General features: G+C 71.1%; 95 protein-coding genes and 15 pseudogenes (1 of these 110 running past the window's edge). 55 read left to right on the forward strand and 55 right to left on the reverse strand.

Annotated elements, in window-relative coordinates; translation table 11 throughout:
• The 3 genes in view from ACIP67_RS21935 to ACIP67_RS21945 are tightly spaced (each overlapping or abutting the next) and all read right to left on the reverse strand, a layout consistent with a single transcriptional unit that may run on beyond the window.
• Positions 1-557, reverse strand: partial view of a cytochrome P450 gene (locus ACIP67_RS21935; RefSeq protein WP_401693825.1) — the beginning only. Its footprint begins 811 nt before the window's first position; only the first 557 of its 1,368 coding nucleotides appear in the window; its start codon is at positions 555-557; the stop codon falls past the left edge of the window.
• Positions 554-1,624 (reverse strand): alpha-hydroxy acid oxidase, encoded by a 1,071-nt coding sequence (locus ACIP67_RS21940; RefSeq protein ID WP_401693827.1) that lies wholly within the window; start codon positions 1,622-1,624, stop codon positions 554-556. Before ACIP67_RS21940 ends, ACIP67_RS21935 begins: the two co-directional genes overlap by 4 nt.
• The gene (locus ACIP67_RS21945) at positions 1,621-3,192 is read right to left on the reverse strand and encodes an NAD(P)-binding domain-containing protein (protein WP_401693829.1); all 1,572 of its coding nucleotides are present in this window, start codon (positions 3,190-3,192) and stop codon (positions 1,621-1,623) included. The genes ACIP67_RS21940 and ACIP67_RS21945 overlap by 4 nt, the downstream gene beginning before the upstream one ends.
• Before the next feature lie 63 nt (positions 3,193-3,255).
• On the opposite strand from ACIP67_RS21945, the gene ACIP67_RS21950 reads away from it, so the two are divergent.
• Positions 3,256-4,785 carry an aromatic amino acid ammonia-lyase gene (locus ACIP67_RS21950; protein ID WP_401693832.1) on the forward strand — a complete coding sequence of 510 codons (1,530 nt, stop codon included), beginning with the start codon at positions 3,256-3,258 and terminating at the stop codon, positions 4,783-4,785.
• Here ACIP67_RS21950 and ACIP67_RS21955 read toward each other — a convergent pair.
• Both ACIP67_RS21955 and ACIP67_RS21960 read right to left on the reverse strand, forming a co-directional pair.
• A complete protein-coding gene (locus ACIP67_RS21955) occupies positions 4,691-6,022 on the reverse strand; it encodes a sensor histidine kinase (RefSeq protein ID WP_401693833.1) in 1,332 nt (443 codons plus the stop codon). The genes ACIP67_RS21950 and ACIP67_RS21955 overlap by 95 nt on opposite strands.
• Positions 6,019-6,699 carry a response regulator transcription factor gene (locus ACIP67_RS21960; protein ID WP_401693835.1) on the reverse strand — a complete coding sequence of 227 codons (681 nt, stop codon included), beginning with the start codon at positions 6,697-6,699 and terminating at the stop codon, positions 6,019-6,021. The genes ACIP67_RS21955 and ACIP67_RS21960 overlap by 4 nt, the downstream gene beginning before the upstream one ends.
• A 420-nt stretch (positions 6,700-7,119) precedes the next feature.
• Here ACIP67_RS21960 and ACIP67_RS21965 point away from each other — a divergent pair, with 420 nt between their 5' ends.
• Complete coding sequence (locus tag ACIP67_RS21965; RefSeq protein ID WP_401693837.1) at positions 7,120-9,552, forward strand: SpoIIE family protein phosphatase; 2,433 nt, start codon at positions 7,120-7,122, stop codon at positions 9,550-9,552.
• A gap of 134 nt (positions 9,553-9,686) precedes the next feature.
• Here ACIP67_RS21965 and ACIP67_RS21970 read toward each other — a convergent pair whose 3' ends face one another.
• Entirely contained in the window at positions 9,687-10,685 is a 999-nt protein-coding gene (locus ACIP67_RS21970; RefSeq protein ID WP_401693839.1) for a LacI family DNA-binding transcriptional regulator, read from the reverse strand.
• A 281-nt stretch (positions 10,686-10,966) separates the two neighbouring features.
• Here ACIP67_RS21970 and ACIP67_RS21975 point away from each other — a divergent pair, with 281 nt between their 5' ends.
• The 5 genes from ACIP67_RS21975 to ACIP67_RS21995 all read left to right on the forward strand — a co-directional run bounded on the left by ACIP67_RS21975 (position 10,967) and on the right by ACIP67_RS21995 (position 19,628).
• Positions 10,967-12,283, forward strand: coding sequence for an ABC transporter substrate-binding protein (locus tag ACIP67_RS21975; protein ID WP_401693841.1), 1,317 nt, complete (start codon positions 10,967-10,969; stop codon positions 12,281-12,283).
• Between the two features lie 84 nt (positions 12,284-12,367).
• Positions 12,368-13,252, forward strand: coding sequence for a carbohydrate ABC transporter permease (locus tag ACIP67_RS21980; protein ID WP_401693843.1), 885 nt, complete (start codon positions 12,368-12,370; stop codon positions 13,250-13,252).
• Between the two features lie 5 nt (positions 13,253-13,257).
• Complete coding sequence (locus ACIP67_RS21985; protein ID WP_401693846.1) at positions 13,258-14,160, forward strand: carbohydrate ABC transporter permease; 903 nt, start codon at positions 13,258-13,260, stop codon at positions 14,158-14,160.
• Between the two features lie 93 nt (positions 14,161-14,253).
• Positions 14,254-16,818, forward strand: coding sequence for a family 78 glycoside hydrolase catalytic domain (locus tag ACIP67_RS21990; protein WP_401693848.1), 2,565 nt, complete (start codon positions 14,254-14,256; stop codon positions 16,816-16,818).
• A gap of 254 nt (positions 16,819-17,072) precedes the next feature.
• Positions 17,073-19,628: a glycoside hydrolase family 3 C-terminal domain-containing protein gene (locus ACIP67_RS21995; protein WP_401693850.1), complete on the forward strand. Its 2,556-nt coding sequence runs from the start codon at positions 17,073-17,075 to the stop codon at positions 19,626-19,628.
• Between the two features lie 144 nt (positions 19,629-19,772).
• Here ACIP67_RS21995 and ACIP67_RS22000 read toward each other — a convergent pair.
• Positions 19,773-20,015, reverse strand: a pseudogene (locus ACIP67_RS22000) (actin cross-linking domain-containing toxin); the annotation flags it as partial.
• 177 nt (positions 20,016-20,192) lie between these two features.
• Here ACIP67_RS22000 and ACIP67_RS22005 point away from each other — a divergent pair.
• Positions 20,193-20,444: a hypothetical protein gene (locus tag ACIP67_RS22005; protein WP_401694075.1), complete on the forward strand. Its 252-nt coding sequence runs from the start codon at positions 20,193-20,195 to the stop codon at positions 20,442-20,444.
• A gap of 150 nt (positions 20,445-20,594) precedes the next feature.
• Here ACIP67_RS22005 and ACIP67_RS22010 read toward each other — a convergent pair whose 3' ends face one another.
• Positions 20,595-20,747 (reverse strand): hypothetical protein, encoded by a 153-nt coding sequence (locus ACIP67_RS22010; protein WP_401693852.1) that lies wholly within the window; start codon positions 20,745-20,747, stop codon positions 20,595-20,597.
• Positions 20,728-21,321: a DUF1963 domain-containing protein gene (locus tag ACIP67_RS22015; RefSeq protein ID WP_401693854.1), complete on the reverse strand. Its 594-nt coding sequence runs from the start codon at positions 21,319-21,321 to the stop codon at positions 20,728-20,730. Before ACIP67_RS22015 ends, ACIP67_RS22010 begins: the two co-directional genes overlap by 20 nt.
• 36 nt (positions 21,322-21,357) lie before the next feature.
• Between ACIP67_RS22015 and ACIP67_RS22020 the strand changes: the two are divergent.
• From ACIP67_RS22020 to ACIP67_RS22040, 5 genes and pseudogenes are all read left to right on the forward strand, one after another.
• Positions 21,358-21,462: pseudogene (locus ACIP67_RS22020) on the forward strand (NAD(P)-dependent alcohol dehydrogenase); the annotation flags it as partial.
• A 357-nt stretch (positions 21,463-21,819) separates the two neighbouring features.
• Entirely contained in the window at positions 21,820-22,374 is a 555-nt protein-coding gene (locus tag ACIP67_RS22025; protein WP_401694091.1) for an Ig-like domain-containing protein, read from the forward strand.
• 192 nt (positions 22,375-22,566) lie between these two features.
• Positions 22,567-23,604 carry a sugar phosphate isomerase/epimerase family protein gene (locus ACIP67_RS22030; RefSeq protein ID WP_401693856.1) on the forward strand — a complete coding sequence of 346 codons (1,038 nt, stop codon included), beginning with the start codon at positions 22,567-22,569 and terminating at the stop codon, positions 23,602-23,604.
• Entirely contained in the window at positions 23,601-24,884 is a 1,284-nt protein-coding gene (locus tag ACIP67_RS22035) for a 1-deoxy-D-xylulose-5-phosphate synthase N-terminal domain-containing protein (RefSeq protein WP_401693858.1), read from the forward strand. Before ACIP67_RS22030 ends, ACIP67_RS22035 begins: the two co-directional genes overlap by 4 nt.
• Complete coding sequence (locus ACIP67_RS22040; protein WP_401694077.1) at positions 24,788-24,994, forward strand: DUF5605 domain-containing protein; 207 nt, start codon at positions 24,788-24,790, stop codon at positions 24,992-24,994. Before ACIP67_RS22035 ends, ACIP67_RS22040 begins: the two co-directional genes overlap by 97 nt.
• Before the next feature lie 141 nt (positions 24,995-25,135).
• Here the strand turns inward: ACIP67_RS22040 and ACIP67_RS22045 are convergent, their stop codons facing one another.
• The 4 genes and pseudogenes from ACIP67_RS22045 to ACIP67_RS22060 form a co-directional block, all read right to left on the reverse strand.
• Positions 25,136-25,294 (reverse strand): hypothetical protein, encoded by a 159-nt coding sequence (locus tag ACIP67_RS22045; RefSeq protein WP_401693860.1) that lies wholly within the window; start codon positions 25,292-25,294, stop codon positions 25,136-25,138.
• A pseudogene (locus ACIP67_RS22050) lies at positions 25,252-25,359 on the reverse strand (hypothetical protein); the annotation flags it as partial. The pseudogene ACIP67_RS22050 and the gene ACIP67_RS22045, both read right to left, overlap by 43 nt.
• A 301-nt stretch (positions 25,360-25,660) precedes the next feature.
• A complete protein-coding gene (locus ACIP67_RS22055; protein WP_401693862.1) occupies positions 25,661-26,932 on the reverse strand; it encodes a glycoside hydrolase family 1 protein in 1,272 nt (423 codons plus the stop codon).
• A gap of 20 nt (positions 26,933-26,952) precedes the next feature.
• Positions 26,953-28,269 (reverse strand): MFS transporter, encoded by a 1,317-nt coding sequence (locus ACIP67_RS22060; protein ID WP_401693864.1) that lies wholly within the window; start codon positions 28,267-28,269, stop codon positions 26,953-26,955.
• 180 nt (positions 28,270-28,449) lie between these two features.
• Between ACIP67_RS22060 and ACIP67_RS22065 the strand changes: the two genes are divergently transcribed.
• From ACIP67_RS22065 to ACIP67_RS22080, 4 genes are all read left to right on the forward strand, one after another.
• Positions 28,450-29,064: a TetR/AcrR family transcriptional regulator gene (locus ACIP67_RS22065; RefSeq protein WP_401693866.1), complete on the forward strand. Its 615-nt coding sequence runs from the start codon at positions 28,450-28,452 to the stop codon at positions 29,062-29,064.
• Positions 29,065-29,435: 371 nt separating this feature from the next.
• A complete protein-coding gene (locus ACIP67_RS22070; RefSeq protein WP_401693868.1) occupies positions 29,436-30,503 on the forward strand; it encodes a substrate-binding domain-containing protein in 1,068 nt (355 codons plus the stop codon).
• A gap of 209 nt (positions 30,504-30,712) precedes the next feature.
• Positions 30,713-32,419, forward strand: a complete 1,707-nt coding sequence (locus tag ACIP67_RS22075; RefSeq protein ID WP_401693870.1) for an acyltransferase — start codon at positions 30,713-30,715, stop codon at positions 32,417-32,419.
• Positions 32,420-32,436: 17 nt separating this feature from the next.
• The gene (locus tag ACIP67_RS22080) at positions 32,437-33,456 is read left to right on the forward strand and encodes a hydroxyacid dehydrogenase (protein ID WP_401693872.1); all 1,020 of its coding nucleotides are present in this window, start codon (positions 32,437-32,439) and stop codon (positions 33,454-33,456) included.
• 212 nt (positions 33,457-33,668) lie between these two features.
• Here ACIP67_RS22080 and ACIP67_RS22085 read toward each other — a convergent pair whose 3' ends face one another.
• Together ACIP67_RS22085 and ACIP67_RS22090 are read right to left on the reverse strand one after the other, a co-directional pair.
• Positions 33,669-34,109 carry a VOC family protein gene (locus ACIP67_RS22085; RefSeq protein WP_401693874.1) on the reverse strand — a complete coding sequence of 147 codons (441 nt, stop codon included), beginning with the start codon at positions 34,107-34,109 and terminating at the stop codon, positions 33,669-33,671.
• Positions 34,110-34,320: 211 nt separating this feature from the next.
• Complete coding sequence (locus tag ACIP67_RS22090) at positions 34,321-35,517, reverse strand: MFS transporter (protein WP_401693876.1); 1,197 nt, start codon at positions 35,515-35,517, stop codon at positions 34,321-34,323.
• 105 nt (positions 35,518-35,622) lie between these two features.
• Here ACIP67_RS22090 and ACIP67_RS22095 point away from each other — a divergent pair, with 105 nt between their 5' ends.
• Positions 35,623-36,243, forward strand: coding sequence for a TetR/AcrR family transcriptional regulator (locus ACIP67_RS22095; protein WP_401693878.1), 621 nt, complete (start codon positions 35,623-35,625; stop codon positions 36,241-36,243).
• A gap of 112 nt (positions 36,244-36,355) precedes the next feature.
• Entirely contained in the window at positions 36,356-37,438 is a 1,083-nt protein-coding gene (locus tag ACIP67_RS22100; protein ID WP_401693880.1) for a cytochrome P450, read from the forward strand.
• Between the two features lie 521 nt (positions 37,439-37,959).
• Here ACIP67_RS22100 and ACIP67_RS22105 read toward each other — a convergent pair.
• Positions 37,960-38,715, reverse strand: coding sequence for an SDR family NAD(P)-dependent oxidoreductase (locus tag ACIP67_RS22105; protein WP_401693882.1), 756 nt, complete (start codon positions 38,713-38,715; stop codon positions 37,960-37,962).
• Positions 38,716-38,842: 127 nt separating this feature from the next.
• Between ACIP67_RS22105 and ACIP67_RS22110 the strand changes: the two genes are divergently transcribed.
• Positions 38,843-39,277 carry an Rrf2 family transcriptional regulator gene (locus ACIP67_RS22110; protein WP_401693884.1) on the forward strand — a complete coding sequence of 145 codons (435 nt, stop codon included), beginning with the start codon at positions 38,843-38,845 and terminating at the stop codon, positions 39,275-39,277.
• 252 nt (positions 39,278-39,529) lie between these two features.
• Here the strand turns inward: ACIP67_RS22110 and ACIP67_RS22115 are convergent, their stop codons facing one another.
• Positions 39,530-41,341 (reverse strand): hypothetical protein, encoded by a 1,812-nt coding sequence (locus ACIP67_RS22115; protein ID WP_401693886.1) that lies wholly within the window; start codon positions 41,339-41,341, stop codon positions 39,530-39,532.
• Between the two features lie 640 nt (positions 41,342-41,981).
• A complete protein-coding gene (locus ACIP67_RS22120) occupies positions 41,982-43,871 on the reverse strand; it encodes an ABC transporter ATP-binding protein (RefSeq protein ID WP_401693888.1) in 1,890 nt (629 codons plus the stop codon).
• Between the two features lie 578 nt (positions 43,872-44,449).
• On the opposite strand from ACIP67_RS22120, the gene ACIP67_RS22125 reads away from it, so the two are divergent.
• Together ACIP67_RS22125 and ACIP67_RS22130 are read left to right on the forward strand one after the other, a co-directional pair.
• Positions 44,450-45,037: an RNA polymerase sigma factor gene (locus ACIP67_RS22125; protein ID WP_401693890.1), complete on the forward strand. Its 588-nt coding sequence runs from the start codon at positions 44,450-44,452 to the stop codon at positions 45,035-45,037.
• The gene (locus ACIP67_RS22130) at positions 45,027-45,800 is read left to right on the forward strand and encodes a hypothetical protein (RefSeq protein WP_401693892.1); all 774 of its coding nucleotides are present in this window, start codon (positions 45,027-45,029) and stop codon (positions 45,798-45,800) included. Before ACIP67_RS22125 ends, ACIP67_RS22130 begins: the two co-directional genes overlap by 11 nt.
• Positions 45,801-45,819: 19 nt before the next feature.
• Here the strand turns inward: ACIP67_RS22130 and ACIP67_RS22135 are convergent, their stop codons facing one another.
• The 3 genes from ACIP67_RS22135 to ACIP67_RS22145 all read right to left on the reverse strand — a co-directional run bounded on the left by ACIP67_RS22135 (position 45,820) and on the right by ACIP67_RS22145 (position 50,244).
• Complete coding sequence (locus tag ACIP67_RS22135) at positions 45,820-46,761, reverse strand: serine/threonine-protein kinase (RefSeq protein WP_401693894.1); 942 nt, start codon at positions 46,759-46,761, stop codon at positions 45,820-45,822.
• Positions 46,758-48,605 carry an ABC transporter ATP-binding protein gene (locus ACIP67_RS22140; RefSeq protein ID WP_401693896.1) on the reverse strand — a complete coding sequence of 616 codons (1,848 nt, stop codon included), beginning with the start codon at positions 48,603-48,605 and terminating at the stop codon, positions 46,758-46,760. Before ACIP67_RS22140 ends, ACIP67_RS22135 begins: the two co-directional genes overlap by 4 nt.
• A gap of 865 nt (positions 48,606-49,470) precedes the next feature.
• A complete protein-coding gene (locus ACIP67_RS22145; protein WP_401693898.1) occupies positions 49,471-50,244 on the reverse strand; it encodes a polysaccharide deacetylase family protein in 774 nt (257 codons plus the stop codon).
• A 241-nt stretch (positions 50,245-50,485) separates the two neighbouring features.
• Here ACIP67_RS22145 and ACIP67_RS22150 point away from each other — a divergent pair, with 241 nt between their 5' ends.
• The 4 genes from ACIP67_RS22150 (at position 50,486) to ACIP67_RS22165 (ending at position 56,491) form a co-directional block, all read left to right on the forward strand.
• Complete coding sequence (locus ACIP67_RS22150; RefSeq protein WP_401693900.1) at positions 50,486-50,617, forward strand: hypothetical protein; 132 nt, start codon at positions 50,486-50,488, stop codon at positions 50,615-50,617.
• A gap of 429 nt (positions 50,618-51,046) precedes the next feature.
• On the forward strand, positions 51,047-51,547 hold the full coding sequence (locus ACIP67_RS22155; protein ID WP_401693902.1) for a DUF6207 family protein: 501 nt from the start codon (positions 51,047-51,049) through the stop codon (positions 51,545-51,547).
• Complete coding sequence (locus ACIP67_RS22160) at positions 51,540-51,875, forward strand: trypco2 family protein (RefSeq protein ID WP_401693904.1); 336 nt, start codon at positions 51,540-51,542, stop codon at positions 51,873-51,875. Before ACIP67_RS22155 ends, ACIP67_RS22160 begins: the two co-directional genes overlap by 8 nt.
• Positions 51,876-51,880: 5 nt before the next feature.
• Positions 51,881-56,491 carry a trypsin-like peptidase domain-containing protein gene (locus tag ACIP67_RS22165; protein ID WP_401693906.1) on the forward strand — a complete coding sequence of 1,537 codons (4,611 nt, stop codon included), beginning with the start codon at positions 51,881-51,883 and terminating at the stop codon, positions 56,489-56,491.
• A 661-nt stretch (positions 56,492-57,152) separates the two neighbouring features.
• Here ACIP67_RS22165 and ACIP67_RS22170 read toward each other — a convergent pair.
• Both ACIP67_RS22170 and ACIP67_RS22175 read right to left on the reverse strand, forming a co-directional pair.
• Positions 57,153-57,675, reverse strand: a pseudogene (locus tag ACIP67_RS22170) (MFS transporter); the annotation flags it as partial.
• A gap of 120 nt (positions 57,676-57,795) precedes the next feature.
• Positions 57,796-57,903 (reverse strand): annotated as a pseudogene (locus tag ACIP67_RS22175) (TetR family transcriptional regulator); the annotation flags it as partial.
• Positions 57,904-58,012: 109 nt separating this feature from the next.
• Here ACIP67_RS22175 and ACIP67_RS22180 point away from each other — a divergent pair.
• Positions 58,013-58,759 carry a phosphotransferase family protein gene (locus ACIP67_RS22180; protein WP_401693908.1) on the forward strand — a complete coding sequence of 249 codons (747 nt, stop codon included), beginning with the start codon at positions 58,013-58,015 and terminating at the stop codon, positions 58,757-58,759.
• A gap of 92 nt (positions 58,760-58,851) precedes the next feature.
• Here ACIP67_RS22180 and ACIP67_RS22185 read toward each other — a convergent pair.
• A pseudogene (locus ACIP67_RS22185) lies at positions 58,852-59,635 on the reverse strand (IS5 family transposase); the annotation flags it as partial.
• A 143-nt stretch (positions 59,636-59,778) separates the two neighbouring features.
• Between ACIP67_RS22185 and ACIP67_RS22190 the strand changes: the two are divergent.
• The gene (locus ACIP67_RS22190; RefSeq protein ID WP_401693910.1) at positions 59,779-60,417 is read left to right on the forward strand and encodes a histidine phosphatase family protein; all 639 of its coding nucleotides are present in this window, start codon (positions 59,779-59,781) and stop codon (positions 60,415-60,417) included.
• 34 nt (positions 60,418-60,451) lie between these two features.
• Positions 60,452-60,553, forward strand: a pseudogene (locus tag ACIP67_RS22195) (IS481 family transposase); the annotation flags it as partial.
• Here ACIP67_RS22195 and ACIP67_RS22200 read toward each other — a convergent pair.
• The 3 genes from ACIP67_RS22200 to ACIP67_RS22210 form a co-directional block, all read right to left on the reverse strand.
• The gene (locus ACIP67_RS22200; protein WP_401693912.1) at positions 60,550-62,211 is read right to left on the reverse strand and encodes a serine/threonine-protein kinase; all 1,662 of its coding nucleotides are present in this window, start codon (positions 62,209-62,211) and stop codon (positions 60,550-60,552) included. The pseudogene ACIP67_RS22195 and the gene ACIP67_RS22200 overlap by 4 nt on opposite strands.
• A gap of 451 nt (positions 62,212-62,662) precedes the next feature.
• Positions 62,663-63,034 (reverse strand): BlaI/MecI/CopY family transcriptional regulator, encoded by a 372-nt coding sequence (locus ACIP67_RS22205; protein ID WP_401693914.1) that lies wholly within the window; start codon positions 63,032-63,034, stop codon positions 62,663-62,665.
• 283 nt (positions 63,035-63,317) lie between these two features.
• Positions 63,318-63,995, reverse strand: a complete 678-nt coding sequence (locus tag ACIP67_RS22210; RefSeq protein WP_401693916.1) for a LuxR C-terminal-related transcriptional regulator — start codon at positions 63,993-63,995, stop codon at positions 63,318-63,320.
• Positions 63,996-64,499: 504 nt separating this feature from the next.
• On the opposite strand from ACIP67_RS22210, the gene ACIP67_RS22215 reads away from it, so the two are divergent.
• On the forward strand, positions 64,500-65,435 hold the full coding sequence (locus ACIP67_RS22215) for a M48 family metalloprotease (protein WP_401693918.1): 936 nt from the start codon (positions 64,500-64,502) through the stop codon (positions 65,433-65,435).
• Positions 65,436-65,536: 101 nt separating this feature from the next.
• Here the strand turns inward: ACIP67_RS22215 and ACIP67_RS22220 are convergent, their stop codons facing one another.
• The 4 genes from ACIP67_RS22220 to ACIP67_RS22235 all read right to left on the reverse strand — a co-directional run bounded on the left by ACIP67_RS22220 (position 65,537) and on the right by ACIP67_RS22235 (position 70,575).
• On the reverse strand, positions 65,537-67,090 hold the full coding sequence (locus ACIP67_RS22220) for an ABC transporter ATP-binding protein (RefSeq protein WP_401693920.1): 1,554 nt from the start codon (positions 67,088-67,090) through the stop codon (positions 65,537-65,539).
• A complete protein-coding gene (locus ACIP67_RS22225; RefSeq protein WP_401693922.1) occupies positions 67,087-67,806 on the reverse strand; it encodes an ABC transporter permease in 720 nt (239 codons plus the stop codon). Before ACIP67_RS22225 ends, ACIP67_RS22220 begins: the two co-directional genes overlap by 4 nt.
• Positions 67,807-68,008: 202 nt before the next feature.
• Complete coding sequence (locus ACIP67_RS22230; RefSeq protein ID WP_401693924.1) at positions 68,009-69,022, reverse strand: ABC transporter permease; 1,014 nt, start codon at positions 69,020-69,022, stop codon at positions 68,009-68,011.
• Positions 69,019-70,575, reverse strand: a complete 1,557-nt coding sequence (locus ACIP67_RS22235) for an ABC transporter substrate-binding protein (RefSeq protein WP_401693926.1) — start codon at positions 70,573-70,575, stop codon at positions 69,019-69,021. The genes ACIP67_RS22230 and ACIP67_RS22235 overlap by 4 nt, the downstream gene beginning before the upstream one ends.
• Positions 70,576-70,967: 392 nt before the next feature.
• Here ACIP67_RS22235 and ACIP67_RS22240 point away from each other — a divergent pair, with 392 nt between their 5' ends.
• From ACIP67_RS22240 to ACIP67_RS22260, 5 genes are read left to right on the forward strand one after another with little or no spacing between them, the layout of a single operon-like run.
• On the forward strand, positions 70,968-71,843 hold the full coding sequence (locus tag ACIP67_RS22240; RefSeq protein WP_401693929.1) for a TauD/TfdA family dioxygenase: 876 nt from the start codon (positions 70,968-70,970) through the stop codon (positions 71,841-71,843).
• 29 nt (positions 71,844-71,872) lie between these two features.
• A complete protein-coding gene (locus ACIP67_RS22245; protein ID WP_401693931.1) occupies positions 71,873-72,898 on the forward strand; it encodes an ornithine cyclodeaminase family protein in 1,026 nt (341 codons plus the stop codon).
• Positions 72,895-74,274 carry a Y4yA family PLP-dependent enzyme gene (locus tag ACIP67_RS22250; RefSeq protein WP_401693933.1) on the forward strand — a complete coding sequence of 460 codons (1,380 nt, stop codon included), beginning with the start codon at positions 72,895-72,897 and terminating at the stop codon, positions 74,272-74,274. Before ACIP67_RS22245 ends, ACIP67_RS22250 begins: the two co-directional genes overlap by 4 nt.
• A gap of 45 nt (positions 74,275-74,319) precedes the next feature.
• Positions 74,320-75,348, forward strand: coding sequence for a cysteine synthase family protein (locus ACIP67_RS22255; protein WP_401693935.1), 1,029 nt, complete (start codon positions 74,320-74,322; stop codon positions 75,346-75,348).
• A 5-nt stretch (positions 75,349-75,353) separates the two neighbouring features.
• The gene (locus ACIP67_RS22260; RefSeq protein ID WP_401693937.1) at positions 75,354-76,760 is read left to right on the forward strand and encodes an MATE family efflux transporter; all 1,407 of its coding nucleotides are present in this window, start codon (positions 75,354-75,356) and stop codon (positions 76,758-76,760) included.
• Between the two features lie 354 nt (positions 76,761-77,114).
• On the opposite strand, the gene ACIP67_RS22265 is transcribed toward ACIP67_RS22260, so the two are convergent.
• Positions 77,115-78,764, reverse strand: a complete 1,650-nt coding sequence (locus ACIP67_RS22265; protein WP_401693939.1) for a carboxylesterase/lipase family protein — start codon at positions 78,762-78,764, stop codon at positions 77,115-77,117.
• Between the two features lie 622 nt (positions 78,765-79,386).
• On the opposite strand from ACIP67_RS22265, the gene ACIP67_RS22270 reads away from it, so the two are divergent.
• Positions 79,387-79,707: a hypothetical protein gene (locus tag ACIP67_RS22270; RefSeq protein WP_401693941.1), complete on the forward strand. Its 321-nt coding sequence runs from the start codon at positions 79,387-79,389 to the stop codon at positions 79,705-79,707.
• On the opposite strand, the gene ACIP67_RS22275 is transcribed toward ACIP67_RS22270, so the two are convergent.
• Complete coding sequence (locus ACIP67_RS22275; protein ID WP_401693944.1) at positions 79,677-81,605, reverse strand: SMI1/KNR4 family protein; 1,929 nt, start codon at positions 81,603-81,605, stop codon at positions 79,677-79,679. The two genes, ACIP67_RS22270 and ACIP67_RS22275, sit on opposite strands and share 31 nt — an antisense overlap.
• A gap of 142 nt (positions 81,606-81,747) precedes the next feature.
• On the opposite strand from ACIP67_RS22275, the gene ACIP67_RS22280 reads away from it, so the two are divergent.
• The gene (locus ACIP67_RS22280) at positions 81,748-81,945 is read left to right on the forward strand and encodes a hypothetical protein (RefSeq protein ID WP_401693946.1); all 198 of its coding nucleotides are present in this window, start codon (positions 81,748-81,750) and stop codon (positions 81,943-81,945) included.
• Positions 81,946-82,042: 97 nt separating this feature from the next.
• Here the strand turns inward: ACIP67_RS22280 and ACIP67_RS22285 are convergent, their stop codons facing one another.
• Positions 82,043-82,858 (reverse strand): barstar family protein, encoded by an 816-nt coding sequence (locus tag ACIP67_RS22285; protein ID WP_401693948.1) that lies wholly within the window; start codon positions 82,856-82,858, stop codon positions 82,043-82,045.
• Between the two features lie 296 nt (positions 82,859-83,154).
• On the opposite strand from ACIP67_RS22285, the pseudogene ACIP67_RS22290 reads away from it, so the two are divergent.
• Positions 83,155-83,469, forward strand: a pseudogene (locus ACIP67_RS22290) (TetR/AcrR family transcriptional regulator C-terminal domain-containing protein); the annotation flags it as partial.
• Here ACIP67_RS22290 and ACIP67_RS22295 read toward each other — a convergent pair.
• Together ACIP67_RS22295 and ACIP67_RS22300 are read right to left on the reverse strand one after the other, a co-directional pair.
• Positions 83,416-84,327, reverse strand: coding sequence for a hypothetical protein (locus tag ACIP67_RS22295; RefSeq protein ID WP_401693950.1), 912 nt, complete (start codon positions 84,325-84,327; stop codon positions 83,416-83,418). The pseudogene ACIP67_RS22290 and the gene ACIP67_RS22295 overlap by 54 nt on opposite strands.
• 138 nt (positions 84,328-84,465) lie before the next feature.
• Complete coding sequence (locus ACIP67_RS22300) at positions 84,466-84,672, reverse strand: beta-galactosidase (RefSeq protein ID WP_401693951.1); 207 nt, start codon at positions 84,670-84,672, stop codon at positions 84,466-84,468.
• 231 nt (positions 84,673-84,903) lie between these two features.
• On the opposite strand from ACIP67_RS22300, the gene ACIP67_RS22305 reads away from it, so the two are divergent.
• The 5 genes and pseudogenes from ACIP67_RS22305 to ACIP67_RS22325 all read left to right on the forward strand — a co-directional run bounded on the left by ACIP67_RS22305 (position 84,904) and on the right by ACIP67_RS22325 (position 88,323).
• Entirely contained in the window at positions 84,904-85,644 is a 741-nt protein-coding gene (locus ACIP67_RS22305) for a FadR/GntR family transcriptional regulator (RefSeq protein WP_401693953.1), read from the forward strand.
• A 177-nt stretch (positions 85,645-85,821) separates the two neighbouring features.
• Positions 85,822-86,607, forward strand: coding sequence for an SDR family NAD(P)-dependent oxidoreductase (locus tag ACIP67_RS22310; protein ID WP_401693955.1), 786 nt, complete (start codon positions 85,822-85,824; stop codon positions 86,605-86,607).
• 26 nt (positions 86,608-86,633) lie between these two features.
• Positions 86,634-86,885, forward strand: a pseudogene (locus tag ACIP67_RS22315) (aldolase); the annotation flags it as partial.
• Positions 86,882-87,870: pseudogene (locus tag ACIP67_RS22320) on the forward strand (sugar kinase). The pseudogenes ACIP67_RS22315 and ACIP67_RS22320, both read left to right, overlap by 4 nt.
• Positions 87,871-87,903: 33 nt before the next feature.
• Positions 87,904-88,323 carry a hypothetical protein gene (locus ACIP67_RS22325; RefSeq protein ID WP_401693957.1) on the forward strand — a complete coding sequence of 140 codons (420 nt, stop codon included), beginning with the start codon at positions 87,904-87,906 and terminating at the stop codon, positions 88,321-88,323.
• Between the two features lie 501 nt (positions 88,324-88,824).
• Here the strand turns inward: ACIP67_RS22325 and ACIP67_RS22330 are convergent.
• The gene (locus ACIP67_RS22330; protein WP_401693959.1) at positions 88,825-90,309 is read right to left on the reverse strand and encodes an MFS transporter; all 1,485 of its coding nucleotides are present in this window, start codon (positions 90,307-90,309) and stop codon (positions 88,825-88,827) included.
• A gap of 127 nt (positions 90,310-90,436) precedes the next feature.
• Here ACIP67_RS22330 and ACIP67_RS22335 point away from each other — a divergent pair, with 127 nt between their 5' ends.
• The 3 genes from ACIP67_RS22335 (at position 90,437) to ACIP67_RS22345 (ending at position 92,889) form a co-directional block, all read left to right on the forward strand.
• Complete coding sequence (locus ACIP67_RS22335) at positions 90,437-91,432, forward strand: Lrp/AsnC family transcriptional regulator (protein WP_401693961.1); 996 nt, start codon at positions 90,437-90,439, stop codon at positions 91,430-91,432.
• Positions 91,433-91,870: 438 nt separating this feature from the next.
• Positions 91,871-92,050: a hypothetical protein gene (locus ACIP67_RS22340; protein WP_401693963.1), complete on the forward strand. Its 180-nt coding sequence runs from the start codon at positions 91,871-91,873 to the stop codon at positions 92,048-92,050.
• An 80-nt stretch (positions 92,051-92,130) separates the two neighbouring features.
• Positions 92,131-92,889 (forward strand): hypothetical protein, encoded by a 759-nt coding sequence (locus tag ACIP67_RS22345; RefSeq protein ID WP_401693965.1) that lies wholly within the window; start codon positions 92,131-92,133, stop codon positions 92,887-92,889.
• Between the two features lie 378 nt (positions 92,890-93,267).
• On the opposite strand, the gene ACIP67_RS22350 is transcribed toward ACIP67_RS22345, so the two are convergent.
• The gene (locus ACIP67_RS22350) at positions 93,268-93,867 is read right to left on the reverse strand and encodes a GPP34 family phosphoprotein (RefSeq protein ID WP_401693967.1); all 600 of its coding nucleotides are present in this window, start codon (positions 93,865-93,867) and stop codon (positions 93,268-93,270) included.
• Between the two features lie 402 nt (positions 93,868-94,269).
• Entirely contained in the window at positions 94,270-95,007 is a 738-nt protein-coding gene (locus tag ACIP67_RS22355; protein WP_401693969.1) for an SDR family NAD(P)-dependent oxidoreductase, read from the reverse strand.
• An 84-nt stretch (positions 95,008-95,091) separates the two neighbouring features.
• Between ACIP67_RS22355 and ACIP67_RS22360 the strand changes: the two genes are divergently transcribed.
• On the forward strand, positions 95,092-95,757 hold the full coding sequence (locus tag ACIP67_RS22360; RefSeq protein WP_401693971.1) for a TetR/AcrR family transcriptional regulator: 666 nt from the start codon (positions 95,092-95,094) through the stop codon (positions 95,755-95,757).
• Positions 95,758-95,892: 135 nt separating this feature from the next.
• Here ACIP67_RS22360 and ACIP67_RS22365 read toward each other — a convergent pair.
• Positions 95,893-96,192, reverse strand: a pseudogene (locus ACIP67_RS22365) (IS701 family transposase); the annotation flags it as partial.
• Between the two features lie 43 nt (positions 96,193-96,235).
• Positions 96,236-96,607, reverse strand: coding sequence for a DUF3237 domain-containing protein (locus ACIP67_RS22370; RefSeq protein WP_401693973.1), 372 nt, complete (start codon positions 96,605-96,607; stop codon positions 96,236-96,238).
• An 81-nt stretch (positions 96,608-96,688) separates the two neighbouring features.
• Here ACIP67_RS22370 and ACIP67_RS22375 point away from each other — a divergent pair, with 81 nt between their 5' ends.
• Complete coding sequence (locus ACIP67_RS22375; RefSeq protein WP_401693976.1) at positions 96,689-97,990, forward strand: PucR family transcriptional regulator; 1,302 nt, start codon at positions 96,689-96,691, stop codon at positions 97,988-97,990.
• A 62-nt stretch (positions 97,991-98,052) separates the two neighbouring features.
• Here ACIP67_RS22375 and ACIP67_RS22380 read toward each other — a convergent pair.
• From ACIP67_RS22380 to ACIP67_RS22395, 4 genes and pseudogenes are all read right to left on the reverse strand, one after another.
• A pseudogene (locus ACIP67_RS22380) lies at positions 98,053-99,506 on the reverse strand (aldehyde dehydrogenase family protein).
• 19 nt (positions 99,507-99,525) lie between these two features.
• A complete protein-coding gene (locus tag ACIP67_RS22385; RefSeq protein ID WP_401694079.1) occupies positions 99,526-100,143 on the reverse strand; it encodes a carotenoid oxygenase family protein in 618 nt (205 codons plus the stop codon).
• Positions 100,136-101,041, reverse strand: a complete 906-nt coding sequence (locus ACIP67_RS22390) for a carotenoid oxygenase family protein (RefSeq protein WP_401693978.1) — start codon at positions 101,039-101,041, stop codon at positions 100,136-100,138. Before ACIP67_RS22390 ends, ACIP67_RS22385 begins: the two co-directional genes overlap by 8 nt.
• A 123-nt stretch (positions 101,042-101,164) precedes the next feature.
• On the reverse strand, positions 101,165-101,656 hold the full coding sequence (locus tag ACIP67_RS22395) for an FAD-linked oxidase C-terminal domain-containing protein (RefSeq protein WP_401693980.1): 492 nt from the start codon (positions 101,654-101,656) through the stop codon (positions 101,165-101,167).
• Between ACIP67_RS22395 and ACIP67_RS22400 the strand changes: the two genes are divergently transcribed.
• Complete coding sequence (locus ACIP67_RS22400) at positions 101,625-102,053, forward strand: thiamine pyrophosphate-binding protein (RefSeq protein ID WP_401693982.1); 429 nt, start codon at positions 101,625-101,627, stop codon at positions 102,051-102,053. The two genes, ACIP67_RS22395 and ACIP67_RS22400, sit on opposite strands and share 32 nt — an antisense overlap.
• A 402-nt stretch (positions 102,054-102,455) precedes the next feature.
• Here ACIP67_RS22400 and ACIP67_RS22405 read toward each other — a convergent pair whose 3' ends face one another.
• Positions 102,456-102,581, reverse strand: a complete 126-nt coding sequence (locus ACIP67_RS22405; protein WP_401693984.1) for a hypothetical protein — start codon at positions 102,579-102,581, stop codon at positions 102,456-102,458.
• Between the two features lie 808 nt (positions 102,582-103,389).
• Here ACIP67_RS22405 and ACIP67_RS22410 point away from each other — a divergent pair.
• From ACIP67_RS22410 to ACIP67_RS22420, 3 genes are all read left to right on the forward strand, one after another.
• A complete protein-coding gene (locus tag ACIP67_RS22410; protein ID WP_401693986.1) occupies positions 103,390-104,157 on the forward strand; it encodes an SDR family NAD(P)-dependent oxidoreductase in 768 nt (255 codons plus the stop codon).
• Between the two features lie 161 nt (positions 104,158-104,318).
• Positions 104,319-105,242 (forward strand): RNA polymerase sigma-70 factor, encoded by a 924-nt coding sequence (locus ACIP67_RS22415; protein WP_401693988.1) that lies wholly within the window; start codon positions 104,319-104,321, stop codon positions 105,240-105,242.
• Between the two features lie 1,092 nt (positions 105,243-106,334).
• Positions 106,335-106,520 (forward strand): hypothetical protein, encoded by a 186-nt coding sequence (locus ACIP67_RS22420; RefSeq protein ID WP_401694093.1) that lies wholly within the window; start codon positions 106,335-106,337, stop codon positions 106,518-106,520.
• A gap of 185 nt (positions 106,521-106,705) precedes the next feature.
• Here the strand turns inward: ACIP67_RS22420 and ACIP67_RS22425 are convergent.
• Positions 106,706-106,813, reverse strand: a pseudogene (locus ACIP67_RS22425) (type I restriction endonuclease subunit M); the annotation flags it as partial.
• A 318-nt stretch (positions 106,814-107,131) separates the two neighbouring features.
• On the opposite strand from ACIP67_RS22425, the gene ACIP67_RS22430 reads away from it, so the two are divergent.
• Complete coding sequence (locus ACIP67_RS22430) at positions 107,132-107,947, forward strand: class I SAM-dependent methyltransferase (protein ID WP_401694081.1); 816 nt, start codon at positions 107,132-107,134, stop codon at positions 107,945-107,947.
• Between the two features lie 687 nt (positions 107,948-108,634).
• Positions 108,635-108,802: pseudogene (locus ACIP67_RS22435) on the forward strand (chlorophyllase); the annotation flags it as partial.
• 108 nt (positions 108,803-108,910) lie between these two features.
• Here the strand turns inward: ACIP67_RS22435 and ACIP67_RS22440 are convergent.
• The 8 genes and pseudogenes from ACIP67_RS22440 to ACIP67_RS22475 form a co-directional block, all read right to left on the reverse strand.
• Positions 108,911-109,071: pseudogene (locus ACIP67_RS22440) on the reverse strand (IS5/IS1182 family transposase); the annotation flags it as partial.
• Positions 109,072-109,242: 171 nt separating this feature from the next.
• Positions 109,243-110,175, reverse strand: a complete 933-nt coding sequence (locus ACIP67_RS22445) for a CU044_5270 family protein (RefSeq protein WP_401693990.1) — start codon at positions 110,173-110,175, stop codon at positions 109,243-109,245.
• Between the two features lie 9 nt (positions 110,176-110,184).
• Positions 110,185-110,874 (reverse strand): RNA polymerase sigma factor, encoded by a 690-nt coding sequence (locus tag ACIP67_RS22450; protein WP_401693992.1) that lies wholly within the window; start codon positions 110,872-110,874, stop codon positions 110,185-110,187.
• 226 nt (positions 110,875-111,100) lie between these two features.
• Complete coding sequence (locus ACIP67_RS22455) at positions 111,101-111,487, reverse strand: hypothetical protein (RefSeq protein WP_401693994.1); 387 nt, start codon at positions 111,485-111,487, stop codon at positions 111,101-111,103.
• Between the two features lie 33 nt (positions 111,488-111,520).
• Positions 111,521-111,793 carry a hypothetical protein gene (locus ACIP67_RS22460; RefSeq protein ID WP_401693996.1) on the reverse strand — a complete coding sequence of 91 codons (273 nt, stop codon included), beginning with the start codon at positions 111,791-111,793 and terminating at the stop codon, positions 111,521-111,523.
• A 217-nt stretch (positions 111,794-112,010) separates the two neighbouring features.
• Positions 112,011-112,154, reverse strand: coding sequence for a hypothetical protein (locus ACIP67_RS22465; RefSeq protein ID WP_401693998.1), 144 nt, complete (start codon positions 112,152-112,154; stop codon positions 112,011-112,013).
• Positions 112,151-112,492, reverse strand: a complete 342-nt coding sequence (locus tag ACIP67_RS22470) for a hypothetical protein (protein WP_401694000.1) — start codon at positions 112,490-112,492, stop codon at positions 112,151-112,153. Before ACIP67_RS22470 ends, ACIP67_RS22465 begins: the two co-directional genes overlap by 4 nt.
• Before the next feature lie 160 nt (positions 112,493-112,652).
• Positions 112,653-113,624, reverse strand: a complete 972-nt coding sequence (locus ACIP67_RS22475) for an SDR family NAD(P)-dependent oxidoreductase (protein ID WP_401694002.1) — start codon at positions 113,622-113,624, stop codon at positions 112,653-112,655.
• 62 nt (positions 113,625-113,686) lie between these two features.
• Between ACIP67_RS22475 and ACIP67_RS22480 the strand changes: the two genes are divergently transcribed.
• Positions 113,687-114,259: a TetR/AcrR family transcriptional regulator gene (locus ACIP67_RS22480; protein ID WP_401694004.1), complete on the forward strand. Its 573-nt coding sequence runs from the start codon at positions 113,687-113,689 to the stop codon at positions 114,257-114,259.
• Positions 114,260-114,372 lie beyond the last annotated feature (113 nt).

Raw genomic sequence — 114,372 nt, forward strand, 5'->3', positions numbered from 1 at the left:
GTCAGCCGGGCCCGGCGCCGCGGATGGCGCAGGCCGGTGCACTTCAGGGCGCTGACCACGTCGTCGGCGTGGGCGCTGATCAGGTCCCGGGCGTGCGGCGGGCACGGCTCCCGGAACACCAGCTCGTAGCAGAACTCGGCCCACGCGGGCATCACCAGGTCACGTAGCCGTACGAGGCTGATCCGCGTGTCCGGCACGGTGTCCAGGGCGCGTGCGACGGCGCGGCCGGCCGCCGCCGCGAGCTCGGGCGAGCTCCCGGCGAGGACACGCCGGGTCGTCGCGGCCACGTCCTCGTAGCGCTCGCCGGGCTCCAGGTGCTCCTGGTGCACCTCCGGTCCCGGCGCCAGCCAGTACCAGAACAGGTCGGACAGGCCCGCCCCGGCGCTGCGCCCGTCCGCGGCCGGGTGGGCGTACACCCGCTCGAACACCTCCGGTCCGTGACGGTCGTTGGGCAGGGTCACCGTCCGGTCGCCGTTGACCTTCTCGAAGACGCGCACGCGCAGCGCCACCACGGTGCGCGGCAGCCACCACGTGTCCGCTCCCGGCCCGCCGCTCACCACGTCCCGTCCCTGCGGACCACCATGTCCCTGGTGAGGTCGGCGTTGTGGCGCCCCCCGCACAGCGCGAGCGTGTGGTCGTACTCCTCGCGCAGCGTCGCCAGGACCCGCCGGACCCCGGCCTCCCCCTCGGCGGCCAGGCCCCACACCACCGGGCGCCCCACCCCGACGGCCGTCGCGCCCAGCGCGCGGGCGACGGCGACGTCGCTGCCCCGGCGTATCCCGCCGTCCAGCAGGACCGGCACCCGGTCCCCGACCGCGTCGACGACCGGGGGCAGACAGTCCACGGCCGCCGGGACGGCGTCGCACTGGCGGCCGCCGTGGTTGGAGACGATCACCCCGGCCGTACCGTGCCCGACGGCCAGCCGCGCGTCCTGCGGGTGCAGAACCCCCTTGAGCAGCACGGGCAGCGCGGTCATACGGAGGATCTCGTCGATGTCCCGCCAGGAGACGGCCGGGGACATGGGGATGTCGGTCAGGCCGCCCGGCGGGGCGCCGGGCAGGTCGCGCATGTTCTCGGCCGCGTGTCCGGGCGGCAGGTCGGTGAACCCGTTGCGCAGGTCCCGGGCGTGCCGGCCGAACACCGGCGAGTCGACGGTGACCACGAGGGCCGTGCAGCCCGCCTCCTCGGCGCGCCGCACGAGCGCCCCGGTGACCTCCCGGCGGGGGTGCGGGTACAGCTGGAACCACACCGCCGGGTCCGGGGCCGCCTCGCGCGCCGCCGCGACGACGTCGGCGACGGCCGTGGTCGCGGCCGCTCCCGTCACCAGCACGGCGCCCTCGGCGGCGGCGGCACGGGCCGTGGCGCGTTCGCCGCCCGGGTGCACCAGCCGGTGGAACGCGGTCGGCGCGACGATCACCGGCGCCGCCCGGCGGGCGCCCGGCAGGTCGACGGAGGTGTCCCGCGCCTCGCTGCCGCGCAGCACCCTCGGCAGCAGCGCGTACCGGTCGAAGGCCCGCTCGTTGTCGGCGAGGACGCGTTCCCGGTCCGCCCCGCCCGCCACGTAGTCGTAGTGCGCCGGGTCGAGGATCCCGCGCGCCTCGTCGTGCAGCCGGCCGAGCGTCACGGTGCCACCGGGGCCGGAGCGAGCCGGGCGGCGAGGAACGCGCGCAGCGGCGCCCGGTGGACCTCCTCGCTGTCCCACTCGTTCTCCAGGTTCTCCGTGAGGTGGTGTTCGGCGACGAACGCACCGGCCCGGTACCAGCGCACCACCGGATGCAGATAACGGCCGTCGAGGCCCCGCACGTCCTGCTGGGACGTGCGGCCCGCGGTGACGTCGAAGGGGTCGACCCGGTCGTGGTCCGCCCCGTACTCCAGGGTGATCACCGCGTGGGCGGCCACCGGCCCGAAGTCCCCGGCGCGCACGGCCTGCGGGACGTGGGCGACGGGAACCTCCTCGGCGTAGCTCAGGGTGCCGTCGGGGGCGACGAGCAGGAGGTCGCCGAGGACGGCGAACTGCTGCCACAGCGCGGAGGACCGGTTGACGCGGGTGATGACCGCGTCGACGGCCCGCTCGGGATCGTCCCCGAGGTCCGTCCGCGGCCAGGGCTCACCGTGGTGCAGCTGCCGCAGCGCCCGGTACAGGGCGCGGACCGAGTAGCGGAAGCCGTGGACGAAGCCGGTCGTGGCCTTCTTGAAGTCACGGCCCTGGGTGAGGGTTCCGGCGAAGTACAGGCCGGGCACGTCGACCGACTCGCCGACGGGCGTCACGGCCGGGAAGCGGCCGTCCACGATCAGGGACGGTGTGCAGGTGTCGTCGAAGAGCGAGGCGTCGAACCGGAAGCCGGTGGCGACGATCACCCGGTCGTAGTGGAGCTCCTTGACCACCTCGTCGACCCGCTCGAACGCCACGGGCACGGTGAAGCCGTCGCCCTCGCGCCGGACGGCGAGCACCCGCCCGTCGAGCAGCGCGTTCTGCGACTTCAGCTGGTAGCTGTCGAGGAAGTTGTTGTTGACCGCGCGCAGGTGTCCGACGTAGTGCGACTGCCATGCCAGCCGCAGGGAGCCGGAGCCGACGAGGTGGATGACCGACGCCGTCTCCATCAGAGCGTCGGCCGTCTCGAAGGCGGAGTTGCCCCGCCCGATGACGAGCACCCGCTGACCGGTGAAGGACTCCGGGTCGGGGTCGAACGTGTCGTAGCGCTCGGCCAGTTCGATCCCCGCAACGCGCGGCAGGTTCGGCAGGGACACCCCGGTGGCGACCACCAGGCGCCGGGTCCGCCACACCGTGCCGGTCCGGTCGGTGACGGTGAAGCCGTCGGCGTGGCGGGAGACGCGCTCCACGGCGGTGTCGTACCGCACGCGCGCCCCGGTCCGGGCGGCGAAGTCCGACAGGTAGCGGACCATGTCGTCGGCCGGTGGGAAGTAGCGGCGGCTGTAGCGGGTGAACAGCAGCTCCGGGTCGTCGCTCAGCAGCGAGTTCCAGTCCATCCGCAGCCGCAGCTCCGGATCCTCGTACCCGGTGTGCACCTTGTTGATAGAGATGAGCCGGCGGTGCCGCGGGAACCGGGTGAAGAACGTGCCGGGACCGCCGCCGCGCTCCAGGACGACGTAGTCCGCACCGTCACGCTCCAGGAAGGCGGCGAGCTGCAGTCCCGCGGGCCCCGCTCCGATGATCAGATAGTCGTGCGCCATGGGGCGGAAGCTATCCACCCCAATTCAGAGCGCTCTGAGATTGCCCGCCTACGTTCTCCGCTCGTGCCCACCACCACGGACAGCGTCCTTCTCACCGGCCCCCTGGACTCCGCCGCCCTGCGCCGCGCGGCGGCACCGCTCACCGTCCACGTGGACGACGAGGCCCGTGCCCGCATCGACCGCGGCCGCCGCTTCTTCCACGCCCTGCGCCACGGCGACGACCGCCCGATCTACGGCGCCACCACGGGCTTCGGCGCGCTCGCCGGATACCCCGGCCGCGCCGACGAGGCCGACCAGTGCGACAACACCCTGGCCCACCTCGGCGCCGGCCAGGGCCCGGACCTGCCGCACGAGATCACACGCGCCGCCCTGCTGCTGCGCACCTGGTCCCTCGCCCAGGGCCTCTCCGGGGTGTCCGCCGACGTCGTCGACCGGCTCGCCGCGACGTTCGCCACCACGTTCACGCCCGCCGTCCCCCGCTACGGCTCCGTCGGCGCCAGCGGCGACCTCATCCCGCTCGCCTACGCCACCCAGGCGCTGCGCGGCCGGGGACACGCCTACCTCGACGGCCGCCGCATGCCGGCCGCCGACGCGCTGACCGTCGCCGGACTGCGCCCCCTCGTACTCGGCGGCCGTGACGCGCTCGCCCTCGTCAACGGCACCTCCGTCACCACCGCGGCCACCGCCCTGGCCCACGACCGCGTGCGCGCCGCCCACCGCTCACTCACGGCCCTCACCTGCCTGCTGACCGACCTCCTCGGCTGCGACCCCGGCTTCCTCGACGCGGACCTGCTGCGCGCCTACGGCCACCCCGGCGCGATCGACGTCGGCGCGCGCATGCGCCGCACGCTCGCTGGCACCACGCCCTCCGGCACCCGGCCCCTGCAGGAGCCCTACAGCATCCGCTGCGCCCCACAACTGCTCGGCGCGGCGGAGGACGCCCTGCGCTACGTCGACGGCGTGGTCGCCGCGGACCTCGGCGGCGTCAGCGACAACCCGCTGTTCTTCCCCGCCGACGCCGACGCCGACGCCGCCGGCGACAGGGCGGGAGAGGGCAAGGCGGTGCACGGCGGGAACTTCTTCGGGCAGCCCGCGGCGTTCGCCGCCGACCTGCTCGCCTCCGTCACCGCCCAGCTGGGCAACCTCGCCGAACGCCAGCTCGACCTGCTGGTGGACCCGGCGCGCAACGGCGGCCTCCCGCCCATGCTCACCACCACCCCGGGCACCCAGCACGGCCTCCAGGGCGTGCAACTGGCCACCACCGCCTTCGTCGCCGAGATCCGCCGCGCCGCCACCCCCGCCGCCATGCAGAGCCTGCCGACGAACCTGCACAACCAGGACGTCGTCCCGTTCGGCACCCAGGCCGCCCTGCGCTCCTACGACACGGCGGAACTGCTCGGCCTGCTGTGCGGGTCGCTCGCACTCGGCCTGCGCCAGGCCGTCCACGCCGGAGCCCGCCGCCCCACCGCCCCCCGGTGCGGCGCACTCCTCGACACCCTCATCGACGCGATCCCCCCGGTCGAGCCCGACCGCCCCCTGGACGCGGACGTGCGCGCCGCGGCACGCCTGCTGTCCACGCTCGACCCGTCCTGACCGGGCGGGCCGGAACCGCGTCGGACGGGGCGGTCCACTGCGGGAGCCGGATGGTGAACCGGGCACCCTGCCCGGGACGGCCGGCGGCGACGACGGTGCCCCCGTGCCCGGTGACGACCTCCCGCAACAGCGCCAGCCCCAGCCCGTACCGGCCTCCGCCGCCGCTCCGGTGGAACCGCTCGAACAGCCGTTCCGTCTCCGCCGGGTCGAAGCCATGACCGGTGTCCGTCACGGTCAGCCGGACCGTGGCGCCGACGTGCGCGAGGACCACCTCGATCCGTCCGCCTTCCGGGGTGTGGCTGATCGCGTTGGACAGCAGCTCGCCGACGGCGCGGCGCAGTGCGGACTCGATGCCGTCGACGAACAGGGGGTGCGGGGGGCCGTCGACGTCGACGCTCAGGCGGCGGTCCCGGGTCCGGTCCGACTCCTCGGCCACCACCGACCGGGCCAGCGCGACCAGGTCGACCGGCCGGCGTTCCGACGGCCGCGCCGGGCCCGCCGTCAGGCTCGCGGACAGCAGCAGGTCGTCGAGCACCTCGCCGAGCCGGCCGACCGAACCGACCAGCCGGGTCAGCCCCTCGCGGTGCGGGGCCGGCAGATCCTCGGCGACCGCCTGCCGGGACAGCACCTGCGCCCGCGTGTACACCTGGGTGATCGGCGTGCGCAGTTCATGACTGGCGTCCGTGACGAACCGGCGCTGCCGGGAGAGCGCCTCGGCCAACGGCGCCACCGACAGGCGCCCGAGGACCCATCCCGCGACGGCGGCGGCGAGCAGCCCCACCGCCTCGGCCACGCCCAGCGCGAACCACAGGTGGGTGCGGTCGGCCAGCTGGAAACGCATGTCGAACACCGCCTGCACCACGGTCCCGTCCGCCCTCACCTGCGTGCGCACCAGGTAGACCGTGCCGTCCCGGCGCAGGGTGCGCTCCACGGCCTCGTGGGTGCGGTGCACCCGAACCAGGTCGGGGCGCACCGGGAACCCGGCCGGGGCGTTCGCCAGGGGAGCCACGCCCGGCGTGTACAGCCAGGTGCACACCGGCGGGCTCGACGGGTCGCCGCGCGCGGCGCCGTAGCGCAGCTCCCGCCACACCTGCTCGTGCTGCGCGTGCGTCATCACCTGGTCGGCGACAGCGCCGACGACCGTGACCAGCAGCGTGACGACCACCCCGGTGATCACGGTGATCCGCAGCCGTGCCCGGCGCACCGCCGACCACTCCGCGTGGGCCGACGACCTCACAGCGCCCCCAGCCGGTAACCGAGTCCGCGGACCGTGCACACCACCTGCCGGCCCAGCTTGCGCCGCAGGTAGTAGACGTAGGTGTCGACGATGGACGACGCCGGCGCCTCCTGGAACACCGTCCGGCGCAGTTCCGTCCGCGAGTACACGAGGTCGGGGCGCGAGGCGAGCAGCCACAGCAGCGCGAACTCCCGGGCGGCGAGGGCGATCCGCTCGCCGTCGGCCAGCTCGACCTCCCTGCGCGCCACGTACAGGTGGCCCGAGCCGATCCTCAGGACGTCGGTGACCTCCAGCGCCCGCCGGCACAACGCCCGCAGCCGGGCGATGAGTTCCTCGAGTTCGAACGGTTTGACCAGGTAGTCGTCCGCGCCGGCGTCGAGCCCGTCCACCCGGTCGTGCAGGGTGCCCATCGCCGTCAGCAGCAGCACCGGCGTGCGCAGCGCCCGGGAGCGGAGCCGGCCCAGCAGGTCCAGGCCGTCCAGCACCGGCAGACGCCGGTCGAGGACGACGACGTCGTACTGCCGGGTGAGGCCGAGATGCAGGCCCCGCTGACCGTCGGTCGCGACGTCGACCGCGTAACCCTCCCCGCCCAGTACCTCGGAGAGCATCGTCACGAGCTCCTGGTCGTCCTCGACCAACAGCAGCCGCCGGCGGTCCGGTGTACGCCCGTGCGCCACTGCCCACTCCCCTCGTCCTCGCTGTCCGCGTCAACTCACCAGAGTGACAGGAGAGTTGAGTGGAGCGGGAGGGGCGTGAACTCGTCGTGGCCGGAAACCGCGCCGACGGCACGGGCCGGGCGCCGCCTTCGTCCGGCTCGGCGGTGCGGGCTCTCCCGCACCCCGGCGCCGGGGCACCATGCGACCCCTTCACCCGCCGCTCGCCCAGCAGGCCTGCCCACGTCCCACGGCGCCATGATCGGTTCCCGGTCCGGCAGGCTGACGGCGTGCACCGCCGAGCGGACCGGGATGTCCGGTGCGGGGAGCCACGGCCGGGAACCGCGGTGCGGGAACCGAGCCGGTGCGGGGCGCCGCGGGGCCGCCGCCGACCGGAGAGCCCGGACGGTAAAATATTCTTGTACTGGGTTGAAATGGGTGAAAATGGCACTACAGGACAAGGGTGCTGAGCGCCGACCGGACGGCACGCCCGAGCCGTGCACCACGACCCCGACCACCGCCGTCGCCATCGCCGACGAGCGGGGTGTGATCACGGGGTGGAGCGAGGAAGCCCGGAGCCTGCTCGGTTACGTACCCGGGGAGGTCGTCTCGCGCCCCGCGGCCGATCTGCTCGTCTCGCACCTCCCCCCGTCGGCCCTGCGCCGTCTGGCGGAACAGGCGCCGTGGTACGGCGTCGTCCCGGCCCGGCACCGGGACGGCCGGACGGTGGACGTGGTGGTCCGGGCCTGCCCGTGCCCGGACGGGGACGGGCGGACCCAATGGGTCCTCACGGCCGCGGTTCCGGACGGCCCGAGCCTGCCCGGGGAGGACAAGGGCACTCTGCTGAGGGAACTCACCCTGTCCCAGCTCCCGGTCGCCGTGGCGTTCTACGACCGGGACAACCGGGCGGTGGGAGCCAACGACGTGATAGCCCGGATAGTGGGCCTGCCCGAGGAGCGGATACGAGGGCGCCGCCTCATGGACTTCCTGCCCAGTCCGGCATACGACGAATTCACAGAGCTCCAGGACCAGGTGGTGCGCACCGGGGAACCCGTGCACGTGGTGCGGTACCTCCGCGCACCCAGCGAGTCACGGGGACGCGCCTGGTCCGTGTTCCTCTCTCCGTTGAAGAACCACCTCGGCCAGGTGCAGGGATCGTCCATCGCGCTTCTCGACATCACCGAGCAGTACCTGGCCCGCCAGCGGCTGCTGCTGGTCAATGAGGCCGGCAACCGCATCGGCAGCACCCTGGACATCACGCGTACCGCGCAGGAACTGGCCGATGTGGTCGTCCCCCGGCTCGCGGACTACGCCTCCGTCGATCTGCTGGAGTTCGTCCATCGCGGCGAGGAGCCGCCCGACGGCCCGCCGCGCGGTCCGATCAGCATGTGCCGGACCGCACGGCAGGCGGGCACCGACGCCCTCCTCGGCACCATGCTCCGGCTGGGGAGCAAGGTGGAGTACCCGGCGTCCGCGCCCACGGCCGAGTGTCTGGCCACCGGCCGTTCCGCGGTGTACGAGGTGAACGGCTCCTCCATGCTCCGATGGGCGGCTCAGGACCCCCAGCGGGCCACCCGGATCCTCCTGTCCGGGGCGCACTCGGTGATGGTGGTGCCGATGCGCGCTCGTGGTGTCACTCTCGGCTCCGTCTTCCTGGGCCGCACCCGACACCCGGAGGCGTTCGAAGAGGACGACGTCCTGCTGGCCGACGAGATCACGGCCAGGGCCGCGGTGTGCATCGACAACGCCCGTCGCTACACCCGTGAGCGCATCACGGCCGTGACCCTGCAGCGCAGTCTGCTGCCCATGACACTGCCCAGCCAGCCGGCGGTCGAGGCCGCCTCCCGCTACCTGCCCGCCGGAGGCCGGGCCGGCGTGGGGGGTGACTGGTTCGACGTCATCCCGCTCTCCGGAGCCCGGGTCGCCCTGGTGGTCGGTGATGTCGTCGGCCACGGGGTCCAGGCCTCCGCCACCATGGGGCGGCTGCGCACGGCCGTCCGGACCCTGGCCGACATCGACCTGCCGCCCGACGAGCTGCTCACCCACCTCGACGACGTCGTCATCCGCCTGTCCTCCGAGGCCGCGGCCGACGCCGACATCGCCGGAGACATCGGCGCCACCTGTCTCTACGCGGTCTACGACCCCGTCTCCCGCCGCTGTCGCCTGGCCCGGGCCGGCCACCCGCCGCCCGTCGTGGTGACCCCGGACGGCGAGGCGGCCTTCCTCGACCTCCCCGCGAGCCCACCGCTCGGCCTGGGAGGCCTGCCCTTCGAGGCGTGCGAGGTCGAACTGCCCGAGGGCAGCCTCCTCGCCCTCTACACCGACGGCCTGATCGAAGCCCGCGGCCATGAGATCGACGAGAGGCTCGGTGCGCTGCGCCGGACCCTCGCCCGGCCCGCGCAGGCGTTGGACACGCTCTGCGACGACGTGCTCGCGACGCTGCTGCCCGCCCCTCCCGACGACGACATCGCCCTGCTCGTCGCCCGCACCCGCGCCCTGGGAGCCGACCAGGTCGCCACCTGGAGTCTGCCCTCGGAACCCGTCGTCGTCGCCCAGGCACGCAGACAGGCCACCGACCAGCTGACGGCCTGGGGGCTGGACGAGTCCGCCTTCGTCACCGAGCTGGTGGTCAGCGAGCTGGTCACCAACGCCATCCGCTACGGCCGGCCTCCCATCCAGCTGCGGCTGATCCACGACGGCAGCCTCATCTGCGAGGTCTCCGACGCCGGCAGCACCTCCCCGCACCTGCGCCGTGCCCGCTCCTTCGACGAGGGCGGACGCGGACTGCTCCTCGTCGCCCAGTTCGCCTGGCACTGGGGCACCCGCCACGCCGCGCAGGGCAAGACGATCTGGGCCGAGATACCTCTGGCGGCCTGAACGGACGTGGCCGGCCAGGACGCGTGACGGGGCCCGGGGCGGACGCACCGGAACTGCGGGAGGTTGCGTGGCGGGAGGCTTCCGGACGTGCGCGTCGCAGCCCGCCCAGGGCCGGGCCGCTCGACGTCGCGGTCCTACCCGGCGTTCGGCGCGGAAGTGGTGTGCCGTACGACGAGGCGCGGGGTCATCGTGGTCTGCACCGCGTGGTCCCGTTTGCCTTCCACCCGTTCGATGAGCAGGCGCGCTGCCGTACCGCCCATGTCGAGGCCGGCTTGGTCGACGCTGGTGAGCTGGACGGTGGCGAGGTCGGCGAGAGCTGTGTTGTTGTAGCCGGCGAGGGACAGGTCACCGGGAATCCCGAGCCCCAGCTCATGGGCCGCACGCCAGACGCCGAGGGCGACCACGTCTGCTCCCGCCATGATGGCGGTAGGTGGATTCTCGCTGGTCAGGAGGCTCATTCCGGCCTTGTAGCCCCCTTCGTCGGTGTACGCGGAGCGGGAGATGCGCGCGTGCTCCGCCAGGCCGTGACGTTCCATCGCCTCGGTGTATCCGCCGGCCAGGACGATCTCCGGTGTGTGCCGCCACTTGCTGGCCTGGCTGCCGGGCGAGGCGACGAGGGCGATGCTGCGATGCCCGAGCGAGACCAGGTGATCCACCACCAGTCCGGCGCCGACTCCGTCGGCGTCGACGACGGAGTCGTGCAGAGGGGACTGGTCGTGATGCCCGATGACGACCGTCGGCGTCGACTCCGCGATCGCCAGGACCTCCGCGCGAGGGGTCCCGGGAGCGACGAGGATGAGCCCGTCCATCTGCCGGTCGATCATGGACTGGGTGGTCTTGCTCTGGGACGCGGCGCCGAAGCCCGCAGCGCCGATCAGGATGGTGTACTCACTGTCCTGGAGTGCCTGATGGATGCCGTCGAGGATGTCCGCGAAGAACGTGTTGCGGATGCTGTCCAGCAGCACACCGATCGTGTAGGTCCGACCCCGCATACCTCGGGCCGCCGCATGCGGGCGGTATCCGAGCTCGGCGATCGAGGCGCGCACCTTCTCCTGCATCGCGCCGCTCACTCCGTAGGCATTGCGGAGAACCTTGGACACGGCCGTGGTGGACACGCCCGCGTGCTGTGCCACGTCCGTGATCGTGACCCGCTTCTGCCTCCGGACGTCCTGCCCCATGCCGTGCCCCCTCGCTCGGTCCTTGATGAATCCAACGGTTTTCGCGATGAGCTGGGCCAGGCGCCAGCGTTGATCAGCTGTCGTTGATGTTACCGCTGCGTGTCTTGACGGCGATCCCCCGGGAGTGCAGTGTGGTGCGCGTTCGGTTTGAATAACGTTTTACAAAATCGCGTTCGGGTCGCCTGGCCTGGCTAGTGCCACGGGCCTCCGTTTCAACGATGACTGGGAGCCATGCTGTGACCACTGACTCTTTCCGTTCGCGGAGGGCCCGCACCATGGGGCTGACCGCCGGTGCGGCCGCGATAGCCGTATTTGTCTCCGCTTGCGGCGGCACGGGCGGGGCTTCCGCGACCTCCTCGAAGAACTTCGGCTACCTGAGCGTCACCGAGAACACGACGGTGAAGTCGAATCTGACGACCCTCTCCAAGGGGGCGTGCAAGACGGAGAACGATGCCCAGCCTTTGAAGGTGGAGACGGTCCCGCAGTCCAGCCTGGACCAGAAGCTCCAGCTGCTCGCCGGCCAGGACGCCCTGCCGGTGCAGTTCGCCGCGGGCAACGCGCCGGCACTCACCCAGAAGCTCGCGCAGTCGGGCCAGGTCGCGGACCTGGAGAAGCAGTTGCAGGACCTGGGGGTCTACGACCAGCTGGAGCCCGCGGCGGTTTCCACCATCAAGGCGCTCTACGGCGGCAAGGTCGAGGTACTGCCCTACGAGTACAACATCGAGGGGATCTTCTACAACAAGAAGATCTTCACCGACAACGGGCTGAGTGTCCCCGGCACCTGGGACGAACTCGTCGCCGCGGCGGCGAAGCTGGAGGCCAAGGGCATCCAGCCGTTCTCCGCCTCCGGCCAGCAGGGCTGGCCGATCACCCGTCTGGTCAGTGGCTATCTCTACCGCAGCCTCGGCCCCGACGCCCTCGAGGACGTCGCGGAGGGCAAGGCCGAGCTCACCGACCCCGAGTACGTCAAGGCTGCCCAGCAGGTCGCCGACCTCGGGAAGAAGGGCTACTTCGGCAAGGGCGTCGGCTCGATCGACTACGACACCTCGCTGAACCAGTTCCTCACCGGCAAGGCAGGCATGCTCTACATGGGCAGCTGGGCGCTCGCGAACATCGCCGACGAGAAGCAGAACACCGTCGGCGCGGAGAACATCGGCTTCATGCCGTTCCCCGCGGTCACGGGCGGCAAGGGCTCGATCGACCAGTACCCCTCCAACGTCGGCCTCGGTATCGCCCTCGGCGAGAAGACCTTCGACAAGAACACCGGCGCCTGGGTCTCCTGCATCGCCAAGAACTACGGCAGCACCGCGCTGAAGGACAGCGGCACCATCTCCGGCTTCAAGGTCAACACCGAAGTCGAGGACGCCAACGAGGTGACCACCCAGGTCCGCGACACCATCAGCGCCTCGAAGCAGAACGTCCTGTGGTTCGAGGCCCTGTTCAGCACCAAGGCCACCACCGTCAGCCAGACCAACGCCGCCGGCCTGGTCAGCGGCGGTGTCAGCGCGGAGAAGTTCATGCAACTGGTCCAAGACGCCCTCGACAGCCAGTGACGCGGCCGGCTGCCCGGCGGGCCCCTGTCCCCGCCGGGCAGCCGCCGTCCCCCAGCAGGCATCTCTAGAAACCGGACTTCCCACATGCACCGCGTACTCGGCGACCGCAGGGCGACCCTGATCCTTCTGGGCCCGGCGCTGCTCGTCTACTCACTGATCATGCTCGTCCCCATGGTGTGGTCGTTGGGGTACTCGTTCACCAAGGGCAACACCATCGAAGGGTTCACCGGCGACGGCCTGGGCAACTTCCAGCGGCTGTTCACCGACCCCGCCGTGCGTGAGGCCCTGTGGTTCACCGCGAAGTACGCCGTGGTCGTCAGCGTCGGCCAGGTCGTCGTGGGCTACCTGCTGGCGCTGCTCTACGTCTTCTTCCTGAGGAAAGCGTCAGCGCTCATCCGGACGCTGGTCTTCTTCCCGGTGGTCCTGCCCACGGTCGCGGTCGGCCTCCTGTTCCAGAAGTTCTTCCAGGTGGCCCCGCAGACCGGACCGGTCAACTCCCTCCTGAACGCGGTCGGCCTGGACTCCATCGACTGGTTCAGCAGCGCGGGCCACGCCTTCTGGGTCCTCGTCATCATGGACATCTGGCGCTCGATGGGCTTCTACGCCGTCCTGCTCTTCGCCGGCCTGGTCGACATCCCCGAGGAGGTCCTGGAGTCCGCACGGCTCGACGGCGCCTCCGGCCTGCGCCTCATCCGGCACATCGTGCTGCCGATGTCCTTCCCCGTACTGATGTCGTCCCTGATCTTCAGCATCAACGGCACGCTCAAGGTCTTCGACTCCATCGTCGCTCTCACCAACGGCGGCCCCGGCAACGCCACGACACCGCTCACCCTGTACATGTTCCAGACGTCGTTCACCTACAGCGACTACGGCTACGGCAGCTCCATCGCGCTGCTGCTGACCGTCGTCTGCCTCATGGTGACGCTGGTCGTCTTCCGTGTCTCGCGGCGCGACCTCACGAAGGGCTGATCCCCATGGCCATCGACACGCCCTCGAAGACCACCGGCGCCCGCCAGGGCCGACGGCCCGCGTCCCCCCTCGTGCCCTCGCGCCGCCGCTCCGCCCGGATCTGGGTCAGGATCGTCGTCACGCTGCTGCTGATCGTCGAGATCTACCCCCTGGTGTGGATGTTCCTCACGTCGCTGAAGTCCAACAGCGACTACCTGAACAACTCCACCTGGAGCCTGCCCACCACCTGGGAATGGGGCAACTACACCGAAGCCTGGACCACCGGCAACATCGGCCTGTACATCCAGAACAGCCTGCTCGCCGTCCTGCCGGCGCTCGCCCTGATCCTCCTGCTGGGAACAGCGGCCGGATTCGCGCTCCAGGTGATGGTCTGGAAGGGCCGCAGCCTCACCCTGCTGATCTTCCTGGCCGGCATGATGATCCCGCCGCAGATGATCCTCCTGCCGCTGTTCACCGTGTACTTCCAGACCGGCCTGTCCGGCACCCTGTGGCCGCTCGTCCTCACCTACACCGGCACCGGCCTGCCGCTGACGGTCTTCATGATGGCCACCTACTACAAGACCGTGCCCAGGGAACTCTTCGAGGCCGCCGCCCTGGACGGCGCCGGCATCCTGCGCTCCTTCTGGACCATCAGCGTCCCCATGGTCCGCAACGCCATCCTCACCGTCGGCCTGGTGCAGTTCTTCTTCATCTGGAACGACCTGCTGATCGCGCTGACCTTCACCAACAACCAGGACCTGCGCACCATCCAGGTCGGCCTGCTCAACTTCACCGGAGACTTCGGCGCCACCCAGTACGGCCCGCTGTTCGCGGCGATCTGCATCAACGTCTTCGGCACCCTCGTGATCTACCTGTTCCTCAACCAGAAGGTCATGAAGGGCCTGACCTCGGGCGCTGTCAAGGGCTGACCCCACTCCACGCCACCGGCTGCCCGCTCCCGCTTTTCCAGGAAGGTCCCCCCAGCAGTGTCCCTTCAGCCTGCCCCGATCACGTTCGAACACTTGCGCGACGGTCTCGGTATCGGCGTTGCCGAGCCCCGCCTGACCTGGCGACTTCCCGACGGATGCGTTTCCCAGGACGCCTACGAGATCGAAGTCGACCGCGCCGGCTCCGTCCACCGCACCGGCCGCGTCCCCGGCACCTCCTCCCGCCTCGTCGCCTGGCCCGCGCGGCCTCTCGCCTCCCGGGAGCGGGCCGCCGTGCGGGTGCGGGTCTGGACCGACGGCGAAAGCGAACCCTCGGCGTGGAGCGACGCCGCCACCGTCGAGGCCGGACTGCTGCTGGCCCACGACTGGACCGCCGTCCCGGTCGGTCCCGCCTGGCCCGAGGACCCCGACACCGACCGGCGCCCCGCACTCGTCCGCAAGGACTTCACCCTCACCGGCCGGCCGGTGAGGGCCCGCCTGTACGCCACCGCGCACGGCCTGTACGAGGCCGAGATCAACGGCCGTCGGGTCGGCGACGACGTCCTCTCCCCGGGCTGGACCGTCTACGGCGAGCGGCTGCGCTACTACACCTACGACGTCACCGGCCACCTCACCGAGGGCGCCAACACCATGGGCGCCTGGCTCGCCGACGGCTGGTACCGCGGGCGGATCGGCTTCGACGGCGGCTACCGCAACCTCTTCGGCGGCGACCAGTCCCTCATCGCCCAGCTGGAGGTCACCTACGAGGACGGCACCACCGACACGGTCGCCACCGACCCCACCTGGCAGGCGGCCACCGGCCCCCTCCTCTTCACCGGACTGTACGAGGGGGAGACCTTCGACCGCCGTCTCCACGACCGGGACTGGTCCCGCCCCGGGCGTCCGGGCCGCGACGACGCGGCCTGGTCGGCCGTCGCGACCGGCGTCCGCGACCCGCGCACCCTGGTCGCCCCGCAGGGCCCGCCGGTGCGCTGCACCCAGGAGATCGCCCCCGTCGCCGTCACCACGAAGCCCGACGGACGCCACCTCCTCGACTTCGGCCAGAACCTCGTCGGACGCCTGCGGATCACCGTCGACGGACCGGCCGCCACCACCGTGACCCTGCGCCACGCCGAGGTCCTCGAGGACGGCGAACTCGCCACCCGGCCACTGCGCGAGGCCGTCTCCATCGACACCTACGTCCTCGACGGTTCCGGCCGTCAGACCTGGGAGCCCCGCTTCACCGTGCACGGCTTCCGCTACGCCGAGATCGACGGCTGGCCCGGGGAACTCGCCGAGGACGCGGTCGTCGCCCGGGTCCACCACACCGACATGCTCCGTACCGGCTGGTTCGAGTGCAGCGACCCACTGGTCAACCGGCTGCACGAGAACGTCGTCTGGAGCATGCGCGGCAACTTCGTCGACCTCCCCACCGACTGCCCGCAGCGCGACGAACGCCTCGGCTGGACCGGCGACATCCAGGTCTTCGCCCCCACCGCGAGCTTCCTCTACGACTGCGCCGGCATGCTCGACTCCTGGCTCACCGACGTCGGCGTGGAACAACTGCCCGACGGCACCGTCCCCTGGTACGTGCCCGTCATCCCCGGCGGCCCGATCTGGACCCCCATCAGGCCCGGCGCCGCCTGGGGTGACGTCGCCGCCCTCACCCCCTGGGTGCTCTACCAGCGCTTCGGCGACCTCGAACTGCTGCGCCGCCACCACCCGATGGCCCGTTCCTGGGTCGACCTGATGGAACGTCTGGCCGGCGAGAGCCGTCTGTGGGACACCGGGGACCAGCTCGGGGACTGGCTGGACCCGATCGCTCCGCCGGACGACCCGGCGGCCGGCCGCACCGACCGCTACCTGGTGGCCACCGCCTACTTCGCCTGGTCGGCCCGGCATGTGGAGTTCGCCGCCCGCGAGCTGGGCGACGAACCGGCCGCCCGGCACTACGGCCGCCTCGCCGACGAGGTCTCCGCGGCCTTCCGCGCCCGCTACGTCGGTGCCGACGGCCGGATGACCAGCGACGCGCCGACCGCGTACGCCGTCGCCCTGTCCTTCGGACTGCTCGAGGACGACCGGCAGCGGCGGCTCGCCGGTGACCGTCTGGCGGAGCTGGTCCTGGAGGACGACGGGCGGATCGCCACCGGGTTCGTCGGCACGCCCCTGATCTGCGACGCGCTGACCGACACCGGGCACGTCGACGTGGCGTACCGGCTGCTCACCCAGACCGACTGCCCGTCCTGGCTCTACTCCGTCACCATGGGCGCGACCACCATCTGGGAGCGCTGGGACAGCATGCGCCCCGACGGCAGCCTCAACCCGGGCGGTATGACCTCCTTCAACCACTACGCCCTCGGCGCCGTCGCCGACTGGATGCACCGGGTCGTCGCCGGTATCGCGCCCGCCTCGCCCGGCTACCGCACCATCACCTTCCGCCCCCGCCCCGGCGGCGGCATCACCTGGGCGAAGGCCCGCCACGAAACCCCCTACGGCACCGCCGCGGTGTCCTGGGAGCAGACACCGGCCGGACTGACCGTCGACGTCGCCGTCCCCAGCGGCTGCCAGGGCGTCGTCGAACTGCCCGGTCGCGCGCCCCTCACGGTGGGGCCCGGTGAGCACCGCCTCGTCACCGGCGACCTCGACCGCACCGCCGCCTGACAGCGCGCTCCCGCACCCGGCCCGACCCGCCGGACCGGGAGCGGCTGCCTCGCCGGCCCACGAGTCTCCCCCCGGGCTGTCCCGCCTCCTGACCCGGGCAGCCCGGGGGGACGAAAAACGTGGGGCGGCGGCGGGACGTGCCTGACCCCGTCCTGCCACCGCCTCTCCTCCAAGGTTCAAGCCGCTCATGGAAATGCACGGGCCGCGTCTCCGCGCCGCCCAGCAAACCGCTTTCGCATCAAGGAGGATGTGACGTGCATCGATCCGGAGGACTTACCCGACGCGAGGTCGTCGCCGTATCCGTCGCCGCGGTGGGAGGGGCCGCGGTCGCCACGGCCGGACTTCCCACCCCGGCCGCCGCCGCCCCGCGGGACACGGCGTCGGCCGACCAGCCCTGGCTGGACCAGCGCCAGTCCGCGGCCCGCCGCGCCGCCGCGCTGCTGGACGCCATGACCGCGGACGAGCAGATCGTCCTCGTCACCGCCGTCGACCCCGCCGAGTACGCGCCGCTGGCGCACCTCGGCATCCCCGCCATGACCCGGGTGGACGCCTCGGGCGGTCTGCGGGGCGACACCCAGGTGACCGCCTTCCCGGCGCCGAACGCACTCGCCGCCACCTTCGACGCCGAACTCGCCGAGCGTTACGGCACCGCCATCGGCGCCGAGGCCCGCGCCAAGGGCTGGAACGTCCTGCTCGGACCGACCATCGACATCGACCGCAACCCGCGCACCGGCCGCGAGGCCGAGAGCTACGGCGAGGACCCCCTGCTCAGCGGGGTCATCGGCGCCGCGGTCGCGAAGGGCTTCCAGAAGAACGACGTCATAGCCCAGCTCAAGCACTTCACCGCCTACAACCAGGAAGAGGGACGCAACTCCCTCGACGTGAAGGTGTCGGAGCGGGCACTGCGCGAGGTGTACTTCCCGGCGTTCGAGCACGCCATCCGGGAGGGCGGGGCCCTGTCGGTCATGGGCTCCTACCCCATGGTCAACGGTGTGTACGCGTGCCAGAACGCGCACCTCATCAGCGCCCTCAAGGACGACCTCGGGCTGAAGGGCTACCTCGGCACCGACTTCTACCCCTGGGGCGACCGGGTCGAGGAGATCAACGCCGGCGTCGACTCCGGCGCGCTCATCCCCGACCTGCCGAAGGCGGCCTTCACCGACGGGCGGATCCCCGAGAGCCGTACCCGGGACGCGGCCCGCCGCATCCTCTACGCCCTGTTCGCCTCCGGCGCCTACGACAACCCGCTGCCCGGGAAGCCGGCCGACGTGGCCACCAGCGACGCGCACCAGGAGCTCGCCCGTGAGACCGGCGAGCAGGCGACCGTGCTGCTGAAGAACGAGGGCGGGCTGCTGCCGCTGGCGAGAAAGACCACGGTCGCCGTGATCGGCCCGGCCGGTGAGGACGCCATGACCGGCGTCGAGGGCTCCTCCTACGTCGACCCGGGTGACTTCACCACGGCGCTGGAGGCCATCACCGCCAAGGCGGGCGCCTCCCGGGTGCTGTTCTCCCAGGGCACCCTCGGCGACATACCGCTGCCCGTGGTCCCCGGCGATGTGTTCACCACGCCGGGCGGCGCGGCCGGCCTGCACGCGGAGTTCTTCTCCGGCGAGGACTTCGCCGGCGACCCGCTGATCGCGCAGACGGTGACCGACGTCGACTTCCAGGGCAGCGCCCCGGTCGACGGACTGCCGTCGAAGTGGTCGGCCCGCTGGACCGGCCGGATCACCCCGCCCACCACCGGCCTGGTGCGCTTCACCGGCCTGCTGTCCGGCGCCGCGAAGCTGGTCGTCGACGGCACCACCGTGTTCGACGACTCGCGCTGGCTGTGGCGTTCCTTCATCGGCCCGAAGCAGTGGGCCATCGGCGGTGTGCTGCGGCTCACGGCCGGCCGGCCGGTCGACGTCACGGTGGAGTACACCACGAAGGACGTCGGCTTCAACGGCCCCGGCCTGAAGCTCGGCTGGCAGCCGGACTCCCTGATCCCGGCCGCCGTCGCCACCGCGAAGAAGGCCGAGGTGGCCGTCGTCTTCGTGAACAACTACTCCGGCGAGGGCATCGACCGCGACGACCTGTCCCTGCCCGGCGACCAGGACGAACTGATCGAGGCGGTCGCCGCGGCCAACCCCAACACGGTGGTGGTCCTCAACACCTCCGGGCCGATGCTCATGCCCTGGCTCGACCGGGTGAAGGGCGTGCTCCAGTCCTGGTACCAGGGCGCCGCGACCGGCACCGCCATCACCAACGTCCTGTACGGCGACGCCGACCCGGGCGGCCGGCTCCCGGTCACCTTCCCCGCCGACGAGCGGCAGGGACCGTCCACCTACACGGGCGGCAAGAGCGAGAGCGCCTACGGCACGATCGTGTACGACGAGGGCATCTACGTCGGATACAAGTGGTACGACAAGCACGGCGCCGAGCCGCTGTTCCCGTTCGGGCACGGCCTGTCGTACACCACGTTCAGCCATGACAAGGTCCGGGTCACCAGCCTGGGCCGCGGTGACGAGGCCGCCGAGGTCAGTGTGGAGGTCCGCAACACCGGGCACCGGACCGGCTCGGAGGTGGTCCAGGTGTACATCGGTCATCTGCCCACCAAGGTGGACACGCCCGCGCGGACGCTCGCCGGATTCGCCAAGGTGGCCCTCGAACCGGGCCGGCACCGCAAGGTGAGCGTCACTGTCACCCGGCGTCTGCTGTCGTACTGGGACGAGTCGGCGGGCAAGTGGACGACGCCCACCGGCAAGGTGCCCGTCTACGTGGGCCGTTCCGCCACCGACGTCGAACTCGTGGGCAGCATCACCGTTCGCTAGCCCGAGCTGCACTACGGGCGCTCCCCGCCCCTCCGCCCTCCCCGGGTGCCGCTGAAGGCGCAGACCGGTGAGGGCGGCCGGTACAAGCTGGAGGTGACCGGCCTCGTGGCTGTGCGAGGGCGCGGCCATCGGCAGGTTCTTCGGGTCGGGGTACGGGCCCTGGCTCATGTCCTTGGTGACCTGGACCAGGGGCCGGCCGTCCTGGGACCGGACGACCGCGAACGTCCGGCCGGCGTTCACCGGCAGCACACAGACGAAACCGCCCAGTTCGCTCTCGGAACCGATGGAGGACCCGGCGAAGCGCTTGCCGAACGCCCGTGCGGCCACCCGCTGCACGGGCGCGCCGGTCCGGCCTCCCGACCAACACGCCACCAGTCGCTGGCTCACCTGACCTCCTCGCGTGCCGGATCAGGAAGACCTGGCCAGCCTGGAGCAGCAGGGTTACCGATACGCAAGGGATCGAAAGGACACCTCGCACACTGCCGCGAGGCGGCCCGGCTGCACGAACGCCTGGGACCAGAGATCGTCGCCCTGGCCGAGAAGTCGGCCCGTACCGGTGATCCCATCGTCCGGCCGCTCGAGTTCTACCACCCCGGTCACGGCTACGCCTGTGTCACCGACCAGTTCCTGCCCGGCCCGGACATTCTGGCCGCGCCTGTGGTCACACGAGGAGCCACGTCGAGAAGGGTGGTCGTCCCACCGGGGACGTGGCGAGCCGACGACGATCAGGTGATCGAGGGGCCTGCGGAGATTGAAGTCGGCACACCCCTGTCACGACTGCCGTGGTTCCGTCGGATCAGCCTGGCGCTTTCATGAAGCGGGCTGTCCGCAGGCGGCCAGAAGCAGTCGACCGGGTTCCTGCCCCCGCCCTCGCCGCCTCCCGGTCAGGCACGGTCTCTGCCGCGGCTTCCCCCCGGTGCCGTTGCACCGGTGTTCCTCGGTCCTGGCGGACAGCCCTTTTTCTGATCAGCACTGCTGCGTGTATTCCAATGCGGTGTAGCGGCGCGCGGCGATGTCCTGCCTGGTACCTGTGATCAGGTTCAGGGTGTAGACGTCGTAGTCGATCGCTTGGCCGGCGATCTGGGCGAAGAGGACGAGGTCACCTTCGTCGGGGGCCATGTCGTAAGGGTGGGAGAAAGCCGCCGAGCTGGACGCACACGCCGTGCTCGGCGCCTCCGGCGGCCAGTTCGAGGACAGTCTCCTCGAACTGATCCAGTACTTCTTCGTTGTCGTCGCCGTCGTCCAGGAAGGCGCGGCTCGCGGGGGCGTAGGACCAGTCGCTCTGCAGGGTCAGTCCGACGACGGGGTAGAGGGTCTGCGGTTCGTAGACCTTGGCATGCGCGGTTTCACCGTTGAGGTCGTACGTCGGGGGGCGCTCGGTGGTCTGCGCTCCTGCGGGCACGTGGAGCACCGCGGAGGACTCCGGTTCGTACTCGATCTCGGAGAAGAAGAGCAGGTGGCCGTCGGTGGGCAGCTCGATGTCCAGGACGTTGTGCGGCAGGGCCGCGCAGTCGACGGTCAGGACGAGGGGTTCTTTGCCGTCGGCCCAGTCGGCGTCGTCCGGGAGCGAGGGCAGTCCGCCCGTGCGGGCGGCCGGGCGGGCGGTTTCCCTTTGGGCCGGGGACAGTTCATCGAGTCGGAGCAGGTAGATGCACGGGCGGGAGTGGGCGAGCTGCTCGTCGATCGATGTCATGCCCGTGATCGTGCCAGGAAGCACTGACATCCGGTCGTGGCCGGGCACGAGGCGGTCGGCGTGGTGGCGGCGGTCGGCGACGCGGTGGACCAGTGTGTCCTGTCCGTCGGGCAACGGGTCGGCGTCGGCGCGATCGCGGACTCCTGCTACGCGTCGCCGTGGTCGGCGTCGGCGGTCTGGGGCACCTGGCCATCCAGTTCCTCAGCCTGGGCGCGGACGGGACGACCTGACGAAAGCCCTGCGGCCGGCGCGCTCGGCAATCTCCCCTGGAACCAGAACCCCGCTCTCACCCTGGACCTCACAGCCCGACCTCTCTCCGGATGCCGGTGGCATGCCGTCCCGCCACGCGACGGCACCGGCCTTGGGGCCCGCCCCACACACCGGCAACTGGTAGCGCAGAGTAATGTTCAAATTGCGGAGAGTGATAGCTCGTGCCAAGGTTACGACCAGCGAGGACAGTCCCCGCTGCCTCATGGCCACACCCCCAGGAGCTCCCAGGTGTCCACTCCCACGGCCCCGCCCCCGGCGCCCAACCAGCAGCCGTACGCGCCGTACCCCGTGTACCCGCCGCAGCCGTACCAGCAGTACCCCGTGTATCCGCCGCAGCCGTACCAGCAGTACCCCGCGTACCCGCCGCCGCCTCCGTACCAGCAGTACCCCATGTACCCGCCGCAGCCGTACCCCGCGTACCCGCAGCAGGTGAACTTCCCGCCGCCGCCGCACAAGGACAAGACGTACCCGCAGCTCACGGCCTACACCGTGAAGGGAACGATCGGCGGCCAGGCGACCACCACGGTGAAGGCCGAGCTCCTCGACAAGAACGGCAAACCGATCGAGAACGCGCCGCTGACGTTCAGTATCGTGAGCGGACGTGTGCTGGGCACCAAGGCCACCGGCGGTGACGGTATCGCGGAGGTCAACGCCGGCTCGAACATCCTCGACCCCCTGATCTGGATCCAGGCGGCGGGATCCGGCTACACCGTTCACTTCTCGGGCAACGAGGACTACATGCCGGCCACGGCCACCGCGTCGATCACCCCTGCCGGCAACTGAGACCGGGGCATCGGCTCCGCCGGCGCCGAAGCTTCACCCCCAACGGCTCCCGGCGCGTGCCGGGAGCCGTTCCCGCACGCCTGTGGTGGAGGACAAGCCGTCGGGGAGCGGGTGCCGCTGTCGCCGTGCCGGGCGCTCCTATGTCGGGAACGTCGGGGTTGACACTGCGGACGGCCTGTTCGTAGCTGCCGCATGCCCAATCAATCACGCATAGACATTCAGGCGCCGTCGGGGGGAGAGCCGGTCTTCGGTGCCGGCGTCTGGCACTTCGCGACCTACGTCGATCGCTATGCCACGGACGGATACGGCGAGCCGCGCACCGTCCTGGACGCCATCAAGCTGGCCGGAGCGGTCGGTGACCTGTCGGTCCTGGACCTGAACTGGCCGTTCCCGCCCGGCGGCATCAGCACCGCCGAGGTGCGCGACGCGCTGGCCGAGCAGAACCTGCGGGCCATCGCGGTGACGCCCGAGATCTACACCGGCACGTTCGCCAAGGGCGGGTTCACCAACCCCGATCCCGCCGTGTGCCGACAGGCCATCGACCTGGTCGCGGCCTCGGCCGAGGCCGGCCGCGAACTCGGCGTCGACTACATCAAGATCTGGCCCGGACAGGACGGCTACGACTACCCCTTCCAGGCCGACTACAGCGACCTGTGGACCAAGTCGGTGGACGCGCTGCGGGAGCTGGCGCAGTCCTTCCCCGACCTGAAGTTCGCGATCGAGTACAAGCCGCGCGAGCCGCGCAACCGCATGGTGTTCTCGTCCGTGGCGCGCACCCTGCTGGCGATCGAGGACATGGGGGTCGACAACGTCGGCGTCCTGCTGGACTTCGGCCACTCCCTGTACGGAGGCGAGACCCCGGCCGAGGCCGCCCGCACGGCGATCGCCCGCGACCGGCTGTTCGCCATCGACGTCAACGACAACTTCCGCGGCTGGGACGACGACATGGTCGTCGGCTCGGTCCACCTGCTGGAGACCTTCGAGTTCTTCTTCGCCCTGCACGACGCCGGCTGGCAGGGCGTCTGGCAGCTGGATCAGTTCCCCTTCCGCGAGGACCCCGTCGAGGCCGCCCGCACCGGCATCCGCACCATGCGCGCCTTCCACCGGGCCCTCGCCTACCTCGACCGGGAAGAACTCGCTGCCGCCCAGTCCGCCCAGGACGCTCTGAAGGCGCAGCGCATCGCGAAGCGGGCGCTGTTCCGCGCCCTCGCAGAAAGCGAGTCCCAGTGACCACCGTCCTGGAGGCCGCAGCGCCGCTGCAGGCCGATGACAGCGCCGCCCGCGTCTACCATCAGCGCAGCGCCCGGCTGCGCGCGGCGTCGCCCGCCGAGGCCGCCGCGGAGCTGAAGGAGATCGCGACCGCCGTCCGCCGCGACATCCTCACCACCATCCAGTCGGCCGGCATGGGCCACGTGGGCGGTGACCTGTCCGTCACCGACCTGCTGGTCACGGCGCTGTGGGGCACCCTGCGCCTGCACCCCACCGACCCCGGTCACCCCCAGCGCGACCGGTTCGTCCTCAGCAAGGGCCACTGCGCCGCCGCCCTGTACTCCGCGCTGGCCTCCTGCGGGTTCTTCTCCCGCACCCGGCTCGCCGAGTTCATGGCACCGCTGTCGCCGCTCAACGGCCACCCCGCCCGCCTGAAGGTGCCCGGCGTGGAGACCAACACCGGCCCCCTCGGCCACGGCTTCCCGGTGGCCACCGGTATCGCCCTCGGCGCGCAGCTGCGCGGTGAGGCGTGGCGCACGATCGTGGTGCTCGGCGACGGAGAGATGCAGGAGGGCAGCAACTGGGAGGCCGCGATGACCGCCGCTCACTACCGCCTGGCCAACCTCACGGCCGTGGTCGACCGCAACCGCCTCCAGCAGGGCGCCCGCACCGCCCTGGCCAACGAGTACGACTTCCTGCCGCACAAGACGGAGGAGGACTGGGAGCGGATCGCGGAGGTCATCGGGCGGGAGGACCACGTCGGTCACCTCACCTCCATCCACAACGGGGTGGAGTTCTACGACCACACCCGTCCCTGGATCACGCACTGCAGCATCCAGAGGGTCGACGTCTACCGGACCGCGGAGAACACCACCCAGTGGCGGGAGACGTACGGCAAGCCGGTCGTCATCGACGAGTGCGGCTACGAAGGCGACATCGACGCGATCTGGGGCAACCTCAGCGCGCGGGAACTCGTGCGCCGGTGCTGGGAGGGCGCCGTGCGCGGTGGCTACGTCAACCACGGCGAGACGTATGACGACAAGGACGAAGTCCTCTGGTGGCGAAGGGCGGGGTGCTGCGCGGCGAGTCAGCCGAGCGCATCGGCTTCCTGGCCCGCATCACCGCCGAGGTGCCCAGCGGCCGGATCGAGGCCCTGCCCTCCGCCGACTGGAACGTCGCGTGCGGCGGCGACGAGGACCACCGCATCGTCTACCTCGGCCTCGGCTGCTCCACCTTCCGATGGATCCAGCTCCCGCAGGACTCGCGGTGGAAGGTCGATGTCATCGACACCTGGAACATGACCGTGGAGACCCAGCCGGGCGTGGCGGAGGGACGGGTCAGGGTGAACCTCCCCGGTCGCGCGTACATGGCCGTACGGCTGAGGCGCGTGACGGCCCGCGCCGACGGTTGACCGCGGGGAGACGCGGAAGGGGGGAGAAGGGGGGGCGGCACGCACAGCGGGCCGCCCCCCTTCTCCGGCCGGACGGGTGCGGACAGTCCTCGGCGGACAGCAGGAGGCGAGGGCGGACCCGCACGGCGAAGCGGCATCACCTCACGCCGACCCCAGACGTTCGGCCGCCACCCGGCGCTCGTGCCGGCCCGCGCCGACGGCCTCCTCCGCCGCGTCCGGCAGCCGCAGCACCGCCTCGGCGCCCTCGGGCACGGTGGCTCCCAGATCGTCGTGGCGCCCATGGTCACCGGGTAGAGCCACGACGGACTCCCGGTCTGCAGCAGCAGCCGGTACGCGGTCGAGAGGTGACCGGTCGCGGTGAGCGCGACGCCGATCCGCCGCTCCAGGTCAGCCGGCCCCGGTACCAGCCGTTGCCGAGGGCGAGGCCCAGGACGGTCGTCGGGCCCGCCGGCGAGGTCTCCAGCCGGACCTCTCCGCGCAGCAGGGGGTGGCTCCGCCGAAGTCGTCGTCGGGGGAGACCAGACGGGCGTGCCGGGGGCACATGGGTGAACTCCAGGGGGTGAAGGACGAGCGGCAGCGAGGGACAACACCGAGGGGACCGGCACTCCGGGACCCGGTCAGGAGGGGTTCCCGGAGTGCCGATCCCCGGCACGGAGCGGTTTACGCCTACTGGGTGACCGAGACGATCCCGGCGCCGTTCGTCCGCGCGGTGTCGCCGAGCCAGTGCGCGCTCGGCTTGGGCGTGCGGACCAGGGTGTCGCGGTCGACGGCGACGAGACCGAACTTCGGACGGTAGCCGAAGATCCACTCGAAGTTGTCGAAGGCGGTCCAGGCGATGTAGCCGCGGACGTCGATCCCGTCGGCCAGGCACGCCGCGACGCCGGCCACCGCGGTGCGCAGATACTCCAGGCGCTGGGTGTCGTCCTCGGTGGCGAGGCCGTTCTCGGTGACCAGGACCGGGACGCCGGCGACGGCCGCCGCCTCCCGGACGGTCGCCTCCAGTCCCTGCGGGTAGATCTCCTCGCCGAGCTGGTTCACGGGCGTGCCGGCCGGGACGGGGGCGAGTCCGTCGGCGTCGAAGACATGGCGGCCGTAGGTCTGGATGCCGACGAAGTCGTCGTCTCGGGAGGCCAGCAGATACCGCTCGTTGACCTCGCGCCGCACCGTCTCGGCCCGCTCCTCGCCACCGGGGGCCGCGTGGATGTCGGAGTTCGCGAGCGTCCAGCCGACCATGAGATCCGGGCGGTACGACTTGATCGCGGCCACGGCCGCGCGGTGGGCCGCGAGCTTCACCTCGAAGCCGGCCTCGGAGCCCGTGAACTGGAACGGCGCCACCCGCCGCGCCTCGATGCCGAGGCGTTCGGCGGCCGCCGCCCACACTGGCACCGAGGCCCGGTGCTCGGGGGCCTCGCCGCCGATGCCGATCGCGGCGAGGAGGGAGGGGAGGTTGGGCTCGTTGAGGGTGCAGGCGACGTCGACGAGGTCGCCGAGGTGCTCGGTCACCACCTTGCAGTAGCGGGCGAACCGCGCAGGCGTCTCGGGGTCCTCCCAGCCGCCGGCCGCGAGCAGCCAGCGGGGCGAGGTGAAGTGGTGGTAGGTGACGACGGTCCGCAGGCCGTGTTCCCGGCACGTCTCCAGGACCCGGCGGTAGTGGGCGAGGGCCGCCGCCGAGAACTGCCCCTCCTCGGGCTCGATCCGCGCCCACTCCAGGGAGAAGCGGTAGCTGGTGAGGCCGAGGGAGGCGAGCAGCGCGATGTCCTCGCGGTAGCGGTGGTAGTGGTCGATCGCGTCCCCGGAGGGCTCGGCGAAGATCGTGCCGGGCAGGTTCTCCAGGAGCCAGGTGTCGCTGTTGACGTTGTTGCCCTCGACCTGGTGGCCGGCGGTGGCGACGCCCCAGTGGAAGCCGTCGGGGAAGGGGGCGTGGGGGGTGGTGTTCATGGTGTCCTTTCGGTGCCCGCTCAGCGGACGCCCTTGACGAAGGTGACGGTGATGCTCCCCAGCAGGCACAGGGCGGCCGCCCCGAACCACAGGAGCCGGTAGTTGTGGCCCGCGCCGAGCGCGAGGACGGTCGGCGCGACGGCGGGGACGATGATGTTGGGGATGTTGAGGGCGAGGCCGAAGACGGCCATGTCCTTGCCGGTGTCGCGGGCGTCGGGCAGGACCGCCGCGCAGAGGGCGAGGTCGGCGGTCAGGTACGTGGCCTGGCCGATCGCGAAGACCACCCACGCGACGATGAACTGCGCGAACGTGGTCGACGTGGCGCCGATGACGAGGGCGAGCGCCATCAGCACGGCGGCGACTGCGACCAACGGCTTGCGGCGGCCGGTCTTGTCGGCCAGCCAACCCGAGCCGGTGAAGAACAGCACGCTGACCGGGGCCGAGATGAGGGAGAGCGTGCCCGCGTTCGCGCCCGCCTCCGCGATCGGCATGTGCAGGCCGTCCATCATGAAGTAGATGAAGTACGAGAACATGGCCGTCATCGCGATGCCCGCGAGGAACCGCGAGAGCCAGACCCAGGCGAAGTTCGGGTGCCGGCGCGGGTTGACCACGAAGGCGCGCGCGATGGCCTTGACGTCCAGCGGGGGCAGCTCGCTGCGGACCTTCACCGGGTCCTGGTAGAGGAACAGCAGCGGCAGGCTGAGCACGATGGCGAGCAGCACCGGGACCGTCATCATCAGCAGCGGGGTGCCGACCAGCGCGGCGGCCAGGTAGGAGCCGGCCGACAGGGCGAGCGCGCCGAACATGCCCATCACGCCCATGACCCGGCCGCGCTTGTCCTCGGGCAGTCCCTCGACGGGGATCACGGCGTAGGCGTTGAAACCGATCTGCGCGCCGAGGATGGCGATCAGGTACGCCACGACGACCACGGGAGCGGAGGACACCAGGCCGATCACGGCGCACCCCAGCAACGCGAGGAGGAGACAGCCGACGATCCAGGGGCGCCGACGGCCGAAGCGGCTGGTGGTCCGGTCCGACAGGGCGCCGGCCAGCGGCGCGGCGACGAGCAGCCCGAACGCGCTGATCGAGACAGCCATGCTGTAGCTGGCGTCCTTCGAAGCCGGGTCGATGCTCGCCAGGCGCAGCGACAACGCGGTGCTCAAGGTGAGGGACATGATGTACATCCCGACCGCCGCCACCATGACCAGGGCCATGATCCTGCGGGGCGAACCCGTGATCGCCGGCGCCGAAGCGCCTGCGGGGTTCTCTGCAGTTCGGGGCGCCGACCCGTGGTTCGCGGGGTCGTCGGCCCTCATCGCGAGGGTGGGGTCACTCATGTGGATCCTCCTTTGGACCGGAGCCGCCGTTGGCTCGAGGTGACCGCTGAGGCACCTGCCTCGGAGCAGGACCGTAAACGAAAGTTCACCGCAATGGAACATGTTGAACGCGTTTTCTTGACCGTTGTGGAAAAGAAATGGGTGGGCTATCGTCGGGGCACGCCACGAGGGGAGGGCCGGATGAGCCCCGGGACGCAGGTCCCTGCCCGCAGGGGCAAGCGCGCGCCGTACGCGAACGGTGAGCGCAAGCGCGCCGAACTGGTGGACGCCGCCTTCCGGGCTTTCGCGGAGAAGGGCTACCAAGGGCTCTCGATCCGGCAGATCGCGGAGAGCGTCGGCACCAGCCACAGCCTCCTCCTGCACCACTTCGGGAACAAGGAAGCGCTGCTCGAGGCCGTACTCATGCGCCGCGAGGAGATCGAGCGACCGTGGCGCCACACGCTCATCGAGAAGCAGGGCCTCCTGCGTGCCGTACCGGAGGTCATGCGCCACCACGAGGCGATCCGCGGCGTCATCCGGCTCGATGCGACGCTGCGTGCGGAGGCCGACAGCCCGGATCACCCGGCGCACGAGTTCATCCGCCGCCGGGACGCGGAGTTCGTCGACTCGGTCCGCGCGGAACTCGAACACGAACGCGAGGAAGGCCGGCTCAAGCCGGACCTCGACGTGAGCGTCCTCGCCCGTCAGATCACCTCCCTCATCGAGGGCATCCAGGCCGCCTGGCTCTACGACGAGTCCATCGACATGGCCGGTCACCTCGAGGCGTTCATGGCCTTGATCTCCCGTCCCCGGTGACCTGAGCACCACGAGGTGCAGGCGGCGGCCCCTCGGGCACCCGACATCGCCGTCGATGCCTACGACCACCGCGCGGCGAACTGAGCAGGCCCAGGCGCCGGCCTTCCGCCGTCTCGGGGACGGCCTGGTCCATGCCCGCGCCGACGCGACCTGAAGTCAGCGCACCCCACTGCGGATCGTGCTCGCTGATCACTCGGCCAAGCGAACACGCCACCCGCACATCCCACCTGTCATCATCTGTGCGGCGAGTCCAAGATCTCTGGCGTCTCCTTCGGCAGAGGCATACGGCGGACGATAATGGGCGAACGATCGTTCTCGCCGATCTGTGCTCACGCGAGAGCCGGCAGAGTTCAGGACTGGAAGGTGGCGCTGTGGGCAAGCCGTCGAATCGGCAGGAACAGATCGTCGCTGCGTTGCGGCAACGCGGGACAGCGCGCGTCGCCGAACTCGCGGACGAGTTCGGCGTCTCGTTCGTCACCATGAGGCGGGACGTCGAAGCCCTGGCCCGCGGTGGGCGCGTGGCGCGGAGCCACGGCGTGGTCCGCCTCCTGCCGACCTCCGGGAACGCTGCGCCGGCATCCCTCACCGGAACGGTGACGATGATCGCGCCGGGCCGCAGCGCCTACTTCGCCGAAATCGTGCGGGGCGCACAGATCGCCGCCGAGGAACAGGGCCTGACCTGGAACTTCATGGCGTGCGAAGAAGACGAGTCGGCCGGCGCGGCACTGGACAGGTCGGCGGGCGCGGCCGACGCGCTCGGCACCCTGCTCTCGCCCCGCTGGCGACTTCCCGTGGATGTGGACGCGGAGGACACGGCCTGGCAGCCCCTCCCCGCACCGGCGCAGCGTCCCGCCGTCCTGGTCGAACGGTTCGCGCCCCGGGGCAGCGCACTGGCGACGATCGACGCCGTGCGCACGGATCACGCCCACGGCGTGTGGCTGGCTCTGCGCCATCTGCACGCCCGAGGGCACCGGCGGATCCTCCTCGCAGCCCGGGACGACAGCCCCACGGCGCGCACCATCCGCAGCGCGTTCGTGACGTCGCTGGCCGATATGGGCCTGCCCCGGATCGCGGCACCGCTGCTGAGTTCGGCCGGCGCGGGCCGATCGCCGGACGCCCCCGTGCCGCACCTGCCGGAAGCCGTTCGTACGGCAGGCGCGACGGCAGTGCTCGCGCACAGCGACGTCGACGCCGTCAATCTGGTGCAACAGCTGCACGGCGCGGGCCTACGGGTCCCGGCCGACGTGTCCGTCGTGGCTTATGACGACGTGATCGCGGGGATGGACGGACTGGAACTGACCACCGTCGCACCCCCGAAACGGGAGATCGGCCGCACAGCGGTGGCCCTGCTGCGGGAACGTCTGGAGCGCCCCGGGCCGACGCGGCACGTCGAGTTGCTGCCGGTACTCCGCGACCGCGGCTCTACGGAATCGATCTGACGGGCGGTCGAACTTTCTGACCGTTCGATCATTTTGAACGAACGGTCTTGACGTCGTGGTGCACGTCGGTCAAGGTGTTCGAGCCCACCTCCTGTCCACCCCTTCCGGACGATCGAGTGATCGTTTCACGGCCGTGCACCGGAAGCCTCAGGTGCGAAGACGCGCCTGCTCGGGACCAGCCGACCAGACGTTGCGGAAGGATGAGCCGCGTGTGCTCCGACACTCCCCGTTCGCAGTCCGTGGGACCGCTCGACCAGCACTCCTTCGACTACTCCCCTTGGTCCTTCTGGGCGCAGGCCGACGACCGGGCCCAGACGCGGCAGTCGGAGGTCCAGAAGGCTCTGGCCCGCCATGAGTCCTACGACATCGGTGAGAGGTGCTTCGTTTCCGAACTGGCTTCCGTGCAGGCCGAGGAGCTGCGTCTCGGACCCGACAGCTACATAGCGGCCGGGGCCTATCTGACCGGCACCGTCCGCACGGGCCGTGACTGCACCATCAACCCCTACACCGTGGTCCGTGGAAAAATCCGGCTGGGTGACGCCGTGCGCATCGGCGCCCACACCTCGGTCCTCGCGTTCAACCACACGGTCAGCGACCCCGATGTCGAGGTGTTCCGACAGCCCATCAGCTCGCGCGGCATACGGATCGGCGACGACGTCTGGATCGGCTCCCACGTCGTGATCCTCGACGGCGTCACCATCGGGGACCGATCCGTCGTCGCCGCGGGCGCCGTTGTCACCAAGGACGTACCGGCCGGCGCGATCGTGGGTGGCAACCCGGCGAAGGTGCTGCGCTGGCGCGTCCCCGAACTGGCCACGCCCCCGGGCCCGGCCGACGGCGACCCGGCCGACGCCGTGCGCGACTTCGCCGGCCGCGTCCGGCGGGACGCGGGCGAGGTCCTGGAGCGGTGCTGGGACGGACACCTGCGCCTGTTCACCGACCGGCCAGGCGTCCCGCCCACGGTCCGCGCACAGTGCGACGCGATCGAGATCGCCGATCTGCTGCTGGGCCGCGCCCCGGACCAGGTCCCGACCGACGAACAGACCGACCGCCTGCGCGGCTGGCAGGACGACACCACGGGCATGGTCGGCCCGCTCGGGGCCGACGGTGAGGTCCGCACTCCCCGCACCGGCCTGTTCGACCCCGACGCCGCCTACCACGTCCTGTGTGTCCCGTACGCACTCGAGCTGCTCGGCAGCAGGCTGCCGCATCCGATCCGCGTCGTGTCGGACGCAAGCGTGGAGGAGATCATCGCCGGGCTCGCCGGGCAACCGTGGAAGGACCGGGCGTGGGAGGCCGGGCACTGGGTGGATGTGCTCGGTACCGCCCTGCACTTCAACCGCCGCGCGGGCGCGCCCGAGGCCCGCGGCGCGATCGAGGCGCTCATGGGATGGCTCCTCATCCACGCCGACCCGCACACCGGCATGTGGGGCAGCCCGGCCCCGGCCGACGGTCTGCTTCAGGTCGTCAACGGCTTCTACCGTGCCTCCCGCGGCAGCTTCGCCCAGTTCGGAATAGGCGTGCCTCACCCGGAGCGGGTGATCGACACCGTACTCCGACACGCCACCGACGCCCGGTTCTTCCACGCCGGCCGGCAGAACGCCTGCAACGTCCTCGACGTGGTCCACCCGCTGTGGCTGACCCGCTCGACGGGATATCGCGGCGACGAGGTGGCTGCGCTGTCCACCCGGCTGTTGAGGGACGCGCTCACGCACTACCGCGACGGCCTCGGCTTCGGCTTCCAGGCACCACACCCGTCCGGTGCGGGCGTACCCGCGACCCGACCGGGCCTGCAGGGTACCGAGATGTGGCTCTCCATCATCTGGCTGCTCGCCGACCTCCTCGGCATCGCAGACGTACTCGGCTACCGGCCGCGCGGTGTCCACCGGCCCGAACCGGCAGGGCGACTGCGATGACAAAGGCGAGGAACCGCATGACATCACCCAGACCGCGCACCCTGGTGGTCATGGGGAACGAAGCCTGGGACATGCAGTTCGACGACGCCAGGCGCGCCCGACTGCGTGAACTCGCCGACACCTTCGCACCCATGTGGGCCCCGACCTTCGAGTCCCCGACGATCCGCGGGCACCTCGCTGACGTGGAAGTCCTCCTCACCGGCTGGGGAACCCCCCGACTCACCGCCGACCGCCTGGCACGACTGCCCGGTCTACGAGCGGTCCTGCACTGCGCCGGCACCGTCCGCGGCCTCGTCGGCCCGGAACTGTGGCAGCGCGGCATCCTGGTCTCCACCAGCGCCGACCTGAACGCCGACCCCGTCGCGGAATACACCCTCGCAGCCGTCATCATGGCCGGCAAGAAAGCACCCTTCCTCGCCGCCGACGCCCGCCGCCACCGCGAGGACTGGTCCTACCGGCGACGACGCTGCCCCCGCAGCAACCTCGGACCGACCATCGGCATCGTCGGGTTCTCGCGCATCGGCCGCCGCGTGATCAGCATGCTGACCCGCACCCTGCACGATGTGACCTGCCTGGTCGCCGACCCGTACGCCACCCCCCGCGAGGTGTCCCGCGCCGGCGCCCGCCTGGTCGACCTCGACGAGATGCTCCCGGCCCTGGACATCCTGTCCCTCCACGCACCGGCCCTGCCCGAAACCCGCCGCATGATCGGCGCACCGCAGCTCGCAGCCCTGCCCGACCACAGCTGCGTCATCAACACCGCCCGCGGAAGCCTGGTCGACACGGCCGCGCTGGAGGCGGAGTGCGCAACCGGACGCCTGCACGCCATTCTCGACGTCACCGACCCCGAGCCTCTGCCCGGCGACGCCAGGCTCTACGACCTGCCCAATGTCATGATCACCCCACATATCGCCGGATCGCTCGACTCCGAAACGATGCGCATGGCCGACGGCGCCCTGGACGAACTGGAACGCCTCGCCCACGGACAGCCCCTCGCCCGCGCAGTGAGCCGGGCAGCTCTCACCCACAGCGCCTGACACGAACCCAGCCCGTCCGGCGGACACCGTGACCCTGGTGCCGGCTCGCAGCAGCTCGCGTCCGGTGCCGCGGGCACTGGGGCGGGATGCAGCGGCGACGAGAACGGGGCGCCGCACGGGGCGGGGTCGTTCGCCGGCCGTCCTCCTCCGGACTTCGCCGTGTTCGTGAGACACGGCGGTGTGTGTGGGGGGCTCGTCCCGGGACAGCACACCTAGCTGATCTGTTCGGCCAGGGCGAGGATGATGCCTGAGGGGCCGCGGAGGTAGCAGAGGCGGTAGATGTCCTTGTACTGCGCCACCTCGCCGATCAGTTCGGCGCCATGGGGGCGCAGGCGGGCGATGGTGTCGTCGATGTCGTCGACGGCGAACATGACCCGGTGCAGGCCCAGCGTGTTGGGCGGCGGGTTGTGCGATCCGTCGCCGATCGCCGCGGGGGTGTGGTACTGAGCGAGCTCCAGCTTGCCGTGGCCGTCCGGGGTCCGCATCATCGCGATGTCGCTGCGGACTCCGTCGAGTCCGACGGCCTGGTCCGCGAAGAGGCCCTCGATCTGCGCCTTGCCCTCGACCTCCATGCCCAGTTCGGTGAAGAAGGCGACGGCGGCGTCCAGGTCTTCGACGACGATGCCGACGTTGTCCATCCGATGCAGCGTCATGACGGTTCTCCCTCTGTGGTGCGCGGCGCCTTGAGGCCACCGGTATACCGAGGACGGAGCCGGCGGCCCCTTCTCGACACCCGAAAAACGGACCGAGTTCCACAGACCCGCTTCCGGCCCCGCCCCGGGGAACGAGATCAAGACCCACGAGCGCGGCCGGCCGGCCGGTCCTGAGGCCGCAGACCTCGAACGGGATCGCCGGACCGGATCGTCAGCCGCGGGCCGGCTCCACGTCACGCACCGCTCGGGGTGCGCGGGCGGCGGGCGTGGCGAAGACGGCGGCCACCACCAGGACGAGAACGGGGAGGAGGGCGTGGCGCAGTCCGTACTGCTCGCCGAGGTAGCCGAGGGACGGCGGACCCACGAGGAACGCGACGTAGCCGACGGTGGCGGCGAGCGCGACGCGTGCGGCGGCGTTGTCACCGGACGCGCCTGCCGCGGAGAGCGCGACGGGGAACCCGAGTGACGCGCCGAGCCCCCACAGGATCGCGGCGGCGGCCGCGACGGCCTGGTCGTCGACGAAGATCACCAGTGCCAGTCCGGCCGCCCCGGTGATCGCACTTCCGCCCAGTGCGGCGGCTCGCCCGAAGCGGTCGACGAAGCGCCCGCCGGTGAAGCGTCCGAGGGTCATCGCGGCGGCGAACACGGCGTACACGGCTGAGCCCAGGGCGGCATCGAAGCCGTGGCCGTCCACCATGACCAGCGGGAGCCAGTCGTTCGCGGTTCCCTCGGCCATGGCGAGGGCGAGGATGACGCAGCCGATGAGCAGCAGCGTGGAGTCCTTCCACACCGCGGCACGCACCGCGCCCGCCTCCCGGGCCTTGGCGTCGTTGCGTCGGCCCACGCCCGGGGGGACGTATCGGATCACGGTGGCGAGCGTGGCCAGGCCCACGAGGGTGACGACCGCGAGATGGACGAGGACGGGGAAGGCGATGGCGGTCAGGGCCATGCCGCCGAGCGCGCCGATGACCGTGCCGAGGCTGAAGAAGCCGTGCATGGCCGGCATCGTGGAGCGGCCGAGCAACCGCTCCACCTCCGTACCCTCGACGTTCAGGGCCACCTCGCCGCCGCCCATCCCGAGGCCGAACAGGCCGAGGCCCAGTGCCACGCCGGCGCCCGAGCCCGCGGCGGCCCCGATGCCGATGAGCGCGGCGGCGGCCGCCAGGGTCGTCGTCCCGACCGCGATGACGGGTCGGGTGCCCCAGCGGGCCACGAGTGCGCCGGAGCACAGGATGCCGGTCATCGAGCCGATGGAGAGCCCGAACAGGATGAGGCCCATCTGCGCGGTGGAGGCGCCGAGCAGGTCCCGCACATCAGGGGTGCGCGTCACCCAGGAGGAGATGGTCACTCCGGGGACGAAGAACAGGGCGGACACGGCGGTACGGCGGCGGGTGAGGTCGGCGGTCACGAACGGTGGCTCCCGGGGGTACGAACACAAGTCTGTACGAGCGTACACACTTGCATGTACATCCGTACACACTGGGGGCGCGTCACCTCATGGCACATTAGGGGCGTGAGCGGCACACGACGCGAGATCCCGAACGACCCCGGACGCAAGGAGCGCATCCTGGATGCCGCCCTCGACGTCATCGCCGAGGGCGGTGTGCACAAGACCACCCACCGCAAGATCGCGGCCCGGGCGCAGGTCCCTCTCGGCTCGTTGACGTACTACTTCAAGGGCATCGACGACCTGCTCGCGCAGGCGTTCGCGCGGCTCGCGGACACCATGTCCCTGCTCTACCGGCAGACCGTGCACGCCGCCGCGTCGACGGCCGAAGCCGAGGCGGCCGTCGTCGAGCTGATCTGCGGACCGGCCTACGCCACGGACCGTGACATGACGCTCATCTTCGAGATGTACGCCTACGCCAACCACAACGAGGCGGTGTCCGTCACGGCCCGTACCTGGCTCGAACGCAGCCGGGAGAGCCTCGCCCTCCACTTCACCCCCGGAGTCTCCCGCGCGCTCGACGCACTGATCGAGGGCTGGCCCATGCACCGCGCCTTCGACGACGCACCCCTGGACCGCCGACTGGTCACCGAGACGGTGCACGCGATCGTCAGCGCCGCACCACGGCTCTCCACGACAGACACCGGCCGGCGTCCCGGCAACCGTCGTCGCGTCGATCCGCGGTGACCCCGTCCGGTCACCTGCGGCCCGTGCCAGTACTGCACGGTGCCAGGCCCGGTTACACCTGGTCACGCTGCCGGGCGGCGCCGAACGCTGGCTCGTCACACGCCACGACGACGTGATCCAGGCCCTTGAGGATCTCCGGCTGAGCAACGAGCTCGGGCGCGGTCTCCAGCAGAGCCTGCCGCCCGAGCCGCTGCCGCCGCGCGCCCAGGTCAGCCTGCGCACCACACAGCTCCTCGGCCGCGCGATGGCCAACCTCGACCCGCCGGACCACGACCGCCTGCGCAAGCTCGTCGTCGGGGAGTTCAGCGCGAAGCGCGTCGAGGGGCTGCGCGACCGCATCCAGCACAGCACGGACGAACTGTTCGACGCGCTGGGGGACGCGCCCGAGTTCGACCTGGTCGAAACGGTGGCGAACCGGCTCCCCATCACGGTGATCTGCGAGCTGCTGGGCGTCCCGGCCACCGACACCGGGCTCTTCCGCACCGCCGCCTCCGTGGTCGGCGGCCATATCGCCGACGACGAGGCCGCCCTGCGCGTCGTCGCGGCCCTCGACGCGTTCGACGCCTACGTACGCGAACTGATCGACGCCCGCCGTGTCACGCCGCAGGCCGACCTGATCAGCGGCCTCGTCACCGCGGAGACGGACGGCGAACGCCTGACGGAGGACGAACTCGTCAGCATGGTCGGGATCGTCCTCTTCGGCGGCTACGAGCCCTCCGCACAGCTGATCGGCAACGCCCTGGTCGCGCTGTTGCGGCACCCGGACCAACTCGCCTCCGTACGGGCCGACTCCGGTCTGATCGCGGCCGTGATCGAGGAGACCATGCGGTACGACGGTCCGGTCACGCCGGGACTGAGCCGCTACGCCCTGGAAGACGTCGAGATCGGTGGCACGACCATCCCCAAGGGCTCCTACGTCATCGTCAGCACCGCCTCCGCCAACCGCGACCCCGAGTACTGGCCGGACCCGGCGACGTTCGACATCGGACGGTCGTTCACGGCACGTTCGCTGGGGTTCGGCCACGGACTGCACTACTGCGTGGGGGCACGCCTTGCCTCCCTGGAGGTGGAGATCGTGATAGCCACCGCGCTGCGCCGCTACCCCCGCCTGCGGCTGGCCGTCCCGGTGGCGGAGCTGGAGCGCCGACCGGGTTCGGTCCGCGGCCTGCGCGCGATCCCGCTGCGGGTCGACTGAGCGAAGACGGCCAGAACGCGGGAGGTCCGTCCCGGAGCCGTCGCTTCCCGGACAGCCCTCCCGCGTTCCCCCCACCGACCGACCCCGATCGCCGTCCCCGCGAGACGCTCGCCCCGACCAGCCGGTCGCCTTGCGCCCCCTGCCGCCACGCCGGCTGCCCGGCGCTCGTGCCCTGGGTGACGGGTGACGGGTGGCGGGTGGCGGGTGCCGGGCCGGGTGCCGGGGGCTGGGAGCTACGGCTGGGGGCCGGGGGCCGCGAAGTCGGGCCGGCGGCTTCCGTACCGTCCCTCCGGTCCGCGGGGACGAGGCGTCAGGCGGCGCCGCCGTCCAGTGGGCGTGGCCTGGCGCGACGTACCCGGCTGGTGCTTGCTGCCCGTCTTCCGCCGGTCGACCGGCGACGGGCCGGTCGCGGTTGCCCCTCTTTCGCGCGCACGTGGGAGCCGTCCACGCACGCTCGGGTCGTCGGCGGTGTGCGCCCCGAAGGCGCGATGTCCTTCGGGGCGCGCGGCAGGAGTGCCGGTTCAGGCGTTGTAGCCACCGTGGGCGTCCAGCACCGCGCCCGTGACGTACGACGCGGCGGGGCTCGCCAGAAAGGCGATCGCCGCGGCGATCTCTTCCGGGTGACCCATGCGTTGCAGGGACAGCGAGCTGACCAGGGCCTTGAGGGTCTCGGGGTCCGGCCCTTCCATGCCGCCCTCCATCAGTCCGGCCTCCACGACGTTGGCCGTGATGTCCCGGGGCCCGAGGTCCCGTGCGACCCCCATGGTGTACCTCTCGATCCCTGACTTGGTCGCCGAGTAGTCGGCAAGGCCCGGGGCACCGACCCGGGAGCCCAGTCCGGAACTCACCGTGATGATGCGGCCGCCCGCGCGCAGCACTCGGGAGGCGGCCCGGATGACGGCGATCACGCCGAGGTAGTTGGTGGCGTGCATCCGGTCCAGTGCGGCGGTGTCGGCGTCCGGGTCGTCCACCGTGCGGCCCTGCTCCACCGCGATCGCCGCGTTGTTGACGAGGATGTCCAGGCCGCCGAAATGCGCGACCACGTCGTCGATCAGCGCGGGCGCCCGACTCATGTCCGCCTGGTCGGACTTGAAGGCGACGGCCTTCGCTCCCTTGCCGTGCACCTCGTCCACGACAGCCTGCGCCTGCTTCTCGGAGCTGACATAGGTGAAGGCGACGTCGGCGCCCTGCTCGGCCAGCAGTCGTACGGTCGCGGCCCCCAGTCCGCGCGACCCCCCGGTGACCAGGGCGACCTTGCCCGTGAGTGGCTTGCTCATTCTTCTCACCTCGTTGATTGGCCCTTTCCGGCTGTCGCAACCATAATTGTTACGACGGCCGGTTGCAACCTTCACTGTTACGACTGTGCTGTCGTAACATGAAGCGTTGCGGCCGAGAGGAGGGTTCATGAGTGCCAACAGCAGGTTGACTATTGCCGCCCACGCGCTGGCCTGGATCGGTCTCTACCAGCGCCAGGGCCATGAGGTCGCCACCTCCGAGCAGATCGCGACCAGCGCGAACACCAACCCCGTGGTGATCAGGCGGCTGCTCGGCGAGCTGCGCAGGGCCGGGCTCGTGGAGTCCCGGCGGGGCGTGGGCGCGGGCTGGTCGCTGGCGCGCGACCTGGGGTCGATGAACCTGCTCGACGTGTACGAGGCAGTGGAACCCGGCCCGCTGTTCGCGATGCACCGCACCACCCCGGACCAGGGATGCGTGGTGGGTTACGGCATCCAGCCGGCGATGCAGGGCATCTACGAGGGCATCGAGGAGACCCTGAGACACGAGCTGGCCCGCGTCACGCTCGCGAACGTACTCCGGGACGTACTCGCGGCACCTCGCTAGCCTCCCCGTCACGTGTGGGCGCTGATCGAGCCGCTGCTGCCGCCCTGGCCGAAGAAGTCGCCGGGCCCACGGCCGGTGGCGGACCGGCTGAGCCCGCAGGGCCGACGAGGTAGGACAGTGGGTGAAGGTGCTGCGAAGCCGGGGCCGCCACGAGGGCGAGGTCCGCGGCTACGACATGATCCGCCCGTACCTAACCTCCTCCAGCCCGTGCTCACTGACTGGCCGAGGCGGGTCTGCTCTCGCTTCGAGAGATCACCCGGCACCCCTCGACGCGGCCGTGGACGGCCAGTCCGGACGCCCCCGTCGGCACCTTGCCCTTGCCCTGCGCAGCCTGTTCAGGACACTGAGGCGGGAACGGGTGATCTTCCGCGAACGGGGATTCCGAAGCCGGTCCCCAGCGACCTGCCGGCCAGCGCGTTGCAGCAGACGAAGACCCCGCTCGGGCGCCTTGCCCTCGTCCTGGCCGCTGTCCACCTTGTGCCCGTCCACGAACTCCGTACGAACCTGACCTGCGACCTGGACCTCGCACGCGGCACACTCCTCATCCGCCGCGGTCATCGACGGCACACTCCGCCACCGCCACCGCCACCGCCGCTGGTCCGCCTCAACCAACTCCCGCCTGATCGTCAGCCAGAGATCGGCGCTCGCCCCCCGACCATCCCGCCGTGACCGAGCGGCGCGTTCGGATGCCGGTGAGGGTGACTGTGCCGACGGAGGCGGCGGAGACGAGCAGGCATCCGGAGGGGGTTCGCGTAGTCCATGCGACCTGGCCACCCCTGCACCGGGCGGGCACTGGCAGGCCGCGCCGCAGCACACAGAGCGGAGCTCGAAAAGCTGTACTCGACGCTGTTGACCGGCACGGAGCCGGTCGGTGCGCTGCCGGCCACCCCGATGTGGGAGGGCTGGCGTGCCGGTCACATCGTTGAGGGAGGCGACGGCCTGCCGGGTGCTGTCGCCGTAGTACACGGTGCCGTCGGAGGCGCCGATGATCGTCGTGGAGGTACCCGCGTCGATCTCGCAGCCCAGGATGCGCTCCACGACGTTGCCGTCGGCGAAGGTGCCGTATCCCTCGTCGCCCAGGTTGGCGATGCGGCAGTTGATGGCGGTGGCCCGCGAGTCGGCGGTCGAGTCCACGGAGAAGGCGCCCCATGTCTCGGATTCGATGGACGAGCCGATGTAGGTCGCCGTCGTGTTCGCGCCCAGCAGGTTGGTTGCCCGGACGTTGCCGGATATGCCCAGCCGCCAGGGCACGACCAGCATGTTCGCGCCGCCCGCGGGGACGTAGTCGGCGGGCAGGACGCCGTTCAGGCAGCGGATGCGGGAGTTCTTGACCACGAGGGAACAGCCGTCCTCGGTGGCGACGCCACCGCGGACGACGCCCTTGTTCGTGATGGTGACATCGTCCAGGAGCAAAGTCGTGCCCGCGCCCGTCCCGACCACGGCGGTGCCGTCCCCGACGAAGTCGCAGCGTCCGTTGCCGGTGAAGGCGATCCTCGACCGCCGCAGCGTGTACGAACCGCCGTCCGCCACGTAGAGCCCGTCGAAGGCCTCCCCGTTCGAGACGATGCGGACCGAGCGCGCACCGGCGTCCGCCACCAGTCCCCCGGCCACGGCCGGCAGCACCGACCTGGCCGGCACGATTCCTTCGGCGCCCACGTACAGTGCCTGCCGGATCGGGAAGGCCACGTTCGCGAACGTCGCCGTGTGCTGCTCGGCCACGGTCAGGACGATGTCGCCACGGTAGGCGCCGGGTGCGATCGTCGTGCTGGTGGCGAGCGTCGCCGTAAGCACCGAACCGGTCTCCACGCCGTCGACGGTCATCGTCAGGCTGTACCCGTCCGGTACGGCGAGCGTCCCGCCCTCGGCGATCAAGAGCGCGGTCAGTCGTGTCGTCTCGCTCGGCACGTGGGTCTCGCCGGCCGGCACCGAGAGCCGGCGGGCATGCGGCGCCGCCCGGGCGGGGGTGGCGGGCAGTGCGAGGGCCGCAGCCCCAACGGCGCCGAGAGCCCTCACGCGGGCTCTCATGGTCAGTCCGTGCACGTCGTTCTCTTCGGTGGGCCACATGGGGGACTCCCTCTGCCGTGACTGCCGGACGACGGGTGCCGCACCTTCTTAGTGTCGACACTAGGGGCAAGTCAAGGGACGGTTCCGGCTTTTGGGCTCTAACTGTCGACAGAGTGCCGTTTTCGCGGAGTGAGGAGCGGGATGTGGGGCAGGTCTTCGCGCCGGCCGCGATCGGGGGGCGCCGGTAGCCGCGCGCCAGGAGCCGGCGGCGCAGCGCGACCGCACCTTCGTCCTCGGCGAACACCACCTGGGCGCATTCGGGGAGGTCGCCGCCGACGACCACGGGATGCCCGCCGGCCCGGTACGTCTCCCATCTCTCCTCAGGCGAGTGCGACCTTGAAGCGGTCTTGACTGCGGTTTTGAGGTCCAGGCCGGCCGGCGGACCGCGAACGACGTGAACGATTAGCCGGACACGAGGCGAGCGCGATCGCCAGGATCATGGTCTCGACGGTCGAGGCCGTCCGTGGTATCGCCGGCCGTCGGCGTGCCCGTCCTCCCGGTCGGTCATCGCCTCTGCGGAGGCGGCACCCACTCCCGGCCCCACGACGACGTGGTCGCACCGCTTCGCGGCGTGCCAGGCGGTTGACCCGGGCCGCCGGTCGCCATCCGCCTGCTGCGGACGAAGAAGCGTGACGTGTGGTCACGGGCCCGTAGCAGCGGGCTGGCTCCGACCGGGCGCCGGTGCGGACGGTCCGGTCGGGCCGGCTCCCGGGATGTCGGTGCTGGGGGCCGGTTCGGCGGGCCCGCCGAGGAAGCCGCCCGACTGGTGCTGCCACAGCCTGGCGTAGGCTCCGTCCGCGGCGAGCAGTTCCGCGTGGGTGCCCTGCTCGACGATGCTTCCGCGGTCGAGGACGACGAGACGGTCCATGCCGGCGACGGTGCTCAGCCGGTGGGCGACCACGAGAGCCGTACGCCCGTCCATCAGCCGCCACAGGGCGTCCTGGACGAGGAGCTCGCTCTCCGAGTCCAACGCGCTGGTCGCCTCGTCCAGCAGCAGGATCGGCGCGTCACGCAGCAGCGCTCGGGCGAGGGCGACCCGTTGGCGCTGGCCGCCCGACAGTTTCACTCCCCGCTCCCCCACGAGAGTGGCGAAGCCGTCGGGGAGTTGGTCGGCGAATTCGGTGACATGCGCGGCTTCAGCCGCGGCGTGGATCTCCGCGTCGGTGGCGCCGGCCCGGGCGAAGGCGATGTTGTCCCGCAGGCTGCGGTGGAACATGGCGGGCTCCTGCGGGACGTAGGCGATCAGTGAGCGCAGATCGGCCTGGCGCAGCCCGCTGATGTCCTGGCCGCCGATCAGGATGCGTCCGCCGTCGATGTCCGCCATCCGCAGCAGAAGCCGGGTGAGCGTGGTCTTGCCGCCGCCCGACCTTCCGATCAGACCGATCCGTGCGCCGCCGGGCACGTCCAGGTCGAGGCCCTGGAAGATCGGCTTCGCACCGACGTGGGCGAAAGTGACCGCTTCGAAGCGGATACCGGTGTCCCGTGGCGCGAGCGGTTCGGGTCGGGCCGCGTCGAGTACGGTGGCCGGATCCAGCAGCAGCTCCGTGAACTGCGCGGCCTCGGTCATCGAGCTTTCCAGGCGCCGGTAGATCTGGTTGAACTCGAACATGATCTGGGTGGCGTTGGAGTAGTAGGTGAAGGCGACCACGATTCCCTCCACCCCCAGATCCGGGCCGCCGAAGGCGACGGCGATCAGCAGGCCCAGCACATTGGTCAGCACGGACATGGGGGCGACCACGGTGTCGACGCGCAGGTTGCCGTAGTCCCACGACCTCAGCGTCAGGCGCCGCGAGTCCGCGACGCGGCGGCGGTGCTCGGCGGCCTCTCGCGGCTCGGCCGCGAACGCCCGGATGGTCTCCATGTTCGTGAGGCTGTCGGCGACGTGGCCGGAGACCCGGGCGATCGCCGCCTCACGGTCGTTGACGAGCGCCTGACGGCGCCGGATCAGGGGTGTCGTGGCCACCACGGTCAGCGTGATCATCAGGAGCAGGCCGACGACGAGCAGCGGTTCGTAGCGCCACAGCACCACGGCACCGAACAAGAGGGGCACGAGGCTGCCCACGATCCGGTACGTCACGGTGTCGACGAAATCCTCGAAGCGCCTGCCGAAGCTCAGCACTCGTTTGGTCAGGGAGCCGGCGAAGTTGTCGTGGAAGAATGCCGCGTCCCGGGCGAAGAGTTCGTCCATGCCGATGACGTACAGGTGCTCCATGCCGAGGGCGTCCACACGGTTCAGGCAGTGCTGCCCGATCCGCCACACGGTCTCGGCGAGCAGCAGCACCACGCCGAAGCCCAGCACGTACGGCAGCGCCGAGACAAGGGTGAGCCCGCCGCCGTCGGCGGCCTGCCCCGCCAGCTTGGCGACCAGCAGAGGCGCGACGTAGCGGATGCCTGTGTTCCCCACGGCCGGCAGCAGCAGCGCGGGCAGGGCCAGCCGTCGCAGTCGGAACAGTTCCTGGCCGTAGCGGCGCACGGCGAGAACGACCGCGCCCCTGCCCGGCGTCGTCCCCAGTACGTCTCCCTGCCCCATCACACCCCCGGAGGTCGAGACTCGCAAGCTTCCCTTCACCGGCAGTCAACAGTCCAGGCATTTAACTCGGACGGGTGAGAACCGGACATCGCCGCCCGGACGTGAGGCCGAGATCGGAGCAAAAAGCCGCATCAGGCTGTGACCGACGCCCTGCCGGCGACCGGGCGCCGACTCCGGCCTCCCGACGGACTGGAGTTCCTCCTTGCCACGCTCGCGGAGCACCTCCATATCCACAGCGCGGCAACGCCGGCGGCGGTGTCCTGCGACGCCGTACGGCGGCAGCGGTGGCAGCCGCAGGTGCGCAGGCGCCGGCAGCGCCAGGCCTCCCCCTCTCCGGGGCATCGCCCGGGCGGCGTCGCGCGGCCTTCCACGGTCATTCAGGCACGTCGGGCTTGCGGCAATGCCCGCGATCCGACCGGGGGCGGAATCCGGCAGATCGCTTGCTGCGGCCGGCGCGGAACGATCACTGACGGCGCTGCGAGCGGTTCGTGCAGCCGGGGAAGTCGGCGCAGAATGGGAATGTGATCTTCCGTAGCGGCCGGGCAATCCCCTGGCGGGAGCGGACCGTATATAGAGGTGTGCCGAGCTTCCGGTTCCCCGCCGACCGTCTCCCTGACGAGGCTCTGCTGTCCGGGCTGGCCGCCGGTGATCCGGAGCTGGCGGTCACGTTCGTACGGAGGTTCCAGCGCGCGGTCTTCGGGGTCGCCGTCGCCGTCACCGGGGATCGGCAACTTGCCGAGGACATCGCCCAGCAGACGTTCGAGCGTGCATGGCGTCATGCGCAGATCTACGACTCGCGCCGCGGGTCGGTGACGACCTGGCTGACGACCATCGCGCACAATCTCGCCATCGACGCCGTCCGTGCGCGGCGGACGGAGCCGATGGCACCCGAGGACCTCGACGCGCTCCTCGATGTCGTGACCGACACCCCCGAGCAGTGGGCGCTGGCCGACGATGCCTCGTCCCGCCTGCGGGCCGCCGTGGCGCAGCTGCCGCGGGAGCAGGGTCGTGCCCTGGTGATGGCGGGCATCTACGGAATGACGGCCCAGCAGATCGCCGACTGGGAGAAGATCCCGTTGGGCACCGCGAAGACGCGGATCAGGACGGCGATGGGCAAGCTGCGCGACACACTCGCCTCTCCGAATCGAGGGGACCATGGCCAGTGACGTGACCTGCGAGGCGCTGCGCGAGATCGGCGCCGAGATGGCACTGGGCGTGCTGCCAGGCCGTGAGCGGGCCGTGGCGGTCGCGCATCTGGACCGGTGCGCGGCCTGTCGGGAGTACATCGAGCACTTGACCCTGGTGGGCGACGGACTGATCGGGCTGGTGCCGGGCAGCGAGCCGCCGCTCGGGTTCGAGACCCGGGTGGCGCGCAGACTGCCCCGGGGCGTGACGGCGCACGAGGGGGACCCCCACACGCGGGCGTCCGGCCTCGCGTACCGGGCGGCCCGCAGTCGCGCACGCCGTGTCCGGCTGCGGGTCGCATCCGCCGCGGCCCTGTTCGCGCTTCTGTTCGGATTCGTCGGCTGGGCGGTCGGCACCGCCATCGAGAGTGTCACGACCTCGAGCTCCCCTGCCGTGGAGACCCAGACGCCTCTGATGGAGGGAGAGCTGGCCTCGGCCTCGGGCCTCGGGCCGTCGGTCGGCGACGTCTACGCCCACCCCGGAGACCCGGGGAAACCGGGTTGGATCTATATGACCGTCGACCTTGCCGCCGCCGGCACGCCCTACAGCGGCAAGGTCGTCTGCCTCCTGGAGCGCCCGGACGGCACCATGATCCGCGTGGGCACGTTCTCCCTGAGCAACGGACGTGGTGACTGGGGTGCGGCGGCCCCGGTCGACCCCGCGGCACTCTCCGGCGCCCGTCTGACCACCTCCGACGGCACCGTCCTCGCCACCGGCCACTTCGAGACCGGCCCAAGCGCGTGACCGGCGCCCCGCCACGACCTCAGGGGCAGGCGGTGCGGTGCCCCGGGCCGGGCAGCGTCGCGTCGAGTGCGGCGGCCAGTTCGGCAACCGAGGGCCGGGACGACGGATCGGTCCGAAGGCAGCCGTCGATGGCCGCCGCGAGCCTTCCGGGCAGACGCCGCCGGGAACCGATCGGCGGGGCGGTCCCTTCCACCTGCGGATACCAGTCGTCCCGGCCGCCCGTGACGCTGCCGTCGCAGGGCTCGTCCCTGTTCTCCCCACGGGGAGAGACCTCGTTCTCACCACGGGGGGAGACCTCGCGGGAATCCCCGCGGCCGAACGGTATGTCCCCAGCGGCGACCTCGTACAGCGTGATGCCGATGCCCCACACGTCGGCGGCTGCCGACAGCGGTCCGCCGCGGGCCTGCTCGGGAGCGAGGTAGCAGAACGTGCCCACCCCCGCGGGCGCGGGTCCGGGCGGCCGCGCGATGCTCAGGTCGAACACCTTGGCGTGACCGCGGTCCACCACCACGTTCGACGGCTTGAGGTCCAAGTGCAGCAGACCCTGACCGTGGAGGTAGTGGATCGCGGAACACAGCTGCACCCCGAGAAGCGCCACGTCGGCGGCGGACGGCCGGCGCCGCAGCCGGTGGACGAGGTGGGACAGCGTTTCGCCGGTCAGCGTCTCCAGCACGACGAACGGCACCGGCGACTCGAACGTCTCGTACGCGCGGACCAGGTGCGGATGGGTGAAGGCTTCCAGCCACCGCCCCTCACGCAGCAACTGGTCGCGGAGCTGTTCCTGGTCCCGGCGGTCGGGGCGCACGGCCTTGATCACACAGCGGCAGTCCCGTTCGTCGCTCCAGACGTCGTAGACGTCGAGCCAGCCGCTGCGCGCCAGATGCGCCAGGATCTCGTAGCCCGGGACCGGTCTGGTGCCGGGTGCCAGGGGAGGGGCGGCTTTCGCCGCCGGGACGCTCACGGCAGCACCGTCCCCGGGGCCGAGGACCCGGCTGGGGCTGCACCGGCCAGAGTGCCCAGCCGGTGCAGCCGGGCGTAGGTCCCGCCTCGCTCGAGCAGGTCGTCATGGGCGCCGCACTCGACGACCCTGCCCTGGTCGAGCACCACGATGCGCGTGGCGTCCCGTACGGTCAGCAGGTTGTGGGAGATGACGACGGTCGTCCGCCCGGCCATGAGCCGGCGCAGCGGGTCCATGATCCGACGGCCGGACCGCACATCGAGGCCGGTGGTCGGTTCGTCGAGGAGGAGCACGGGCGCGTCCCTGATCATGGCGCGGGCGATCGCCAGGCGCTGGCGCTGCCCGCCGGAGAGCGTCCGGCCGCGCTGGCCGACCATCGTGTCGTAGCCCTCCGGGAGCAACTCGATGAACTCGTGCGCGTCCGCGGCGCGCGCGGCCGCGACGATGTCCGCCTCCGTCGCCTCCGGCCGGCCGTAGGCGATGTTGTCCCGCACGGTGCCGTGGAAGACGAGCGTCTCCTGCAGAACCACCGCGACGCTCTCCCGCAGGTCGGACAGGCGCAGGTCCCGCAGATCCGTTCCGTCGAGGCGGACCGCGCCCTGGTCGGGGTCGTAGAAGCGCAGCTGGAGCTTCGCGACCGTCGACTTGCCTGCGCCGCTGGCCCCGACCAGCGCCAGTGTCTCTCCGGCCGCCGCGTGGAACGACACGTTCGACAGTGCCCAGGACGGCGTACCGGGATAGCGGAAGGAGACGTTGTCGAACTCCACGTCACCCCGCGCGCGGCCGATCCGGCGGGCGCCGGCGGCCTCGACGACCTGCGGCCGCTGGTCCAGCAACTCGATGATCCGTTCGGCCGAGGCGGACGCCGCGTAGAAGGTGGTGCCGAGGTGGGACAGACCGCGGACCGGACTGTAGAGGTTGCCGACCAGCGCCAGGAAGACCAGCAGTCCGCCCAGCGTGAGCTGTCCCTGGGCCAGCTTCCAGGTGCCCAGGCCCATGACCGCGAGGACGCCGGACACCTCGATGACCTCGACGAGGGATCCGTAGACGGCGCGGATCCGCGTCGAGGCCATCGTGGCCCGGAACCTTCCGACGTTCTCACGCTCGAACCGGCGTTCCTCCCACCTCTGCCGGTTGTACGCCTGTACCAGGGCGACGTTGCCCAGGGACTCCTCGGCGATCGCGCTGATCGAACCGCTGCGGCGCCTGCGCTCCCGGGACGCTTCCTTGATCAGCCGCGAGAAGTGCCGGGCGGCGCCCCAGAACAGCGGCACGATGACGAGGGCGAGGAGGGTCAGATCCCACTGGAGATAGAACAGCAGGCCGAGGAAGGCACCCAGGCGGATCACGTAGTAGAGGGCGTCCGCCACTCCCGAGAGCAGGAACGTCTCGACCGCGTCGACATCGCCCGTCACCCGCGACAACACGTCTCCGAGCCGCCGGCGTTCGAAGAACCCGAGCGACAGGCCCTGGACGTGCCGAAACGCATCGGAGCGAAGCGTCAGCAGGAAGCGTTCGCTGACCCACGTGGACGTCACGTCGTCGGCGAACCCCAGAATGCCGGAGCCGATGATGAGCCCCAGATAGGTGGGTGCGATCCACACCAGCGGTTCGACGTCGCGGGGAACGAGCACATCGTCCACCACGACCTTGAACAGCCAGATCTCCGTGGCGTCGAGGGCGGGGCCGACCAGGCTGAAGAGGACGATGGGAGCGAGCCAGCGCCGGCCGCCGCGGGTGTAGGGCCAGAACCGGCGGAACACCTCGCGCGGCGACACCGGGGGCGCGGCCGCCACCACATCGGAAGCCTCACCCACCGACAGCAGACGCCGCAGGACATGCACCATGGCATGCGTTCCTCGGAGAGGGACGGACGGACGGAGCGGACCAGCACCCTCCGGTCTCCGGTCCGCCCAGCCTCCGTGGTGTGGTCACCAGCGTCCGTGGCGGTCGCCGTGTCCGTGCCCGTGGCGGTCGCCGCGGTCGTGTCCGTGACGGTCGCCGTGGTCATGGCCGTGTCCGTGACCATGCCCTGAGGAGTCGTCGCGGCGCGACGTGTCATTGTTGCGGTCCCGGCGATTGGCAGGGATCAGCTTGCTGAAGATTGCCATGACATTCCTCCTGGAACTTGCTGCACATGGGATACGTCTCAGGGCGGCACTTGGATGGCGTTCCGGGACAGGAGTTTGAAATGGGTCGCATATCGGCAAAAGCCTCGACCCGGTTCATCCCGGCCGCGCCGCGAGCCCCCCGATCACCGCACCGGTCCGGCTTGAAGCTTCAGAGGTCCTGACCTCGATCGTTCATGAGTTGGCGTCGGGTGCTGACCGGGACTCTGCGCCGGGGAGGTGCGGTCGATCACCCGGGTGATCTCACCTACGCTCCAGGCAGCGCGGCACGACCACGTGGCCGCCGACTCCCGATCTCCTCGGCCGCGGCCGGGGCGGCCGCGTACGGCCACGGCACGCTACTGCTCATCAACCATGTCCGGCCTCCCGGGCCCGTGGTACGGCGGCCGCCGTACGGATGCGCGGCAGGGGCAGCCGCGCCGCCCGTCCGTCCGCGGGCGGCGGCGAACGGAGCGCGCGCCCTCATGATGTCGTCGGGCGCACTGGCGCCGCGGACGTTCCGCCGAGCGAGGGCGGCTGGGGCGGGGCCGCGTCCCACCGTGCCGCCGGGGCGTCTGACGCCGTGAGCGACCAGGGCCGGGGCTCAGCGCACCGGGAAGCCGAAGGAGTAGCCCTGCTCCTTGAGCCGGGGGAGGAGCCGGCGCAGGGCCTCGACGGTCTGGGAGCGGTCGCCGCCGGCGTCGTGGAAGAGGATCGTCGGCCCGTTGGGCAGTTCCCGCTCGACGGTGGCGACGATGGCGTCCGTGCCCGGCTGCTCGAAGTCCTTGGTGTCCACGTTCCAGCCCAGCGGGCGCATGCCCCGGGAGGCGGCCAGCGTGCGGCTGTAGGGGGTGAATGCCCCGCCGGGTGCCCGGTAGTACATCGGCCGTACGCCCCCGGACGCCTCGGTGATCATGCGTTCGGCGTCGAGTATCTGCTGCGACTGGTAGGCCTGGGACTTGCCGTCCATGGCGGTGTCGTGCGACACCGAGTGGTCGCACAGCCGGTGCCCGGCGGCGACCACCTTCTTCACGAGCTCCGGGTGCGCCTGCGCCTGCGTCCCCACCATGCAGAACGTGGCCTTCACCCCGTACTCCCGCAGCACGTCGAGCACCTGGGGGGTCCACACGGGGTCGGGGCCGTCATCGATGGTGATGTTGACGCCGCGCGCGCCCTGGTCGGAGGCGTGCACGATGCTCTCCTCCACCGGCTGGATGTCACTGCCCGGCGTGGCCGACGCGGCCGCCCGAGGAGACTTGCTGCCCTCGGTACCGGCCTGCGCGGTCCACACCGAGGCACCGGCGGCCAGGACCGTCACTCCGAGTGCTGCCCCGACCATCTTGCCGTACCAGCCACGCCCGCCACCGTGCCGTGCCATGTCCGCCCCACTCTCCCGCAGTTCCTCGCCGGTCCTCGGTCGTCTTGCGACCACCTGGCAGGACGAGGGGCGGCGGCCACTGGATGCGTCCGTTACCGATCACGGACCATTCCGGGGGAGTTCGCGGACAACTCGGCGAGCAGCGCCCGGACCGGGCCGGACCTCCCCGGCGCGGCGACCACAGGCCCGACCGCGACGCCGGCCACGCCCGGCACGCCCCCGATCACGGCACCGCCTGGGCGTGTCCGACTTCCCCGCCGACTGCAAGCAGCGCGCCATCACCGCCGAACGCCGAGCCGAGCACCCGGAGCACGACCAGGCCGTGCCCGAGCAGAAGGCCGGCGGCACCTGGCTCTCCCGCTTCCGCCGCTGACGTCCGGACCCCGGCTGTCAGCGGCGGCTGGCTGAACGGTGGACCGTGATGACGAGCAACTGCTACGCCGCCGGGGCCATGACACCGACCACGACCACCCCGGCCCGCGGCCCGACCGGCGCCACGTCGAACTGCCCCAGCTCGGTGGTCCGCTGGACCGCCTGCTACTCGACATCACCGGCTGGACGCAGGACGAGGCCGACACCGGCGTCGCGCCGGCCACCGAGCTGGGGCGGCTCGGCCCCGGAGGCCGGGCACTGTGCGACCCGCGCCCCGGGCGACCCGGCCCGCTGGGAACTGGGGCGGCGACAGCCCTTGACGGCCCGCCACTCGGGCGGGTGAAGACACCGCGGCGGCGGAACTCTCCCCGGGCGCCCGGGCGCCCGGGCGTAGGGCCGGCCGTACAGGACCCCGCTCAACGAGGCGCACGTGAGTGACCCTGGCCTGGTCGTCGTCGACGACGTCGCGGCCGCCGACGACGCCACCGCGCTCGCCTTCCAGCAGCTGCTCGCCGACCGGTGGGCGACGGCCACAGCGGAGCGCACGACGCGGGACCTCGGGCGAGCCCGGTGTTCGGCTGCGCTGCCACCTGGGCCTGCGCCAGGAGCTCACCGCTGCCGACGTGGCCGGCCCGACCAGGGAACCGACGATGGCCCGGCCGTGACTCATGACAACGCGCTGTTTTCGCCGAACAGCGGCACGTCGGCGTCCTGCCCTCGTTCAACTCCCTCTGATGAAGCCCGTGCTGTATATATGTCATGGGTTCGGCTGCCCGGCCGGTCCGTCGAACCCGGTTGCTCCGGGCGGCGGTTCGCAGCGTCCACGGCATCACGCCGGACGCGCCCGCGGGACACGGAGGACGGGACACGGATCCGGCGTCACCACCGGTATCGGAGATTCGGACACCTCGGGGGCACAGAGCGTGAGTGACGGGGGAGCGGTGGACGGGGACGGGATCGGGCTGGCCGAGGCGATCGGCATCCTGCGCGACGAACTGCTGCGCGCACGGGCCGCCGGCGCGGGCTCCGCCGTGCAGTTGCCCGTCGAGTCCATGACCGTCGAGCTGACGGTGACCGCGTCGCGGTCGGTGGACGGCAAGGCCGGCTTCAAGGTCCCCTTCGTCGGTGCCGACCTCGGCGTCGGCCGGGCACGCGGCGAAGGCACGGAGCAGCGGGTGACCGTCGTCTTCGGCGGCCCCGTGGACGGGCACGGCAGACCCGTCCGGATCGCCGGGAGCAGCGCCGAGCCGAAGGGCTAGAGGCGTTGGCCGGCGTCCCGTGGTCGGACCGCCTGGTAGAGGTGATCGCCGACCTCGGGCCGGGCGGCGGTTACCGGTACGGCTCGGGCTGCGTCGTCGTCGGCAAGACCGTGCTCACCGCCGCGCACGTGGTGGCGGGTGCGGTGGGCGTGACGGTACGGGACGACCGGAAGCGGTCCTACGCCGCCACCGTCGACCCGGAGTTCGTCGGTGATCCGGACGGCCCCGGCCCCGACCTCGCCCTGCTGCGGGCCGACGGCCTGCCGGGGGAGGGGTACCCGCCGCTCCCGCTGGGCCGGGTGGTGAGGGACGGCAGCACACCGGTGGCCGTCGACCACTGCCACGCGTTCGGCCACCCCGGCTTCGCCGAGTCGCCCGTGCCCGTCCCCGCCCGCGACAGCGTTCAGGTGATCGGCTGCATCGCGCCGCTGTCGAAACTCACGCGTGGTCTGCTCAGCATGGTCGTCTCCATGGAGCCCGCAGCACCAGGCAGCGGGCGGGTGCAGGCCGGCGAGTCGCCGTGGGCGGGCATGTCCGGCGGTCCGGTGGTCGCCGAGGAATGCCTGCTCGGGGTGGTGGTCGAACACGCGCCCGCGGAAGGCACCTCGGCGATCACCGTCGTCCCCCTGACAGCCCTCGAGGCGGATCCGGACCGGCCCCGCTGGGGACCGGGCGTCGCCGATCCCGGGGCGTGGTGGCGGCGGTTCGCCGTCGAGGGTCCGGCCGATCTGCGCCCGGTGCCGACGCCGCAGCCCGGATCCGGGCACGCACAGGAAAGCCGATCCGCCTACACCGCCCAGGTCGAGCGCATCGCCCCGGCCGAACTCCTCGGGCGGGCGAGGGAACTGGAGGAACTGGCGCAGTTCTGCACGGAACCGGACGGGGGACCGTACCTGAGGCTGCGCGCTCCGGCCTGGGCGGGCAAGTCGGCGCTGCTGTCGTGGTTCGTCCTGCACCCGCCGCCCGGCATCCGGGTGGTGTCGTTCTTCGTCACCGCCCGTCTGGCCGGCCAGGACGACCGGGTGGCGTTCTCCGACGCCGTGCTGGAACAGGTGCTCGCGCTGCTCGGGCAGCCCGCCCCGGTGCTGCTCACCGAGTCGACCCGCGACGCGCACACGCTGGCGAAGCTCGACGAGGCGGCCGCGCTGTGCGGAGCGCGCGGCGAGCGGTTGGTCCTGGTCGTCGACGGTCTGGACGAAGATCGGGGCGCCGACGGGCACAGCATCGCCGCCTTGCTGCCGCAGCGGCCGGCCGCCGCCCTGCGGGTGGTCGTCGCGGGCCGACTCAACCCTCCGCTGCCGCCCGACGTCCGCGAGGACCACCCCCTGCACGACCCCGCCACCTGGCGGACCCTGGGCTCGTCCCCGCACGCCGCGCTGACGAGAACCGCCATGCGCCGGGAACTCAAGCACCTGCTGGCCGATCCGTCCGACCGGCACCTGCTGGGTCTCGTTTCCGCCGCCGGGGGCGGACTGGGCGCCGCGGACCTCGCAGAGCTGACCGGGCGCAAGGTCTGGCAGGTCGAGGACCGCCTGAGCGCGACGGCCGGACGCACCTTCACCACGAGAGCCGGCATCTGGCAGGAACGACAGACCTACGTGCTCGGCCACGAGGACCTCCAACAGGAGGCACTCGATCTCCTCGGCCCCGACGAGCTGAACACGTACCGGCGGAGCCTGCACGCCTGGGCCGACACCTACGACGACCGCGGCTGGCCCGGCGACACCCCTGACTTCCTCCTGCTGGGCTACTTCCGGCTCCTCCAGGCCACCGGCTCGGTCACACGCATGGCCGCACTCGCCACCGACCCGGCCCGCCAGGCCCTCATGCTCGCGCGCTCCGGCGCGGAGACCGCGGCCATGGCGGAACTCGTCGCCACCCAGGACGCGCTGCTCGAAGGGCACCCGCCCGATCTGACCGCCATGGCGACGATCGGCGTGCACCAGGACGTCATGGCCCGGCGCAACCGCAACATCTCCCCGGAACTTCCCCCGCTGTGGGCGAAGCTGGGCGACCACACGCGTGCGGAGGCTCTCGCCCGGTCGATCACCGATGAGGACCTGCGGGCCGCGGCGCTCCGGGGGATCACGGAGGCGACGGCGCCGGAAGGCCGGCCGGAGGAGGCACCGGCCGCGAAGCCGGCGGGCGAACCGGCGGGACAGAACGGTTCGGCAAGCGGCGGCGCCCAGCAGGCGGCCGCCGGCTTCGACAGCATCATCGCCCGCGACGTCGAGGAGCTTCTCTCGGCCGCCCGCTCGCTCGGCGCCGACGACGCGGCGGATCTGTTCCACGCGGCGGAGACGACGGCGTACCAGGCCGGCCACCCCGATCTGCGGGCCGACCTGTGGAACGACATCCTCCAGGCGAGAGGGGCGGCCGGCGCCGCTCCAGCTTCCCCGGAACGGTGCGACACCGCGCTGGTCAGCCCCGACCGGCCGGACCTCTTGCTCGACGAGGTCGTGCAGCGCGCCCTGGCCGTGGACGACCCGGACCGCGCGCTGGCCGTCGCGCGGGTGATCCACCGCCGGGACCACCGTTTCGGCCCCTTGGCGGACGTCGTCGAGTACTTGGTACGGGCGGGCGCTCCGGAAGCAGCCGAGGAACTCGCCCTGTCCTCGCCCGGTGGTGAGGGCGGGGTGGCGCTGCTGAACCGGCTGGTCGGCACGGCCGTCGAGGCCGGCCTGCTGGAGGAGGTGGAACGCATCGCCCGCGAGCGGCTCGCTCCCCATGCCACGCACCTCGCCACCGCCCTCGCCCGGACGGCACGGCACCTCGTCGACGGGGGAGTGGCCGAGCGCGGCCGGCAGCTGTTCGCAGAGGCCCTCGAACTCCTGGGGGAACCGTCGGCCCGGGAGCAGGAGAACGTGTTCCTCGACGTCGTGCAGAGCATGGCCGAGACCGGAGCCTTCGAGGAGGCGGCGTCCGCGGCGTCCTCACTCCACAGCGACGACCTGCGCCCGCGTGCGCTGCTGAGCCTGGCACACCTCGCCCACGATCAGGGCGAATCCGCGCACGCGACGACCCTGGCCGCCCAGGTGCTCCGCGACGAGGCTGCGCGAAGACCCCCCTTCTGGGGGCCGGACCCGTTGAGCGACGCCGTCGCGTTGACGGCGCGGCTCGGCCACGTGGACGATGCCGTCGCCGCCGTTCCGCCGCTCGCCGGCCCTGACCGCCGTACGGACCTGCTGGTGCGGATCGTGGAAGCGGCGCTGGAGTCCGGTCACCTGGACGCCGCCCACGCCACCGCCGAGCTGATCACCAGCCCGCCCGCACGGCACGGCCTGGCCCCGGCGTTCATCCGGGCCCATCTGCGGGCCGGCGACCACGCGGCCGCGACAGCCGTCGCACGGGGCCTGCCGGCCGAGGAGGTCAGCCCGGATCTGATCACCACGGCCGCGCTACAGGCCCTGGACGACGGAGGGCTCGACGTCGCCGACCTCCTGGCCGGCCTGGCCCCCCAGCACGACATCCAGGTGACCCTGCGTATCTCGGTGGCACGGGCGGCCGTCACGTCCGCCGCTCCGGCGCGGGCACGTGAGCTGCTGGAGGCCGCGGAGTCGGCGGCCCGCGCCGTACCGGACCCGGTCTGGCAGGCGGACGCGCTGACCGCGGCCGCCTGGGCCCTCCTCCCGCACTCCGACACCGGCAGGATCGGCATGCTCATGGTGGCGGCCGAGACCGCCGCCCGCCGCATCCCCGACCCGACGACCCGCGCGGACGCCCTCACCGACATCGCCGCGGTCGTGACCGCGACCGGCGACCGGGACCGGACGGACCGGATCTTCGAGGAACTCGCGCACACGGCCGCCATACCCTGCGCCTGGGCCGAACGACTCGCCGCCCGAGCCCGCGCCGCGGCCGACCGGGCGCGCCACGACACCGCACGGGCACGCACGCGGGCGGTGGGCGGGCTCGTTCCCTGGATCGACGAACCGCACAACCGGATCCGTGCCGCACAGGCATGGCTCGCGGCGGCGATCCACGTCGGCGACCTGGACCAAGCCGACGAGGCGGCCCGCGCCGTCGACCACCCCGACCAGCGGGCCCTCGCACTCACCGACGTGGCACGCGCCTGCGCGGCGGCCGGGGAGACGGAACGCGCCATCGAGGTGGCCCTGACCGTCGACGCCCCGGACCGACGGGCCGACGCCCTGACCGAAGTGGCGCGGCTCGCCGCGGCCCGGGGCGAACTCGACGCTGCCGAGCGGGCGGCCCTGGGCATCACCGTCCGGGGCGGCCGCCCGCCCGCACTGCTCGGCGTGGCCTGGGAGGCGTCCCGCGGCGGCGACCTCGCACGCGCGGAGCGCATCGTGGCGGCCATCACCGACCCCGCCCGGCGCCGGCTGGGTCTGGACGCCCTCCACGCGCAGCACCACGCGCCACGCACCCACCACGCCCCGTCGGCCTCCCCGGCCGAGCCCCGCGGACGCCCGGAGCCGGCCGTCGAGGACCCGCTCGTGCGGGTGGAGTCCTCGCCTGACGATCCGGCCGCCGTACGGCTGCTCGCGGAGGCGTTGCGCCGCGGCCCGTGCGTACCGGCTTTCGCCGCGCTCGGCCGGATCGATCCGCCGGCTGCGGCCGCCGTCGCCGACACCCTGCTCGGCCTTCTCGGGTGAACGCGGACGTGACCGGACCGGCGCGGTGGTACCCGGCTGCGTCCCGTACTCGACCCGAAACACGGAGCAACACTCACCCGCTCTGCTCCGCTCCGCTCTGCTCGGCGAGGACGCCCGACCGCACGTGCCACGTCCTTCGACGGTGCCCACTTGCGTAACGGTCCCGACAACCGGTAGGCGGATGCCGTGGTGTCGACGTCGGCCCGGTCCAGGCAGCGGTGCGCGCTGTCCTCGGCGGGGCCGGGAGCGGGGGGCAAGCGAAACAGGACCTCCAGCGTGCGCAGGCGCAATCCGGGGCAGGTCGGGGACGGCGAATCCGAGGTGGAGCTGTTCTCCTCGGATCTGCAGAGCACCCGGCGGACTGCCGAGGGGGCCTCGCGCACGCGGCGCTGGCCCACCTGTACGGAGTGGACCGCTCCACTGTCTCCGGAGCTCGCCCCGAAGTGGGCGGCGGCCCGGGAGCCGGCCCTGTGGGAACGGCGCGGTGGAGACCGGAGCCGGGCCTCGGCAGCACCTGGTGTTCACCGAGCGGCTGATGATCACGCTCGTGCATCTGCCGAAGTGTGTGCGAGAAAGACCCCGATGTCACGAGGGTGTGTGGACGGCTCGCACGTCCGTGCGAAAAGGGGGGAGCCGCGACCGGTCCGTCGCCGGTCGACCGGGTGGTCAAGGCGGCGATCACAGTGATGGCGGTGATGGTCCAGAACGCCGCGCGCCAGCCGAACCGCTCGCCGACCAGGGTGGAGATGGGCAGTCCGAGCAGGGTGCCGAGCATGAGGCCGTTCATGGCGACCGCGATCGCCCGGCCGCGGATCTCGGGGCGGGTGATCTGGACGCACTTCGAGATGCTCACGCCGAAGAAGGCTTGGGAGGCGATGCCCGTGATGATCCGCGCGGCCATCATCGTGGAGTAGCCGGTCGCGGTGGCAGCCAGGACATTGCCCGCCAGGAAGATGACGAACAGCACCATCAGTGCCGTCCGCGGCGGGAGTTTCATGAGCGCCACGGTGAGGAACGGCCCGCCGACCGCAATGGCCACCGCGAACGCGGTGATGAGGTATCCGATCTGCGGGATGGTGGCGTTCAGGCCGTCGGCCATCTGCGGCATCAGTCCGGCGACCACGAACTACGCTGGTCACCATGGCAAAGATGCCGAGTGCCAGGACGTATACGGCACGGGGCACGGTGTCTCCTTGGGGGTCGACGCCGACCGGCGTGGGGCGGGTGACGTGATGTTGAAGTGTTATGGATTGATCAGTTCAAAACGCGAGTACGGGCAGGCACCGCCCGGGGCGGAGCGTGGGTCACAGGGTCAGTGCGTCGAGGGTGACTTCGGCGATCGACTCCAGCGTGGTCCGGTCGGCGCCGCCCTGGCTCGAGATGCGCATGCCGCCGATCGCTGCGTTGATGAAGAGGTCGGTGTCGTGCACGAGGCCGCTGGGTAGCGGACCCGGTCAGCCGCGTAATCGCACGCGATAAACCTGGCGACGTCGGCGATCAGGCCCGGGATACTGGTCGCCCATGGATGAGGTCGAAGTCGTCGTCGCCCATTCCGAGCGCGCGACTCTGCGCGTCGGCGACGTGTTCCTGAAGGTGGACGCCGATCAGGCGCGCATCGACGTCGAGGTCGAGGCGATGTCCCTCGCGCCGGTCCCGACCCCGGAGGTCCTGTGGCGCAAGCCGCCCGTGCTCGCGACCGCCGCACTCCCGGGGACGACGCTTGGGCGCCTCGGCGGGCCGGCGACCGGGTCGCCGGCGGCGTGGGCCGCGGCGGGCGCCGCCATCCGGAAGCTGCACGACGCGCCGCTGCCGCCCCGGCCCGGCCGGGCAGGCCGGAGCATCGACGAGTTGACGAAGGAGCTAGCCGACGAGTGCGAGTTGCTCGTGACGAACGGCGTCCTGCCGGCCGACCTGGTCACCCGCAACCGGCAGGTCGCCGAGGCCGCGCTGCGGCCGTGGACTCCGGCGTTCACGCACGGCGACCTGCAGATAGCGCACGTCTTCGTCGACGGCGACGAAGTCACCGGCATCATCGACTGGTCCGAGGCGGGCCACGGAGATGCCCTGTACGACCTCGCCACCTTCATACTCGGACACGAGGAGCACCTCGACGACGTCATCGCCGGCTACGGCACCGACATCGACCTCGACGTGATCCACGCGTGGTCGTCGTTGCGAAGCCTGCTGGCAGTGCGCTCGCTGATCGAGCAGGGCTTCGACCCCTTCGCGCCGGGCTGTGAGGTCGACGTGCTGAGATCCCGGATGTGAGGCCGCGCGGGCCCGACTGCCACGCATGCGTTCTGACGCATCGAGCACGCCATCCCCCCGGGGCGCGTCGCCTGCCCTAACTCTCCACAAAGTGCGGTGCGCAGTCGTCGCCAGCAGATGACGGCGCAGCCGAGGCTGACGAACGCGTGATGGATGTCGTCGCGGATCTCCCAGCGGATGCGCAGGCGGCGGAACCAGTGCAGCAGCGCGATGGTTCCTTCCCCGACCCAGCGGTACAAACCCAGGCCGGAGCCGTGCCCGGTGCCGCGACGGCGATGTGTGGGGTGATCTGGGACCGGCGGACCTGTCCCGGTAGACCTCGTGGTCATAGCCGCGGTCGGCGTACAGGTGCTTGGGCGGCGCAGTGGCTGGCCGCACTTGCCGCGGATCGGCGGGACGGCCTGGATCAGCGGGGTCAGTTGGGTGACGTCGTTGCGGTTGCCGCCGGTGGTGATTGCCGCGAGCGGGGTGCCGTGTGCCTCGACGATCAGGTGGTGCTTGCCGCCGGTCTTGCCCCGGTCCACCGGGGACGGACCGGTGGCCGGCACCGCCCTTCAACGCGCGGATGTGGCTGGAGTCGACTGCGGCGCGGGAGAAGTCCAGCAGGACTGCGGCCCGCAGCTCGGAGAGCAGCAGCTCGTGCAGGCGCTGCCAGACCCCGGCCTTGTTCCAGTCCCGCAGCCGTCACCAGCAGGTCATCCCCGAGCCGAAGCCCAGCTCCTGGGGCAGATACTCCCAGCGGATGCCGGTGTGCAGCACGAACAGGATCCCGCACAGCACTTTGCGACTGTCCAGATGCTTACGACCTGGACGCCGCGGATTACGCGGGACGACCGGCAGCAGCGGCTCGATGCGCGCCCACAATCCGTCGTCGATCTCCCACGGTCTGGCAGCGGTCTTCCTCGTCTCGACTGGCTCGCACCCCCTTCGGCCAGCATCAACGAGAACTGACACCCGTCATTCCCGAAGGTACGGAAACCTCCTTTTGTTAGGAGTCGTTAGACGAAGGGCAGGCTCTCGTGCGCACTCTTTACGTCGTCACCCATCCCGAGGCGACGCACCACGTCGAGGGAGTCGTCGGCGGATGGTACGACTCGCGTCTGACACCCGCCGGCGTCCGTGCGGCGGCCTCCATCGCCCAGGCGCTTCGGGCCCAGATCCCGGACGGCGCCGAGGTGGAGCTGTTCTCCTCGGATCTGCAGCGCACCCGCCGGACTGCCGAGGAGGTGGCCGGACTGTTCGGCGTGAGGCCGACCCTTGATGGCAGGCTGCGGGAGAAGTCCTACGGTCGAGCAGGGGGAAGGCCGCAGGAGTGGCTGGACCGGCGCTTCGTACCACCGCCGGCTGTCGGGGAACGGATGGACCATGACGAGGGCGTGGAGGGTGCCGAGACGAAGGCGGAGTGGGTGCGCCGCATCTATGCGGCCATGGACGAGATCCTGCAGTGTCCGCGCGAACACCAGATCATCGTGACCCACGGCGGCTCGCTGACATTCGTCGTGGCGTCCTGGATCAGGATGCCGATCGAGTCGGCCGGTTACGTCAGTTTCCGGGCCCCTTCCGGCAGCATCACCACGCTGCGTGAGGACGACTTCTTCCACAACCGCCAGGTCGTCAGCCTTGGCGACACTCGCCATCTCGACTCTGCGCAACGGTGAATCATCACCTTGACTGCGCCAGACGATCACCGTCCCCGAATGGCTGCACACCTGCGATCACCACCGCGGACACACCGTGCTGAAGGGCCAGTCACCCGCCGGCCGCGTCCCCGACCTCTCAGGGCCGTACAACTAGGCCGCGTACCGCCAGATGGTCAGGTCTCCTTGGAGGAAGGCGAGGTCCGGTAGGGCGGTCGACTTCGTCTGGATCACGTACAGCCCGATGTTGCCCTCGGTGTCCTTCATGCAGATTTCGGTGCCGGCCGCCGCCGCGGCCAGCGGCCAGCTGTGGCTCTCGGCACTGTTCAGTAGGAGACGACACTCATCGAGGGTGGTGCCGTGCGCTCCGAACATCTGGACGAACACGGTGCTGTCTCCCGTCAGTTCGCAGCCGCTCGACTCGCAACCGAAGCGGATGTCGCCCTTGCGGTTCTTCAGCTCCGGCTCGGAGCTGTCGAGACTCAGCGAGTTCTTCGCGTCCAGCATCACCAGGGGAAACCCCTCCGGCCGCGGTACCTGCGGCGAGTCCGACGGTGACGCCGCGTCCCCGGATGCGCCGTCACCGGCCTGGCCCTCCGACGACTCCGAGGAGGGGCCCGACGACGATCCCGGCGCGGATGCCGACGACCGCGCGGCCGGTTCCGTGGCGGACGTCCCGGAGCCGGTCGTGTTCCGGTCGCCGAGCCGGTCCTTCGCGTCCATGAGCGACCATGCCAGCGCCACCACGAGCAACGCGCCTCCCGACACACCGGCGGCCGCGATCAGCGCCGTGCGCCGCCTGCGGGCCCTGCGCTCCTCCGGCGTCGGCTGCGGCCGCCCGAACTGCGGCTGCCGGTTCGCCGGGGCGGGCGCGGGCACCGGCGGCCGCGGGTGTACCGGGGTCGGTTCGGGTACCGGCGCCGGAACGGTGATCTCCGGCCCGGTGACCTCCCGCCACACGGCAGGCCCGCCGCTCCCGTCGGTGTCCGCCCCCAGCCGCTGCCGGCACCACTGCACGACCTCCGCCGGCGTGGCCCGCTCCGCCGGGTCGGCGGCCAGGCACCGGGCGAACAGCGGCCGCAGCGACTCGGGCAGCAGGGACAGTTCGGGTGCGGAGTGCACGATCCGGTACAGCACGTTGACGGCCGGACCGTCGCCGTAGAGCGGCCTGCCCAGCGCCGCGAACGCCGCCGTCTGGCCGAGCGCGAAGACATCGGCCGCCGCCGTCGTCTCACCCCCGGACGCCTGCTCCGGGGCCATGAAGGAGGGCGTGCCGATCGTGCCCCCCGTCGCCGTGTACGAGGTCCCGTCGGCGGCCAGCGCGATACCGAAGTCGATCACCCGTGGACCGTCGGCGGCCAGCAGCACGTTCGACGGCTTCAGGTCCCGGTGCACGATGCCCTCGGCGTGGATCGCCTGCAACGCCTCGGCCACCCCCGCCATCAGCCACAGCACCGCGGGCACCGGCAGCGGCCCGCGCCGGGTCACCGCCTCCGTCAGCGACGGCCCTGGCACGTACAGCGTGGCCAGCCACGGTGGTACGCCGTCCGCGTCCGCGTCGATCAGCTCGGCGGTGTACGCCCCGCGGACCCGTCGGGCCGCCTTGATCTCCCGGCCGAACCGCCTCCGGAAGTTCGGGTCGTCGGCCAGCTCCGGCCGCACGACTTTGATCGCCACGGGACGGCCGCCCTGCGTGTGCGACAGATACACCCGGCCCATGCCACCGGCACCCAGCCGCGCGGCAAGTCGGTAGCCCGCCACCACCGGCGGGTCGTCGGCCTGGAGTGGCTGGAAAACCTCCGTGGCATGGCTCATCGGCTCTGTACCCCCACTGTGATGCTTTGACCAACGCCAGCAGCCTAGACGGAGATTCGGTACAGCCCGCTCAGCTCTCCCTCGTCAGGACCGGCTCCCGTACTCCCCTGACCAGCCCATGACGGCGTAGTCCTCAGCGACGGTGTCGTGGAAGGTGCGGAGGGCCGTCAGGGCGCCCTCGGCGCCGGCGCCGTCCTGGAACGGCGGCAGCAGTCGGCCGAGCCGGTCGTAGGCGCCGGCCTCGACCGATCGGGACGCCGGAGTAGCAGCTCCCTTGACCGATGTGGGTGCGGCGGTTCGTCTGCGAGGAAGAATTCTGCGAGCGCATGACCTTCGCCGAGCAAGTACCCGGCCTCACCCGCAGGTTCGGGCTCTCAGCACCCCTGGCCCCTTACGGGACAGTCGGCGAAGGAGCACGTTCCGATGCCGGCAGCGAACGGCCCGGATCAGCTCAGTGTCCGTTCTCGTCCAGCAGTCGCCTCAGTTCCGCCTCGTCTTCACTTGTCAGTCCGTCGATGAACCGGGCCAGGACCGTGTTCCGGTCACCGTCCTGGTCGAGTTCACGGTGCATTCGGCGGGCGGTCAGGCCGTGGGAGTCTTCGACAGGGAAGTAGACGAACCCGCGATGGGCGGGACTGCGGTCGATGACACCCTTGTCGTAGAGACGTGCCAGCAGCGTCGCGACCGTAGTCCTGGCCAGCGGTTGCGGCATCGCAGACCTGATCTCCGCGGCCGACTGTGGTCTCCCCGCCGCCCAGAGTGCAGCCAGTACGCTGGCCTCCAACTCTCCGGCAGGCCGACGCTCAGCGTGGCTTTCAGCCATGGCCCCTCCCCTCTCTGTCCTCGGCGAGCTGTGCGCAGCACGGCAGAGGCGTTGCCGGCCCCTGGGAGCAGAGCAAGCCGCCCCAGTACTCATTATCGGGGGAGATCCCCCGTGCAACCACGGGCTGAAGTGCAACAGGGGGCCGACTCGGGTGGTTGGTGCGAAGACGATGTCGTCCGCTACTCGGAGACCACCCGCCGTGACCGGCCCCGTCTGCCGAGGGCGGAGCGCCAGGCGTTCCCCGCCCCAGGGTTCTGGCGGTAGCCGACGAGCACGAGGACTCCTATTCTGCGTCGCCTGTGCTCACGAGGCCGACTCGGTGGGCCTTCGCGACGAGTTGAGCGCGACTTCTGGCATTGAGCTTGAGCATGGCGCGATTTATGTGTGTCTTTACCGTCAGATGCGAGACGATCAAGCGATCGGATATTTCCCTGTTGTCCAGTCCGAGAGCAGCAAGGGCTACCACCTCTCGTTCTCTCGGGGTGAGGTCGCCCAACCTTCCGACAACTGCGTCATGGGCGCTGACGTGCGCCAAGGGGAAGACCTTGTCGAGCACATAGCGTGTCGCGGCGGGCGACAGAAGTGCGTCACCGCGCGCAACGGCTTTGATGGTGTCGACGAGATGATCCGCGCGGTTCTCGGTCTCGAGGAACCCGCTGGCTCCGGAGTTCAGAGCCCCAAGCACCCAGGTCTCCGTGATGTGGTCGGCCAACATCACTACGCGAACGGCGGCCGCCCATGGTGCGTGTGTTATCTGACGCGATACCTCGATACCATCGATCCCTGCCGCGTGAGCGTGCACGAGGACGACATCCGGTCGCAGGTCCCGAGCCAGTCGGACGCCCTCGATTCCGCTTTCGACCGACGCGATCAGTTCGATCCCCGATGCGCGTTCGATAAGTTCCTTGACTCGAGGATGCCCGGAATCCCGGCCATGAACCAGCAGTACACGGAGCATCATCTACACCTTCGCTGAGTCAATCAAGACGCTAGGAATGTGCACAGGTGCGTGATTCGCCTCACGCCGTTCGGTGTCGCCATTCGTCGTACCGCTGCCCCGGTGCGCAGGTGCACCGAAGGGAAATGTTCGAAAGCCCCCGGAGTCCGGACGCCGTCCGAAGCTCGGTGCGAATCCGGCGAAGTGAAGGCGGGTGCGCCTAACGAGCCGGAATGGGCACCCGCGATTCCGGCGAACTGGGAATTCCTGTACCGTGGGCTGCGGCAACTGACCGTTCAAGCGGGGACATTCGGCGCGACCTTCCGCAGGGTGGAGCAGGGACTGTCTACAGCCTTGTGGACAGTCTACTGCACTGTAGTCGAAGTCGGGGGTGAGTGTGCCAGGTGTCCTGCCGGGAAGAGCGGATGCGCCGCCAGGTCTGCGAGGCCGACAACTGGGCCATGTCGTCTGCCGGTTGGATGCATGCGCGGTGAGTGTGTGCTGTCTCCTTGCATTGAAGGGCTGTCGATGCTGACTCCGTTGTTTCTCGTGCCCTTGGTGCTGCCGTTCGTGCTGTGCCTGGCGACGAGCCGCGTGTTGGAGCGGGCGCGACCGAATGCGGCACTGTGGATCCTCACGGCGACCACGCTCGTCTCGGCCTTAGCCAGTGTCGTCTCACTGGGCGCCCTGGTTCTGACTGGTTTGTACCTCGTGCCGGCCTTCGCGGAGTTCAGTCGTTTCGTCCGCCATCTCTGCACGCCGTCGGCCCAGGTGATGAGCGGGATGGCGGTCCTGGCCGCATGTGCTCTCGCCATCGGAGGCCTGAGGTTCGGTTATTCCGCTGTGCGGCACACTCGCACGCTTCGGGCCGCGCAGCGGCAGGTGGCGCGGCTTCCCGTGGTGGGAGATCTGTGCGTTGTCGGTTCGCCCCTGCCCGACGCGTACGCGCTGCCCGGCCGGCCGAACCGCATCGTCGTGACCGCGGGCATGCTGCGCAGTCTCGGGGCGGCGGAACGGGAGGCCCTGTTCGCTCACGAGCGCGCCCACAATGCCCAGAGGCACCACTACTTCCTCGTGGTCGCCGAGGCGGCGGCCCACTGCCATCCCGCTCTCCGCAGGGTGCGCGCGGAGATCCGTCTCGCGGCGGAACTCGCGGCCGACGAAGCTGCGGCCAGGGCCCTCGGGGACAGGAAGCTTGTCGCCCTCGCCGTAGCGCGGGCAGCGTTGGCCAGCCATGACGCGGGCCCCAGCACACGGCCCTACCTGGCCCTCGGGGCTGCGACTGGTCCGGTTTCGCGCCGCGTGTCCACCCTCCTCGAACCATCGGCGGCCCCTTACGGGCTGAAGCCTGTTCTCACGCTTCTTCTGGCGCTGGCCGTTCTCGTCTCAGCCGGCACGACTGTGGCGGCAGTGCTGCATCTTCGCCATGAGGTGGGCGAGGCACAGGGCGTGATTCCCCGCTGACTCGTTCAGGAACACGGTGACGCCTACGCGGCTTCCTTCGTCCGCCTTCTCGGGAACACGACGCTCGGGCGGCGCCCCATCTCAGCCGGCGTGAGCGCGACCTAGAGACGCGCGCGCACGAGTTCGTGCGTGGCCGCGTGCTGGGGATCGGCGAAGACGACTGCTGTGCAGCCGGACTCCACCACGCGTCCGTCGGCAAGGACCGTGACGGTGTCCGTGCGTTCTCGTACCAGCGGCAGATCATGGCTGATGACGATGAGCGTCATGGCCCGGTTCTCGCGTAGTTGCTGAAGCAGGTCCATGACCGCGTCGCCAGTGCTCTGGTCGAGTGCGGACGTGATCTCGTCGCAGATGAGGATGTCGGGCTCGGCCGCGAGTGCTCTGGCGATCGCCACCCGCTGGCGCTGGCCACCCGACAACTCGTGCGGATACCGGCCGGCGAAATCGGCCGGCAGGCCGACCTGGCTCAGCAGGTCTTCGACGGCCTGGTCGAGGCTGCCCGAGGACACCCGGCGATGCAGGCGAAGGGGCCTGGCCACCTGCGAACCAACGGTACGGCTCGGGTTCAGCGCGCTGAGCGGGTTCTGGGTGATCAGCTGGACGCGGCGACGCTGCCCCTGGGTACGGCGCCACATGGCCAGGGGCAGAGCTGTGCCGCCGACCCTCATGGTGCCGGTCCGACTCCGCTGGAGACCGACGAGCGCACGGGCCAGCGTCGTCTTGCCGGAGCCCGAGGCCCCGACGACGGCCGCCGCCGAGCCCTGAGCCACAGCGAGGTGGACGCGGTCCAGGACAGGACGTCCCGCAGCCCTGCGGCCGAACGTCACGCTGAGGTCGCGCACATCAAGGGCGGGGACTTCTGCGGCACCCGTGTCCGAGACTGGATTCGCCGGTGTCAGGCGGGGCACCGCGACGGGGCCCGAGCCGTGCCTCCTTCGGTCGTCCTTGGCTGCGCCCAGCTCCACGACCTCGTCAGCGAGTCGCTCGACGACATCTGCGTCGTGCGAGGTGAAGGCGACGGAGAGGCTGTGCTCGTGGGTGAGGCGGCGCAGCAATGCGGCTATCTCGTCGCAGAGCGCCGGGTCGAGTCCGGCCGTGGGTTCGTCCAGGAGCAGCAGGGCCGGTTGTCTGGACAGGGCCCGTGCCAAGGCGACACGGCGCAGCTGGCCTCCCGAGAGCTCCCCCGGACGGCGGGAAGCAAAACGGTACTCGGTCGGCAGGCGGACAGCCTCCAGCAGGTCGCGCGGTGTTGTGGGAGCAGGGTCCGTGCTCAGCTCCTTCAGGAGCGTACGGACACGCAGTCGGGGATTGAGCGCCGAAGCGGGATCCTGGCCGACGTAAGCAATCTTGGTTCTACGGATCTCGCGGCGTGCGGCTTCGTCCAGCCCGAGCATGTCGTGGCCGAGTACGTGGACATGGCCGGCCGAGTGCTGCGTGCCGGAAGGCAGGTGGCCGAGCAGCACACGGAGCAGCGTCGTCTTGCCTGCGCCCGACGTGCCGGTGACGGCGACGATCCGGCCCGGGTTCAGGGTGAGGGACACGTTGGTGAGCAGACGGCGACCGTCCGATGCAGTGACGCCGAGCGCGCTGACCTCGGCTGTCGGTGCGCAGCGGCGGGTGTCTTCGTCGCACCGCTGTTCGGGGGTGAGGCTCACAGCAGGGTTACCGCCTTCCGGCCGGTCTGCGGAGCCAGGGCAGCCGCCGCGAGGTTGACGCTCAGGGCCAGGAGTCCGACCGCCGCGCTGGGGGCGAGGACCGCCCAGGGGTTCAGGAGAATCCCCGGTGAGTTCTCCCGGATCATCAACGCCCAGTCCGCAGCGGGTGGTTGAGGGCCGACCTGGAGGAAGCCGGCCATGGAGACGACGTAGACCGCCTCGACGAACCTCAGCCCCAGCACAGCGAGAAGGGTGGCGCGCAGGTTGGGCAGAACTTCACGTACAACGAGGAACCAGAGCCGTTCGCCGCCGGCAGCGGCCGCCTCGACATAGCCGGACCCGGCAACGGGCGCGGCTGCATGGGCTACGAGGCGCACGGCGTAGGGCAGCCCCAGGACGATGGCCGCGACAGCAACGGCGAAGCGACCGCCGCCCGGCCAGGACAGGGCGACCACCATGATGCCCAGCACCGCAGGAAGGAGGATCAGCACGTCCGCCGCCCGCTCGATGACGCGGCCGACGGCCGGCCGCAGGGCACCGATCGCTCCGATCACGGCAGCGGCTGCGGTGACTGCCACGGCGATGAACAACGCCGACAGCACGAGGTCGCGACCGCCCGCCAGCACTCTGCTGAACACGTCGCGGCCGAGCTGGTCACCGCCGAGGAGTGCCCCGTCTCCGGACCTGGCGAAGGGAAGGGTGACGGGCTCGGCCACAGCACGGGGGGTTGTCCACGGTCCGACGAGAGCGAGAATGACGAGCGCGGCGGCGGGAAGGACCCGGAGCAGGACCGCCACCGCGGAGGAATGCCGCCGCGTCCGGAACGTGTCCTCGCCGCGATGGCCTGTCAGCGGCTTCAACTGCGGCCTCCATCAATGCGTCGGGGCGATGGGACGAAGCCGGTGGGACTCTGGGGGGTCATCGTTGACCCACGACCAGCAGGTCACGCAACAGGTCGGCCGTCAGCAGCACGACGGTGATCACCGCGCCGGCCAGCACGGTCACGCCGGCGATCACCGGGGTGTCGCGGTCGGCGATCGCCGAGGCCAACACGGCTCCGACGCCGGGATAGTTGAAGATGGTCTCCACGGCGACCGCTCCTCCCAGAAGTACTCCGGACGAGGTGGCGAGCCCCGTGGCGATGGTCGGCACAGCCCCTGGCAGGACATGGAGGAGCACCACTCGACGGGGCGACAGGCCGTCGAAGACGGCTGCTTCGACATACGGGGTGCGGGCCTCGTCGGCGAGGGCCGCACGGGCGATGCGCGTGTTCCAGCCGGTCTGCGGAATCGTCAGGGACAGAACCGGAAGAATCAGCATCGTCCAGGAAGCAGGGTCGCCGTCTCCGTCGGTAAGAGTGACTGCGGGCAGCCAGCCGGTCCACAGCGACAACACCAGGACGAGCCCGACGGCGACAACGAACTCGGGGACCGCGAACACGGCGGTCGACGCATGGGTGATGATCCGGTCGAGACGACCACCGGGTCGAAGTGCCGCCCATGACGCGAACGTCAGTGACAACAGCGCCGTCAGCAGCAGGGCCGATCCGCTGAGCACCAGCGTGTTGGGAAAGGCCGTGGTCAGCATGTCGGCGACGCGCTCGCCGTGCGCGGAGGTCCCCAGGTCTCCGGCCGGCAGGCCGGATATCCAGTCCCAGAACCGTTCCAGGACGGTCCTGTCGAGACCGAGCATCTCCCGCCGCAGGGCCAGGTCCGCAGCGCTCTCTCCACGCTCCGAGGTGGCGTCCGCGGCATCGCCGGGGAGCAGCTCGACACCGATGAAGACCATGGCGAGAAGGGTCGCGAGCAGCACGATGCGTTTCAGCACGACGAGGCCGGCGCGGGCCGCGATCCACGCGAGTGCGGGCTTGGCCGGCCTCCCCTCGGCAGACGTTTCCGGGTGAGCGGCCGGCGCTCCGATGTCCGGGATCAACGGGACAGCCATGCCTTCTCGAGCTGGACGCGGCCGTAGCCGGGCAGGGTCGGCAGTCCATGCACCGTGGAGGCCGCGAGATCGACGCCGTCCGCCATGCCCCACAGCAGGTAGCCGGAGCTGTCGTACTCGATCTTCTGCATCTGCTGGAGCAGTCGCGTGCGCCGGGCGTCGTCGGCGGTGCCGATGGCCTTCTCGTACGCCGTGTCGAAGGCGGTGTCCTTCCAGCCCGCCTCGTTCTGCCCGCTGTCGGAGACCATGGTCTTGCTGGCGAAGAAGACGACCGAGTCGTTGGTGCCCCAGTAGGTGGTGTAGAGGTCGCCCTTGAGCCAGGTCTTGTCCCAGAAGACCGCAGACTCCTGCTTGACGACCTTCACCTTGACGCCGGCCTCACGTACCTGAGTGGCGAAGAGGGTGGCCGACTCGGCGAGTCCGGAGATGTCCTCGGTGGTCATGAGCTCGTAGGTCTTCGAGGTGTCGAAACCCGCCTCCTTCAGCAACTGCCTGGCTCTGACGAGGTCACGGGTGCGCTGCGGGAGGCTCTTGGCGTACGCGGGGTCGCCGGTGCCGAGGATGTCGTTGGCGACGGTGCCGTAACCGGACAGGACCTGCTGGACCATGGACTCGCGGTCGACGGCCAGGCGCAGGGCCTCGCGCACTCTGGCGTCGGAGAAGGGACCATCGGCGGCGCGCATGACGATCGGCATCGCCATGTCGTTGGGGCGGCGGACGGTCTGGATGCCGCTGCGCGTGCCGGCCGTGCGGGCTGCGATGGCACCGGCGTTGGAGGCGACGTCGATCTGACCCGCGAGCAGCGCGTTCGCCATGGCCTGCGGGCTCTCGAAGATTTTCACCTCGATGGCGTCCAGGTACACGTCCCCGCCGTACCAGGAGTCGTTGCGCACCAGACGGGCGTTGCCGCCGCGGAACCAGTCGAGCCTGAAGGGTCCGGTGCCGGGTGCCTCCGCGATGTCCCTTTCGGTCGTGCCGTCGGGAATCACGAACGTGGTCAGGCGTGTGAGCAGCGGGAGTTCGGCGTTGGCGTAGTCGGAGACCAGGACAACCGTGTCGATGCCCTGTGCGGTGATGTTCTTCGCCTCGATACCGGGCAGACGGGAGGCCCCGGCGGGGGTGGCACGCAGCCTCTTGAGCGAGAAGACGACGTCCTTCGCGGTCACCGGGGAACCGTCGTGGAACGTCGCATCCTCGGCGATCTTGAACTTCCAGGTCTTCAGGTCGGCCGACGGCTCCCACCTCACGGCGAGTCGGGGCGCGGTGTTCGGTGTGGCGCCAGGCACGGTGAGCGCGTCGTGGACGAGGCTGATGATCAGGTAGTCGCTCTCGTTCGACTGGGTGCCGTGCGGGTCGCGGGTGATGGCACTCGCGCGACCGAGGGCCCCGACTCGCAGGGTGCCACCCTTGCGAGGCCTTGCGGATCCGCCGCCAGTGGAACCGGCCGGCTCGGCGCCGTCACCGCTGCTGCAGGCAGTCAGCGCGGACACCGCGGTCAAAGTCGTTCCGGCCCAGAGCAGTTGACGTCTCGTCAGAGCCACTTGATCCTCGACTTCCCAAAGCGGACATTCACTTACTTAGGTATGCCTACCCTAAGAGCTCGTTCAGCGGCAATACTCCATGTGGAGTACTGCACACCTCTGCGTATCCATCTAACTTAGGTATGGCTTACCTGAGCTTGCCGACGGGATGTGTAGCGGATCGCGACCCCGAGACCCGCACCCTCTGCCGCCGATCTGCCCGGTCCGCCCTCGTCCGGCCTTTGCCTGCCGCAACTCCGCGCCCCCGCACGCGCCCCACGAATGGACGGTTGATCATGCCGACGGCAGTCACACCTGTGCGCCATCTCCACCCACATGCCGTAGACGAACTGACCGAAGCGGCTCACACCCTGCTCTCCGCTCACGGCGGAGACCCCCGCTCCTCCACTCTGATGCGCCAAGTCCCCTCCCTCGGCGCCGCGTTGGGTGCCGACATCCGGCACGCCTGCCGTCCCGTGGACACCGCCGCCGGACTGTACGTGGTACGCGGTATCCCTGTGGACGACGCGACGATCGGCCCCACGCCGGCCCACTGGTCCACCGCGGGCGCCTCCGGGGCGGTCTACGACGTGGCCCTGCTCCTGCTCGCCACCCTGATGGGCACCCCCATCGCCTGGGAAGGGCAGCAGGACGGCCGGTTCGTGCACAACATCGTCCCCTCTGCCGGTCACGAGGAGGAGCAGACCGGAGCCAGCAGCAGTGTGCTGCTCAGCCCGCACACCGAGGACGCCTTCCACCCCGGCCGCGCCCACCTGCTGATCCTCGGCTGTATGCGCAACCACGACGCCGTCGCCACCACTGCCGCGTCCATCCGGCAGGTCGAACTGTCTGCTGAGGACGTCGAGTTGCTCAGCCGTCCGGCCCTGCCCATCCTCCCCGACGACGCCTACGCCGAAGCCCGGGCGTACACCGGGTCTCCTCCGCCCGTGCCGACGCTGTGGCGGTCGCCGACCGGGATGACCCTGCGCTTCGATCCCGCCTACACCCCCCTCGACCAGGCGCCCGAGGAACACCGTGCCGCCTACGAGCGTCTGTCGGACGAACTGGCCAGGGTCTCCATCGCCATCAGCCTGGCGCCTGGTGACGTCCTCGTCGTCGACAACGATCTCGTGGTCCACGGCCGGGTCCCCTTCAACGCCCGCTACGACGGCACCGACCGGTGGCTCAAGCGGGCCTCCGTCCGCGTCCCCGGCCGGCGCACCCGCCCGCCCGCCGAAGCCGCCGAGCACGGCTACGGTCAGGCGGCCCTCGAAGCGCACGTGAGCTGAACATCCACCCCGCGAAGGAGGAATCACTCATGTCCGACACCTCGGCCGCTCCCGTCGGCGCTCCGGTCTCCGGCGACGACACGCACCTGCGGATCCTGTCCACCACCGACCTCGCCGGGATCGAGATATCGCTGGTCGACGTGGTGGCCACGGTCGAAGGCGCCTACCGCACGCTCCACGCCGGCCAGTCCGACAACCCTCGCAAACTGACCGTCAAGCCGCAGGACGGGCACTCCGTCTCCTATGCGATGCTGGGCAGGGACGGCTCCCGCAACGTCGTGGCGATCAAGACCTCGTACAAGCACGGCCTGGACAAGGGCCGCGAGGAGCAGCACTACTACACGGCGCTGACGGTCTACGACGACGTCACCGGGCTGCCGGTGGCGATGATGGACTGCTCTCGCATCGGCTCGCTCCGCACACCAGCCGTCTCGGCACTCCTCGCCCGGGAGTGCGCTGCCCCCGGCGCACGCTCCGCACTGGTCATCGGCACGGGGACCCAAGGGCGCCTCGCCCTGCCGTTCCTCCTCACCACACTTCCCGGCCTGGACCGGCTGACGGTGTTCGGCACCCACCTCGAGGGCATCGCCGCCGTCCGCGAACAGCTGCGCGCCCACTTCCCCGACCGGGACGTCGAGGTGGTCACCGATCTGCGGGACGCCGCCTCGGACGCCGACGTCATCGTCGCCACGGCCGGCCCCCACACCCCGGCAGCCGTCGAAGCGGACTGGCTCAAGCCCGGCGCGCTGTCCGTCCTCGTCGGGCACGGGCTCGCGCCCTCGACACTGCACCAGGCCGACCGTGTCATCGCCACCAGCGAAGCCCAGATGAACGTCACCGGCACCGACATGGCCGACGCGGAAGGCAAACTGCCCCCGGTCGACACGGAGTTCCCACCAGTGATCGCCGGAATCACCAGCGGTCGCGTCAGCGGTACGGAGCGGATCTTCGCCTACAACAGCGGTCTCGTCATCACCGACATCGCACTTGGCCACCGCTTCTCACAGCTGGCCATCGCCCAGGGGCTGGGCACCGAGGTGCCGCTGTGGCGGTGACCGTCTCAGCAGGCACCCCCCTGCGTCATCCGACACTCCCGGCGCTGCCCGACCCGGCCACCAGCGCGGTGCTGGCCAGCGGGATCCTGCCCGAACTCGCCTACGCCTTCGACGGGCCCTTCCACTTTCTGCTGCCCGACGCCTTCGACGCCAACCTGCGCGCCCTGCACGAAGCCCTCGCCGCAGCCGGTGTGGACGGCTACGTGTACTTCGCGAAGAAGTCCAACAAGGCGGCTGTCTTCGCCGAACGCGCCGCGGCGCTCGGCGCCGGGGCCGATGTCGCCTCCGTCGGTGAGCTGCGCGAGGCGCTCGGCCACGGCGTGCGCGGCGAACACCTCGTGGTGACCGGACCTGCGAAGGATCCACACCTGCTGCGACTGGCCGTACGGCACGGCGCGCTCATCGCGGTCGACGCCCTTGACGAACTGGACACAGTCACCACCATCGCACTGAACGGGCAGGCCCGCCCTGCCCGTGTGCTCTTGCGCGTCCTGCCGTCCGCTCAGCCGCACAGCCGGTTCGGGATGACCGAGGACGAACTGGCCACTGCTCTGGACCGCTGCGTGACAGCGGGCGATGCCCTGCGCATGGAGGGCTTCAGCTTTCATCTGTCCGGCTATGCCCTCCAGCCCCGCGCCGACCTCGCCGTCCGGCTCGCCGGCCTGTGCCACGCGGCGCGTGTCAAGGGACTGGAAGCCAGGCGCATCAGCATCGGCGGCGGCCTGCCCATCAGCTACACCGACGCCGACACCTGGCACACCTTCCTCGCAGACCAGCGCCCCAGCCACTACCACGCCGAAAAATCGTTCCGGAGCGGCGACTTCTACCCCTATCACTCACCGATCTCCGGAGCTGACGCTCTGGCGGCGCTTCTGGCCACCTGCCCTCAGGACAGGGACACCTCCTTGGCCGGTGTCCTCAGGGACACGGGGTTGGAGCTGCTCCTCGAGCCCGGCCGCGCCCTGCTGGACCGGGCCGGAGCCACCGTCTTCACCGTCCAGGGTGTCAAAGACCGTGACGGATACCGGCTGCTGACCGTCGACGGTACGAGCCTGAGCCTGTCCGAGCAGTGGTTCAACAGCGAATACCTCCCCGACCCCCAGCTGATCCCCCAGCGACCCGACGCGCCCGCCGGGGTGTTCCCCGCCAGTGTGGGCGCGGCCACCTGTCTGGAGTCGGACATGCTCACCTGGCGCAAGGTCGCCTTCCCGCATCTCCCGCGCATCGGGGACCTCCTCGTCTACCCGAACACGGCCGGCTACCAGATGGACTCCAACGAGTCGCCCTTCCACGACCTGCCCCTGCCTCCCAAGATCGTCATCGACCGGACCGACCGCGTCCGGCCGCGCTGGCGCCTGGACCGCCACTTCACCTGACACCGCCCGCTCGTACCCGCACCCCCCGCCCAACAGGAGCATTCAATGCCCGGAGCCCTTCAGCGCCCCGCCGTGGTCTCGCGCATATCCGACCTCATCGGATGCACCCCCCTGCTGGAACTCGCCACCACCGAGACCGGCAGCCGTCTGCTGCTGAAACTCGAGATGTACAACCCCACCGGAACCGCGAAGATCCGCATGGCCCGCGCCATGGTCGACGCCGCCGAGGCCGCGGGCGAACTGCGCCCAGGCGGCCGGATCGTCGAGTCCACCTCAGGAAACACCGGCCTGGGCCTGGCGGTGATCGCCGCTGAACGCGGCTACACCTTCACCGCCGTGGTCGACCACCACGCGGCCCCCGGCAAACTCCGCGGCATGAAAGCGCTCGGCACCGAACTCGTCTACGTCGGTGGCGACGGCACCGAGGAACTCGCCACCGCCGCACGCGAGGACCTCGCCGAGGACATGGCCCGCGGCCAGGACAACACCGTCTTCACCGAGCAGCACAACAACCTCGCCAACGGCGTCGGCTATTTCCCCGTCGCCCATGAACTCCACAAGGCCCTCGACGGCGACATCGGCGTCCTGATCGGCGCCGTCGGCACCGGCGGCGCCCTGTGCGGCACCGGCCGCGAGTTGACCCGACTCATGTCCGACTTCACCGTCATCGGCGTAGAACCCGAGGGGTCCATCGCTTTCGGCGGCCCCGCCCACGACTACTACCAATCCGGCACCGGCACCCCCGAGGGCGCCACGATCGGCGCCCTGGTCGACTTCGACCTGATCGACGAAGGCGTCAAGGTCGGCGACAGGGAAGCGTTCGCGACCTGCCGGGCCGTCGCCCGCACCGGCCTGCTCATCGGCGGCTCGGCCGGCGGTGTCGTCTACGAGGCCCTGACCCGGCTGTCCGACCTGCCGCCCGGCACCACTGTGGTCGCCCTCGTCAACGACGGTGGGGAGAAGTACATGGACACCGTCTTCAACGACGACTGGATGAGCGCACGCGATCTCCTGAGCCCCGCCATCGAGCGGGAGGTCGACGAACTCCTCACCAAACTCCGCAGGAACCGGTAGACCTCATGCTCACCACCCTCCTCCGCGACAGCCGCGCACTCGGCGCGCTCGCCGTGCCGCTCATCCTCACCCAGCTCGCCCAGGTCGCCCTCACGACCACCGACGCAGTGATGATGGGCCTGCTCGGCACCACCGAGCTCGCGGCCGGCGGCCTCGCCATCGTGATCTTCAACCAGATACGCACGATGGGCGTCGGCCTCATCACCTCCGTCGGCAACCAGGTCGCCGCCGCCGCGGCCCGCGCCGAGCAGGCAGCCGGCGGCACGGACGGCACGGACGGCACGCAGGAACCGGCACACGACGAGACACGGGCGATCGTGCGCGCGAGCCTGGCCATCGCCACCCTCGCCGGGGTCACCGGCGCCCTCCTGATGATCCTCATCGGGCAGGCGCTGACCTTGCTCGGCCAGGACGCCCAAGTCGTCCACCTCACGCGGAGCATGCTCCACGCACTCGCCCCCGGCCTGTTGCCCTGCCTGTGGTTCCAGGCCGTACGTCAGTTCACCGTCGGGATGCGCCGCCCGCAGGCGCTGCTCCGGATCACCATGGCGTCCATCGCCGTGAACGCGGGCCTGAACTGGATCCTGATCCACGGCGCGTTCGGACTTCCCCGCCTCGGACTGACCGGCGTCGGCATCGCCACCTCCACCGTCCACCTGCTGTCGTTCCTGGCCCTCTGCCTCGCCGCGAAGAAGGACACCTCGCTCGCCCCGCTCCTCACCTTCCGCATCACCCGCACAGACCCGGCCGCACTCAAGCGCACCCTCGGCCTCGGTGCGCCGATCGCCGCCACCTACGGCTCGGAGGCCGGATTCTTCTCCGTCACCACCTTCATGGCAGGCTCGTTCGGCCCCGACGCACTGGCCGCGCACACCGCCGTCAATCAACTCGTGCACATCGTCTTCCAGGTGGCCGTCGGACTGTCCCACGCGGCGTCCATCAACGTCAGCCGCGAACTCGCCCTCGGCAACCACGACGGCGCCAGACGCATCAGGAACACGGCACTCGTCTGCGCCGCCGCCGTCATGACCTGCGTCGGCATCCTGTACCTCACTGTGCCGCGCCTCGTGCTGGCACCGTTCCTCGACACGGGTTCCGGCGAGGCACTCACCATCGCCACCCACCTCCTGATCGTCACCGCGTTCCTCCAGTTCTTCGACTGCGCCCAGAACATCGGCGTCGGACTCCTACGCGGACTCGACGACACCACGAGCGGCTTCCGTATCACCCTCATCGGCTACTGGGTCGTCGGACTCCCCGCCGCCTGGCTTCTGGCCTACGCCCTCGGCCTCGACACCCTCGGCATCTGGCTCGGCCTCCTCACCGGCCTCGCCGCCACCGCCACCCTCCTGCTGCGTTGCTACAGCGCCGCTCTCACCACCACCCGGCCCGTCGCCGCGACGGTCGCCTGAACCGGACACCGGGCATCCGCCCGAGCTGCCGTCTCGGTGTGCGCCGGCTGCTCGACGCATGACCCGGCTCCGCAGCCGCCCAGCTGGTCACCAGTGGCCGACGCTGCATCCCTCTCCTCGCGGCGCACTGGTTCCTGGATCCACGACGTCACGGCCACCCACCGACCGGCTCGCTCAACTGCTTCGTCCGGGCATGAAACCTGACGGGCGCTTCAGGCGGAGTGAACCTGACCGGCGGTTCGAGGAAACGCCGACCCCGCCGCGCGGCGTTCCGTCCCCGTCACGGGAGGGTGACGGGGACGGGCGCGGCACATGGGGCGTGCCGTCGAGGACGGGTCGGCCCTCGCTCTGGGGTCAGTATTCCGTCGTCCGGGACTGCAGGTAGTCCTTGAGGAAGGTCCACTTGGCCTGCGAGTCGGCGGAGTCGATCACCCCGGTGGTCGAACCCAGCTCCAGGGTGATCGGCTTGCCGGTGCGCAGGGCGGGCCAGGCGGGCAGCCCGCGTCCGTTGGGGTCACCGTGGGCGGCGAAGTTGACCAGGTAGGAGGATGCGGTGTCGGCGACCCTGTGGTCGACCGAGGTCCAGGGACGGGACGAGGTGGCGTACAGGTTGCCGAACATGTAGTAGATCTCGGCACCGTGATAGGCACCCACCGTGCCCGTGCCGACGATCGGGTTGGTGGTGTCCGTGCCGGGCGGGACCTGGCTGAACCAGTAGGTGAAGACCGGGCTGTGGTTCAGCGCAGCTGTCTTGAACTGGGTGCCCCACAGGAAGGTGGAGACGCGTTCCTCGTCCCGGCAGTAGGCGTTGTACTGGTCCGCGGCCTCGGCGTCCGTGGTGGCCGGATACAGCTTGAGGAAAGCCGCCGCCCGGTCGCCGAAGGTCTCGGCGGCGAACAGCTGGTAGGCGGCGACGGTCATGGTCAGGGTGGGCGAGGCTCCGTTCTCGTCCTTGTTGTTGCCGGTGAACACGGGAATGTCGTACTCGGTTCGGGCAGTCATCGCCCCGGTGTAGGTGGTGGGCAGGACATAGCCGTCGAGGACGTTGCCGAAGGCGGTCGCCGCGGCGGGCGCGTCGACGGCGTACGTCTTCGCTACCAGGTCCTCGGCGCTGATCGCGCGCATCTCGGACAGCGAGGTGGCGCCCAGGTAGTCCTGGAAGGCGGCGCCCACCGCTTCGGCCGTGGCCAGGGGCTCGTAGCCGCCGGCCACGTGGCCGAGCGAGGGGTCCTTGGTGTACTGAACGCCGGCCCAGAGCGCGCCGCGGTTGAACAGGCCCCGGGCCAGCTTCGAGATCATCAGGATATTGACGAAGGACGAGCCGTGCGACCAGCCGGCCAGCGTCACCCGGTCCGGGTCACCGCCGAACGCGGCGATGTTCTCCCGGATCCACTTCAGGCAGGCGACGGTGTCCTGCGCGCCCCAGTTACCGGAGCCGCCGTGCCCGCCCTCGGCGGTCAGCGCGGGGTGCGCGAGCCCGCCGAACGGGCCCACCCGGTGGTTGAAGGTGACCACCACGGCGCCCTTGGCGGCGAGGTTCGCGCCGTCATAGATCGGCTGTGAGGCCCACATGGCGGAGTTGCGGCCGCCGTAGATCCACACGATGACCGGACGGCGTTCCTTCGCCGACGCCGCGGCCGTCCAGATGTTGAGGTTGAGACAGTCCTCGCTCAGCTCGGGCACGTCCTCGGCGGCGATGCCGGTCACCGGCTGCGGACAGGCCGGCCCCCAGCTGTCCGCGGCGCGCACCCCCTTCCAGGACGGTGCGGGCTGCGGCGCCCGCCACCGGTTGCGGCCGGCCGTGGAAGCCGCATACGGAATGCCCTTGTAGACGGTGACACCGGACAGCGCGGCGCCCACTCCGGTGACGAGACCGGACGCGGTGCGCACCGGCTTCGCCGGGTTCCGGGTCGCGGTACGGAGGGTGGGGGTGGCGGCCGCGGCGGGTGCCGCGCCGGCGACGCCCAGGGCGCCGCCGACCGCCAGGCCGATAGCGCCGCCCATCACACGGCGGCGTCCCACGGCTTCCGTAGGGCCGGACCCGGGGGAATCGACCAAGTCTGTGGTTTCAGGAGCAGGGAGCACACAGGCCTCCGTAGTCAGGTGGGGATCGACGGTCGCGGGACGTCCGATTGCTGCGACCGGGGCTCATGCTGTGAGGCACCGCGGAGGCGGGCAAGTCCTGAGGTGCGCATTCTCAGGGAAGCCGACGCAAGCATTGCGTGCGGCGAGAGAGGGATGCGTGGCGTCGCGACGGGGCAGCCCGACCCCCGACCGCTTGCCTGTGCGAGGGAACTGACGGGCCATTTGAGAGGAACGTTGTCTCGCCCACAGGGTCGGGAACGCGGCCGACCGGCCGGAGCAGCCAACGTGCCGCAGTCTTCCGGGAAGACACTTCGCGATTTGCGCCGTCGGGTGGGCGTCGCGCCACTGCGGGGGCTCTTCGACGCGCTGTCGGGCCCGCTGGCCCAGTGTCCTCCACTCGGAGTAGCGCTATCGCCGTTGGCGCACGGTCGCATTCGACGCATGCAGAAGCCCGTCGGTTCCCGACCACGGGCGCCACAGGCCTTGGCTCGGCCGCACCGTACGGCGCCATGGCCCGGCGGGGCGGGACACCCCCCGGCTGATGCTGATGACGCTGTGCGAAACAGGCACCCGCGGCCCGATCGCAGCAGCCTTCGGTCCCTCTGCCAAAGGCGGGAGCGACTACGCCCGTGAACTGACCAGCAGCCTCACCCCGGACATGCTGCTTCTGGCCGACCGCGCTTTCGACGGCAACGAACTACTCGCCGCCATCACACGACAGGGCGCGCAGTTCCTCGGGCGTTGCACCAGCGTACGACGCCCGCCGGTGCCGGCCATGCTGCCGGACGGCTCCTACCTCACCCTGCGCGCGGGGTGTGGGCCCGCCCGTTTTCAGGACCGGTGTCGCACGAAGCTGACATAGGCGAAGCCCTCGCCCGCGCGTGGCGCCCGGGTCCAGGACCGGGTGGTGAAGGTGGGGAGCCTGCCTCGGGTCAGCGCGAAACGGGGGAGCGAGAGCCCGAGTTCGGTGTGCAGGGCCTCCAACACACGCAGTTCGTTGTCCAGCGCAGTGTCCTCCGGGCGGAACAGCCGTGCGGGGTCCAGGGCATCGGGTATCGCGCCGGAGCGCTCGATTTCCGTACCTCGCACGGTGAAGGCGTAGAGCTCCTCGCCATGTTCGGCCACCGACAGGTGGAACGCGGTCGGGTGGTCACCCGGGGAGGAGCGCCTCGGGTCGGACCACACCACCACCGCGCGGCCGGCCGGGGAGGCGGCCGCGGCGGGGGACAGGAACAACTTGGTCAGGTAGTGGTGGGAGTGGCCGTCGAAGGCGAAGGCCCACCCTTCACCCGTGCGGCCGACGGCGACGACGGCCCGGTCCTCCCACAATTCCACGCCCTCCCGTTCGTGGGGCGCGGGTGCCCGCCAGGAAGCCCTCTGCGGATCCACGGGCGCGCTCAGTTCGGCGCCATCCTCGCCGATCAGGGCGGACATGCGGGCGGGGTCGATCCCCTCGACCCAGACACAGCGGTATCCGTCGAGGGGCTGCCCGTTCGCTGCCGGCTCTGTCAGCCAGGCGAGTCCCGGCGGGTCGAGATCGGGCACCGGCTCGGGAGCGGGTCCTGTCTCCCCGGCCCGCGGTGTCGCGAGGATGTCCCGCCCGCGCTCCGGGGTGATCAGCGGACCCAGGACCGGATCGGCGAGCAGGCCGATCGGGGCGATCAGCGAGGGCCCGGGAGCCTCCCACAGCGGGAGCGCGTCCCGCAGCACCCGCCACGCGGCGTCGGTCGCCCCCCAGCGGGCTGATTCCCGGGCCTCGGCAACGGCCCGGCCCCATGGACCGGGAGGCGCGTAGCGATGGGTGCCGTCCCGCATCGTGCTCAGTACGGCCTCGACGGTTTTCCGGGCGGCCCCGCGGGCGGTCATCATCCCGAGCCAGTGCTCGTCCCCGCCCAGCCGCCATTCGCCGCGTGCCGGCGTCATGGCCTCCACGGGCAGAATGTCGGGCAGGTAGCGCGGGTCGGCCACCAGGTTGCCGTAATGCCGGAGGCTGCGCGGAGCCAGCAGATGCCGGAGCTGGTTCAGCAGGACGGCGCTTCGCGGCCTTCCGAAGGACAGCGCCTCCTCGAGCAGGGGCATGGCCTCCTCGTACCGTCCGCGCAGGGCCAGCAGGCGGGCCTCCTCCACATGGGCGTCCTGGGCGCGCGTGATCGCGTTCACGAAATCGGGTCTTGCCACCCGGTCGGAGTGGAAGCCGCGGTACATGGCCTCCATGTACGCGCGGAACGACGGGTAACGGACCGGCAGTTCACCGCTCCAGCCCTTATGGACGTAGAGCGCCCACTCACCGTCCTGGTCGCTGTCGCCCGGGTCGAGCAGGGCGTACGACATGTCGGAGTCCGTCTCCAGCCGTAGCGCCCGTTGCCACATCCCGGCCAACAGGACGTCCTCCTTGCGCGGGTTGTCGCCCAGATTCTGCTCGTACAGCCGGGTCATGTCGTATGGATCCTGGAACCAGTCGATGTCCGAGGTGCCGCCGAGCTGATAGATCCCGGCCGTCTGGTCGACGTGCCACCCGTCGCTCACGGCCAGGAACCCTCGGTACGAGAGGGGCAGCCGCCGCCCCAGCCGTTCCTCGGCCGCGGCGATCGCCGCCTCGTCCGCCCCGGGCCTGCCCGGGCGGACGAGGGTCTGCTCGCCGTCCTCGCCCTCGCCCTCGCCCTCGCCCTCGCCCTCGCCCTCGTCCGCGTCCGGGCGCGGAACCCACTCCTCCTGCCACCGTCCCAGGAACTCGTGCCAGTTGAAAGATTCGCTGCTCATGGCCGGATGGTGTCATCCGGCACCGACAACGGTGGCACCCTGTTCTCATCTACCGCGACGGTGGGCCCCAGGAGGGGCTGGTGAGGCGGCCGTTCGAGGGAATGCGGTCTCTCGAGTGCGGCCCGTGGGATGCAATGCAGGTATGGGGAATGCTCTGTGGGGCCGGCTCTCCGTCGAGGTGCAGGCGGAGGTGGACAGCCTCGTCTCGTCCGGGCGAAACGTGCAGGCCATTGCTGTGACGCGTGAGCGTGCCGGTCTGCCGACGCCGTGTCTGCATGAGTGTGTTGATCTGCTGGACCAGCGATTCCAGGTGCTGCGGCAGGGGCCGATGAACTCGTGAAGACGCCGTGCACGGTCGCACTGGCCGCTCATCACTGCCATGACCGGGCGGCTGTCCCGTAGGCGGACCGGCTGGGAGAAGAAGGCACCCCCGGGCCTCACCGTAGTAGGACGTCGATGTCATGGTCCGCGAAGATCTCTAGGAGCACCTCGAAATCGGTGCTGGTGTCCCTGTCACTTGCTCGGTCGCTGGCCAGCCGTGACTTTGCGATGTCGGAGTTCTGCCACTCCAGACTGAACGGAGGTGTTGCACCAAAGCGTCCTCCGAGGCAGTCGTCCACGGCAGCGAGATTCCAGCCGAAGTACCCGCCGGGCCCGTTGATGGCCTCACCCAGTGCGCAGTAGAAGCTGTCCACGTCAACGACCTGTCGGCCGTCCAAGGTGAAGACCTGTCCTGGTGCAGTGTCCTCGGGGTGGTCACGACGCTGGTATTGCCGTGACCACAGAGCCACGGACAACCATGCTTTCCGTCCTTCCGGATCGAGAGAGTGCCACAAACCCTTCCGGTTCAGCTGCCCTGTTCGAAGCAATTCCCACACCCATGTCGAGCCAGGGAGAAGCTGGTCGCACCACAGACGCACAGTCACGTCGAGAAGGCCCTCCCCGCGCGGTGACGGCTTGGCGGCGGTCGCGGTGAGATTGCTGACGAAGTATGAACCCATCTCGACACTCTCGGTGTCGAGAAAGGCCAGATGCGCGCTTCCTGCAGATGCGCGGCGGCCGCCAAGATGATCGAGGCAGGTCAGGAGCGCTCCCTGAGGCAAGCAGCCCAGGAGTTCGACCTGGCGCAGACCGTCCTCACTCTGGGTGAATAACCCCCTGGCCTCCTGTGCGTAGCCCCAGAGGCTGCTTTCGTCGTCATCGCTCCTCAAGGCGTACTTACGCTCTTCTCCTGCACCGCCCGCTATCTCCATATAACCTTCTTAGTCGAAAAGCGCACAGATGGGCCGATCAGACGGAGTAACCAGCAGACAGCCTGACGTTCGTGGGTCGTAGACCGTGTCCGGGCGGTCTGTCGGAGGCCTGCACGAGAGCCTGTCGGCCGGCGCTCAGGTATCAAGGCCGCGGTCCTGCAGGCTTTGTCAGCCGGATGGTGCGGCTCGGCGTGCGGCTGGTCGTATGACTGGTCACATTGTGATCATGCCCGATTTCGATAAGGCGGCGTACGTTCCGAAACGGCGTAGGTCCTCCCGCCTGTCACCGGTTGCCTGTGCGTCGCGCAGGAACGCGACTCCACCGCACGTACGTCGCGCACCCCCAGGCCGCGGTCATCGCGGCGGCCCGGGTAACACGCCGCCCGAACGAGATGAAGGCAGGCGAGAAAGGGCTGGGCATCCTGTACGGCGCTGGTTTCCCCCTCGATGAGGCGGCCCGCTACTACCACTGCTTCGTCGACTTCACCCTCGGCTTCGCCGCCGTCGACGCAGCGGTGGTGGCGCTGCCGGCGGAAGCCGCGGCGGGGGACCGGGCGTCATGGCGGGCGACGTACGCGAGTCTGCCGGCGGACCAGTACCCGCACATCGCGCGCTCCGTGGACGCGCCGGCGGAAACCATGGCCCACGGGCAGGGCGCGTTCGGGTTCGGCGAAGCCGCAATGGCCCGGGTCCTGGCCGGCCGGGTCGGCTTCGAGTGCGGCGCGTACGGTGGCCCGGTGCACGGGGACCAGACCGACGTGGTCCACGCAGGCCCGGTCCCGCGCCGCCGCGAGACCGTCGCGCACGGAGGCGTCGACGTACACCGTGCTGTCCCCGGCCAGCGGCAGGACGCGTATCTCGATGCCGTGCTCGAGGGCCGCGCCGGCGAAGCGGCGCAGGCCGATCTCCCAGTCCGGGCCGTACCAGAAGTGGTCGGCGATCAGCCGGCCGCCGACGTAGGCGCGGGCCACGTCACCGGTGTACGCCACCCGCAGCAGTACCTCGCCCTCGCCGGCCAGCGCAGCACGGGGAACCACCACGCGGTACACGGCCGCCGAGTCGAAGTCCTCGTCGCGCGGGGCCGACGCCCGGTGGTGCGGGCCGCCCGTCCTCGCGGGCGGGACCGTGGCTTCGGCGCGCACACAGGTGAGTGCCGGCGCCGCCGTGCCGTCCGGGAGGGTGAGCGGCCACCTGGTGAAGGCGCCGTCGGCGGCCGGAGTCCCCAGACCGGTGCCGGTGAGCGAGTCCGGCGCGGGCAGGAGGGCCAGGGAGGTGGTGGACTCGGTGGTGTGCAAACGGAGTTCGTCGCCGTCGGCCAGGACGAGACCGTCGCTCAGGACCAGCCGGTCCTCTCCCAGGACGCGGCCCCGGTCGATGGCGAGGGCCTGCTGTTCGTCGAGGACGAGCACGCGCACCTGACCATCGGGTCCGTCAACGGTGAGCAGGGCGTCCGTGCCCGGCTCCGGCACGGACACCAGGGTGCCGTCCCCGTCCGCCCCTGTGCGCCGGACCCTCCACGCGCAGGCCCGCGGGCAGGGCGAGTGTCACCGGAACGCCGGCGGTGGCGGCCAGCACCGCCGTGGGGACGCCGTCCACCCGGAGCCGGGTCACGGGCTGGGCGGTGGCCCAGTCCAGTACGTGGCCACGGTGTCGACACCGCCCGCACGCATCTTCAGCAGTTCCTCGCGCCACTCGGCGGCCGGGTGGCGGCTGAAGTGGAACTCCCCGGTGACCGGTATCCACGGCTTGCCGTCCCGGTACACACATCGACTGTCCACCCACACGGCCCGCGGGGTTCCGGCCGTGCTTCCCATGGGCAGGTGCCCCCTGAGCGGCGGGGACGGTGTGTGGGCATGCCACATAAGCATGACGGGCGGCTCCCGTGTCGGTGGCTCGCTGAAGTGGGGTTCATCGTCAGCGCCGGTCACAGGGCTGTCAAGATGTATTCATAATTAATGCCTGGCGCTACCATGGGTCCGCGCTCGCGCGCCTGCGGCGCCTTCCCCGCGCGCCCCGGGCGTGCCCGCGATCAAGGAGATGACGGCATGGCGGCCTACAGTGCCCGAGGTGTGCACGGACAGGTGGTCCAGTCGCTCGGGTCGCGCATCGTGGGCGGTGCCGTGCCCGAGGGAGCGATTTTGGACGTACGGGCCCTGGGCGAGGAGCTGGACGTCAGCCTGACCGTCATGCGCGAGTCGCTGAAGGTGCTGGCGGGCAAGGGGCTCGTGGACGCGCGGCAGAAACGGGGCACGTTCGTCAGGGAACGCAAGCACTGGAACCTCCTCGACGCCGACGTCATCCGCTGGCGTGTCGAAGGAGGCGCCGGCGAAGAGCTGATGCGGGATCTCGCCGACGTCCGCTCCATCATCGAGCCGGCCGCCGCGCGCCGCGCCGCCCTGCACCGGACGGCCGCAGACCTGGGCGCGCTGGAGGCGGCACTCGACTCCATGGGGCGCGCCCGGGTGGACTCCGCCGACGCCGCCGAGGCCGATGCCGCCTTCCATCGCGCACTCCTGGCGGCCACCGGCAACGAGATGCTGGCCCGCATGGACCTTCTGCTCGAACCCGGCCTGCGGGAACGCGACCGCCTCGTCCACGCCCACGCCACCGTCGACGACCCCGTGCCCAGTCACCGTGCCGTCCTCGACGCCGTACGCGACCGTGACCCGGTCCGGGCCGAACTCGCCATGCTCGACCTGCTGGCGAAGGCGGTCGAGGACCTGGACCAGCTCACCGGGCGCCCGGTCGCCCCGGCGGGCCCGCGGCCCTCCGGCGAAGAGCGCTGATCCGGCGGGTGCCACGCAGTAGGCCGGCTGTGACCTGTGCCTCAAGCACGGCACCTTGGCGCGTCCCTCAATTATTCATATTTAATAATTCCGGCGAGTCGGTCACGTTCCGCCGGCCCGTCCCGCCCACCCGCCCACCCGCCCACCCGCCCGCGCAGCAGCCTCCGGAGCCGCCCCATGTCGTCCTCGTATCCGCAGCCCTCCCGGGAGGCGTCCCGTTTCGACGGACGCGTCGCCGTGGTCACGGGAGCGGCCGGCGGTATCGGTGCCGCGATCGCCCGGCGGCTCGCGGACGAAGGGGCCCGCGTCCTCGTCGCCGACATCGACACCGTGGAAGGCGAGCGCACCGCCCGCGCCGTCCGGGACACCGGCGGCGAGGCCCTCTTCCACCGGACCGACGTGAGCGACGAGGAGTCCTGGGCGTCGGCACTGGAGGCCGTGCACGGCGCGTACGGCCCGGTCTCGGCCCTCGTCTCCAACGCCTACGCCGTACGTGTCACCCCCGCCCACGACACGACCCTCGACCAGTGGAACCGGCAGCTCGGCGTCACCCTCACCGGCGCCTTCCTCGGTTTCAAGGCCTGCCTCGACGACCTGCGCGCCACCCGCGGCAGCGCGGTGCTGATCTCCTCCGTGCACGCCCTCGTCGGACTGCCGGGCCGCCCCGCCTACGCCTCCGCGGAGGCCGGACTCACCGGGCTCGCCCGTCAGCTGGCCGTCGAGTACGGACCCGACGTACGGGTCAACTCCCTGCTCCCCGGGCCCGTGCTCACCCGCGCCTGGGACGGCATCGGCGAGGAGGACCGGCGCGCCAGCGCGGAGCAGACCGTGGCCGGCCGGCTCGGCCGACCCGAGGAGGTCGCCGGGGCCACCGCCTTCCTGCTGAGCGACGACGCCTCCTTCGTGACCGGCGCCTCCCTGGTCGTCGACGGCGGCTGGAGCGCCTACAAGACCTCGTCCTGACCCCTCCCGTGCCCGCCCGCGGCGGTCCCGTGCCCACCGGTGGCCCCGCCTACCTCAAGGCCCTGCGCGATCCCTTCCCCGACCTGCCCTTCGTGCCGGTAGGAGGCGTGGACCTGACCGGCGCCGAGCAGTACCTCGCGCACGGCGCCGTCGCGGTCGGCGTCGGCTCACCCCTGGTGGGCGACGCCGCGCACGGCGGCGACCTGGACGCCCTGGGGGAACGCGCCCGCCGCTTCGTCGCGCTCTGCGCCACCGACGCCGCGCGGGGCCGGGCATGAGCAGCATCCCGGACACCGCGCGCGTCCCCGTCGACGTGCTCACGTTCGGCGAGACCATGCTCGCCGTGCAGCTGCCCGGACCGCTCGCCGTCGGCGCCGAGGCCCGCACCACCATCGCGGGTGCCGAGTCCAACGCGGCCATCGGTCTGGCCCGGCTGGGTCACCGCGCTGCCTGGGCCGGCCTGGTCGGCGACGACGAACCCGGCCGTCTGATCCTGCGCACGCTCCGCGGCGAAGGCGTCGACACCACCCACGCCGGCGTCCGCCGCGAGGCACCCACCGGCGGCATGCTCCGCGAGCGGCGCGTCGCCGACCTGGTGCGCGTCCATTACTGGCGCAGCCACTCGGCCGCCTCCCTGCTCACCCCTCCGACCTCGCACCCGCCCTGGACACCGGCGCCCGTGTCCTGCACCTGACCGGCATCACCTGCGCCCTCGGCCCCGGCCCGCTCGAGACGGTCCGCGCGGCCGCCGCCCACGCGCATGCCCACGGCTGGACCGTCGCCCTCGACGTCAACCACCGGCAGCGGCTCTGGACCGCGGAGGACGCGGGCAAGGCCCTGCTGCCGCTGCTGGAGCACGTCACCGTCCTGATCGCCTCCGACGACGAACTCCCCGTCGTCACCGGAGCCTTCACCGAACGCTCACCAGGGGAGGAGGCCGCTGTCGACGCGCTGCTCGCGGCCGGGGTGCGGGAAGTGGTCGTCAAGCGCAGGGGAGAGGGGGCCGCCTTGCACGACCGGAGCGGCTCCCGGCCCGCGGTTCCGGCTTTGCGGGTGCCCGTACGGGACACGGTGGGGGCGGGTGACGCGTTCTGCGCCGGCTACCTCTCCGGGCTGCTCGACGGGCTGCCCGCGGACGAACGCCTCGGCCGCGCCAACACCCTCGGAGCCTTCGCGGTCGCCTCGGACGGAGACTGGGAGGGCCTGCCCCGCCGGGACGAACTCCACCTGCTCGCCGCCGCTCCGGGGACCACGATCCGCTGACCGCCCGCCCACCACCACCGGGAGCGCCTCACCATGACCGATCCGACGCCCCTGGGCTCACCGAGACGCCTGGAACCGGGCGACGGCATCCGCTGGGCCGACGGCAGGCTCGTCTGCGGCGACGTCCTCACCGGCCGTCTCCTGGCACCCGACGAGGACGGCACCGCCCCCTTGCGGACCCTGGCCGAGCTGGACGTCTCCCCGGGCGCGGTCGCCCCCGTCGCCGGCCGGCCCGGCGCCTGGATCGCGGCGCCCGGCACCGGCGTCTGCCCGCTCACCCCCGGCACGGACCCCGAGTGGCCGGCCGTCCCCGAGCGGGACGCGCCGACCCCGATGCGCAGGAACGACGGCTGCGCCGCCCCGGACGGACGGCCGATCCTGGGCGGGGAGCATGGCGTACGACGGGACACCGGACGCGGGCTCCCTGGGCGGGCGACACCACGCTCGTCATGACCGCGGTTGACGCCCTCGGTGCGGCCGCCGCCGTGCAGGTCTTCGGCGCTGACCTGGTGCAGCGCGCTCGCAAGCCGGGAGCAACAGGTCGTTGGTGACCATCGGACGTCGGTAGGAGGCCGTGATGACTGAGACGGTGAACACCACCACCGGCGAGCGGCCGGTCCCGGAGTTGTCCGGGTCGTGCTGGGCCAGGCGCGCGAAGCCGCCGAGGCCCGCGGTGAGTCGGGCACCCGCAGGACGAAGCCCCGTGTCGGGGCGGCGGTGCGGCCCGACGGCCGGGAGCCGGCCGGGTTCGCCGCCGTGCTCCAGGGCCTGTTGGCCGACCGGGCCTGGAACGTGCCGGCAGCCTGCGGGAGCATCCTGGACCTTCTCTGCACGGACTCCAGTCGCCAAGGGGCGGGCTCGTGACGCGAGCACGCATTGCTCCACCACGAGCCTGTTCGGCGCTGGGACCGTGTGACGGGCGCGGGCCCGTGGAGGGGACAGCCGGTGTGACGATCATCCTGTCTCGTTCCCGGCTTCGTCGGTGGGGCCGGCCGGTCGGGTACGGCGCGCCGTCATCACACCGGCGGCCGCCGCGGTGGCGGCCAGGAGCACGGCGGCTACGCCGAGCGCGTGTTCGGCTGCGGTGCGGGGGCCGCCGGTTGTGTTGAGGTAGAGCCCTCCGACGAGGGCGACGCCGAGGGTTCCGCCGAGTTGTTGGACCGCGTTGAGCAGTCCCGCCGCGGAGCCGGTCTCCTGTGGTCCGACGGCTCCCAGCGCGGTGGTGAAGAACGGTGGCGTGAACAGCCCGGAGCCCAGTCCTGCCAGCGCGAGGGCGAAGGGGAGGGCCGTCGGGTAGGCATCGGGGACAGCGGCGCGGCAGGCCAGCGCGGCGGCGGCCAGTCCGCCGGCGAAGGCCGCGATGCCGGCGTGCATCACGCGGGCGCCGTACCGGGGGACGAGGTGGCTTCCGGCGGCCCAGGAGGCGGCGGCCAGTCCAGTGGACCAGGGCAACAGGCTGAGTCCGGCAGTGAGCGGTCCGTCACCGAGGCCGAGTTCGAGGTGGAGGACGACGGTGATCATGACGCCGTTCATCACGGCGAAGAACAGAGTGGACGTGGCCAGCGCTGCGGGAAAGGAGCGGCCGCGCAGCAGGGCGGGTTCGATCAACGGGGCTTTGCCGCGGCGGGCGGTGCGGCGCTGCTGGGCGACGAACACCGTCAGGACGGCGGCGCCGGCCGCGGCGGTCGCCCACGCTGCGGGTCCGGGGCGGCCGGTGGCGAGCGGGCACACCAGCAGGGCGGTGCCGAGCATGGCCAGTGCGGTGCCGGCCGGGTCGAGGCGGGGCCTGACAGGGGCGCGGTCCTCGCGCAGCCGGGGTGTGGCGGCCAGGACGGCAGCGGCGAGAGGAAGGTTGACGAGAAAGACGGCGCGCCAGGAGGCGCCGAGCAAGTCGGCGTGGGTGAGGACGCCGCCGAGCGCGGGGCCGGCAACGGCGGACAGCCCCATGACGGGACCGATCATGCCGAGGGCCTTGGACAGTTCGGTGCCGGTGAACATCGCGCGGATCAGCCCGAACGTCTGCGGGACGATCGCGGCCGCGGCGGTACCCTGCAGGGCGCGCAGGATGATGAGAACAGTGCTGGTAGGAGCGAGCGCGCACGCCAGGGAGGCGGCGGCGAACGCGATGACCCCTGCGCGAAAGACGAGCTTCCGGCCGTGCATGTCGCCAAGGCGTGCGCCGGTAAGCAGGCCGAGGGCGAAGGCGAGGGTGTAGGAGGCGCTGAACCACGGGACGGCAGCGCCCGGTCCGCCGAGGCCGGTGTGTATGACAGGGGCGGCGACCTGGACGATCGTGGCGTCGAGCAGGTTCATGGCCTCGGCGGCAAGGAGCGCGGCGAGTGCGATCCAGCGCCACCGGTACGGCGCGGGCGCGCCGGCAGAGGCGGGGGCACCCGGTGCGGCAGGTACGGTGGCGGGTGTGCCGGTGGTGCGGGACATGTGGTCTCCCTGGGGATACGGGTCACGGCGGGCCGGTGACCACCGTGCCTTCCCACTCGCGTCAGCTTCCATTTCTTCGCCGTCGATCAGGCGATTTTTTCCATTCGGATCGGCTACATTGCCGAATGTGCTCGTACTGGATGATCTGGACAGAGGTCTGATCCATGCCCTGCAGGTGGACGCGCGGGCGCCGTTCACTCTCATCGCCGAGGTCCTCGGCTCCTCCACGCAGACCGTCGTCCGTCGCTACCGCCGCCTGTACGCACAGGCCGGGCTGCGGGTGGTGACGCTGCCGACACCGCGCAGCGCGGGCGCGCACCAGTGGTTCGTACGGCTGACGGCCGCGACGCGCAGCGCGCACGACATCGCGGTGGCGCTCGCGCGCCGGCCGGACACCTCGTGGGTGCGGCTGACGTCCGGCGGCACGGAGATCGTGGCGATCATCCACACAGTACCGTCCGGTCCGGACGCGCACGCTCTGTTGCTGCGCGACATCCCGCGTACCGCCGGGATCACCTCGGTCTCCGCGCACTACCTGTTGCACACCTACCTGGGCGGGCCGACTGCCTGGCGGGGACGGGTGAACGTCCTGGACGAGGAGCAGCAGGCTCGGCTACGCGCCGAACGGGAAACAACCGGCGTCAGCGGGCGCGCCACGCACCCCGGGGAAGAGCCGTACCGGCTGACCGACGCGGACCGGGTGCTGCTGGACGCGTTGCGCGAGGACGCTCGGACCAGCTACGCGGAACTGGCGGCGGTGACCCGCACGACGGCGTCGACGGTAGCCCGCAGGCTCGCCGAACTGCGGACGCGCAGAGCATTGTTCTTCGACGTGGACGTGGATCCGGCGCTGGTCGGCGTCACGGTGTCGGCGCTGTTGTGGATGCAGGTCGCGCCCGCGCAGTTGGAGACGGTGGCGACCGCCCTGGCGGATCACGAGGAACTGGCGCTGGTCGCGGCGACGACCGGGCCGACGAATCTGGTCGCGCAGGCGCTGTGCCAGGACGCAGAGGCGCTCCACGCGTACCTCACGCGGCGCGTGGCATGGGAGGCGGTGGCACGCATCGAAACGGCCCCGGTACTGCGCACCTACAAGGCGGCGGTGGCTTTGCGGACCCCCTGATCCCCGCCCCGCTCCAGCGGTCGCCCACAGCCTTGATGTTGCGGGACATGACGCTGGTGGCACAGGCCGATGCCGTGGAACCAAGATGCTTCCACGGGCATCGGCCGGGTAGCGTGCGGACCATGTCGAGTCCTGAGTCAGACAAGGTGGGGGCTTTCGGTCACGCCGGCAGCCCCCTGGACCACTGAGCTCGTAGTCCTGTCGTCGCGCCGCTTTCCGCGGTGGGACGAGTATGCGCTTGGGACTGGCCGCGGTGACGAGATGACCTTCTTGTCCCTCTCTCACCTCAGAGCCACTCGATGCCTCTGCCGCTGTATCCGCTGGCCATGGCGGTCTTCGCCATGGGGACCTCGGAGTTCATGCGCGCCGGCACCCGCGCGGAGCCGGCCTTCCCCCTTCACCGCGGCCGGCCGCGACATCGACGGTCAACCTCTCGTGGTGTGGCACACCTTCGGACTCACCCACGCACCGCGTCCGGAGGACTGGCCGATCATGCCGGTGGACCACACGGGCTTGAAACTCAAGCCCTTCGGCTTCTTCAACCGCAACCCCACGCTCGACGTCCCGCCGAACTCCGGCGGCCACTCGGCCTGCGGCGCCGGCGGCTGCCATGAGTGAGCCTCGCCGCACACTGCACCCCGTGCGCGACGGGGACCGCGGGCCGCGGGGCGCGAGGGTTGACCCATGCACGACGTGCTGTGGCTGACCGGGTGACCGGCTGCGTGCTGTGCCCGGTCGCATACGTCCGCGCCTCGGCCCGCAGCCGGCTGCCGAGTGCCGTCGCCCTCGGGGCGATGGCACTCATGGCGCCGGGAGCCCCTCGCTGGCAGGTGTTCCTCGCCTGTCTGGCTTCCCTGGCCGCGCTGATCGGCACGCTCGTCGAGCACTGCCCACTCAGCCCCGGGCGGAGGGCCGGTTTGCTGATGATGAGCGTGCTGACGGCGGCGATGCTGCCGTCCCACGGCGGACACGGCCGGCGTGCGGACGCCGTGGTCGCCTGGTTCCACGGCGGCAGCCTCGCCTTCACCGAGGAGCGGATCCCGCACGTCCGCAAGGTCGCGGCCACCGTGTCTACCGTCGTCCTCGTCTTCCTGGAACGGCCCGCCGTCATGCCGGAGATCGACGCGGCGGCAGCGGCCGTCCTCGCCGACTTCGGCGCGGGCCCGGAGGCTCTTGTGGACGTGGTCTCCGTCGACCTGCTGGGCGCGCCGATCCGGCCGACCCGGAGGCGGCCGCGGCAGCGTTCCTGGCCTGGCTGGAGCCGAAGGCGGGACAGCGGCGGTGCCGGTGGCTGGTGGTCCTGGACGACGTCGCCGAGCCCGCGGTGCTGCCCGGGCGGTGGTGGCCGCCGGCCAGCCCTACCCGCCGGACGCTGGTCACCACCAGCCGGTTCGGAGCAGGAGATGGTCACGTTGGGGGAAAGCTGGGGTCACAAGGCAGGAGATGACGACACATGACCAGCCGGATCATGCCGTCCCGGGCTGCACCAGACAGTCCGGCCTGGTGCTCACCTCACTCGACGAGGCGCCCGACGAGGGGAGACGACGACCGCAGCAGTCACACAGCGCTACATGTCCGTTCGCCGTAGCTGTACAAGAACAGGGCCTCGACCACCGCTCCGACATGTACTCCCTGGGCTGCGTGCTCTACGAGATGGCCACCGGCCGTCGGCCCTTCACCGGCACCTCTTGGCACCTGGTCAACCAGCATCTCAACGAACATCCGGCGCCGCTGCGCCCGGACGCTCCTGTGGAGCTGCGGCCCAGGCAAGCACGGCGGTGCGCCAGGAGACGTGTATGTCACTGTGCACGTCATCGACTGAAAGCAGGATCGGTTCACGGTCCGCGCCAGAGGTTGGCGAAGGCCGCGTTCTCGATGGTCCGCCTCTGGCGTACGGCCTCCAGTTCCATTACCGCGTCGTGGACGGCGGCCACCACAGTCGTCACCGCTCCGTCATCGAGGTCGGTCTGATCATCGGATCGTTCGTCGTCGATGCCCACGACCGCCGCGAGGGCGGTCAGGACGGGTTCCTTCTCTTTCCAACGGTCGGCTGCGTGGCGGCGCGCGGGCGTATCGGCCGGTTCCACGCGTTCCGAGCCGAAGGACCACCGGCCGCTTCGCTGCGGCTTCAGCTCACCGTTCTCCTCCAGGGCGGCCTGGTACGCGGCCGAGAGGTCTCGGCCCCGGCGCCACAGCCAGTCCTCGATCCGCTCGTAGGGCGCCTGCCGAGTGAGACCTGCCGCAGCCTCGCCCAGGAATCGATCACCCAGCGGCGGCGGTCCGCCGGGCACGATGTGGTCGCCGTCGACGGTGACCGCCCCCGCACCGATGAGATCGATCAGCTCGGCTCCCGCGAGCGCGAGGGACAAGTCCCCCTGTCCCACGGAACGCCTCAGGTCCATGGCGATGATGAACAGGTCTTTCGCCGTGGTCATGAACGGCTCCTCTCGGAGACATCGACAACGGTACGTCCCCACCGACCGCGCACGCGTCCGAGGCAGCCCGGCGGCGGCGCGACTGTCACGAACAGTATCGCCCTGGCCGCCGACTTCGGTGAGGAAATGGACGCCCCGACCGCGTAGGTGAAGGCACGCCTGACCCGCCATCCCGACGAGCACGGCTACGCCATGACTCACCTGGACGTCGAACCCTGCACGGCGCACTGAAGACAGCGTCGGATCAGGCACCGGCCTCCGGCCGCCCACTCCCCTCGCGGGGCGGGGCCTGCGGCAAGGGTGCGGTACAGGTGGTGCTGCTGGCCGTGAGCGTGTACGAGGCGGCGGTGTTCCCGTGGTCCGGGCCAGGCGGGGGGACCGGATGCGCACATCGGCCGTCGTTCAGGCCCGGGTGTAGCCGCCGTCGGCGAAGAGTTCGGCGCCGGTGACGAACGACGAGGCGTCCGAAGCCAGGAAGAGGGCGGCCTCGGCGATTTCCTCGGCGTCGGCCAGCCGCCCCAGTGGCACGACGGCCTCGGCGAACTGGTCGGCGTCCGGCCCCGCGGCGCGCAGCAGGGCAGGGGTCCGCGTGGGTCCCGGGCTGAGCACGTTGACCCGGAATCGGCGCTCTCGCGACTGCCGGGCCCAGTTGTGCACGAGGTTGCTCAACGCTGCCTTTGAGGCGCTGTAGACCTCGAGTTGCTCATGGGGGCGCACACTGTTGCTCGAGCCGATGACCAGGACGGAGGCGTTCTCCGCCAGTAGCGGAAGCGCCTTCTGAACGGTGAAGAGCGGGCCCTTGACGTTGACGGCGAGCGTCAGGTCGACGTTCGCCTCGGTGTGGGCGCCGAGCGCGGCGTCCGCGACGATTCCCGCGTTGGCCACCAGCACGTCGATGCGTCCGGCCTCCTCGCGGACTCGCGTGTAGAGCGCGTCCAGGTCGGCCAGGACCGAGACGTCGGACCGTACGCCGGTGGCCGCAGGGCCCATCTCCTTGACTGCCGCTTCGAGGCGGTCGATGTCCCGGCCGGTCACGAAGACCCGTGCGCCCTCCCGGACAAAGCGGTGGGCGATGGCCAACCCGATTCCGCTGGTCCCTCCGGTGATCACGGCCACCTTCTCCTGCAGCACGCCTGGCATGTCGAACCCCTTCAGTTGTGGAATGGATCGTCCATAACGTAGATGGTAATGGACGATCGAGTCAAGAATGGTTAGGCTGAGACCATGCCGAGACCACGCGCATTCGACGAACGCCAAGTCCTGGAGCGGGCCCGGGAACAGTTCTGGGCGACCGGCTACGCAGGAACCCGGATGGACGACATCGCCCAGGCGACCGGCCTGGGCAAGGGCAGCCTGTACGGCGCATTCGGCGACAAGAGCAAGCTGTTCCACCGTGTGTTCGGCGACTGGTGCACCGCAGTCGTCGAGGTGGCCGAAGGGCGGCTAGCAGGTGGCCCGGACGCAGAGGCCTTGGCCCGGCTGTCGGGATACGTGCACCTCATGGCGGAGAACACCGCCTCCGACACCGAACGCCGGGGGTGCCTGTTGGCCAAGGGCGCGGCGGAACTGGCCCAGCACGATCCGGCGGTCGCCGCACGGTCGGCCGAGACCATGACGGCACTGCTTACCCTGCTGCGGACGGAGATCAGCGCCGCCCAGCGCCACGGCGACATCGACAGCGCTGCGGATCCGGAGCGGTTGGCGGTACTGCTGCTGACGGTGGTCCGCGGTATCGAGGCGGTAGGCAAGGCCGGCCTGGACCCGGAGACGCTGCGGAACATTGCAGACACCGCACTGGCGGTCCTGCCCATGCCCGAGGGGCAGAAACGCCTCGCAACCGGGCGCGGTCCGGCCCGCGAGAACGAACTTGGTGCCATCACGGCCACATGATCCGCGGGACAGTGCCTGTACTTCGGTAGGTTCTGAGTCTGCTTCTGTGTGTGGTGAGGGGGCGGTCGCAGGTGTCGCAGGTGCCGGTCCAGCACCGCAGCAGGTCCTGGAGTGCGTCCAGGATCTGGTAGAGGGTCAGGCCGGCATGTGGGATTTTGGGTGGAGCCGCCGGAGGGTGAGGAAGGCCTGGGCGGCGGTGACGAGGGTGACGTGGTGATGCCAGCCGCGCCAGGTGCGGCCCTCGAAGTGGTCCAGGCCCAGGCCGTGCTTGAGCTCGCGGTAGTCGTGCTCGATCCGCCGGCGCATCTTCGCCCACCGCACCAGATCGGTGACCGGGGTGCCGGGCGGCAGGTTCGATAGCCAGTAGCCGGTCGGGGTGTCCTGGCCGCGAGGCCATTCGACCAGCACTGCGCATGCGGATAGGACACCGTCCCACCCGTAGTGGCCGCCTGCCTTCTGGGCGGCGGGCCCCCGGGTGTCACATGACGCGGTGCACGTCGATCGTGACCTGATCACCCCTGGTCGGCGGGCGCAGGTCGCCGACGAACAAGGTGTGGTTCATCCAGGCGTACGGACCCTTGCCCGCCTCGAAGCGGGGGTTGGTCCGGCAGTACCAGTCGGCCGGGGCGCCGCCGCCCCCGGCGAAGATGCGCTCCATGGTCGCCTCGTCCTGCGTGCCCCAGCCCTCGTTGGTGATCATCAGGTGGTGGCCGTCCTCGGTGCGGAGCGTGTACCGCGCCCACAGGTGGGTGACGCCGTCCTCGCGGACCAGGTTCCAGTCCGCTCCGCCCGGCAGGACGAGGCCGGAGGCTTCCGGTCCCGTGCAGGTTCCGCCGATGATGGGAATCACGCGGTGGCGCCCGTGCGGAGTGTCTCCGACGTCGATGGGCGGGGCCAGATCCGATACATGTGGCCTGTGCTAGGAGGCGCCGTGCGGTCTCACTGGATCCTGCAACTGAAGCCGCGCCGCCCCTTCCTGGCGCCCGCGAGTGCCGCGGAGACCATTGCCGAGGCGACGCAGGTGCTGGGGCCGCAGGTGACGCAGTGGGCCGTTCAGCTCGCCGCGCGGATCGACGAGGACATCACCGCCGCAGCCGACCGTGATCCGGCGCTGCGGCTCACGCAGAGCGAGCGCCCCGCCTGTGAGGCGTCCCTGCTCGCGGTCCTCGCCTTCCTGGTGCCCGGCGGCCGCCCGCTGCGCAGGGCACCCGACGAGGCGGTGGAACACGTCCGGCTCGCCGTGCGCCAGGGGGCGCCCGTGGGAACCGTCCTGCGGGTGGTGTGGATGTCTCACACAGCTGTGCAGGACGCGCTGCTGGACGCGCTCGAGACGTCCGGGTCCTCCGTGTCGCCGCTGGCGGAGGTCCGGCGGCTGTCGTCCCGCCTGCTGCACTTCGTGGACCTCCTCACCCGTGACCTCTCCTCGTCGTACGAAGAGGAACGCACGGCGTGGCTGATCAGACTGTCCGTGTCCCGGAGGCAGGTGCTGGAGGACATCCTGGCCACGGGCCGCGCCCCCGAGGGGGCCGAGGACATCCTCGGTGTGCGCCTCGCCCGCAGGCACGTCGCGGCCGTGCTGTGGGTGTGCGGGCCCGTGGGCCAGACCGAGGCGGCCGGACCCGCCCACTCCTACGCCCACCAGGTGGCGGCCGACACCGAGGCGGCCGGGTTCCTGCTGCTGGACGGCGCCGACGGGACCAGCACCGCCCTGTGGTCCTACCGCACCACCGGGGACGACCCCGTGCCCCGCATCCGGAACGTCGCCTCCTCCGACGGGCTGTCCGTCGCGGTGGGGCCGGCCGGGACGGACGTCGCCGGCCTGCGCACCAGCGTGCTCGGCGCCCGCCAGATGCTCCGGTTCGGCCGGAGCCTGGGGGGAGTGGGCCGCTGGTGCTACGACGACACCGCGCTGGCGTCCCTCGCCGCGGTGGCCGGGGAGGACACCCGCCGCTTCGTGGCGCGGGTGCTCTCCGGGCTGACCGGGAGGGACAGCCGCTCGGCCGCGATCCGCGAGACGCTGCGTTCGTACCTGGAGCACGGCGGCAGCCGGCAGGCGGCGGCACAGGAGCTGTCCCTGGCCCCCAGCACGGTCGCCTACCGGGTGCGGCAGGCGGAGCAGAGGCTGGGCCGGCCGGCGGCACAGCGGGCCACCGACACGGTGGCCGCCCTGCTGCTGGCCCGGGAGTGCCCCTGGACGCTGGAGCCGGAGGTGCTGCGGCCGTCCGCCCTCTGAGCCGTCCCGACGGACCGCACCTGCCGCCGGCCGGTGCCGGCCGACGGCAGCGGCGTGCCCCGTCAGAAGGGGTAGCGCTGGATGCTCGACTGGGCCGTGAGCCACTGCACCTCGGAGAAGGTGTCGAGGTTCGCCGAGCCGCCGAAGCGTCCGCCGACCCCCGACGCCTTGCTGCCGCCGAACGGGGCCACCGCCTCGTCGTCGACCGTCTGGTCGTTGATGTGCACGGCGCCGGACTCGATGCGGTCGGCCAGTTCCCAGGCGGTGAAGGCGTTGGCGGTGAGGATCGACACCGACAACCCGTACTCGGAGGAGTTGATCAGGTCGATGGCCTCGTCGATCGTGTCGTACGCGACGACCGGCGCGACCGGACCGAAGATCTCCTCCGCGAAGGCCGGGGCGTCCAGCGGCACGTCCGTGAGCACCGTGGGCCGGTAGAACAGGCCGTCGTAGGTGCCGCCGGCGGCCAGGACCGCCCCCTGCTCGACGGAACGGGTCACGATGTCGTGCACCTTGTCCCGCTGGCGCTCGTCGATGATCGGGCCGAGCGCGTTGGCCGGGTCGGTCGGGTCACCGACCGGGATGCCCGCCGCCTTCTCGGCCAGCTTGGCCGCGTACTCGGCGACCGGTGGACGAAATGCCGGCCGGTGGCCATGCAGATCTGGCCCTGGTGCAGGAAGGAACCCCAGGCGCCGGCCGAGGCCGCCGCGTCCAGGTCGGCGTCGGGCAGCACCAGCACGGCGTTGTTGCCGCCCAGCTCCAGGTGGACCTTCTTCAGCAGCGGGGCGGCGGCGGTCGCGATGGCGCGGCCGGCCGGGGTGGAGCCGGTGAAGGAGATGCAGGGCACGTCCGGGTGCGCGACCAGGGCCTGGCCGACGTCGGCGCCGCCCGGCAGCACGTGGAGCAGCCCGGCCGGCAGCCCGGCCTCCTCGAGGACCTCGGCCAGCGCCAGCCCGCCGGAGACGGAGGTGCGCGGGTCCGGCTTGAGGACCACGGCGTTGCCCGCGGCGAGGGCCGGCGCCACGGACCGCATGGCGAGGATGGCGGGGAAGTTGAACGGGCTGATGACGCCGACCACGCCGAGCGGCACCCGGCGTACCGCGGACAGCCGCGGCTTGTGGCTGCGCAGCAGCTCACCGTACGGCTGGGAGGTCAGCGCCGCGGCCTCCTGGAGCTCGGAGACGACCAGGCCGGTCTCGAACTGCGCCTTGCCCTGCCCGGAGCCGGACTCGGGTACCAGCCAGTCGACGACCCGGCTCGGGTCGGCCGCCAGGATCGCGGCGGCCCGGACGAAGACCTGGGCCCGCTCCGTGTACGTCAGGCGGGCCCACTCGCGCTGGGCGACGCGGGCGAGCGCGACGGACGCGTCGAGGTCCTCGGGGGTGGCGTTGCCGATCGTGGCCAGCGTCTTGCCGGTGGCGGGGGCTGTGACGTCCAGCGTGCCGCCGCGGCCCTCCCGCCAGGTGCCGTCGAAGATTTTGCCGTGCCAGCGGGGCTCGGTGGAGGTGTCGGTCATGATGTGTCCTCGCGAAGGGTCAGGCGTCGGTGGCGTCGGTGGCGTCGGTGGCGGCGTTGGCGTCGGCGGCGGCGATGGCCTTGTCGAGCGCCGCCTGGTCGGCCCAGTTGCCGTGGAAGCCGAAGGGGACGCGCACCGGCAGCGGCACGCGGGCGACGGGCTCGGAGTCGAAGGAGGCCGCGTCGTGGATCAGCAGTTCCGAAAGTTCCGTCTCGCGGTTCCACCACAGGGTGAGGACGTAGCCGTCCTCCTCGCTCACGGCTCCCTCGCGGGCGACGAACACGGGCTCGCTCGGGTTGGTCAGCGCGCCGGGGCCCTCCACCACGAGGGTGTTGCCGTGGCGGAAGTCGTGCCGGGCGAGCCCGTCGGTCATCGTGTCCGCGGCCAGCGACCGGGTGGTGGCGAAGTAGCCGTAGCGCTGCGCCTTGCCCAGCATGCCGTCGTTGATCTTCGGGAACTCGCCGGCGATACCGCTGAGCCGGCGGTTGCTGACCTTGCCGGTGGCGGTGTTGACGCGCCACTGCCAGGAGTACGCCGGCGGGAACCATTCATGGGAGGTGACCGGGGTGCCCAGCCGGGACGCGGGGGTGCCCAGGCGCGTGATGCGGTGGCAGTCGACGACGACCTCGTCACCGATCTCGTGGGCGTTGAAGAAGTGGGTCGGCGCGGAGGTGGTCGCCCATCTCGTGCCAGGTCACCTTGAGGGTGCGGCGGTCCAGCAGCACGATCTGCGAGCCGTGCGGCAGCACGCTCTCGTCCCAGACCACGCCGGGCAGGCCCTGGGCGATGAGGTCGGTGCGGAACAGGTTGGGCGCCACCAGGAAGACGGCGTAGTTCTCGCTGACGGCGAAGTCGTGCATGAGGACCGGCACGCCGACGTCGATGGCGTGGCTCTCGATGACGTGCCCGGTCCTGGCGTCCGCACGGTACCAGGTGATGACCGGGCCGGTGGCGGCGAAGAACAGCATGTCGCCGGTGACCGGGTCGATCTTGTAGTGGGCGGTGCACAGGGTGTCGATGCCGCCGTGGAAGTCGTGAGTACCGAAGGTCTCCAGTGTCTGCGGGTGCATGCGGTAGGGCAGACCGCCCTCGAAGTACACGAGCAGGTGGTCGTCGAAGATGCCGACATTGGTGTTGGCGACGTTCTTCGCGAGCGGCGCGTTCTTCGGCAGCCGGCCGGGGGTGCCACCGTTGACGAAGCCGCTGTAGACCGCCTCGCCCTGCTCGACCTCGATCTTCATGGAGTCGGTCAGCACCCAGCTGGTGCGGAAGGCGGCCTTGCCGTCCCGCAGGTAGAGGCCGGCCACCATGCCGTCGCCCTCCCACCAGTGGTACCGGTCGGTGTTGCGGGGCTGGAAGCGCGGGTTGGAGGAGATGCGGAACAGGGCTCCGGCGATGTCCTCCGGGATGCGCCCGATCACCGGCAGGTCATAGGCCTGCGTCTCCTCGTGCCACGGGGTGAACGGGCCGTTGAGGAACTTGTTCTGGGTGGGCCACTGCTGCGAGGGACCCTCCGGTGCCGCGGCGATGTTCATCGGCGAGGTGACGACGACGCCGGGGGGGAGGGGGAGTGCTCATGACGTACCTTTCATGCGATGGCGATGCGGGTGCCGCTCCGTGGACCGGGCCGGGGATGGAGAGGCCCGGAGCGGCAGGCGTCAGCCCTGTCCGGCGCCCGGCCGGATGCCGTGGTTGCCGGGGGAGAGGATCCCGGCGGGATCCAGGGCGTCCTTCAGACGCCGGTAGAGGCGGGGGAGCGCGCCGTCGTTGAAGCCGTAGCCGGCCGCCACGCGGTCGACCAGCGAGGGGTGGGCCCGGTACTCGCTCCAGCCCCACCGCTCGGCCTCGTCGCACATCCGGTTCACCGCGCGCCGGGCGGCCTCGGCCTGCTCCGGGTCGTCGACGTCGAAGAGGATCATGCTGACGCCCACCAGGGAGCGGAAGGTGGCGATCCAGGCGAAGCCCGCGACCAGGCCCTCCTCCGCGAGGATCCGCTGGACCATGGTTTCGTGCCGGGCGGCGTTCTCGCCGGTGAACGGCAGGACGGGGGAGAAGTCGATGTGGCCGACCCGGTCCCCGAGGTGCCGCTTCATCACGTCCAGCAGGAACATGTTCGGGATGCCCGCCGGCACCAGGTCGTGTTCTACCAACCAGGCCGCCCTCGATCACGCCTTGCCCATCGTCGACACCCGGCACGAGATGCACGCCGGGCATGCCGCCGAGGGATACGCCCGGGTGCACAACCGGCTGGGCGTCGCGCTGCTGACCGCAGGTGGCGGCTTCCCCAACGCGGTCACCTCCATGGCCCACGCGCACATGGACCGCACCCCGGTCCTGCACATCGCCGCCTCCGGCCCGCTGGCCGACGACCGGACCGACACCCTCCAGGCCGGTCTCGACCAGGTGGCCATCGCCACCCCGGTCACCAAGTGGGCGCACCGGGTGACCCGGGCCGACCTGCTGCCGCGGGTGATCGCCCGCGCGATCCGCACCGCCTCGCCGGCCCCCGCGGTCCCGTACTGGTCGACGTCCCCTGGAACGTGCTGACCGAGCGCGTGGCACTGCCCGACCTCGCAGCGGAGACCGTGACCGCCCCGGACCACGCCGCGGGGCGTCCTGGGACGCCGTGTCCCAGGTCGCCGACCTGCTCGCCGGCGCGCGCCGGTCGGTCCTCGCCGCCGGCTCCGAAAGTGGCCCGGGGCGGGGGAGCGGCAGCCCTGCGCCGCACCGCGGGCGAGCTGCGGGACACCCGTGCTGTCGGATTTTCGAGGCACTGGGCTGCATCGCCGGCGACCCGCTGAACTTCGGGCTCGTCCAGGGGCTGCACGGCCTGGCCCCTGAGGACCACCCGGACGTGGTGGTCATGGTCGCTCGGGGTCCCGGCGCCGGCGGGCGGACAGCACGACAGGACGGCTGCTGGCACGCGCGGCACGCACACTTGTTCACCTGCTACGGCCGGTTGTTCAGAATCTCGCGCCGATGGGTGACGAGGTTCCGCCAGCGGGCGCGGGTGGTGTCCTCGCCGTCCAGCCAGCGGGGCGGGGTGTGTCCGTCCGGGAGGGGGAAGCCGGCCATGAAGTGGGCGATGTCGACGCAGTAGGCGTACCCGCCGCTCTGTGACTGTTCGCGGAGCCGGTCGATGGTGGCCCTGAGCGCGTCCTCGTCGTCGAGGACGGCCTGGTGGAAGGCGAGGGCGAGTTCAAGGGTGGGGACCGTGGAGGTGAGGCCCGCGGTGACGAGTTCGGTGCGCAGGGCACGGCCGCGGTCGTCGACGTCCGGGTCGCCGGCGTCGCGGATGAGGGCGGCGATGGCGGTCTGGCGGCGGTGGCCCTCAGGTCGAGGCCGGCCAGGAGCCGTTGGGACAGGTCGATTTCGTCGTCGGCCTGGCGGGGGTCGGTGAGCGTGACGGCGAGGGTGCGCAACGACTGGTTGTGCGCGGCCTCGCCGGCCTTGGCATGTTCTTCGGCTTCGCGGCGGCCGGCCAGGGAGAAGTCGGCGGCGCGCTGCGCCTCGCCTTGGAGCCAGTGGATGTCTCCGAGGACGCGCTGGTGGCGGCCTTCCCAGCCGAGTTGCTGGGCGGCGGCGAGCGAGATGGCGTCACCCGGCTTCCACCAGGCGCTCGCCGCTCACCAGGCCGTCGTCACCAAGGCAGGCCTGCTGTCACCACACCTTCCGTACAGAGCGCCGACCGTGAAGCGGTCACACCAGTTGCACCGCTTTGCGAACCCCGAAAGCGCGTAGACCCTCCTGCCCGACCTCGGCTGGACCATCTCCTCGGTGAGGAGTTTCTTGTGTCTGCATGTCAGAGACGGCCGGGCTGTCTCGTCTCAGGCTGTGAAGACGGGTTCCGACAGGAACCTGCCTCGACGACAAGGAGCGGATCATGGGCGAGGAGAGCACACACCGGAAGGTCGCGCTGGTGACAGGGGCGAACAAGGGGATCGGCCGTGGCGTTGCCGAGCAGCTCGCCGCGCTGGGCATGACGGTCGTGATCGGGGCCAGAGACCCACTGCGCGGCGAGGAGGCCGCTGCGGCGGTGCGCGCGGCCGGCGGCGACGCGCACGCGGTCACCTTGGACGTCACCGACCGGGCCACCGTCCAAGAGGCCGCGAGGCAGGTCGAGGAGCGCTTCGGCCGGCTCGACGTACTGATCAACAACGCCGGCATCACCGGCTCCGGACAGGTGTCGCCCGAAGACGCCCATGACCAGGTCCCCAGCTCCGTCGACCTGGACATGGTCCGGGCGGTGTTCGACACCAACGTCCTCGGGGTGATCGCGGTGACCAACGCCATGCTGCCGCTGTTGCGGCGGTCACCGGCGCCACGCGTCGTCAACGTGAGCAGTCACGCCGCGTCGCTGACTCTCACCAGCGATCCGGACGGCCCCTTCGCGGCACTGCTGCCGTCGGCCGCGTACGCGCCGTCCAAGACCGCCCTGACCGCCCTGACCGTGCAGTACGCCAAGGAGCTGCGGAAGGACGGCATCCTGGTCAACGCGGTCGCCCCCGGCTTCGTCGCCACGGACGGCAACAACCACACCGGGTTCCTCACGGTCGCGCAGGGCGCCACGGTCGTGGTGCGCCTGGCCACGCTCGGTGCGGACGGACCGACCGCCGGATTCTTCGGTGAGGAGGGCCCGCTGCCCTGGTGACGGCGGCCCTGGACGACTGCGTCGTACCGGCCCGGCGACATGGCTCGGCCCTGAAGCCGGTCGGACGACAGGCAGTGGCAATCGACCCGCGGAGGTCACGGCTTCTCCGGACTGGAGCTCTGCGGTCCCTCATGGCAGCGTGGATTCAAGGAGGATCCGGCGTGACGAAGACCGAAGAGTTCCAGGAACTGCGGCCGCTGCTGTTCTCGATCGCCTACCGGATCCTGGGCAGTGTGAGCGAGGCGGAGGACGCGGTCCAGGAGACATGGCTGCGCTACCAGGCCACCTCCACCCGGCCCGGGTCGGCCAAGGCGTTCCTGTCGAGCGTGGTCACCCGCATCTCGATCGACGTGCTGCGCTCGGCCCGCGTCCGGCGGGAGGAGTACGTCGGGCCGTGGCTCCCCGAACCGCTGCTGACCGACCCGTACGAGGATCCGGCGCGGTCGGCGGAGCTGGCGGACTCGCTGTCGATGGCGGCTCTGCTCCTGCTGGAGCGGCTCACCCCGCTCGAGCGCGCGGTCTTCGTGCTGAGGGAGGTGTTCGCCTTCGGCTTCGCGGATATCGCGTCGGCCGTGGGACGGTCGGAGGCGGCGTGCCACCAGCTCGCGGTGCGGGCACGCCGGCACATGGAAGCGGGCCGGGTCCGGTTCAAGGCCGACCGGAAGGAACGCGAGGAACTCGCCGAACGGTTCTTCGACGCCTTCCGGGAAGGAGACGTCGACGGGCTGGCCGGGCTGCTGGCCGCCGACGTCCACATGATCGGCGACAGCGGCGGCAAGGCCCCGCAGTTCAAGCCCGTCGTCCTTGGCGCCGAGAACGTGCTCCGGGCGCTGGCGACGTTCGCCCCGCTGGTGATCAGCAGCGGTGGCCTTGTGGAGCCGTGCCAGGTGAACGGCCAGCCGGGCTCGGTCTTCCGCGACCGGAACGGCCAGGTCCTCAGCACCTGGGCGCTCGACGTGCTCGACGGGCAGATCCAGACGATCCGCACGGTGAACAACCCCGACAAGCTCGGGCACGTCGGTCCTGTGGCGGACGCCTGGGAGGCCCTCCGCGAGGCGCACCGGGCACACCGGCCCACAGACTGACCGCAGAGCCGGCCGCGCTCCAGGGCTGGGATGCCGGGCCCCGGGCGCGAAGCAACGGAACACCAGGGCGGAATACCAGGGCGGAATACCAGGGCGGAACCGCACGAGGCTGACCTCGTCCGCCCCGTGTGGGCCGGCCGCGACGGGCGACACCAAGTGACCGACTTGGCGACGCCTTCTCAAGCAGGCGAACCGGTTGCCATCAACGCTCAGGGCGTCCACGCCGGTCACCCAAGTCATCCGAGCACGCGCCTTTTTGTTCCACGCATGCCGGTACCTGGCACCTCGATCAGGTGCCACCCATCTCGAAGGGGTCGCAGCCGGGCTGTCGGCTGGGGCAGCTCGGGCGACCGGCGGTGCACCGGAGCCGATGACACCGATCTGCTTCGCGCGCAGATGGCGACACGCATCGCGCCGACCTGGTGACGATCACAGTGCTTCGCTCTACCGAAGCCGCAGCTCAGCGGGTGCCGATGGTGACACCTATCGAGCCTCGGCTCAATCCGGCGGGCCGCCGTACAGCGCTCTGGCGGCGGCCCGCTCCCGAATCCGCACCACGAACCGAGGCCGACGACGACCACGCCCTGGCCGCCCCGGCGCACCGCACGTCGCCGCACCCCGCGAACCGGTCGACACCGCTCGCTTCGGCCGCCGCGTCGTCCGGCGCCGAGCGAAGGGCATGGACGCCGGCGCCCTCGCGGCGGCCTCCGAGGACGCGCGGTTCGACGCGCGGCAGGATTCGCGCCACGAGGATCTGGCCGACGATGTCCGCGGCCGGGCGGAGCTCGCGGAGTGGGAGCGTCTCGCCCAACTGCTCGCGGACGCGGCACCAGGCACTGTCTACGCCCCGGATGCCGACGAAGTCGTCCAGGCCGAACTCGCCGCCGACGCCGCGGCCGCCACCGCCCAGCAAGCCGATCTGCGCGAAGCCGCCCGGATCGCGGCTGACGGGACGGGGCTCACCGGGACCGCCGCCGGCCCCCGGCTCACACTTCCGGCCGCCCGCCGCCGCTTCCCCGCGCCGACGAGCCGCAGGCGCTGCGCGAGCTCGGCACCCTGGAGGAGACCGAGCCCCGCGACGGTGACGAAGCCGTGCGCGCTGCACTCACCCGCCGCGCCGGCGGCTACGTCCAGGCCGACGTCGACGCCTGGCTCGCCCACGCCCTGGCCGCGCGCCTCGGGCACTACCGCGCCCCGGCCGCCCGCGAGGCCGCCGCCGGCAGGGGACCCGGCGCGGGACACCGGGGCGGCGGGGCGGCGGCAACGCCGTATGCGTAACCCGTCGGCCGGCCTGCTGACGCCGCCGGTCCTCGCGCACGCCGCGCTGCTCGCTGAACTCGCCCGCCTGGTCCCGGCGCCCAGTTGGCGTTCGCGGCCCGGCTCGCCACCACCGGACCCGAAGCCGCCAGCGCGCTCGCCGCGTTCCTCACCCGCGTCCGCCCCGAGGGCCACTGAACCCGCCCGTTCGTGTCGGCATAAGGCTCCGGCCACCACGGCACGTGACCGGGGGCGTCGAGGGGAAGCTCGTTGATCGTCGCGTCCGAGCGTTCCCACGTGCGCCGGTAGACCCCCCAATGGACAGTTCTCGAGGTGAGCGTGACACCAGTGTCATGCTCGCGCTCCGTCAGCGTGACACGGGATCCGGGTGGCGCTGCCCGAAGTGGTGAACAAGTGCTGTCGTATCTCGGCCTCTGGTCCACTTCGTGTGGTCGCGTACACAGGGTGACTGTTGATCTGCGCCTGATGGTGGTTCCAGTGGTCGTAGGCGGTCCGTGCGCGTATGACCGGCTGGCCGCGCCTGAAGCCGGCTCCACTTATCAGGCCCCTTGGAATCGATCATCTAGGCTGGCGCGGTGACTGATGAGCAGGAGCGGGTGCGGCCGTCGGGAGTGTGGGCCACGGCGGTGGGGGTGGCCAGGGTGCGGGCGCTGGAGACCGAGCGGGAGAACGCGCTGTTCCGCGACCCACTGGCACAGGCCTTCGCCGCCGCCGGCGGCCTGTGGCCCTCCTCGCCGCCGCTGCCCGACGACGATGCCCCGCGCCGCCGTCGGCTGGCCGTGTCGTTCTCCATCGTCATCAGGACGAAGTTCCTCGACGACCTGTTGCAGCAGGCCTCCGCGTCCGGGGTCCGGCAGGTCGTGCTGCTCGGTGCCGGCATGGACAGCCGGGCCTTCCGGATGGACTGGCCCGAGGGCACCCGACTGTTCGAGGTCGACACCGCCGCGCCACTGGACTTCAAAGCTTCGGTGCTGCGCCAGGAGCGGGCCGTCGCACGCTGCGAGCGGATCACCGTCGCGGTGGATCTGCGTGAGGACTGGCCAGGCGCGCTGGCCGCCGCGGGGCACGACCCGGCCGTGCCGACCGTGTGGATCGCCGAAGGACTGCTGATCTATCTGCCCGAGGACGCGGTGGAGCTGCTGCTGGCCCGGATCAGCGCGCAGTCGGCGGCAGGCAGTCGGATGGGGCTGACGTTGGGCTCGCGCGGCGTGATCGAGCGCTTCGGCGCGGATGCCGTGCCGGGATCGGCGGCGTCCCTGTGGGTCTCGGAGATGCCCGACGACCCGGTGGGCTGGCTCGCCGGGCACGGCTGGGAGGCCGGCAGCCACACCCTGCGCGAGCGCGCTGCCGCCTACGGCCGCCCGATCAGCACCCTGCCGCAGCGCGAGGAGCGGCCCGGCGGACTGATCTCGGCGGTCCGCAGGTAGAGCGCCTTCCGGTTCCCTGGATGATCAATTCCAAGGGGGCCTGATGAGTGGAGCCGGGAGCGTGTCTCAGTAACGAGCAAGCGGCCCGCCGGCCGTGTCGACGGGATCGGTCACGGCCGTCTTGTGGGCACCTGTGCAGCTGTGGCTGGGTCCTGCCCGGCGGGTGTTCGGCCGGCAGGGCCCGTGGCGTGGGCTGGGGTGCCTGGCTGGTCAGCTGGCCGGGCTCCGTCCTTGCCACGCAGGAGGAGCTGGCGGCCGTTCCGGCAGGTCATGATCTGTCCGAAGACGGGTTCGGGGATGGCCTTGCGGCGGCTGTAGGCGGCCGGCTGTCCCCGCGGCTGCGCCAGTGTCCGTGCCTACGTCAGCAGGACGCTTCGCGGCGAACCCCGACCGGTCGGCCCCCGCCCGCCGTCAGTTCGGGCCGTTACGCGCTGGATCCTCACCCACCCCGACGCCCTCCCCGAAGGCGACCGGCTCCAGTTCAAAGCCGTCCTGGCCAATTGCCCCGAGCTGACGGCGCTTGCCGAGCACGTGCGCTCCTTCGGGCACATGGTCGCTCACTTCCAGGGTGACCAGTTGCCGACCTGGATCGAAGCGGCTGCCTCCACCACCGAACTGCCCAGCCTCCGGAGCTTCGCCCAACACCTCGAACGCGACCTCGACGCCGTCACCGCGGGCCTCACACTGGACGCCGCCGAGACCACCGACGAGAACCCCGAGCGGGTCGCCGCCCTCGCCCGGCTCACCGCGGCCTACCTCCACACCCGGCTCCGTCCCGGCGCCCCCGCGTGGCAGGCCGCGTGCGAGGCACTGACGACCGACCCCGATCCGATAGGACGAGTCGCGTCCAAGTAAGCACCCACCCCGGGGCTACGTCCCCCATCGCCGCTACACACCCCCGGCGCCCGGGAGCAGTCAGAGGCCGGCACTCAACGATGACGTCCGGGCAGCAAGCCGCCGTGGCAGAACCCGGTCCTCCAGCGGCAGACTCCACGGCCGGCCCTTGCGGACGGGGCCGCACCCTCGCGCCGCCACGCGGTGATCAACTTGCCGAACCGTCGCGGGCTCAGCCCGGTGAACGGGGCTGTCCAAGACGGCTCCGACGCCGTCATCACACCAGCCACGGCAAGGATCAACCCCTGTCGAGATCGCCGGTGACGGAGGTCAGTCGATCAGCAGCTCGTCAAGGCGCTGGACAGAACGCGGCGTGTCCATCTCATCGGCCCTAGCTACGGTGGTGTCGCCCGCGTGTTCCCCGACCAGTACGGGCCTGCCGATCTCCCGGCCCGCGGGCGTCAGGCACGCTGGCCGATGCGGTCGACGACGGCGATGCGTCGCAGGCTCTGGGTTTCGTAGTACGGGTCGACGGACTGCCACTCGCCGTCAGTCTTTTTCGCATGGGTGCCTTCGAGTCTCAGGCCGAGGTAGCCGTAGGTGCCGGGGGCGAAGACCAAGGTGAACGACACGGTTGGGTAGGAGACGCCCAGCCCGGTGCGCCCGTCGATGAGGACGTCGTGGTCGAGGGTCGTCTCGGGCAGCGCCGCGAGAGCTTCGAACGCGGCGGCCTGGAGCCCCGGCGGCATCACTCGCGGCCCCCGCATGAGCAGGCCGAGATGGGTGAAGGCCATGATGTCGGAGTTCCCCGTCTCCCCGCCGAACCGGAACATCGCGAGCAGCTTCCGGGGGTCGGTGGGCAGGCGTTCGAGGGCGGTGTAGGTGGTGGGCAGCGACTGGACCTCGTGGTCGCCCAGGGGTGGGTCGTTGTGCACCTTTCCGTACTCCACTCGCCGGGACGGACGCGAGCCGTCCACCGACAGCCAGCTCTCGTTCGTCCAGGTCTGTGTCTTCCCTCCGCCCACGGGTGTGCGGACGGCCCGGGTTCGCGTGTAGAAGAGCTGGTCGTCGCGGGGCACGGGCAGCTTCCCATCCTCGGCGCGGGTGGCGGTGGCCGCCGCGAGGAGCACCTGGGCCGCCGTCGGCTCGGTTCGGTTCCGGATGCCCGAGCCGCCGGAGGCGACGACCACGGTGACGGCCGCCAGCGCCGCGGCGGCACCGCCGGCGAGCGAGCCGCGCAGCACGAGGCGCCTCGACAGGGCCGGCTCCCTCGGTACGGGACCCGCCTCTCGCGCCATGGCGCGGTGGAGACGGTCGCGCGCCCCGGCGCGGGCCGCGTCGGTGAGCGCAGGGGTGCGGTCACGCCACTGCTCCACTGCCTTGAGATCGTCCATCGTGGGCTCCTAGAGGCGGGGTTCGGGGTGGGAACGCCCGGGGGCGGGGGCGGGGTCGGGGTCGGGGAGGGCGAAGCCGGGGCGGGCGGGATCGAGTCCGGTGCCGCGCAGGGCGTCACGCAGTCCGCTGCGGGCCCGGTGCAGGCGCGAGCGGACCGTCCCGACGGGTATCCCGAGGGCCTCGGCGGTCTGCGCGTAGTCCATCGAGCCGAGGGCGGTCAGCAGCAGCACGTCCCGGTAGCGGCCGGGCAGCCAGGCCAGCGCCCCGGCCAGTTCGGCGTCCAGGTACCGGGCCGCGTGGTCCTCGCCGACGTCGTCGGCGTCGGCCGGCCGGCCTTCGGCCAGTGACGCGGCCCGTGACCAGGCCCGCAGACGGCGGGCCTCCGCCCGGCGGTGGCGGGCCACCAGCCGGGTGGCGATCCCGTACAGCCACGGACGCGCGTTGTCGCGAGTCAGGTCGTCACGCCTGCGCCGCTGAAACGCGACCACGAAGGTCTCCGCCGTCAGGTCGTCGGCCGCGTCGGAACCGAGTCGGCGGGCGAGGTAACGGTGCACGTCCTGCGCGTACCGGTCGAAAGGTTCCCCGAAGGCGTCGGCGTGCTCCCAGGACCGCGCGACGGCGGCGGCGTCCGAGCCGGCTTCGGTACGGGGCGGTGCCGCGCCATGCGCGCCGGTCCTCGTGCGTGGGGAGAGGGTCACCGGGCTCCTCGCGGGGTCATGGATTGGCGTCTTTCACAGCCGGGGCATGGTCACCCGCTGTTCACCCGAAGGGCATACCGGAGTTCCACATCTGGAAGTGGCCTACATCACACCGGTGTTGCCGCCACCCCGCTCGTCCATGGCTGCATGCCCGCGACGATGAGGCGCGCTCGCCGCCGGTGCCGCCACTCCCCGGCCGGTCCGAGGCGCAGGAACTCCCGGCGTATCATCTCCGGAAACTCCGGGCCGCGACGCCGGGCCACGGCGCGCAACGCCCCTGGGACGCGGCAGTGGTCATCGCCTCCCACACGGCCGCCGCATCGGCGTGGACCATCTCGAAAGCCACGACCTCGTCACTCAACGCCCGTACCCAGCCGGCGATGGCCTCGTCAGGTATCGGCAGTTGCTGCGGACCGAACACCGAGACAACCGCGGCACACGCCTGAGACCAGGCCGGATCCAGTACCGCGGCGTCCTGCACGACAGCCCGCGCCGCAGGCAACGACGCCGTTCGCTGCCCGGCAAGGGTGATCATGCCGGGCGGGACGGCGCCGCCGACGAGTTCGCGGCCCGGGAACCGGCCCCGGAGCGGCGTGTGCTGGGCGTGGTGCACGAGCGGATCACGGCGATCGGTGTCAGGCGCCGGTCAGGAGGGGGCTCGGGAGCGGGCGGCGGGTGCCGGCACCGGGGCTGCGGTGAGGGAGCGGGACCGGGTTCCGTCTGCGCGTCGTGCGGGGGGCGTGGTCTGTTGTTCGGCGAGTTCACGAAGAAGCCGGGCGCGGCCGTCCTCGACCGTGTGGTCCTCGGTGAGGACTTTGCCGAACGTCGAGAAGGCCAGGGCTGCCGGAGTCACCTCCCACTCGGCCAGGGCGAGCAGCAGGACCAGCTCGTCGCCGTCCTGGGACGCGTCGCACGGCATGCCGGCCGCGGTCGCGGCCGCCCCACCAGATCCCCGCCGGACGGCCCGGCGAAGAGGACTGCCACCGTGTCGCGCAGGTCTGCGAACCCCTGCTGGTACAGCTCACTCGCTTCGCGCAGGAGCAGCACCAGGTCCTCGTCGTGGCTGGCCGTTGCGGCCGCGGCGAGGTCGAGGAGGCGCTGGGTGGTCAAGAGAGATCAGAGGCATACGGGAAAACTCAGAGCGGAGCGGCACAGCCGTCGCACGGCCATCGCCCTGTCCGCCGGGCCAGGTCGGGCTCCTTGCCGGGCTCCAGCTCCAGCGCTGCGCGGACCTGCTCCTTGAGGGAGTTGAACTCCGGGCCGTCGTCCGGACAGATCACGCCGGGGTCGCGCACTCCACAGGCCGCGGCGTGCCGGACCAGATAGTGATGCGCCAGTCCGCGCGGAAGCTGTCGCCTCGCACCTGCTGGACCTCGGTGTACAGGTCGGCCAGCCGTGGCCGCCGGCCGATGGAGAGCAGCACGTCGTGGCGGGAGGCGAAAACGCACAACGAGCACGAGCAGCGGGAGGTTCCGACCCAGTCGCCTGCGCCGGGCACCGAGTGGTACGTCCAGCAGTACGGCACCGGCGCATCGGCGTGCCACTCCTCGACCGCCTCGGTCGACCAGTCCTTGACGGGCAGCCACTCGTCGACGACGCGCGCACTGTTGGCCTGCACCGTACGGAAGGCCGCCTGCCGGCGGCGAGCAATACTCAGGCGTGTCGAATACCTCCGAGGGGCGTCACGCTTTGTGACGGGTTGCTAGGTCTTCTCTTTCGGATCACTCTCACGGGCGTGCGACAAGTTGCACGGTGTAGCTCGCTGTGGCGTCGAGAGGTCAGACGCGGAGCAGGTCGGTCGAGACGGTCCAGAGGCGCTGGGCGGTGGCGGGGTCGAGTGCCCATTCCTTGACACCGTGCGGGTGCTGCGCGAGGTCGGCGTCGTTCGGCACGGTGTAGGCCTCTTGCGCATCGTCGAGATAGTGGCCTCCGGAGTGAGCGAATTCGGGGGCGACGGCCGCGACGACACTGGTGGCGGCCCCCTGCTCGACCGTTTTGTACGTGAAAACTCCGGCGGCCTCGGCCGCGTCGAGCGACGCCTTCTGTTCCGGCGTGAAGTTCCGCTGCAGTCCCGTTGCGATACCGCCGGGATTCACCGCGTTGGCGACGATACCGTCGGATGCCCACAGACGGGTCGCCTCGACGGCGAAGAGGGAGTTCGCCGTCTTCGACTGGGCGTAGGCGATCTGCGGGTCGTAGCTGCGGCGCTCGAAGTGGAGGTCGTCGAAGTCGATGCCGGACCGCATGTGCGCCGTCGAGCTGACCGAGACGATCCGTGCTCCCTCGAGGTCGGCCGCTCCCCGGGCCAGGGCGTGGTGAAGACCGGTGGCCAGCGCGAAGTGGCCGAGATGGTTCGTCGCGAATTGCAGCTCCCAGCCCTCACGCGTCCGTTCGAGGCCACCGGTGACCACGCCGGCGTTGTTGATCAGCAGGTGAAGCGGGCCGCCCCACGCGTCGACGAACCGTGTGACGGTGGCCCTGTCGGCGAGGTCTAGCCGTACGACGCGGGGCCGGATCCCTCCGGTCGACTTCCCGATCGTCTCGGCGACAACGTCACCCGCAGTCGTGTTCCGGACGGCGAGCGTCACTTCCGCCCCGGCAGCGGTCAGTGCGCGAGCCGTCTCGATCCCGAGTCCGGAGGAAGCTCCCGTCACGATCGCGCGGACGCCGGTGAGGTCGATGTCCCGCAGTACCTCATCCGCGGTGCTGGAGGGCGTAAAGGGCGTGGAGATGAGTTTGCGAGTGTCCATGGCGCGACTATACGCATTAGACTTGATTTGTATAGTGCGGTTCTCGTTCGTATGCTCGTTCCATGAACAGTCCCGACGCTGGCCATCCGTCGTCGCCAGTCGCTGGCACTGACCGTCGAACCATGGTTCTGGAGTCCGCCATGGCCACGTTCGCGCGGTTCGGTTACCGGAAGACCTCGATGGAGGAGGTGGCGCGGGCGGCGCATATCTCCCGGCCCGGGCTCTACTTCCTCTTCTCCTCGAAGGAGACTCTGTTCCGTGCCGCGGTCACCCAGGCCTTGGATCGCGACATCACCGCGGTCGAACAGGTCCTGGCCGACAGCGGCCGCCCCCTTCCAGAGCGCCTCGTCGAAGCGTTCGACCAGTGGGCGGGCCGCTACATCGGCCCGCTGACGCGCGATGTCACGACGGTCATCGAGGCCAATCCCGACCTCCTCGGAGAGATCGTCGAGACCACACCACGACGTTTCGAGGAACTGATCACAGACGCGATCGCCGTCGAGTCAGGACGAGAGGGGGCCATCCCTGTAGCACAGACGATGATCAGCGCATCGATCGGCCTCAAGCACCAGGTCGCATCACGGGAGTTCTACCTCGAACGGCTGGCGGTCGCTATCGGTCTCCTGGTGCGCTGAAAACGCTCCTGGCCTCCTTATGGAACCGCCCGCGGTCTCGGACGGCGACGGGCCGGACCGCCCGTCGAGACCGACTCGGCACATCAACCGAGACGACCGCCAAGATCGCGCCG

It is taken from the genome of Streptomyces sp. NPDC088812 (assembly GCF_044750285.1).
Lineage (GTDB): Bacteria > Actinomycetota > Actinomycetes > Streptomycetales > Streptomycetaceae > Streptomyces.

Coding starts and splice junctions, on each gene's coding strand:
- ACIP67_RS22060 (WP_401693864.1), bottom strand. CDS start 28,269: ATGAGTGACCCCACCCTCGCGATGAGGGCCGACGACCCCGCGAACCAC.
- ACIP67_RS22055 (WP_401693862.1), bottom strand. CDS start 26,932: ATGAACACCACCCCCCACGCCCCCTTCCCCGACGGCTTCCACTGGGGC.
- ACIP67_RS22480 (WP_401694004.1), top strand. CDS start 113,687: ATGAACAGTCCCGACGCTGGCCATCCGTCGTCGCCAGTCGCTGGCACT.
- ACIP67_RS22130 (WP_401693892.1), top strand. CDS start 45,027: ATGGCCAGTGACGTGACCTGCGAGGCGCTGCGCGAGATCGGCGCCGAG.
- ACIP67_RS22300 (WP_401693951.1), bottom strand. CDS start 84,672: ATGGGAAGCACGGCCGGAACCCCGCGGGCCGTGTGGGTGGACAGTCGA.
- ACIP67_RS21965 (WP_401693837.1), top strand. CDS start 7,120: ATGGCACTACAGGACAAGGGTGCTGAGCGCCGACCGGACGGCACGCCC.
- ACIP67_RS22280 (WP_401693946.1), top strand. CDS start 81,748: ATGGGGAATGCTCTGTGGGGCCGGCTCTCCGTCGAGGTGCAGGCGGAG.
- ACIP67_RS22215 (WP_401693918.1), top strand. CDS start 64,500: ATGCTGACTCCGTTGTTTCTCGTGCCCTTGGTGCTGCCGTTCGTGCTG.
- ACIP67_RS21980 (WP_401693843.1), top strand. CDS start 12,368: ATGCACCGCGTACTCGGCGACCGCAGGGCGACCCTGATCCTTCTGGGC.
- ACIP67_RS22355 (WP_401693969.1), bottom strand. CDS start 95,007: ATGCCAGGCGTGCTGCAGGAGAAGGTGGCCGTGATCACCGGAGGGACC.
- ACIP67_RS22205 (WP_401693914.1), bottom strand. CDS start 63,034: ATGGCTGAAAGCCACGCTGAGCGTCGGCCTGCCGGAGAGTTGGAGGCC.
- ACIP67_RS22305 (WP_401693953.1), top strand. CDS start 84,904: ATGGCGGCCTACAGTGCCCGAGGTGTGCACGGACAGGTGGTCCAGTCG.
- ACIP67_RS22085 (WP_401693874.1), bottom strand. CDS start 34,109: ATGACGCTGCATCGGATGGACAACGTCGGCATCGTCGTCGAAGACCTG.
- ACIP67_RS22260 (WP_401693937.1), top strand. CDS start 75,354: ATGCTCACCACCCTCCTCCGCGACAGCCGCGCACTCGGCGCGCTCGCC.
- ACIP67_RS22405 (WP_401693984.1), bottom strand. CDS start 102,581: ATGGCCGGCTTCCCCCTCCCGGACGGACACACCCCGCCCCGCTGGCTG.
- ACIP67_RS22325 (WP_401693957.1), top strand. CDS start 87,904: ATGACCGATCCGACGCCCCTGGGCTCACCGAGACGCCTGGAACCGGGC.
- ACIP67_RS22145 (WP_401693898.1), bottom strand. CDS start 50,244: ATGGCACGGCACGGTGGCGGGCGTGGCTGGTACGGCAAGATGGTCGGG.
- ACIP67_RS22015 (WP_401693854.1), bottom strand. CDS start 21,321: ATGACATCGATCGACGAGCAGCTCGCCCACTCCCGCCCGTGCATCTAC.
- ACIP67_RS22065 (WP_401693866.1), top strand. CDS start 28,450: ATGAGCCCCGGGACGCAGGTCCCTGCCCGCAGGGGCAAGCGCGCGCCG.
- ACIP67_RS22460 (WP_401693996.1), bottom strand. CDS start 111,793: ATGCCGTGCGACGCGTCCCAGGACGGCGACGAGCTGGTCCTGCTGCTC.
- ACIP67_RS22105 (WP_401693882.1), bottom strand. CDS start 38,715: ATGAGCAAGCCACTCACGGGCAAGGTCGCCCTGGTCACCGGGGGGTCG.
- ACIP67_RS22330 (WP_401693959.1), bottom strand. CDS start 90,309: ATGTCCCGCACCACCGGCACACCCGCCACCGTACCTGCCGCACCGGGT.
- ACIP67_RS22475 (WP_401694002.1), bottom strand. CDS start 113,624: ATGGACACTCGCAAACTCATCTCCACGCCCTTTACGCCCTCCAGCACC.
- ACIP67_RS22200 (WP_401693912.1), bottom strand. CDS start 62,211: ATGAGCCATGCCACGGAGGTTTTCCAGCCACTCCAGGCCGACGACCCG.
- ACIP67_RS22285 (WP_401693948.1), bottom strand. CDS start 82,858: ATGGAGATAGCGGGCGGTGCAGGAGAAGAGCGTAAGTACGCCTTGAGG.
- ACIP67_RS21985 (WP_401693846.1), top strand. CDS start 13,258: ATGGCCATCGACACGCCCTCGAAGACCACCGGCGCCCGCCAGGGCCGA.
- ACIP67_RS22140 (WP_401693896.1), bottom strand. CDS start 48,605: ATGGTGCATGTCCTGCGGCGTCTGCTGTCGGTGGGTGAGGCTTCCGAT.
- ACIP67_RS22400 (WP_401693982.1), top strand. CDS start 101,625: ATGCCCGCCGGCACCAGGTCGTGTTCTACCAACCAGGCCGCCCTCGAT.
- ACIP67_RS22265 (WP_401693939.1), bottom strand. CDS start 78,764: ATGGGCGGCGCTATCGGCCTGGCGGTCGGCGGCGCCCTGGGCGTCGCC.
- ACIP67_RS22255 (WP_401693935.1), top strand. CDS start 74,320: ATGCCCGGAGCCCTTCAGCGCCCCGCCGTGGTCTCGCGCATATCCGAC.
- ACIP67_RS22010 (WP_401693852.1), bottom strand. CDS start 20,747: ATGGCCCCCGACGAAGGTGACCTCGTCCTCTTCGCCCAGATCGCCGGC.
- ACIP67_RS22390 (WP_401693978.1), bottom strand. CDS start 101,041: ATGAACATCGCCGCGGCACCGGAGGGTCCCTCGCAGCAGTGGCCCACC.
- ACIP67_RS22180 (WP_401693908.1), top strand. CDS start 58,013: ATGGATGAGGTCGAAGTCGTCGTCGCCCATTCCGAGCGCGCGACTCTG.
- ACIP67_RS22120 (WP_401693888.1), bottom strand. CDS start 43,871: ATGGGGCAGGGAGACGTACTGGGGACGACGCCGGGCAGGGGCGCGGTC.
- ACIP67_RS22240 (WP_401693929.1), top strand. CDS start 70,968: ATGCGCCAAGTCCCCTCCCTCGGCGCCGCGTTGGGTGCCGACATCCGG.
- ACIP67_RS22030 (WP_401693856.1), top strand. CDS start 22,567: ATGCCCAATCAATCACGCATAGACATTCAGGCGCCGTCGGGGGGAGAG.
- ACIP67_RS22445 (WP_401693990.1), bottom strand. CDS start 110,175: ATGGACGATCTCAAGGCAGTGGAGCAGTGGCGTGACCGCACCCCTGCG.
- ACIP67_RS22080 (WP_401693872.1), top strand. CDS start 32,437: ATGACATCACCCAGACCGCGCACCCTGGTGGTCATGGGGAACGAAGCC.
- ACIP67_RS22410 (WP_401693986.1), top strand. CDS start 103,390: ATGGGCGAGGAGAGCACACACCGGAAGGTCGCGCTGGTGACAGGGGCG.
- ACIP67_RS22210 (WP_401693916.1), bottom strand. CDS start 63,995: ATGATGCTCCGTGTACTGCTGGTTCATGGCCGGGATTCCGGGCATCCT.
- ACIP67_RS22270 (WP_401693941.1), top strand. CDS start 79,387: ATGCTGATGACGCTGTGCGAAACAGGCACCCGCGGCCCGATCGCAGCA.
- ACIP67_RS22350 (WP_401693967.1), bottom strand. CDS start 93,867: ATGACCACGGCGAAAGACCTGTTCATCATCGCCATGGACCTGAGGCGT.
- ACIP67_RS22245 (WP_401693931.1), top strand. CDS start 71,873: ATGTCCGACACCTCGGCCGCTCCCGTCGGCGCTCCGGTCTCCGGCGAC.
- ACIP67_RS21945 (WP_401693829.1), bottom strand. CDS start 3,192: ATGGCGCACGACTATCTGATCATCGGAGCGGGGCCCGCGGGACTGCAG.
- ACIP67_RS22275 (WP_401693944.1), bottom strand. CDS start 81,605: ATGAGCAGCGAATCTTTCAACTGGCACGAGTTCCTGGGACGGTGGCAG.
- ACIP67_RS22310 (WP_401693955.1), top strand. CDS start 85,822: ATGTCGTCCTCGTATCCGCAGCCCTCCCGGGAGGCGTCCCGTTTCGAC.
- ACIP67_RS22115 (WP_401693886.1), bottom strand. CDS start 41,341: ATGTGGCCCACCGAAGAGAACGACGTGCACGGACTGACCATGAGAGCC.
- ACIP67_RS22110 (WP_401693884.1), top strand. CDS start 38,843: ATGAGTGCCAACAGCAGGTTGACTATTGCCGCCCACGCGCTGGCCTGG.
- ACIP67_RS22360 (WP_401693971.1), top strand. CDS start 95,092: ATGCCGAGACCACGCGCATTCGACGAACGCCAAGTCCTGGAGCGGGCC.